The organism is Bacillus mycoides (assembly GCF_018742245.1).
Classification (GTDB): domain Bacteria; phylum Bacillota; class Bacilli; order Bacillales; family Bacillaceae_G; genus Bacillus_A; species Bacillus_A cereus_U.
In genome coordinates, this window is the sequence record NZ_CP036132.1 from 3993699 (window position 1) to 4109041 (window position 115343).

Here is a 115343-nt window from a genome sequence, read left to right on the forward strand (position 1 = left end):
GCATTAACGAGAGGAAGAAAACGACAGTATAACCGCTCCATTTTTCCATACGTGAAATTGTATATCCTGCAGCTATCGGTCCAATCATTCCAGAGAAAGATGTAAGAAGTCCGAGAAAACCGTTAAAAAAATCTCTTGTTTCTGGTTCTGTAATCTCAAATGTCAACAAGTTAAAAGCGAGCCAATAGAAACCATAACCAACTCCTAAAAGGGCTCCCATTAGTAAAATATAGTGAGATGCACTTTTTCCCGCTACTAAAACGACGATAAAAAAAACAGCTAACGTGCCTACACCGATTCGCAATAAAATCGAGCGATCAATACGTTTCGCTAATTTCCCTCCCACAAGAAATGTTAGAGGCTGCAATACAACGCTGGCCAAATTATACAAGCCCAAATTTACATAATTTTGTGTTTGCTTCCATAAATAAATGTTTACAAACGTATTCGATAAAGAAATTGCGAGCGTGTATAAACCTCCTATAACAAGCAATAATACTAAATCCCGATTCACTTCAACATCACCAATTACATGTTTCCACTTCATACACAACTCTCCTTTACTTCATGTTCTAGTCTTCCAAAGACAAGCTCAATTATGTAAAAGGAGAGCATAGAAAAAAGCTAGGAGAAAACCCCTAGCTTTTTTCTAGCTGTATTAACTTTAATTATTTTGCTTCTTGGTAAAGTTTTTCAGCAACGTTCCAATCTACAACGTTCCAGAATGCACCGATGTAGTCAGGACGACGGTTTTGGTAATTTAAGTAGTAAGCATGCTCCCAAACATCTAAACCGATAACTGGAGTTTTCCCTTCAGTTAGAGGAGAATCTTGGTTTGGAGTGCTTGTTACTTCTAACTCACCATTGTTTACTACTAACCAAGCCCAACCAGAACCGAAGCGAGTTGCGCCAGCTTTTGCGAATTCTTCTTTGAATGCATCGAAGCTACCGAATTTCGCTTCAATCGCAGTTGCAAGTTCGCCTACTGGTTGTCCCCCGCCGTTTGGAGATAGGATTGTCCAGAAGAATGTATGGTTAGCATGTCCGCCACCATTGTTACGTACTGCTGTACGGATTGCTTCAGGTACTTCGTTTAAGTTTGCAACTAATTCTTCAACGCTTTTGTCTGCTAATTCTGCATGACCTTCTAAAGCAGCGTTTAAGTTTGTAATATACGTGTTGTGATGTTTTGTATGATGGATGTTCATTGTTTCTTTATCAAAGTGAGGTTCTAAAGCATCATACGCATAAGGTAAATTTGGTAATTCGTGTTTTGCCATTGTTATATTCCTCCCGGTTTATGTATTGTCACTACATATGTGACCTACAACTTCATTCTACCCTAATTGCCATAGGGTGCAAACAAATAAATCGCTTTGTCTTGCTATCATTAAAGTAGCAAAATTCCCACTTCTTTTCAATTAAAATGCTCATATATTCCGTAAAAAAAGCTTCCTTCTACAAGGAAGCTTCCTGCTGACATAATAAACATATGAAATGGATATGGACCCTGTAGGACTCGAACCTACGACCGGACGGTTATGAGCCGTCTGCTCTAACCAACTGAGCTAAGGGTCCACAATTATGTATGTAACATTAAAAACAACTAACTTCCCATCGGATATATCGTTTAAAAAATGTAAGATAAATTTACCATATACAAAAGAAAAGTGTCAATTGTATTTTTCTCTACTAAAAGAAGTAAATTAATAAAAAGAAATTTAGTCCTTTCTACTATATGTAAATATAATATATCTTGAGCTTCTCTAGATTCGTACGTTACAATGATTTTACACATACATAAAGGAAGTGAATCTATGTCCATTTTTACACAGCTAGCAAAAAGCGTATATTCGCCTAAAGATATGGCGCTTTTCCGTTTTCAAAAAATCGGTAAAACCATTTTGTATATTATGCTTCTTTGCCTAATCACTACTATTCCAAGAACTTTCTTGTACGGTAGCGTTATTCAAGATGGTGTTAACATGGTAAATAAAGTAATCGAAAAAGATTTACCTGATTTTAAAATTGAAAATGGTGAGCTAACAGCTGATATTGATCAACCTATCGAAAAAGAAGACGGAAATGCCCTTTTCGTATTTGATCCAAATTCAACAGACTTAGAAAAATATCAAAATAAAACAGGTTTATTTGTTTTAAAAGATAAAGTAGTCTCCATGGGGAATGGTCAAACACAAACATACTCCTATAATGACTTATTAGGCGCATCTCTTGAGAAAAAAGATTTACAAGATTTCATTTCGTTATTTGACAGTATTTATCCAATCTTATTATTCGTTATTGGGTTCTTACTGTACTTGTTCCAATTATTTATTACCTTTGTAGGAGTTACATTGCTTGCCTTCATCGGTTCTGCGATGAGCGGTCAACGCAAATTATCTTATAAACAAGTTTGGACATTAACTGCTTACAGCTACACAATTCCAACAATCTTCTTTATGATTATGGATTTATTCAAAATAAACGTACCTGGCGCAACATTCATTTACATTGCAGTTGTTTTAATCGTTCTATACTTAACAATTAAAGAAGTTCCAAAACCGAAAGAAAAACAAGAACTATAAAAAAATGCCTAAATAGGCATTTTTTTTTTGGACAAGCATATATTCCTAGCAAAGGAGTGAAGGATATGAAGAGATTAGGTGTACTCTTATTCGTGCTTGTCCTCGGTTATATATTTTATTACGACATAAAAATCGGTACTTTACCGATGTTAAGTTCATACAAAAAAACCTCTGCTGCCCAAACGATAAAACAAGAAAATACAGATACAAAACAAAATAAAGAGAAAGAAACAGAAAAAGAAACGGATATAGCTTATAAAGCAATCGAAGTAAAAACTGGCGATACAGTTCTTTCTATTACAGAAGCGATTAATAAGAAAAAAATTCCTTCTATTGAAAAAGTAATTGATGATTTTAAGCAATTAAATAAAAATACATCTGCTACAAAAATCCAAGTTGGAAAGTCTTATAAATTCCCGTTATATCAATAAGCAATCACTTAATCCTTGTCAATTACATAAAGGCGCTGATACAATAGTAAAAGTGAAGCCGAGTACTTTGGTTTCCATAGCCCTTTCTCACACATACTATCATTGATGTAAGGGACTAAAATAAGAAACTTCTTTTATAAGGAGAGCGATCAATTCGTGAATGAAATGACTCAACGTACAAAAACACGTCCAGTTAAAGTCGGTAATTTAACAATTGGCGGTAACAATGAATTAATTATACAAAGTATGACGACAACAAAAACGCATGATGTTGAGGCTACAGTTGCTGAAATTAAACGTTTAGAAGAAGCTGGCTGTCAAGTTGTTCGTGTTGCTGTTCCAGACGAACGCGCAGCAAATGCTATTGCTGATATTAAAAAACAAATCAACATTCCACTTGTTGCTGATATTCATTTTGATTATCGCCTTGCTTTAAAAGCAATCGAAGGCGGCATTGATAAAGTACGTATCAATCCAGGTAACATTGGACGTCGCCATAAAGTAGAAGCTGTTGTAAATGCAGCGAAAGAGCGTGGCATTCCAATCCGTATCGGTGTAAATGCCGGTTCATTAGAACGTCATATTTTAGAAAAGTATGGATATCCAACTGCTGATGGTATGGTCGAGAGCGCACTGCACCATATTAAAATTTTAGAGGACTTAGATTTCCACGATATTATCGTATCAATGAAAGCCTCTGATGTTAACTTAGCAATTGAAGCATACGAAAAAGCTGCTCGCGCTTTTGATTACCCATTACATTTAGGTATTACAGAATCAGGAACATTGTTTGCTGGAACTGTAAAAAGCGCCGCTGGTCTTGGAGCAATTTTAAGTAAAGGTATCGGAAATACACTTCGTATTTCTTTAAGTGCTGATCCAGTTGAAGAAGTAAAGGTTGCACGTGAACTATTAAAGTCATTTGGTCTTGCATCTAATGCCGCAACACTTATTTCTTGTCCAACTTGTGGTCGTATTGAAATCGACCTAATTAGCATTGCTAATGAAGTCGAAGAATACATCTCTACACTTAAAGTTCCAATTAAGGTTGCAGTACTCGGCTGCGCCGTAAACGGTCCTGGTGAAGCTCGTGAAGCCGACATCGGTATTGCTGGTGCACGCGGAGAAGGTTTATTATTCCGTAAAGGGCAAGTCGTTCGTAAAGTACCAGAAGAAACAATGGTAGAAGAACTGAAAAAAGAAATTGATGTAATCGCTGCTGAAATGGCTGCCGAACGAGAAAAAGAAAAAGAAAAAGAAAAACAAGAACAATAAAAAAAAGGTTGCCCACAATTTTTGTGAGCAACCTTTTTTACATTTAAATTAAAAACTCGTCAGTTATATAACCGACGAGTTCTCTTATTTTGCACATTTTGGACAACGACCATATATTTCGAACTTATGTCCCGTTACCTCATAACCTTTAAAATCTTTATTCATAAAATCCATTGGGCAAGAAGTGATTTCTTTCGTACCACCACAATCTAAACAAATGAAATGATGATGATGTTCCATAATAGAGCACATAAAACGAAAATGTTTTTCACCATTTAATTCCGTTTGCTCTAAAACACCAATTTCAGCAAAAACCGTTAAGTTACGATAAATCGTATCGAAACTTAGTCCTGGATAATCATCCTTCATATGTTCTAAAACATCTTTTGCGGTTAAATACCGATTATGCGCCGCGAATAATCTTAGCATCTCTTCCCTTTTCCCCGTATGTTTATATCCTTTTTCCTTCATTAGGCGTAAAGCTTCTGTTAGATTCATACCTATCCCTACTTTATGCAGTTTTTTTCTTCTTCCATAAAATCGCACCGATTAAAATAAGAACCGCTATCATAACAATTGTACCACCTGGTGCTAGATCAAGTTGATACGAAGCAAACATTCCACCAATTACTGCAATTTCACCAAATAAAATGGAAAAGAAAATTGTTTGTTTAAATCCTTTTGCAATACGAATACTTGCTGCAACTGGTAACGTCATTAAAGATGATACGAGAAGAACACCTACAACACGCATTGATACCGCAATTACAAGAGCAACTAATATAATGAAAATAAAGTGAATCCACTTTGCACTCAAACCGGTTGATACAGCGTATTCCTCATCAAATGATAGTAAAAACAACTCTTTGTATAATAAAACAATCGTTATAATAACTACAATTGCTACTATACCAATAATAATTAAATCTGCACTTGTCACAGCACTTACACTACCAAATAAATAACTAAATAAATCCGTATTGAATCCATTAGCAAGTGAAATGAAGATAACTCCAATCCCCATCCCTGCTGAAAGTATAATCGGAATTGCTAACTCTTGATAATGTTTATATACAGTACGTAATTTTTCAATTAGCAATGCTCCACCGATTGAAAAAAACATTCCCATATATAAAGGGTTTAAAAACCCTCCAGTAAAGATTGTCTTTTCAAGTAATAAACTGGCTGCAATTCCTGATAACGTCACATGACTTAATGCATCCGCAATAAGCGACATGCGGCGAATTACAACGAACACGCCGATAAGTGGTCCGACAAGCCCAATTAAAACACCAGCGTATAAAGAATTACGTAAAAAATCATATTGTAAAAAATCCTGTATCATTATATCCTCCCGTGATGCCCATGTTCATGTTCTAAGCGATGAACATGATGCCCATATAAAATCGACATTTCTGCATCTTCTAACTCTCGGAATTTCTCTACATTCCCATGGAAATGTAGATGCTGATTTAAACATGCAACATGCGTCACCTTCTCTGTTACAGCACCCATATCGTGCGTAACAAGAATTAACGTGATCCCGAGCCTTTTGTTTAAATCCTCTAGTATCTCATAGAAGCTTTCCACATTTTTCACATCGATTCCAACAGTAGGTTCGTCCAAAATAAGCAATTCCGGATTACTTACAAGTGCACGAGCAATAAATACACGCTGCTGTTGTCCACCAGAAAGTTCTCCAATGTTGCGACCTTGAAACTCACTCATACCTACATCAGCAATCGCTTTTTCTACTTTCGCATTATCGTCTTTCGTAAAAAAGCGAAAAAGCCCCTTTTTCGAAACGAGCCCCATTGAAACAACTTCAAAAACAGTTGCTGGGAAACCTGAGTTAAAACTACTTGCCTTTTGGGATACATAACCAACTTTATTCCACTCTTTAAATTTCTTACTATCAATGCCAAACAATCTAATACTTCCTTGCTTTGGTTTTAAAACACCCAATAAACATTTAAGTAAAGTCGATTTCCCTGAACCATTTGGTCCAACTAAACCTAAAAAAGCTCCCTTCGGAACTTGCAAATTAATATCTTCTAACACGTTTCGATCTTCATATCGAAACGTTAATCCTTCTATTTCCAATATATTATTCATATCATCTCACCTATTTTAATTCAGAATGATTCCGATTTATCTCTATTTGAATTATAGTACAGCTTATTATAGTTGTAAACCAATCTGCCTAAAATATATTCTTTATTTCAAGAAACCTTATTATTATAACAAAAAGCAGAGAAGAATTCTCTGCTTTCAAAAGATATTACAATTAACTTTTTAGTGAATTGCTGATTTAAACTTACCACCATTTGTCTCTTGTGTATTCATAATCGTAACAAATGCGTTTTCATCAATTTCATGCACAATTGATTTTAACTTCGTCACTTCCAAACGTGTTACAACTGCATAAATAACTTCTTTTTCTTTATCTGTATAGCCACCTTTAGCAACAAGTTTTGTTGTTCCACGACCAAGGCGGTGTAAAATTGCATTTGATACTTCCTCATATTGATCCGATACGATTAAAACTGCTTTCGTTTCGTCTAATCCTTGAATTACCGTATCAATTGTTTTGAATGCGATATAGTACGTCATAACAGAATACATCGCTTGTTCAACACCAAAAACAAATGCTGCCCATGCAAAAATGAATAAGTTCACAAACATTACGAATTCACCAACAGAAAACGGTAATTTCTTCGTTAATAGAATTCCCATAATCTCCGTTCCGTCTAACGATCCACCATGACGAATAACAAGTCCTACACCAATACCTAAAATAAGACCGCCGAAAACTGTTGCTAAAATCGGCTCTGTTGTAAATGGCGGTATAGCATGCAACGTTGATTCAATAAATGCTAAAGCTACAATTCCAAATGCTGAAGATAACATGAATGTTTTTCCAATTTGCTTATACCCGGAGTACATAAAAGGAATGTTGAGGATAACAACTAAAGTAGAAAAACTTAACCACCAAATATTAGGAGTAAGATAATCTAATATAAGAGAAATACCAATAATTCCACCATCAATAATTTTATTTGGCATTAAAAACAGTTCAATCGCTACCGCCGCACACGCTGCCCCAAAGACAATCATAACTAAACGATATACAAGATGAATAACACTTTCTTTTCGATGTTGCTTTTTCTCCATAAGTCCTCCTTATACTCTTTATCTATAGTTTCGTTCTTATATTATAACATAAGCTTCTTTTCCCCATTGAAAAAATGCACCTTGATACGAATATGTACAAGCTATGTTTACATATATTTCGATAGAAGAACGTGTGAAGGAGGACAACACGATGAACCTCATTAAACAAATTGTGAACAAAAAATTAAATCATATTTCTACAAAAGAGTTATTGAAATATAGTAAAGAATATGAAGTTTCAATTACGACTGCGCAAGCTGATCAAATTGTTTTACTTATGAAGGGAAAAAATATTAACATTTACGACAATAACGAACGACTAGAGCTCTTAAAACAAATAGCAAAAGTAACCTCCCCTGCTACTGCCCAACAAGTAAATACTTTATTTCAACAACTACTAAAATAAGGAGGGGAAAATCCCCTCCTTATTGCGCTTTAATTTTTTCAAGAATTCCTTCATCAAAAGTACCATTTTTCAGCATTTCAATTTCTAATTTATATGGTGGCTTCTTATCTTTTTTATCTTCACCTACATACGGCGTTTCAAGAATTTTTGGTACGTGCGTAAGTTGTGGGTGATGCACAATGTGATGCAACGCCTTATAGCCAATATGACCAAAACCAATATTCTCATGACGGTCTTTTCCAGCTCCGCGTATATTTTTGCTATCGTTAATATGAAGTACTTGTAAACGATTTATCCCAACAATTTTATCAAATTCGTTTAACACACCGTCAAAATCATTTACAAGGTCATAACCTGCATCATGCGTATGACACGTATCAAAACATACAGATAGTTTTTCATTATATTTCACACCATCAATAATTTTCGCAATTTCTTCAAAGCTACGACCGCATTCTGTTCCCTTTCCTGCCATCGTTTCTAGCGCAATATTAACCGTTTGTTCTGGCGTTATTACTTCATTAAGCCCTTTAATAATTTGTTGAATACCAGCATCTGCTCCTGCACCAACGTGAGCTCCTGGGTGAAGAACAATTTGTGTTGCTACCCCTAATGCTGCCGTTCTTTCAATTTCCATACGCAGAAAATCAACACCTAATTGGAACGTCTCAGGTTTCGTCGTATTCCCAACATTAATAATATACGGAGCATGGACGATAATTTCCTCAATACCGTTTAGTTCCATATGTTTTCTTCCTGCTTCTATATTCAATTCTTCAATTGGTTTTCTTCGTGTATTTTGTGGCGCACCTGTATAAATCATGAACGTTGTTGCACCGTATGAAACAGCCTCTTCACTTGCTGCTAATAACATCTTCTTACCACTCATTGAAACATGAGATCCTATCTTTAACATACAATCACCTCTTCAATATACAATAGATATAATGATAGCATAATTTGTAGAAATATGTAGCGAATTGTTTGTTCACACACAAGGCACTACATAAATTAAACTGACTATTTAAACAGTCTGCACTCTATACTTAAATTAACCCAATAAAGTGAAACTTTAGTCAACGTTTTTTCTACCCCTCACTAATTATTAGTCTGCATTAATCGACTTTCTCTCAAGTAGTGAGATAAAAAAAGATAAGGGAAATCCCTTATCTTTTTTTATTGCTATATTTTTTCTTCACTTTGTCACGTTCTGTTGCAAGTTTTCGTTTATAGTTTGGTTTTACTTTTTTCGGCTTTTTAACAACTTTTGTTGCCATAACATCTAGTCCATCATTTGGTTTTTTACGGCTCTTACGACGACGACGGTCACCTAAATCCGCCCATTCATCTCCGCGTAAATCTACATGCTTAAACTCGATATGACGTTGTTTTTCCAAACTATCTAACGCTTCTTCATTTGCTGGATCATAAATCGTTACCGCAATACCTGAATGACCCGCACGTGCAGTTCTTCCAACGCGGTGAACGAAGAAGTCTAAATCTGATGGAAGTTCATAGTTAATAACATGGCTAATTCCTTCAATATCAATACCGCGTGCCGCCAAATCTGTTGCGACAATGTATTGGAACTCTAAATCACGAACTTGTTTCATCATTTTTCTACGATCACGTGGTGATAAATCACCGTGTATACGTCCTACTTTTAACCCACGTTCTGCTAATCCATCGGCTACTTCGTCAGCCTTCTTCTTTGTGTTTGTAAAGACAATTGCTAGATATGGTTTAAATTGAAGTAGCATATTTTTCACTAATTCAGTTTTATTACGGTGTCTTGAAGGCACAAGGTAATGATCAATATTTCCTGCTGCAACTTGCTTCGGATTAATATGAATATGTTCTGGATTCTCCATATATTTCTTCAAAAATGGTTTTAATTTTTGAGGAATTGTTGCAGAGAAAACTAACATTTGCAGATTTTTAGGCATACGTGCCGCAATTTTATCTACATCTTGAATGAATCCCATATCAAGCATTAAGTCCGCTTCATCGACAATAATAGTATCCGCTTTATAAACAAATAGCGCCTTTTCTTCTACTAAGTCTTTAATACGTCCTGGCGTTCCAACTACAATATGAGGTTGTTTTTTCAACTTTTCAATTGATCTTTGTTTATCAGTTCCACCAATTAAACAGCGTGCTGTAATCATTTGATCTTCTGCACAGAACTTTGTTAGTTTCACAATTTCTTCGTAAATTTGTTGTGCTAACTCACGAGTAGGCGCTGTAATAACAAGTTGTACTTCTTCACGACTTGCATCAATTCTGTTTAATGTAGGAAGTAAGTATGCATGTGTTTTCCCAGAACCAGTTTGGGATTGTCCAATTATACTCACACCTTTTTTCACGACCGGGAAAATTTTCTTTTGAATTCCTGTTGGCTCTGTAAAGCGTAGTTCACGAACTGCATCTATTAAAAATGGTTTAAAATCATACTGTGTAAAAGTTTGTAGTGTCATAAGTTACACCTTCTTTCTAAAATTTCTACTGCGCACAAATCAGTCAAGTCTACATTATATCGAAATCTACAAGTAAAATCCATCTTTAGTTTAGGTTTTTATCTCAAAAACTAACCTTCTTTCCTTCCATTGCATATTGTATGTGTATATACCTAACTGAAGAAAGGAGGATTTCTCATATGTATCCGAAATCCCCAATAGGGCAAATGCATCCTAATCAAGGACATCATTCTTATACACCATACCCAATTCCACAACTACCACCGATGGCACAAAAAAAGAAAAGTTTTCTTTCTAAACTCTTTAAAAAACACGATCCTACGGAGCCTTTCATGCAAATGGTCCCTCCCTATCGGCAAACAGATGGGCCACCGATGATGTACCAGCAACCGCAATACCAACAGCAATACTCACAGCAATATCAACCGTATATGCAGCAACATCCTCAACAAATGATACCACCTCAAATGTATGAATCCAATGACACGCGCGGCGTCGCAACAACTGCCGCTGCGGCAACATCTAGCAGCGGCATCGGAAGCTTTCTTTCGAATCTAATTTCGAATCCAACTAATATGATAAATAATATCGAAAAAGTATCCCAAGTTGTTCAATCTGTAGGACCTGTCGTCGAGCAATACGGTCCAATTATGCGTAGTCTACCAAATATCGTCAAAATCCTCACCTCTGGAAAAAGCACGGAGGAAAAACAAGCTGAAGACCAGCCTAGAGAAGTTGAAGTAGCCACTCCAACTCCTCCACCAAAAAAGAGAAAAAGAAAAAAAATTGTGATTGAACCCATAATAGAAAAAGAATTACCAGAAGAGCCCGTTCAACAAATAGCAACAAAACCAAAACTATATGTGTAACAATCCTTTGTTTTCTATCTCCTCCTCCTTTATAATGTAATGGACTATGCACAAAAGTATCCCTTGTTTAGAAGGAGAGGATTACTCACATGAAGATTGTTAAAATTTCCCCTCGTGGTTATTGCTACGGCGTTGTTGACGCGATGGTTATTGCACGTAACGCCGCATTAGATAAATCATTACCGAGACCCATTTATATTTTAGGTATGATTGTTCACAATAAGCATGTAACAGATGCTTTCGAAGAGGATGGCATCATTACATTAGACGGTCCAAGTCGATTAGAAATTTTAGATAAAATCGATTCTGGTACTGTTATTTTTACTGCACACGGTGTTTCTCCAGAAGTTAAACAACGTGCAAAAGCAAAAGGTTTAACGACAATTGATGCGACTTGCCCAGATGTTACAAAAACACATGACCTTATTGAAGCAAAGAAAGCTGAAGGATACCATGTCATTTATATCGGCAAAAAAAATCATCCAGAACCAGAAGGCGCAGTTGGTATTGCACCTGATATCGTTCATCTTATCGAAAGAGCTGATGATTTAAAAACATTAGAAATCCCAACAGATAAAATTTTAGTTACAAATCAAACAACAATGAGTCAATGGGATGTTCAACATTTAATGGAGGACATTCAGAAAAAATTCCCAACAGCAGAATTCCACAAGGAAATTTGTTTAGCAACTCAAGTTCGCCAAGAAGCTGTCGCTAAACAAGCTGATGTTGCAGATTTAACAATTGTTGTCGGCGATCCGAAAAGTAACAACTCAAACCGTTTAGCACAAGTATCACAAGAAATCGCTGGTACGAAAGCATACCGCGTTGCAGACGTAAGTGAAATCCAATTAGAGTGGCTACAAGGTATCGAAAACGTTGCAGTTACAGCGGGTGCTTCTACTCCAACACCAATCACAAAAGAAGTTATTGCTTTCTTAGACCAATATGACCCGATGAATCCAGCTACATGGGATAGAACTCGAAATGTACCACTTCAAAAGATATTGCCACGTGTAAAAGTAAAAAAACAACAATAACAAAAAACCGTTGCCTACATGAGCAACGGTTTTTATTTTTCTTATACAAACGTGAATGGATCTGTATGTAACTGCGAAGCATGAATTTGTACATTGAATTTCTTTGCATCTACTTTTTCTTGCAATTGTTTTTGTACACCTTGCTTCATTACTTTTTCAACGTTATGCCCTGGATCGACTATATTTAAACCAAGCATCATCGCATCATGAGCAACATGATAATACATATCACCTGTTACATATACATCTGCCCCTTTAAATTTCGCTTGGTTTATATATTTATTACCGTCACCACCAAGTACAGCTACTTTACGCACTTTATCATCTAACTTGCCAACAACTCTTGCACCCTTCACATGTAATGATTGTTTCACATGCTCAGCAAACTGACCAAGTGTCATTTCTTCTTGTAAATACCCTATTTTACCAAGACCTAAAGTTTCACCTTTATTATCAAGCGGATATACATCATATGCCACTTCTTCGTACGGATGAGCTGCTAACATCACTTTAATAACTTTTCTTTGTAGTGAAGCAGGAATAATCGTTTCGATACGCACCTCTTCCACACGCTCTAACTGTCCAGTTTCCCCGATATAAGGATTTGTCCCTTCTCGAGGGATAAACGTACCTACCCCTTCGCTACCGAACGTACAGTGGCTATAATTACCGATATGACCTGCATCTGCATCTCCAAGAGCTTTACGCACTTCTTCTGCATGGGTTACTGGAACAAATACAACAATTTTTTTCATTTCTTCTGTATATGTAGGAGCTAATACTTCTGTATTTTGTAACCCTAACGCATCAGCAAGTAAATCATTTACCCCGCCCTTAGCAATATCTACATTTGTATGCGCTGCATACACCGCAATATCATTTTTAATACACGTTTCAATAATTCTTCCGTACGCCTTATCTGTATGAATCGCTTTTAATGGATTAAAGATTAAAGGATGGTGCGCTATAATGATATTCGCTCCTAATTGGATCGCCTCGTCCACAACTTCCTCAGTTACATCTAACGCGATTAATACGTGCTGCACAGGTTTATTAAGCGCTCCAATCTGTAAGCCAACCTTATCCCCTTCCATCGCTAAATGCTTCGGATACATACCTTCAAACAAAGAAATAATTTCATGGCCATTCGGAATTTTACTCATGATAAAACCTCTCCTATCATTTTCATTTTCGCATCTATTTCTGCACGCTTCGCTTTTGTCTCTTCAGACTCTGCTGCACGCTCTAACTGTTTTAAAATATTTTGGAAGTTTTTCAATTCTCCTTCCCACTTTTCAACAAAAGCTTCACTTTTTTCTTTTATTAGAAATGGACCCATAAACAATTCAGCTTGTTTATTTTCAGAGTAAGGTACTGCTGTATCTCCTCGCTCTCCGACTAAAATCTCGTAAATCTTTCCGTCTTCTATTACAATTTTCTCACGGATAAGCTCCCATCCATTTTCAATAAACCATTCACGAATATGGTGTGCTGCAATATTCGGCTGTAAGATTAAACGTGTTACACCTTCTAATTTTCCTTTACCACTTTCTAAAATGTCACGAATTAACGCTCCACCCATACCAGCAATCGTAATAACATCTACTTCTCCTGGCGCGATAACAGCTAATCCATTCCCTTTACGAACGTCTACTTTATCTTGTAAGCCACTTTCAGCTACAGTTGCTTGTGCAGAGCGAAACGGTCCATCTACAACCTCTCCTGCAACTGCTTTTGTAGCAATATTATTTATAATTGTATAACACGGTAAATACGCATGATCCGATCCAATATCAGCTACTGTAGAGCCTACCGGAATCTCCCTCACAACTTCTTCTAATCGTTTCGAAAGCTTTACCTCATTCATGTATTTCCATTACTCCTTCTCTTGTCAGTCTGTCTCCATGATAATGAATTTATAGTAGTTGTTGCAAGCCCATAACAATACTTCAATTCTCTATTACTAATCGTATTTTAGAAAGTATAGAAAAACAAGCCTTTTGCAAAAAGCAAAAGACTTGTTTTTCTATACTTTATTTTTTCTTCGATAACCAATCAGCTACTTTTGCCGCTTGATCAGCTGGAACTATATTTGGCGGCATATTTCCTTTTCCTTTTGAAAGAACTTCTTTAATTTCATCTTTCGAAAGTTTCCCACCAATTTTTTGTAAATTAGGTCCTACCGCCCCTTGTAACTGATCACCATGACAGCTCGTACAGCTTTGCTTTACAATATCCTCTGGCTTTGATGCTGTTTGTGCTGGTTTCCCACCATTTTTTGCATCAGCTAACTCTTTAGATTTATTTAGCCCCTGAAATGAAAATACAAACATAACGATAATACCTAATGCCGCAATAAGAGCGAACGGAATCAACGGATTACGTTTCATATCTCTTCTCCCCCCTCTATACCGCTAAATAGTTAGACGATTCAGTTATTTCAATTGTACTTGAAAACACTCTAGCAGAAAAGAGTAAACTACCATTTGTTAAAAATATTCCGTAAATTCACTTTATTGATTTTCACTATTTTATCGCATATTATTTCGATAATTACTAACGTTTCTCATCATATTTTTTACTTTTCTACATATTATTTTGTATAGAATAAACAAAATTAATCGAAAAATCGAAAAATGAGCATTTGCAAATCAAAAGACAATTCTGTAAAATAAATTACAAGAAATTGTAATCGTTGCCGATAGATAAAGTTTAACAAAAATTAACAAAAGAAAAAAGTTTACTTCACAATCGTGAAGTAAACTTAAAATAACCTATTCTAAGAAATCCTTAAGACGTTTACTACGGCTCGGATGTCTTAATTTGCGAAGTGCTTTCGCTTCAATTTGACGAATACGTTCTCTCGTTACGCCGAATACTTTCCCAACTTCTTCAAGCGTACGAGTTCGTCCATCATCTAAACCAAAACGAAGACGTAGAACATTTTCTTCACGATCTGTTAGTGTATCTAACACATCTTCTAATTGTTCTTTTAGCAATTCATACGCTGCATGGTCCGCAGGCGATGTTGCTTCTTGGTCTTCAATAAAGTCACCTAAATGGGAGTCGTCTTCTTCACCAATTGGTGTTTCAAGAGAAACTGGCTCCTGTGCAATCTTTAAGATTTCGCGTACTTTTTCTGGAGCAAGATCCATTTCTTCACCAATCTCTTCAGGAGATGGTTCGCGTCCTAAATCTTGTAATAATTGACGTTGTACACGAATTAACTTATTAATGGTTTCAACCATATGAACTGGAATACGAATTGTTCGCGCTTGGTCTGCAATCGCACGTGTAATAGCTTGGCGAATCCACCAAGTTGCATACGTACTAAATTTAAAACCTTTACGATAGTCGAACTTTTCAACCGCTTTAATTAGACCCATATTTCCTTCTTGGATTAAGTCTAAGAAAAGCATACCGCGGCCCACGTAGCGCTTTGCAATACTTACTACAAGACGTAAGTTTGCTTCTGCAAGACGGCGTTTCGCTTCTTCATCGCCTTCTTCAATACGCGTTGCAAGTCGAATTTCTTCTTCAGCGGATAGTAAGTCAACTCGACCAATTTCTTTTAAGTACATACGAACAGGGTCATTGATTTTCACACCTGGTGGCACACTTAAATCATTAAGGTCAAACTCTTCTTCCGTTTTTGTAATTTGGCGATTATTAGGACCTTCGTCGTTGTCATTGTCACCAACTAAGTCAATCCCTTGTTCACCTAGATATTCATAGTATTCATCCATTTGATCGGATTCAATTTCAAATCCATTCATGCGTTCTGCAATCTCTTCATATGTAAGAACGCCACGTTTTTTTCCAAGCTCAGTGAGTTGTTCTTTCACTTGCTCAAGGGTCATTTCAGTTTCAATTTGTTTAGAACGAGCTGGTTTATCAGCCATCTGTTCCCCTCCTTACGCGAGATACAAACATTCATTATACTAAAATTTTATCGAAAAAGCTATTTTCTTGCTTTTTGACTTTGTAAATATGCCACATAATATTTAGCAGCCTCTACAGGATCTGTTTTTTCCATTTGTTTTACTTTAAAGATAATTTCCATCTTTTCAAGTTTCTCTTTATGGCGTCTTAACGCCTCCAAATGACCTTGTAACGCTTCTTCTGTGTACTCTGGATTAATAAATTCATCCGTCGAAATATCAGTGATAATATTTTTCAACTTTTCATCAGAGAGCCAACTTAAAAATGTTCCGACTGAAGGTTCATTTCCCTTTTCATAATATGCGTATAGTTCATATAAAATCCCTTTATGTTCTTCTGTATAAAAATCTTCTATATGAGGTTCCATACGTACTGTCACTTCTGCACTTTGCAACATATGGTAGATAATTTCTCTTTCTGCCCTTTCAAAACCTGTTAACTTCGGCTTCGTTTGAACAATTTGAGATGGCTTAGAAACCTGCTTTATTTGTTTTTGCTGTACCTTTTGTTCTTTGCGATATTGGTGCAATTGATTCAAAAGTGTTTCCATTGAATACGAAAATTCTTGCGATAATGATTTTAAATATGATTCCGCCTGCATCGCATCCTGTAGCAATGATAGCTCTTTTAAAACACTTTTTACATATTCTTCTTTGCCAGACTCATCTTGCAAATTTTTCCCTAAACGCAAATGATTTATTTTGAAACCAACAAAACTTATACTTGATTTCACAAGATTTTCAAAAGCGGTTGTCCCATATTGTTGCACATATTCATCAGGGTCAAGCTTATCTGGCAAGGATGTAACTTTCACTTGGCAACCAACTTGCAATAGTAATTGCCCTGCTTTCATCGTCGCTTCTCGCCCTGCTTTATCACCATCATAGCAAAGAACAACAGTTTCAACATTACGTCGCAGAAGTTTCGCTTGTTCTTCAGTTAAGGCTGTTCCCATTGTCGCAACAGCTTCTTCCACACCACTTTTCACCGCAGCTAGTACATCGGCATAACCTTCAAAAAGGACAACCTGCCCACGTTTTCTAATAAACGGCCTTGCTTGGTGGAAATTATACAACAGCTTACTTTTGTAAAAAATCGGTGTTTCAGGACTATTTAAATATTTCGGAGTGTCATCTCCTAACGCCCTTCCACTAAACGCTATCACCTTACCTTGTAAAGTATAAATCGGGAACATAACTCTTCCGCGGAAGCGGTCATAATGACTGCCATCCTTCTCACTTCTTACAAGAAGGCCAGCTTGTTCCATACTAGATAGCGACAAACCTCTTTTTTGTAAAATTTTCGTTGCTGCATCCCAAGCTTGTGATGCATAACCAATTTCAAATTTCTCAATCATCTCTTTTGTAATACCACGTTTTAATAAATATGAAAGTGCTTCATTTCCTTCTTCTGTATTTACTAATAAATGATGATAATACTTTTTCAAAAGTTCATGAGCCTGTTGCATGATGACAGTGTCATCAGATATGTCTTCTTGTTGTTGTTGTCCTTGCCCTGATGTATATTCTGCAACTGCAATTCCATTTCTTTCGCCAAGCTTTTGAACAGCCTCGGTGAAAGCAAGTCCTTCCATTTTCATAAGAAAAGAAAATACATTTCCACCTTCTCCACATCCGAAGCAATGAAAAATTTGCTTATCAGATGAAACAGAGAATGAAGGAGAATTCTCACCATGAAATGGACAAAGGCCGAAATAGTTACGTCCCTGCTTTCTAAGTTGAACATACTCACCAATCACTTCTACAATATCAGATGATGTCCGAATCTGTTCAACAACTTCTTCGGGAATTCTGTTCCCCATAAATCCATCTCCGTGTCGTATTTTGTATTCGATATAAATTAAAAGATTCCTTTATAATTCGACAATATTTTTCTAAATTTGTTAGAAAGTACTGTCGATCACATTGTGTAAACGATTTTGGACCTTTCGTATAAGTCCCCAGTCTGCGTAAATTCGCAGATACATACTACTATATAAAATTGTATCCATTTGCTCATCTGTTACAAATGTATCTCTTGGAGACAATACATATACTCCTTTTTCACAAGAAGACTAGCAAGCACCATAACCTGTATGATCATGAGATCTGTAGCTTTTGCATGTTGATAAATATAACAATCAACTTCATCTTGCTCAGAATCTACATAGACCCAATTGCCTTGCTGTTTTCTTGAACGATGAGCATAGGATGCGACAAACAAAATTTCGACATAAAATTTTGTTCCAACTTGCACAATTACATTCTTCACGGGATACGCATCTGCATCAAATAATATCTTACTGATGTTTTGCATATTTCTGTATTCTACATCCCTTCTGTGAATCCTTCCATAATGTGCGTTTTCTTGTCTAGATTTTGTCGATTTAACGTAAATACATGTCTTTTTCGAAAATCCTATCCCTAGTTTATTCTGAAAAATTAAAGTCTAAACGTAAAATATAGGTTTTTATCACAATTTTTTATTATAATATATTTTCTTCAACTACGCTACATATCCCTTTAATTTTCATCTTACATTTAAAGATAACGAAATCGTTCCTTTAGCATAATTAAAAAAACAGAAGAATATAAGTATAACCATTCCGCTATATTCTATTACTAAGCCGAAAGTTCATGCTCTACTTCGCATCTTCCTCTACCGCCTTCTCACGAGCGAAAAAAGCACATTCACCTTTGGTAAATGTGCTAAAACATTTTTTGGTTTTGCACTGCATTCACAATAATATTTGCTGTTTCTTCAATCGCCTTATTTGATACATCAATCACTTGACAATTTATTTTACTAATTACTTCCTCAAAATGATCAAGTTCTTCTTGAATACGATTAATATTTGCATATGTTGCTCCATCACTTAATCCAAGTGATTTCAATCGTTCTTTTCGAATATGATTTAACTTATCCGGTATAATTTTCAAACCGAAACATTTCTCTTTTGCCACTTGATATAATTCCTCAGGCGGATCCACTTCTGGTACAAGTGGTACATTGGCAACTTTCAAACGTTTGTTATGCGCTAAATATTGTGAAAGTGGTGTTTTTGATGTACGTGAAATTCCAATCAACACGATATCTGCTTTTAAAATACCACGTGGATCTCTACCATCATCATACTTAACTGCAAATTCAATCGCTTCAATTTTTTTAAAGTACTCTTCATCTAATCTTCGAACGACACCCGGCTCATACCTTGGTACTTGCCCTGTAATTCCTTCAATTTGATCGATAAGAGGTCCGATAATATCGTATGCCTCTACTCCTTCTTTTGCCGCTTCCGTCAATAAATATTGACGCATATCAGGCTTTACTAACGTAAAACAAATAAGCGCTTGATTGCTCTTGGCAATCGAGATTACTTCTTTTAATGTCCCTGTATCTTCTACATACGGTACACGTCTAATATCAGGAGCGAATGGGAACTGTCCCATTGCCGCTCTAACAACCAAATCAGCCGTTTCTCCTACAGAGTCAGATACGACATATACGATTTTATTATCCATTACATTACCTCACTTTAAACAAATTACACTTATTCGTTATTTACTAAATTTACAAACGCACGTGTAATATTTGTTTTTGTAATTCGCCCAATCACTTCTAAACCTTGTTTCGTATCCTTCACAACCGGCATCGCATCAATCTGTCTTTCTATTAATTCCATCGCAATATCATATAAAGAATCCTCCCTGCGACACATCGCAATGTTTGGCATCCTTGTCATGATAATATTAACCGGAAGAGAGGTTAAATCCTGCTTTCCTAAGCTAGCTCGTAATAAATCTTTACGAGATACAACGCCAACTAATAAAGTAGCTTGATCTACAACAAATAATGTACCAACATCCTCTAGGAACATAGCACAGATTGCGTCGTATACTGATACATTTTTATCAATTACAGCCGGTCTAGATTGATAATCTTGTACTTTAATTTTCTTAACAGCTTCAGATAATAGCTGTCCCCCAGTTTTACCCGTATAAAAATAACCTACGCGTGGACGCGCTTCTAAATAACCAGCCATCGTTAAAATTGCTAAGTCTGGTCTTAGCGTTGCACGTGTTAAACCCAATTGCGCAGCAATTGACTCCCCTGTAATAGGACCGTGATCTTTTACAATCTGAATGATATGTTCTTGCCGTTTATTCAGCTCTATGATAATCACCACCTTTAATGCACAACGAAAAAAGTTATACTATCTCTTAAATATTATATACTAAATATGCTATTCGAAAAAGAAAGTATGTAAAAAGGACCGTATATGGCCCTAATTATATTTGAAACTTATCAAGTTGTTCCAGGAAACGCCTTGATTTCAAATAAATCCCACAATATTCATCATAATATGTATTCAATACTGTGCGCATTTGTTTTTTTGTACTATCCTTCACCGATACATTACCGAGCCGGTGTAGATCGAAGTGAAAAAAGAGACGTAATAATTTATGAACAGCCTCTCCCACCGGAATACGATACGGATCTTGCTCCGCATGACGCGAGCACAGAAAACCGCCTTCCCTGACAGAGAAGGCGACAAAATCTGTTTCTTGATGACAAATAGCACATGTATCAAAGTACGGGTGCATCCCTAATACCGGAAGCATTTTCGTTTGATAAATTAATGATAATACTTCTGGATCAACACCCTCACACATATAATGCAACGTTTGATATAACATTTCAAATAAATACGGATTATGCTTCTTATCTTCTGTTGCTTTATCAGTTAATTCGATAATAAATGATGCATAAGCAGTTAAAAATATATCCTTGCGAATTTCTTTCATAGATGAAATAATCTCGCCTTGTTGCAAAGTTCCAAGTCCAGATCCAATTTGAATAAGAAAATGACCATGTGTCATAAGTTGCGAAATAGCCGCTAACCGACTCTTCGGTTTTTTCGCCCCTCTTGCCATTGCACTTACCTTACCAAATTCCCGTGAGTATATTGTAACAATCTTATTTGTTTCTCCGTAATCTGTTGTACGGATGACAATGCCCTCAACTTTTTGAAACATGTTCGTCACCATCCAAGGTTTGAACAAAACGGGTCAAGAAATTGGAGAGTCTAGATGCGCTAACTCCTCTTCATGTTGATCCATCTCATCGTTTACGTCTTTTTCCATTTCTTTCAAAAGCAAATACGTTTCAATGCTTCCTGTTTTGGAGAAAAACTTCCAGGTAAAATCTAGCATAAGAATCCACCTTTCTCAATAAGCGTAGCCTATAAAGCAATTTCTTTTGTTGTTATTAAATTGACCCATTTTGTTCATTTTCATGTGAGAAAAATTTTTCCTAATTTATCAAGGTTCATAAAAACCAATAATCAGTGGATGAACAAAACATCCACTGATCACAACTTTACTTCATATTAATACTCGTCTTCACGGAAACCAAGGTCACGAAGCTGTGACATCTTATTACGCCAATCTTTTTGCACTTTCACCCATACTTCTAAAAATACTTTAGAACCAAGAAGTGCTTCAATGTCAAAACGAGCTCGCTTGCCGACTTCTTTTAACATCTTCCCTTGCTTACCTATAATAATTCCTTTTTGTGATGCACGTTCAACAACAATCGTTGCGTTTATATAAACCGCTCCGCCCTCACGTTTTTGAATTGCATCAATAACAACCGCTACAGAATGCGGCACTTCTTCACGTGTTAAATGTAATACTTTTTCACGAATAAGCTCTGAAATAATAAATCGCTCTGGATGATCCGTTACTTGATTATCCGGGTAATATTGCGGTCCTTCTGGTAAATACTTTTTAATTGCTCCGATTAACGCTTCAACGTTATTACCGTCCAATGCAGAAATTGGCACAATCTCCGAGAACTCATATAATTTACGATATTGATCAATCAACTCCAGCAATTGCTCTGGATGAACTTGGTCAATTTTATTAATTACTAAAAATACCGGTTGTTTCGTTTCTTGTAATTTCTCAATAATAAATTCCTCACCACGACCATATCCTTCAGTTGCATTGACCATAAACAAAACAATATCAACTTCTTTTAATGTCGTTTGAGCCATCTTCACCATGAAATCGCCTAGTTTATGTTTAGGTTTATGTATTCCTGGTGTATCAATGAAAACTACTTGTGAATCATTTTCTGTATATACACCTTGAATTTTATTACGAGTTGTTTGTGGCTTATCGCTCATAATGGCAATTTTTTGGCCAATAATACGATTTAAAAATGTAGATTTCCCAACATTCGGTCTGCCAATAATAGAGACAAAACCTGATTTATAACCTTTTCTATTCATGTAAATCCTCCGCTAAAAATGCTCCTGGTAACAATTCTCCGACTGTTGTCTCTTGAATATCACCATGTAAGTTTGATAGGTATACTTTCGTATCCTGTTTACATAATTCTACCATAACTTGTCGACATGCTCCACAAGGAGGTACTGGACGCTTTGTATCCGCTACGACTGCAATAGCTACAAACTCGTTATCTCCTTCAGAAATCGCCTTAAATAACGCTGTTCTTTCTGCACAGTTACATAAACCATATGATGCATTTTCAACATTACATCCACGATATATTTTTCCATCCTGAGTTAGTAAAGCTGCACCTACTTGAAATTTAGAATATGGTACGTACGCTCGTTTACGAGCTTCGGTTGCTTCTTGAATTAATTGTTTGCTATTCATATTCCCGCATCCTTTCCGTTCACAGATGTGAATAGATACACTCTTTCATTAAAGGCCTTCACGGCGCTTCCAAAGCTTAATAAAAGCTTCGGAATGCAACTATACCATATACGGTAAAAAGATAATAGCACCAATTACAGCAGCTATAATTGCAAACAATAAAACTGCTCCCGCTGCAACATCCTTTGCAATTTTTGCAAACGGATGAATATCGGCGGTTGCTAAGTCTACTGTTTTTTCGATAGCCGTATTCACCATCTCTAAACTCATTACAATCCCTATCACAATAAGTAATACAATCCATTCCGTTGTTGTAATATGGAAATAAAAGCCGCAGCATATAACAATGACTGCGGCTAAATAATGAATTTTCATATTTCGTTCATGACGAAGACAAAAGTATATACCAGCTATAGCATATCCAAAACTGTCTAAAAATTTCCCTTTTTTCATCGTCCTAATCCAAAGGCCTCTAAAATTTCTTTTTGTCTTCCAAACATTTCTTTTTCATCTTCTTCTGTCATATGATCATAACCAAGCAAATGCAAAAAGCCATGTAGTGCTAAAAACCCAAGTTCACGATCAAAAGAATGCCCATATTCTTCAGCTTGTTCTTTTGCTCTTGGAATAGAAATAATAAGATCTCCTAACATACGCGGCATCTCCGCACCGACAATTTCCACTTCGCCTTCTCCCATTTCTTCCATAGCGAAAGAAATAACATCCGTAGGCTGATCCTTATCTCGGTAATCACGGTTTATTTCACGAATACGTTCATTATCTACAAATGTAACCGATAATTCTGCGCCTTCTTCTATGTTCTCCATTCGGGCTGCTTTCTCTACCAACCCTCGAATCAAGCTTATATACTCGTCTTTCACTTCTTCTGTTTCATCAATAAAATCAATTAATAAACTCATTCTTGCTCCTTTTCTTCCGGCGGTTCCGGATATGTAATACGGGAATGGAAAATACCATTTAACGTTTCACATAACGTTTTTCCAACGATTTGTAGTTCCTTAAATGTCAAATCACATTCACTAAATTGACCATCTTGCAAACGATCTCTAATGATACTTTGCACTAAATTATTGATTTGATCTGGCGTTGGATGATTCATTGAACGTACCGCCGCTTCTACACTATCAGCAATACCAACGATTGCCGACTCTTTAGAAGTTGCTTTTGATCCTGGATAGCGGAACATTTCCTCAGTATATTTCTCTTTATCTTCTTTAATCGCCTTATAGTAAAAATATTTAAGTAACGTTGTACCATGATGCTGTCCAGCGATATCGATAATTTCTTGAGGTATATGGTTTTCTTCTAGCATTCTCACCCCATCGGTTACATGAGCAATTATAATATCTTTACTCGTTACAGGGTCTAATCTATCATGCGGGTTTTCAATTCCCATCTGGTTTTCAATAAAAAACTGCGGTTGTACTGTTTTCCCTACATCATGATAATACGCCCCTACACGCGCTAATACTCCGTTCGCTCCAACTGCTTCACATGCAGCTTCTGAAAGATTAGCTACCATTACACTGTGGTGATATGTACCTGGTGCTTCTAATAAAATTTTGCGCAAGAGCGGATGATTCGGACTTGAAAGTTCCATCAACTTCATACTCGATACAATCCCAAGGCCACTTTCTAAATAAGGTAAAATCCCCATAGCTAGAACAGAAGAGATAATCCCTGAAACTGCAGCCATTAATAATTGTACCCCAATTTCAAGAGGCGAAAAGTTCCCATTTCGCAATAATAACAACGCCGCTAATACGACTACATTTAATACAGAAACGAGTATACCAGCTTGTAAAATCATTGTACGACGATTTTTTTCTCTCAAGAAAATACTAACTGATAATGAACTTAATAAAACATAAATCCCCACACTATAATTCAGTGTACTCGTTACACCTTCATTAAACATAATACTTCCGCATACAGAAAAGATCATACTCGTTAAAAATACAAATCGATCACCAATCATTAATTTTACAAGTATTGTTCCCATCGCAACCGGAACAACATACGCGATTCCTGCATATTCAAGCTTTTGAAACAAACTAATGATTTTCATTAAAACAATCGTGATAGACAAAATTGTGATATACGCTAAAACATACGGCCTATCTTCTCTTTTTCGCTGTAAAAACACTTCAAACTGCTTATGCATAAAGTACAATAACACACAAATAAGTACAGCCAGACCAACATAAGGTTGGAAGGTATTGCCCTTCTCTAACAATCCAGCTAACTTCAACTGCTCATATGCTTCTCGTGAAATCGTATCGCCTTCTTTCACAAGAACTTGCCCTTGAAGGATAAAAACTGATGCAACTGAATCTTCCGCTATTTTTTGACTATCTTTCGTCGCAGCTGAATCATAAAAATAGTTCGCTGCAATCGCATACTTCCCTAGTGCATTCACCGCAACTTTTAAATCACTGCTTATACCTACGCTACTCATTTCAGTAACAAATCGTTCTCTTGCAACTTCTTCTTGATCCATCTTAATGTGTTCACTCATAATTTTATTAACCGCTGTTACAGCCGCATCCTTCGACAATGACAATTGACTTGAATCAGCATTAATAAATTTCAACAATATTGAATCTGTTAAGCTTTTCGCTAAATCTGTTGGTAATTTCTTCTTTAACTTATCCAATTTGTCCACATCAGAAATTTTTTTATACTCGTCTGGGCCAGTCGACTTAGCCTCTGCCTCTACTTCACTTACCGCATCAAAGACGGAATTTACAATATCCACTTTATTTTGCTTATATTCGCTTTTATATGTATATTTATCCTCAACCTTTTGAGCGGCTTCTTTTTTCTTTTTCGCTGTTGCGGCTTTATCTTCAATTTTAATAGGAGAGTGAATTGTTTTTTTAGCAATATCGAGCTCTTTAACATCTAATTGCTCTGGTTTCACATTATTCATAAGTGCAAAAAACAGTACTGCTCCTAATAAAACGTAAGAAATCCAACTTAGTTTTTTCGAATGTTGTAAATTACGAAACCACTTAGAAATTTCTTGAGATTTTGACATGATTTCAATACCTTCTCCTCTCCAAAAATAAAGTGAAACTATTTATAGCTTTCATTTCTTCCAGCCAACGATGCTTTTTCGGACCATATTTTTATAGACCATCACCTATAGTTTATTTTCCTCGTCTTTAATGATAGTAAAAAATATGTAATTCGCCAACCTTATCATACAAAAAGAAATGATCCTGACAAATAGGATCATTCCATTTTATCATATGCCTCAATAATACGTTGCACTAACGGGTGTCTCACAACGTCCGTTTGTTCCAATGTAATGAACGAAAGACCTGATACACCAGATAAAATATTAGCAGCAATAGAAAGACCTGACTTTACCCCTTTTGGCAAGTCTACCTGTGAGGGATCCCCCGTAATAACCATTTTAGAACTAAAACCTAATCGTGTTAAAAACATTTTTATTTGAACACCAGTTGTATTTTGCGCCTCATCTAATATAACAAATGAATCATCAAGAGTACGCCCTCTCATATAAGCAAGAGGTGCAATTTCAATTACACCACGTTCCATCATACGTTGTGTATATTCTTGTCCAAGAATATCATGTAACGCATCATATAGCGGACGTAAATACGGATCTACTTTTTCTTTCAAATCACCTGGTAAAAACCCTAAGCTCTCTCCAGCTTCTACAGCAGGTCTTGTTAAAATAATTTTCTTTACATACCCTTGCTTTAAAGCTCTCACAGCCATTACTACGGCTAAGTATGTTTTTCCTGTCCCAGCAGGCCCTATCCCAAATACAATATCATTCTTTTTCATTGCATGAATATATCGTCTTTGCCCCATCGTTTTCACACGAATGGATTTACCTTTTGCCGTTTTAAAAATTTCCTCTTCATATAACTCTTCGAATTGAGCAATTTTCCCTTGTTGCCCAAGCTGAATCGCATACGCAACATCTCTTTCCGAAATTGATACACCTTTACGGATAACAACAAGTAACTGTTGTAAGATTTTTTCTACGAGCACCACAGTTTCATCTGCCCCAGATACACGAACAGATTCTCCTCTAGTCACAATCGATACACTAAGTTCTCGTTCAATTACTTTTAAATGAGCATCATTTACCCCAAAAAGAGCGATTGCTTCGTTAGGGTTTTCCAATTGTTGGTTCATTTCTACTAATTGTTCTGCCATTACTCAGTCTCCTTGAATATCGAATTCAGATATTGGTTGTGGCTCTGCAATATTTTCAATCACTGTATAATGTAATGTGACCTTTAGGTGATCCGCCTCAACCTCTTTACTCAAAATGTTATCACTTACAATCATAGCATGTTCATCCAATTTTTTCTTCAGTTCTTTTTCTGCCATCTCTTTCGCTACTTTCATCGCTTGTTTTTCGGTATATTCTCGGTTCGCTTCTTCCTCTTCTCGTACAATATCTTTTTCATATGCAACTGGTAATGTGAATCCAAATAATTTCACATCATGTTTTACACTTTCAGTACGAGAGCGTTTATACTTATCCTGTTGAAATCCCCATATTTTTATTTTAGCACTCCCAAATTTAAGAAAATATTCATTATACGAATTACCAGTATACACTTGAAATTGCGTCTTTAATGGAACATCCACCTCAGATTTATACCACGTTTCTCCATATACAATCCCTTTAGCCGAAACAATTGTCGGATTCTCCTCATTACCATACATCCCCGAGACGAGAAGTTGCCCCTTTTCTACATGGTCATTTTTCATGACAACAGGCTTCCCAACTTCCACAAATGTTTTTGTAATAATCCCTTCTTTTTTTGCTACTAAGTTTTGTGGCTGTTGTTCACTTTCTTTTTTCGGTTCATTTTTTTCAACAATCTTAAAATGATATGTTGTCCCTCTTATTTCTAATCCCGCCCAAGTAATCGCATTAATATTGTCTGTCAAATGACGTTGAACATCTTCTACACTCGGCATTTGGAACTGTAATTTCCCCTTTTTTATACCCATTTTATCCAATTCTTTCATCAATATATATTCCGTTTCAGGTTTTGCTCCTGTAATTTCAATTTTCCACACCATATTTGACAATGCGATCATTCCGAAAAAAAATATTAAAAACCCAATTAAAAATCCACTATTTTTAATTAAACGCTTATTCCAAAACGGAAAACCGTAACGTCCAATAAAATATAATTTACATTCATTTTTTCTATAAATTGGTTTTATCTTTTTCACATCTCGTAATAACATACAAAAAACTAACGTTTCATCAGCTATCTTCTTTACATCCCAAACTAGTAATTTCCTCCGCACACACTCGTTAACAAAGCGTTCCGCTCCTCTACCTTCAATTCGCACCTTTACATACCCAAGCCATTTTATAAACCATTTATTTTTCATCGACTATCTCCACTACCTTTCTAAAAGTAGATACACTACTTTTCAATTCGATTATCAAACTAGCTCGTACTAAATTAGCAGATTCCTTGATTCTCACTAATTATTAACCTTCACGAGCCAATTTTTTTACGTGGAACTCAATTCCCACCTATCCTCTTTGTACGAACCGAATATTGAGGCCAGAACGTTATCACCTGTTAATACAAGGTAAAGAAGAAAAACTTCACAAACGGAAGTTTCTCCTCACTCCTCTTTCTTTTCATTTTCTAAAAACGTCACTTGTTCAATAATCCCTTCAAGCAACAGTTCTTCTGGAAGGATTGTTTTAATAACAAAGGATTGACCTTTAATTAATAATTGACCATGTTTCAATAGCAATCTTACCTCTTTATCTGAAAACACTAATAATCCTCGATGATTTTCTATATAGATATGTACTTGCCCAACAAGCGTGATCCGAGGTAGATCCATTAACACATCCACTGGCAGGTCTATTTGCTTCGTTAACCAATTCTTCATTTGTTCTAATTTCTTCATCTCAAAAGACCCCCTCTCATCCCATATGTATGAAAAAAGAGCTTGTAATATCACGTCCAAACTGAAAAAAGCATAAAAAAACGTCTCATACGAAATGAGACGCTTTTTTATGCTAATAGCTGGATAACCAACTTATTTACAAGTGATCCGTCTGTTTTACCTTTTACTTTCGGCATAACAGCAGTCATCACTTTACCCATATCTGCTTTAGATGTAGCACCAACTTCAGAAATAACTTGCTTAATTATATCCGCTAGTTCTTCTTCTGTTAATTGCTCCGGCAAATATGCGCTTAAAATCTGAATTTCACTTTGCAGTTTATCAACAAGGTCTTCACGACCAGCTTTTTTAAATTCAAGGAGGGAGTCCTTATACTGTTTTACTTCACGAGCTAAAACTGTTAATTCCTCTTCTTCAGTAAGAGTATGTTGCAGTTTAATACCTTCATTTTGTAAAGCAGCCTTAACCATACGAATAACGGTTAATTTTTCTTTTTGTTTATTCTTCATCGCTTGTTTCATATCATCGTTTAAACGACCGAGAAGACTCATAACTTACACCCTCTCTTAGAACTTACGCTTTCTTGCCGCTTCAGATTTCTTCTTACGTTTTACACTTGGTTTTTCATAAAACTCGCGCTTTCTTGCTTCAGCAAGTGTACCAGTTTTAGAAACCGATCTTTTAAAACGGCGAAGTGCATCCTCCAAAGACTCGTTTTTACGAACGACTGTTTTTGACATTCTCTTTCCCTCCCTCCGAAACATCACACTTACATACTAACTTCAGCATGCAAAAAGAAACACTTCTTCAGCATGTCTTTTACGATTATAATACATTTTATCACTTCAGGTCAACTATTTGGCAGAATAAAAGAAGAATTGATGCTCTTCCTTTTCCAAAAACTATGTTGATAGCCGTTATCTCTTCCCCTAAAAATAAATATTTTTTTATCATTGGATCTTTTTTATACAAGGATACGCTCAAAAACCACTCATTTACCGAACAACCCACTGCATCTTCTTTCAATACTTAACTTCTCCATGAACGAAAAAAGCACGCAAACCCTTGTCGTTTGCATGCTTTTTATCCCGCTATTTGCGGGCAGTAAAACTCCCACCTCAAAATTCGGCTGGAGCAAAGAGGTTAGGTGGGAGTCGGGCTGCCAGTAAACGCCCGATTGGTGAGGGCTAATAATCAGTGGGGGATGAACAATCCCCACTGATTAAAGTTTCACTTTATTATGCGCTTGCTGATTCTTTTTTTACATCATCTTCAAGAACACGAACAAACTGCGCTTCGTTATATGGATAACCAGCTTTTGTAATTTTTACTTTTACTAGCTTACCAATCAATTCTTCAGATCCTTCAAACACAATTTTTAAGTAGTTATCTGTATAACCTACATATAAACCTTCACGGTCACCATCTTTAAATGTCTCTTCCGGAATGATTTCAAGTACTTCACCTTCAAATCCAGAAGCATACTCTTTCGCTAATTGATTAGATAGCTCAATTAGACGGTGAACACGATCGTTCTTCACGTCTTCAGGAACTTGATCTTCCATACGTGCTGCTGGAGTACCTGTACGTTTTGAATAAGGGAAAACGTGTAATTCAGAGAAACGATTCTCTTTAATGAAATTGTACGTTTCCATGAATTCTTCTTCTGTTTCACCTGGGAATCCAACAATTACGTCTGATGTAATCGCAAGCCCTGGTAACGCTTCTTTCAAACGATCTAAACGCTCTTGGAAAAATTCCATCGTATACTTACGGCGCATACGTTTCAATACAGTATTAGATCCTGACTGTAATGGAATATGCAAGTGACGTACAACTACTTCTGATTTATCTAACACTTCAATTACTTCATCAGAAATTTGACTCGCCTCAATAGAAGAAATACGAAGACGTTTCAATCCGCCTACTTCCGCTTCCATATCACGCAGTAATCCTGCTAAGTTATACTCTTTTATATCTTCACCGTACCCACCTGTATGAATACCTGTTAATACGATTTCTTTATAGCCCGCATCTACTAATTGCTGCGCTTGTTTAATAACTTCTTTTCCATCACGAGAACGCATTAAACCACGCGCCCAAGGAATGATGCAAAATGTACAGAAGTTATTGCAACCTTCTTGTATTTTTAAAGATGCACGTGTACGGTCCGTGAAATATGGTACATCGAGCTCTTCATATACACGTGTTTTCATAATATTGCGGACAGCATTAATTGGTTGACGCTCTTGACGGAATTCTTCGATGTATCCTAACATCTTCTCACGATCTTGCGTACCAACAACAATATCTACACCTGGAATTGCCATAATTTCTGCTGGAGATGTTTGTGCATAACATCCAGTTACACAAATTACCGCATCTGGATTTTGACGTACAGCACGTCTAATTACTTGACGGCTTTTTTTATCTCCAGTATTTGTTACTGTACATGTGTTAATAACATATACATCAGATTTTTTTTCATATTCAGTTCTTTCATAACCACCTTGTTTAAACAATTGCCAAATCGCTTCTGTTTCATAGTGGTTTACTTTACAACCTAACGTGTGGAACGCAACAGTTGCCATTGATTATCACCCCATCAATTCAAAATGATAAGAAGCGGCACTTAACGCATAAAGCGGAGCCGTTTCTGTTCTTAAAATTCTTGGTCCTAAACTACATGGTACAAATTTATGTTCACGAAGTGCGGTTATCTCTTCCTCCGCTAAACCGCCTTCCGGCCCAAATACAATCAGCAGCTTTTGGCCTGGTTTAATCGTCGATAAAGCTTTCGCAAAATTAGATTTCTCACCTTGTTTCGCTTCTTCTTCATACGCAACAAGACAAACATCATACTCGCTGCTCATCGACAGCAGTTGTTTAAATGATGAGGGAACGTGTACTTCTGGAATTTCACTTCTATGCGATTGTTCCGCAGCTTCTTTTACAATTTTTTTCAAACGCTCAACTTTTTTATCTGCTTTTTTCGCATCCCACTTTACAATAGATCGAGATGCTTGAAATGGTAAAAATGCAGCTGCCCCAAGCTCAGTTCCTTTTTGAAAAATTAACTCTAGCTTGTCTCCTTTCGGCAGTCCACTTGCAATCGTCACGAACACAGGAAGTTCGCTTGACGCCTCTACCCATTCTACAATAGTGGTATCCACAAATTCACTGGTAATTTCAGCAATTGAACACTCTGCTGTTTTACCATTTACACAGCAATAAATGTGGTCACCAGCTGACATACGCATCACTCTTGCGATGTGATGAACATCATCACCCATTATACGAATACTTGTCTCATTTACATATTTCTCTTCTACAAAATAACGTTGCATATAATCACCTTAGTAGAGTTTCGTTCCTTTCGTAAGTCAACACTTACGAAAAGAACGAAACGTTATCATTTTCATATAACAAACGGCAAGTCCCTCACCTTATACGGTGAGAGACTCCCCTGTTCTTTATAGACTAAAATCTATATTACGCATTTCGTGCAATAATTGCTACCCAATCTTCCATTCGGAGCACTTCTTCAATTGTAAATCCAGCTTTTTCTAACGCTTCAGAAATTACTTTTTCTTTCGCCCCAATAATACCAGATGTAATAAATAATCCACCTGGCTTCACAACTCTCGCTGCATCTTCAGGGAATAGAAGAATAATTTCCGCTAGTAAATTTGCTACGATTAAATCAACTGGACCTTCAATACCTTCTAATAGACTATTCTGTCCAACATTGACAATGTCATCTGTTTTATTTAAGCGCACATTCATTTCTGCACTTTCAACTGCAACTGGGTCTAAATCATACGCTTGAACAGAAGCCGCACCTAATTTTGCCGCAGCAATACTAAGTACCCCTGAACCCGTCCCCACATCAATCACAGTATCACCTGGCTGAACCGTTTTTTCTAACGCACGAATACACATCGTTGTTGTTGGATGTGTCCCTGTACCAAACGCCATACCTGGATCTAATTCAATAATTTTTTCATCTGGAGAAGACGGTGTATACTCTTCCCACGTCGGCACAATTGTGAATGTATCAGAAATTTGAACTGGATGATAATACTTCTTCCAAGCAGTAGCCCAATCTTCCTCATCGACTTCATTAATTGTAATATTTCCTGTACCAATTTCGATGTCGAAAGATGGTAGTGCATCAATAGATGATTTTACACCTGCAACCGTTTCGTGTAAAGAATCCGTTTGTGGGAAATATGCTTTTACCAAAACACCCTCACTTGGATATTCATCTGGGTTAAGTGCATAAATCTCACCGTATTGTTGCTCACGCTCTTTCGTCAACTCCGCTGGGTCCTCAATCACAATCCCGCTAGCGCCTGCTTCATGCAAAATATGAGAGACAGCTTCTACTGCTTCTTCTGTTGTATGAATACTAATTTCTGACCATTTCACAATTTACCAACTCCATTTTTTATTTCCATTATTCCCCTTTGAAAGCACGTTTAAGCTTTCTGAATAAGCTATCATCCTGCTCTTCTTGCCCTGCAAATTCACGCAATAAATCTTTTTGATGTGAAGTTAATTTCGTCGGCACAACAACACGAACGACTACATATTGATCTCCTTGACCATATCCACGTACGTTCGGAGCACCTTTTCCTTTTAAGCGGAATTCTGTTCCTGTTTGTGTTCCTGCTGGAATTTTCAGCTTCACTTTGCCATGAACGGTAGGAACTTCTACTTCCGCACCAAGTGCCATTTGCGCAAATGTTAATGGCATTTCGCAAATAATGTGATCCCCTTCGCGCGCAAAGAATTCATGATTTCTCACATGAACAACAACATATAAGTCACCTGCCGGTCCGCCATTTACGCCTGCTTCACCTTTTCCAGATACACGAATTTGTTGACCATTATCGATACCCGCTGGAATTTTAACATTGATTTTTTTGCGTTTACGAACTTTACCAGAACCATGGCATGTCGTACATTTCTCTTTAATCATTTGACCTGTTCCTGAACAATGCCCACAAGCTTGACGGTTTACAATACGCCCAAATGGTGTATTTTGTTCTACACTTACTTGCCCTGATCCTGAACAATGTTTACATGTTTCTTTTGAAGTTCCTGGTTTTGCTCCACTACCCTTACAAGTATCACATGGATCCTCCACTGGAATCTCAACATTTAATTCTTTACCAAAAATAGCTTCTTCAAACTCTAAAGTAACTTGATATTGTAAATCAGCACCTTGACGCGGAGCATTCGGATCACGACGTCTGCCGCCACCGCCACCAAAGAATGAACTGAAGATATCTTCAAATCCGAAGCCACCACCGAAGTCACCTCCACCGAAACCTTGATTCGGACCCGCGTGACCAAACTGATCATACTGCGCGCGGTTTTGATCGTCACTTAATACTTCGTATGCTTCTTGTACTTCTTTAAACTTTTCAATTGCATTTTCTTCTTTACTTACGTCTGGATGGTACTTTTTAGCCAAACGACGATACGCTTTTTTTATTTCATCTTTAGAAGCACCCTTGCTAAGTCCAAGGACCTCATAATAGTCTCGTTTATTCATAAATTTGCAACCCCCGAATCTTTCACATAAACGTAATTTTAACACCGAAAGAAAGTGCTTTGCAACAAAGTTTCCTCACTTACAGTATGCAAAATAAAAAACTTAAGATCCTCACACATTTCTTCTTATTCGTGAAAAAAGCCAAAGCCAAGGCACGCTTGACTTTGACTTTTTGTCATCTTACTTATTTTATTTCACTTTATTACTTGTCTTCTTTTACTTCTTCAAACTCAGCGTCTACTACATTATCTTTTTTCGCGCCAGCGTCTTGTGCTCCTTGTGCACCTTCTGCTTGCCCTGCAGCTGCTTGAGCTTGCTCGTATAATTTAACAGTTAATTGTTGTACGATTTCTTGAAGAGCATCTTTTTTCACACGGATTTCTTCAAGTTCGTTTTTCTCGATTGCCGCTTGTAATGCTTCTTTCGCTTCCGTTGCTTTCGCTACTTCAGCTGCATCTACTTTACCTTCTAAATCTTTTACAACTTTGTCTGTTTGGAATACAAGTTGGTCAGCTTCGTTACGAAGTTCAACTTCTTCCTTACGTTTTTGGTCAGCGTCAGCATTTGATTCCGCTTCTTGTACCATACGATCTACTTCTTCATCAGAAAGACCTGAAGAAGATTGGATTGTAATAGTTTGCTCTTTACTTGTTCCTAAGTCTTTTGCACGTACGTTAACGATACCGTTCGCATCAATATCGAATGTTACTTCGATTTGTGGAATTCCACGTGGTGCTGGCGGAAGGTCTGTTAATTGGAAACGACCTAATGTTTTGTTGTCAGCTGACATTGGACGCTCACCTTGTAGTACGTGAATGTCTACCGCTGGTTGGTTATCAGCAGCTGTTGAGAATACTTGTGACTTACTTGTTGGAATTGTAGTGTTACGCTCGATTAATTTCGTGAACACACCACCCATAGTTTCGATACCTAAAGAAAGTGGAGTTACGTCTAATAATAGAACGCCCTCTACATCACCAGTAAGTACGCCACCTTGAACTGCAGCACCTAATGCTACAACTTCATCTGGGTTTACACCTTTGTATGGCTCTTTACCAGTTTCACGTTTAATTGCTTCTTGTACAGCTGGGATACGAGTAGAACCACCAACAAGGATAACTTTATCTAATTCGCTTGGAGAAAAACCAGCGTCTTTTAATGCACGACGAGTTGGCTCTAATGTTCTTTCAACAAGACCAGCTGAAATTTCTTCGAATTTAGCTCTTGTTAACGTTAATTCTAAGTGTAATGGACCAGCAGCTCCAGCACTAATGAATGGTAATGAAATTTGTGTTTGTGTTACACCAGAAAGATCTTTCTTCGCTTTTTCAGCTGCATCTTTCAAACGTTGAAGTGCCATTTTATCTTGGCTTAAATCAATGCTATTTTCTTTTTTGAATTCAGCTACTAAATGATCGATGATAACTTGGTCAAAGTCATCTCCACCAAGACGGTTGTCACCAGCAGTTGAAATAACTTCAAATGTTCCATCTGCTAACTCAAGGATAGATACGTCAAACGTACCGCCACCTAAGTCATATACTAGAATTTTTTGTTCTTCATCTTGTTTTTCTAAACCGTAAGCAAGTGCTGCTGCTGTTGGTTCGTTAATGATACGCTCTACTTCTAAACCAGCAATACGACCAGCATCTTTTGTCGCTTGGCGTTCTGCATCGTTGAAGTATGCTGGTACTGTAATAACAGCTTTTGTCACTGTTTCACCTAAGTACGCTTCAGCAGAAGCTTTTAAGTTTTGTAAAATGATTGCAGAAATTTCTTGAGGTGTATAATCTTTACCTTCAACTTCTACTTTATAGTCTGTACCCATATGACGTTTAACAGACATGATTGTATTTGGGTTTGTAATTGCTTGACGTTTCGCAACTTCCCCAACTTGACGCTCTTCATTTTTGAAAGCTACAACAGAAGGTGTTGTACGGTTTCCTTCTGGATTTGGGATAACCTTTGGTTCTCCACCTTCCATAACAGCTACACAAGAGTTTGTTGTACCTAAGTCAATACCGATAATTTTACTCATAGCGAATCCTCCTACATTTATGTAAATTATTGATTTACCTTTACCATTGATGGGCGAATCACACGGTCTTTTAGTTTATAGCCTTTTTGGAATTCCTCCACAACCGCGTTTGATTCAAACTCACTGTCTTCTACTTGCATAACAGCTTGGTGCTCATGAGGATCGAACTGTTTACCAACAGCTTCAATCGCTTCAACACCTTCTTTAGTCAGCGCTTCTAACAATTGACGATGCACCATTTCCATACCTTGTAATAAGGACTTCATTTGATCATCAGTTGCTTCCACTTGCATTGCTCTTTCAAAATTATCAAGAGCTGGCAGAATATCTGACACAAGACTTTGTGCTCTATATTTTTCAGCAGCCTGTTTATCCATTTGAACGCGGCGCTTATGATTTTCAAAATCAGCTTGTAGACGTAGTGTGCGACCTTCCGTTTCCGTTAGTTTCGCTTGTAACTCATCCACTGTTTCTTGTAAAAGAGCAGCTTCACTTTTCTCTTCTACAGCTTCTTCGCTGTTGTCTGTCGTGACAGCTTCTTCAACTTGCGCTTCTTTCACTTCTTCTACCACTTGTTCGTTACGCTCTTCCACAATTTTCACCTCCTTAAAAGGTATTAGGTATCACGCTTAGCACGATTACCTAAGCATTATATATTACACACAGCAATGAAATTCCCATCACTTGAGCGAATGTATTACTCTCATTTATTTTTTAAGTCCATCAGTAAATTGCCTTGTAAATAACTGCAACAAACTAATTACACGAGAGTATTGCATTCTCGTTGGACCTAAAATCGCAATCGTTCCAAGTTGCTCTTCTCCAATCGAATACGTTGCAGAAATTAAACTACAATCTTCCATAGCGATCGAAGAATTTTCCCTGCCAATTTTCACTTGAATACCTACTTGTTTATGACGCAAAATATCATAAAACTCAGCTTCGTTATCAATCATCGTCAGCAAGGATCTTACTTTTTGAATGTCATGGAACTCTGGCTGCGAAAGCATATTTGCTTTTCCTCCAAAGTATATCTTTTCCGATAAAGGAACTTGAAATGTACCATCCAACATTTTTATTGCACTATCGTAATTATGAACATACCCACGCAAGACTGTAACAATCTCTTTAAAGATTTTATTATGAAGTTCTGCCATAGGTATACCAGATAGCTTTTCATTTAAAATATTAACCATTTTTTCTAAATCTGATAAATCAACAGATTCCGGAACGGTAATCGTTTTACTTTGCACATGCCCTGTATCTGTTACAATAATAGCGACTGCTGTTTGACGATCAAGCGGTACAATCTGTACATTTTTAAGTTTATTTGTGCTCAATTTCGGACCAAGAACAATGGCCGTATAATTCGTAAGCTCTGATAAAATTTGAGCTGATTGTTGTGCAATTTTTTCTGCTTCAAAAATTCTTTCAGCAAATAAATCTTTAATTTGTACAATTTCATCGGTCGGTAAGTTTTGTGGCGCTAAAAGATGGTCTACATAAAAACGATACCCTTTTTCAGAAGGAACACGCCCAGAAGAACTATGCGTTTTTTCAATAAATCCTAGTTCCTCTAAATCAGCCATTTCATTTCGAATAGTAGCTGAACTAAACGTAATTTCATCTTTCTTAGCCAACGTCCTCGAACCAACTGGTTGCGCTGATCCAATAAAGTCATCAACAATCGTTTGTAAAATTAAGAGCTGACGTTCCGTAAGCATCTCATCATCACCTCTGTTAGCACTCTTTGTCTTCGAGTGCTAAATCTATTAATAACTTACCAAAATTGACATTCAATTGTCAACGGAAACGTCACGAAATAACGAAACTTTTTCACGCTTAGGGCGCATTTAATTAATCCATCAAAAATGACTGGAATACTTCATTCCCTAATAGTTTCCCTTTCCTCGTTAAACAAACATGTCCATCTCTGTTTTCAAGTAATCCCTGTTCTTGATTACTTTGTAACTGCTTTGCAAAAACATGATCCATCTCCACATTAAATCTCTTTTGGAATTCTAACTTAGAAACACCTTTTGTTTTTCGAAGTCCTAAGAACAACTCTTCTTCCATTTTTTCTTTCTCTGTCACTGCGTGAACATCTAAATATGGAAATCCTGTCTCATCAATTTTAGTGAAATATTGCTTGAGCGGACCTACATTTTGAATTCGTTCCCCGTTCACATAACTATGCGCTCCAGCTCCAAATCCATAATACTCTTCATTATTCCAGTATGTGAGATTGTGTCTACTTTCATTATCACCTTTTGAGAAGTTACTAATCTCATACTGGTTATAACCATTTTTCTCCATTTCATCCATTACCATTTCGTACATTTTCGCTTCATGGTCTTCACCTGGAAGTCTTAATTTCCCTTTATTCATTAAGTTATAAAATACGGTTTTCGGTTCCACAATTAAGGAATATGCTGAGAAATGTTGTACACCAAGCGTAAAGGCAATATCTAATGTTTCCTTTACATCTTCTATCGTCTGTCCTGGCAGAGCATAAATTAAATCTACATTAATATTTGTGAAACCGACTTCCTGCGCTTCTCGAATTGCTACGAATGCATCTTCTCTCGTATGCCTGCGTCCAATCTTCTCAAGTAGCTCATCACGAAACGTTTGCACACCAAAACTAATTCGGTTTACTCCACCTTCTAGCAATAAGTTCAACTTCTCTTTCGGTAAATCACCTGGATTCGCTTCAAATGTTAATTCACAATTCGGCGCAAATGGACGCAAACGACGGTTAATGATGTCGAGTAGCTGTTTTGTTTGCTCCATATTTAAAGCTGTCGGAGTTCCTCCGCCAACAAAAATCGTTTTCATACTTTCAAACGGTACTTTTTGAACCGTATTTATTATTTCTTTCTCTAAATATTGTAAGTATTGATCAACCGGTTGGCGTTCAATAAATACTTTATTAAAATCACAATAGTGACAAATATGCTGACAAAATGGAATATGAATATATGCAGCTTGTACCAAATATAACTCCTACCTTTCTAAAAAGAAAACCTCCGCGTTCCGGAGGGTCCTTTACTTTTATAAAGTGTTACGAATTTGTTCCATTCGCATTTTTCCCCAATCATACATCATTTCAACGATCGGTAAAAGCGACATACCTAATTCCGTCATATAGTACTCAACTCGCGGAGGAATTTCCGGGTATACTGTTCGATCAATAATCCCGTCCTCCATTAACTCTTTCAATTGATTTGACAACACTTTATGAGAAATACTCGGGAACAGACGTTGTAATTCACTAAAACGATGCGGACCTTCCACACCTAAGTGCCACAATATCACAACTTTCCACTTCCCACTAATAATAGAAAGCGTCAGTTCCTTTTCGCAATTAAAATTACCTTTTTGTATTTTCTCTCGAATATCTTTTCGAATATTTTCGGACATTAATAGTCTCCTAACTCTATATCAATCACTAAAAAGCTCTCTCACTATTGTAAATGAGAGATGCTAAGATGTCTAAAAAGTAGCATATAAAAAAAGAAGCCGAACGAACGGCTTCCACTTTTATCACAATTGGTGCGGGCTAATAATTAGCGAAGAATAGAAAAATCCCCACTAATTATAGTTCACTCTATTAGTTATCATCCATTTTCAGTACAGCCATGAATGCTTCTTGCGGCACTTCTACAGAACCAACAGACTTCATACGTTTTTTACCTTCTTTTTGCTTATCAAGAAGTTTACGCTTACGAGAAATGTCACCACCGTAACATTTTGCAAGTACGTTTTTACGCATCGCCTTAATTGTAGAACGAGATACAACTTTATTTCCGATAGTCGCCTGAATTGGCACTTCAAACTGTTGTCTTGGAATTAATTTCTGTAATTTCTCTACAATTACTTTACCACGGTCATACGCTGAATCACGATGTACAATAAATGATAAAGCATCCACTTGTTCATTATTTAAAAGAATATCCATTTTCACAAGCTTAGATGGTTTATAACCAATTAACTCGTAGTCAAATGATGCATATCCTTTCGTATTTGATTTCAATTGATCGAAGAAATCATATACGATTTCTGATAACGGGATTTCATATGTCAATGTAACACGTGTTTCATCTAAATATTGCATATCAATAAACGTTCCACGTTTCCCTTGGCAAATTTCCATTACAGCTCCAACATAGTCATTCGGAACCATAATTGCAGCCTTCACAAACGGCTCTTCTACACGATCGATAGCCTGTGGATCTGGCATATTAGATGGATTATCAACAATAAGATCTTCACCGTTTGTTAAATACACTTTATAAATAACGCTTGGCGCTGTTGTAATTAAGTCAATCTTGAATTCACGTTCAATACGTTCTTGAATAATCTCCATGTGAAGCAGCCCTAAGAAACCACAACGGAAACCAAAACCTAAAGCTTGAGATGTTTCAGGCTCAAATTCAAGAGCAGAATCATTCAATTCTAGTTTTTCTAACGCATCACGTAAGTCGTTATAACGTGCAGAATCGATTGGATATAAACCACAGAATACCATTGGATTTAATTTACGATACCCTTTTAACGGCTCTACAGCCTGACGTTTCGCATGTGTAATCGTATCACCTACGCGTGTATCGCCTACGTTTTTAATAGATGCTGCTAAGAAACCTACATCACCTACTGTTAACTCGTCACGTTGCGTTGTTTTCGGTGTAAACACACCTACTTCTGTTACTTCAAATTCTTTTCCAGTTGCCATCATACGTACTTTATCGCCAACTTTTACCGTTCCATTTACAACACGGATATATGCAATTACACCACGGTACGGATCATATAAAGAATCGAAAATCATACATTGTAACGGCTCTTCTGAATCACCTGTTGGAGCTGGTACCTTTTCAACGATTTGTTCTAAAATATCTTCAATACCAATGCCAGCTTTCGCTGAAGCAAGTACAGCTTCCGATGCATCTAAACCAATTACATCTTCTACCTCTTGACGTACGCGTTCTGGGTCTGCACTTGGTAAGTCGATTTTATTAATAACTGGTAAAATTTCCAAATTATTATCAAGCGCTAAATATACGTTCGCTAATGTTTGCGCCTCAATTCCTTGCGCTGCATCCACAACAAGAATTGCACCTTCACAAGCCGCTAAACTACGAGATACTTCGTACGTAAAGTCGACGTGTCCTGGAGTATCGATTAAGTGAAGAATATACTCTTCACCGTCTTTCGCTTTATACGTTAGTTGTACTGCATTTAATTTAATTGTAATACCACGCTCACGCTCCAACTCCATAGAGTCAAGCAATTGCGCCTTCATTTCGCGCTGTGCCAACGCGTTTGTTTTCTCCAAAATACGGTCTGCCAACGTTGATTTCCCGTGGTCAATGTGAGCAATGATGGAGAAGTTACGAATTTTGGACTGTCTTTTTGCTCTTTCTTCTTTATTCATCTATGTTCTCAACTCCTAATAGTCTCGCCAATATACACTAGCACTGATTATATCAATAGAGCAGCAAAGATTCAATGAAAACTCGTGCTGCTTACAATACAAATCACTCTATCTATATCTTATGCGAACAAACCATAAGAGACAAACCTTTTTCAAATTAAAGGACGACTCTCTTACAAACCAATAAGACAACCGTCCTTCCTGCTATCCTTAACTAAAAATCCCTTTTATTGCCCCAACCACTATATCCGTCCCAAACTTTGTCATATCACGAGCAACACTTGCTATCGCCATACCGATACCTTCTACAACATTAAAACTTCTTAAGCTTTCTAACTGTTTTTGTTTTTCAATAGCCGAAAACGTATCTCTCGAAATTTCTGATTCAGCCCCAGCGCCTTCTGTTCCTGTCATATGAGCAATTTGTTCATATGACAGCTGACGATACCCCTTCATACTTTTCAGACCATGATTAGCGAGCGCCACTCCAGCTATCATCATAAGCAAGCATAAGACTGTACCGCATATACATAACAGCGTAAATCGACTCAAACTATTTCTGCCTCTTTCCATCAATGTGTATAGGCCCCTGTGTTATCTTGATCAATCTGATGATGCAGTGCTGCATTTAAACCACTTGCTATTACATTTGCCATATCCTCAATAAACGCATCTACTTCTTTTGGGGTTACCATTAAATTATGACCAAGAGGAGATAACACTTCATAAATCAACTTTCTCTTTTCTTCTTCTTCCAACGTACCAATAGCCCCTAAAAACATATTTCGACTCTTTTCATCTGGCATATCTTCTTCTGTTAATTTTTTCTTTTCTCCAAATGTAAAACCAGCTGGTAATAAAGAGCGTGATGGTTTGTTTCCTTCTTTCAGTTCCCGGCCAAAATGTTTCAAAATAAAATCAATTGTATCACTCGTAATCGAAACGGCATCTACCACAGTTGGCACACCAATTGCGATAACAGGAATACCTAATGTTTCTTTACTTAGTTCCTTACGCTTATTCCCAACACCAGATCCTGGATGAATTCCTGTATCAGAAATTTGTATCGTACTATTTACTCGTTCAATAGAACGCGCAGCTAATGCATCAATTGCGATGACAAAGTCTGGTTTTGTCTTTTCAATAATTCCGTAAATGACATCGCTCGTTTCGATTCCTGTAATCCCCATTACCCCTGGACGAATGGCACTAACAGGTCTAAAACCCTCTTCCACACTTTCAGGCTGCAATTTAAACAAATGTCTCGTCACCAGTACGTTCTCTACAACTATCGGTCCGAGTGCATCCGGCGTTACATTCCAATTCCCAAGCCCGACGATTAAACAACTCGCTTCTTTTGAAACACCAACCTCTTCTAAGAAATAAGAAAATTCTTTTGCAAAAATACGCTCTACTTTTTGCTGAAGTTCCGTATCTTGTTGTCGTATACCTTGCACCTCAAGAGTTAAATAATTCCCAGGTTTTTTCCCCATCGACTCAGATGCAATTTCATCAATAGTTACTTTTGTAATTGTAACGCCCTCTTCTTCCCTCTCTTTTACAATAACTCCCTGTATCCCTTTTTGTTCTTCTTGGCGCTCTTGCAGCATTTGGTGCGCCTCTACAGCAAGGTCAGTTCTAACACTATATTTACTTAAATCTAATGGTTCTTTCATCGTATCTCCTCCGTAATTCATAGTAAATATCGTTAGATTTCCCCAAGTTATATTAGGTCATTCTTTCCTTTACGTGAAATTTCATTGATATACTATTGCAATTCTCTTCACCGTTTGATAAAATATCACTTGTTCTATGTAAGAATCGAGTCATTCGATTGCACCAGGGAGGTGAAAAGTATGGCAAACATCAAATCTGCTATCAAACGCGCTAAACTTAGCGAAGAGCGTCGTTCACATAACGCTTCTATCAAGTCTGACATGCGTACTGCTGTTAAAACTGTAGAAACTTTAGTTACTAATAACGATCTTGAAAATGCTAAAGAAGCTTTCAAAACTGCTTCTAAAAAACTTGACAAAGCAGCTCGTAAAGGTCTTATCCACCAAAACGCTGCAGCTCGTCAAAAATCTCGCTTAGCGAAACAAGTAAACGCGTAAGGCGTTTAAAAAACGATCCATTCGGATCGTTTTTTATATACACAAAAAAGTTCACGTATTTAGTACGTGAACTTTTTTGTGTTACTACATATGATTTAACCGCATTAAGAAAAACTCAAGCACAAGTTTCTTATCCATCTTTCCAGTCTTCATACTATAATCAGCTTCCGCTAATTCTATAATAACTTTTTTTAATTCTTCAAAAGAGAAAAACTTTGTTTGATTCATCGCCAACTTTACCCGGTACGGGTGCACACCAATATGGGAAGCAATTTGATTTTGTCCGTAACCACGCTGTTGTAATTCTTTCACTTGATGGAGCAAGCGGAATTGACTTACTAATAACGCGAGCAGTTTAATTGGTTCTTCCTGCTGTGTAAATAATCCGTCTAAAATTTGCATCGCACCAGCGATATCTTTTTTCACCACTTTTTCTGTTAAAGCAAACACATTTTGCTCAACAGATTTCGGCACAAGTTCCGTGACAAGTTTTGGCGTAATTTCTCCGCCCATACCGACGTATAACGTTAACTTGTCCATTTCCTTCGCTAACATTGTTACATTACTTCCCACAAGCTCTAACAACAAACTAACAGCTGCATTATCAATATGCACATGCACCTCATCCGCACGAGAAACAATCCACTTCTGAACATCCTGCACTTGCATCGCATTTGCTTCTATTACATCCGCTGTTTTCTTTAATAGTTTTGTAATTTTTTTTCGTTCGTCTAATTTTTCATAAGGCGCAACAAAAACAAGAATAGAAAAAGGAGATGGCTCCCCAATATATTCTTCTAAAATTTTTATATTTTGTTCTAATTTTTCTTTTTGTGCCGTTAAAAATAATGGTGATTTTATTAATATAACTTTACGCTCTCCAAAAAAAGGAAGCGTATGCGCATCCTCAACTACATCTTCTAAATACACTTCTTCCAAATCGTATGTCACAACATTAAACTCTCGATCTTCCTCTTCAAGCGCTTCCGTTGTAATAAGCTTTATCGTTTCATTTATAAAATAGGCTTCCGTTCCATACAGTACATACAACGGAGCGAACTGTTTCTTTTTAATCTTCTTATGTATATCACTCATATTTTTTCCTACTCCCTAACTTGGCAATATATATTTATACTAATGCCCTAGCTTTTGTTTTACAAGTACAAAGGGACAGGCTTTATAACCCGCCCCTTTATTTATATAAAACGCCACGCAATAAGCCCCGGATTTCTTATTGGTGTGCGGTAATCACCTTCCCTTTATTATTTACAATAATAATCTTAGTATAAGTGCCAACTGTTAACATGATTGGAAATGAAAAATTCACGCTACTTAGCTAACTAGAAGAAGTGTACAAATACTCTATTTCGCTTCACATGGAAATTGTAGATTTTTTTCTGACAATATTTTATACTAAAATGGAATGTTGGGGAGGGATTCTAAATGAATGATTTTGAACAAAACGTTCAAAGTAAACGCAATGACGCTATTGATTCAGGGGTAGGATTTATCGTCTCATTTGGTTTTTTCGCAACACTTTTCATTATTGCAACTGTTATTAAATTCATCGGTTCTTAAAGGCTGCTGCTTAACGGCAGTCTTCTTTTTTCATCTTCTATGTGTTTCATCATATGTGATTTTACTTTGAAAGGTTCCTTTTTCTCCATTAAAAACATAGGAAATAGCCCCTTGCTTATCCGTACGCCATATATCAATACCCATCTTCTTAAAACGCTCTATAACTTCCTTATGCGGGTGCCCATACCTATTACGCTCTCCCACAGAAATAATCGCTACACTAGGCTGTACAAGGCTTAAAAAAGGATCTGTAGACGATGTTTTACTCCCATGGTGAGCAACTTTTAAAATATTAGCCCGCAAATCAGGATATGTCGATACTATAAACTTTTCCCCTTCTTCTTCTAAATCACCCGTAAATAGCCATGTTAGTCCCCCTAGTCTGGCCCATAGTACAATCGAAGAGTCATTTTCTCCCTTTTCTTTCCCCTTTGGAGCTAATATGAAAAATTCCGCTTCATTTACCCTCCAACCTTCCCCTTCTCCTACTACACTTATCTTCATGCTCTTTTCTAACGCCTTTTTCTTCACCACTTTTTCCAATACAGCATCTTGTTCCTTTCTCCCAAATACAACTTCTTTTACAATAATAGATGACAGCAAATCCAGCGCAGCACCTATATGATCCGCATCTCCATGCGTTACAATTAATTTATCAATCGTTTTTATACCTTCTTTTTGTAAAAAAGGAACAAGAATATCATGCCCAACAGAAAATTCATGCTTTTTCTGTTGCCACGCTTCCTTCTTGAAAGGAAGGGCTCCTCCTGTATCAATAAGATAAACCTCTTTATCGTACGGAAGACGAATTAATATTGCATCTCCCTGTCCAACATCAAGAAATGTAACACTCCCACTTTCGCGAAAATATGGATATACATAATGACAAGTACTAATAAAAAGAAATACACCCACAACTATGCACAAGATTTTTTTCGTTATTACTCTTTCCCAAATCACAAATATACTAACGATACTAAAACAATATATAGCCACAAGAAATAAAGGAGTTTGACCAAAAGTAAGTCGGATGAAAGGGAAACTTTCACAGTAACTTAGAAAGTCATTAGAAATGGTTAAACATAATGAAAGTACATATGCAATTCCTTTTGCGAAAAATGGAATAACCGGCATACATATAAGAATAATAATGCTACACGGCAATACAATAATGGATAGAAAAGGAACATATATAAGATTGAGGAAAATGCTATAAGGAGAAAAATAACCAAAATGATATAACAAGATGGGGGTACTAGCGAGCTGTGAAATTATAGAAATGTAAATAGAATTTCGAACTACTCCATTACTACGCCCTAATAATATCGGCGCAGATAGTAGTAAAGCAAAACTACCTACAAATGAGAATTGAAATCCAATGTTGAAAATAAGATACGGATCGTATATAAGCATACATATAGCTGTTATACTTAAGGCGTCTAGACTAGATAAGCGAATAGAGCACATGAAAGCTACCAACAATAAAACTCCTGTTATAGAAGCCCTCACAACAGATGGCGACGCCCCAGCTACGATCATATATAGAGGAATGCAAACTATAAGGCATACTGTTGCTGTCTCTTTCGTCACACCACTTCTTAGTAAAACAAAATACATTATAACCATTAATAATACGATATGCGATCCTGAAATTGCCAACAAATGTATAAGACCAAATTGTTGATATTGCTCTTCTACTTCAAACGTCATTTGTTGTCGATCTCCAAATAATAATGCGTTCATAAATGCACCTGATTGTTCCGGGAACATTTCTGTAACTTTCGAGATTGTTTGTTGCCTGAGGAGGAAAATCCATTGCACGAGTGACAATGATGTTTTTTGACATTCAGAAATGTATGTCACATCAAATATAAAATGTATTTTTTGCTGATATAAATAATTACGATAATCAAAAACATGGAAATTCCGGGCAGTTTGCGGTTCTTTCACCTCCCCTTTAAATGTACACGATATACCTGCATGTAATTGTTGCAACTGCTTCTTTTCCGAAGCAGATTGTATTTTATAATTTAACTGCACTAAGTTTTTATTCTGATCCTCAATTTGAAAAGAGAGACGATCCCCATTAATTAGAGGTGTATTTTGCACGACCCCTCGTGTAACTTCGTAGGACTCCCCTAGCGGCTTATTTAGACTCTGAACATACGTGGTGTACATAGCGCCGCTAAAACACGCTATTATACAAAAAATGAAGGTTTTACGCGAAGTACGATATAAACAAAATAAAACGTAACAAACGTAACAACAAGCAGTCAACAAATGCGATGTGGAAAAGGTAATTGCAATCCCAATTATAAACGAGATTGCAACATAGCCCCATTGTCCATTCAACTCATACTCACTCCTTATAGCATCATTTTCGCTCTAGTGAATACATGCTGTAATTCTTCCATTGATAAATTATCTTTTTCTAAGGATGCAAATAGTTCCTTTAGCTGCAAATGACGCTCTTGTTCCTCTAGCGATGTAATATCATATTCTAGCGGAACGTGCTTTACTGTTACACTCGCTTGTTCAAATAACTCTATGGCATACGGATGATTTTTATAATCCTGTGCATAATAAACTGCTGTAACACCACTTTGAATAATCGCCTTACAGCACTGCAAACAAGGAAAATGTGTGACATAAATTTCCGCTTCCTCTGTTTTCGCACCAAACTTCGCACATTGCAATAAAGCATTCATTTCCGCATGAATTGTACGAACACAATGATTATCAATGACATAACAACCATCGTCTATACAATGTACACCACCTTTAATTGAACCGTTATATCCACCAGCAATAATTCGTTTATCACGAACGATTGTCGCTCCTACTGCAAGCCTTGTACATGTACTACGTAAAGATAGTAGATGGCTTTGCGTCATAAAATATTGATCCCATGAAATTCGTTCCATATTTTTCACCTTCTTTTTTGTCTACTTGTAGTGTAGCGAAAAAAGAAAAACTTCGTCAATCTTTTACGGAATAATAATTTGATCTTTTATTTTCTCTAAAGACTTCGCACCAATCCCATCAATTTCTAATAAATCTTCTATTTTCTGAAACGGACCGTGTTCTTCTCGGTATTTCAAAATACTTTCTGCCTTCCGAGAACCAATGCCTGTAATTTTTTCAAGTTGTTCTTTAGAAGCTGCGTTTATTTGAATCTTTGTCTCGCCCTTTGAAAAAGCGGCCACCTCTTGTACTTGCTCATTTTTATTCGGTACATAAAGGATCATTTGGTCTTGTACAATTTGCGCTAAATTCACCTTCTTCACATCTGCTTCTAGTAAAAAACCACCCGCCTTTTCAACGGCATCCTTCGCTCGGTCCCCCTCTTTCATTTCATACACACCTTCTCTTACAACCGCCCCTTTCACATCAATTATAATTATTTTTTTCTGTTCTTTTGTATCCAATACTTTCGGTTTACTTTTTTTCTCCACATCTTTCGCTTGAACCTCCGTTGTAATGAGCGATTGCTCCGTTTGCTGATTCGTTTTCCAGAAAAAAAGAAAAATCAAAGTGCCAATAATAACCACTAATCCCAACCATTTTTTCGGAAAATCCCACATCATTTTACACCTCTAATCATAAATTTATAACATCATTCATATTGTTTAGGAGAAAGCTGTTACGAAGGAGGGATGAAACATTGAACATAGGAATTATAGGGACAGGGAACATGGGGAATATACTAATCGATGCATTTTTAGAAACCCGTGCTGTCAAACCTTCGTGCCTTACTATTATTAATCGGACGCCTGCCAAAGCATATCATATAAAAGAAAAATACCCTTCTGTTCATGTAGCCAAAACAATCCAAGAGGTAATCGAACAATCCCAGCTTATTTTCATTTGCGTAAAACCAATAGATATATACCCTATTCTACAAAAATACGCTGACCATTTTTCAGACGAAAATTGCTTAGTTTCTATCACAAGCCCCATATCTCCATCACAATTAGAAACACTTATACCTTGCCACGTCGCTCGTATCATTCCAAGCATCACAAACCGCGCCTTATCCGGCGCATCACTATTTACATTTGGAAATAACTGCTCTGAAGAATGGCAACAAAAACTACTTCGTCTATTCAAAAACATTTCTACTCCCCTTGTTATAGAAGAAGATATAACGCGCGTTTCATCTGATATAGCAAGCTGTGGCCCTGCTTTTTTTAGTTATTTATTACAATGTTTCATTAACGCTGCTGTAGATAAAACAAATATTACACACGAAGAAGCCACTACTTTAGTAAGTGAAATGGTCATTGGAATGGGGAAATTACTTGAAAAAGAAATTTTTACATTACCTACTTTACAAGAAAAGGTATGCGTTAAAGGCGGTGTTACAGGAGAAGGTATTCGTATTTTAGAAGAGCACGTTGGGGATATGTTTCATAAATTAATCGAACGGACACATGAGAAATTTGATGAAGATTTAAAATGCGTTGAGCAGCAATTCAATGAACACACATAATAAATACGCCATCATAATCCCAAACCCTTTTTATTAATACTTATCTTTTTCATGCTATATTTTCACTAAAACTAGCATTTTTACACTTTACACATATCATCTTTTTATTTTTCTAGAACTAAAACTACATCTTTTCTATAAAACAAAAGCAACCTTATCGGTTGCTTTTGTTTTATCCATTCTTCTTCGCCATAAAAAAGATGCGCTCTGTTTGTTCTGTCACTTCAATTCGTTCAAAGTCACCTGTGACGCGAAGTACTGTAAACCCAGCTTCTTCAAGCCATTTTGTTAACACTTCAACCGAATATGCACGCTGCACGTGACATTCGTCAAAACGATGGTACACGTCTTCTTCTGAATCTTGTACAAAGAATGTCAAATCATGTTCCACACTATCTGATTCTTCTCCAGGGAAGCAGTTCCAAATAAGTGATATTTCTTCGCCATTCACTGTATATGTTTCATTTTGAAATACGTGATGTATTTTATATAAAGAGTGTACATCGAATAAAAACAAGCCATCCTGACGTAAATGGTGGAAAACTCTTCTAAATGTTTCTTGCACTCCATCTTCTTGCAATACATAATTTAATGAGTCACAAAAGATTGTCACACAATCAAATTCACCAGGAACATCGAGCTCTCTCATGTCTTGTTGGTAAAAAGGAATAAAATAACCTTCTCCCCCCAATTTTTGCTGTGCGACAGTTAACATTTCTTCCGAAAGATCTACACCAATTAAATCATAACCTTTTCGTACAAGCGGAAGTGTTACGTTACCAGTTCCACATGCTACGTCAAGAATTTTTGCCTCTTTCATAGATGCCTGTTGCAAACTTTCCTCTGTGAATTCCACCCATTTATCATAAGGGACATCATTCATCAGTTCGTCATACAGCAAAGCAAATTGTTCGTATTTCATTGATCTAGCTCATCTGCAATATCTTCACGCGGCACATCGCCCCATAGACGCTCTAAATTATAGTGATTACGCTCATCTTTATGGAATACATGAGCAACCACATCACCAAGGTCTACTAAAACCCAACGCGCTTCATCAAAACCTTCCATACGTTGTACGTTAATTTCGAACTCATGTGCCTTCGCTTTAATTTCACGTGCAATTGCTTGTACTTGCTTGTCTGAATTCCCGTGACAAATAATAAAATAGTCTGCAATCGGTGAAATACCTTGCATATTTAGTACAACCATATCTTCTGCTCTCTTATCATCAGCTGCTTTTGCCGCTAATACTAATAACTCTTTATCTTTCATTTATTAATTTCCTCCTTGATAACTGCATTGTATGTTTGGAATGTTAATGGATAAATCGTTTGATCTTTTTCCATTAAAAATTGAATTGTTCGCTTTAAAGCAAACAGTAAAGCTTGATTTATATCTTTATATGCGAGTTTCCTCGCTTCTTCCACACCAGGAAACTTACGTCCGGGTTCAATGTAATCTGCTACATAAATAACTTTATCTAACATTGTCATTTTTTCATGACCACTTGTATGATATGTAATAGCTTGTAGAATTTCAAGATCAGTAATGCCTACTTCTTTTTCTACTAAGTATGCCCCAACAGGTGCATGCCATAACTCTTTATTATAGTGCAGTAGATCCTTTGGCAAAGCTTCTCTCTTAATAATCTCTTCCATTTCTGGAATCGCTCTACATTTTGCATAATCGTGAAATATAGCAGCCGTCTCTGCCTTTTTCTCATCTACACCATATAACCGGGCAAGTTCAATCGCTGTTTCCATTACACCAACCGTGTGTATATAACGTTTTTCATGCATTTGTTGTTTGACAATACTAAGTGCTTCCTCACGATTCATACAACCCATTCCTCTCGATATATACCTGTACTTTTTCGGGGAGTAAATATTTGCACGTTTTCTTCGTCATATATCTCTCACGTAACAGAGAAGAAGAAACTGCAAACTCCGGAATTTCCACTTTTACGATATCATAAGGCGTATGTAATGTGTAACCTGGTCTTGCAACTCCAACGAAAGTCACAAGCTTAAGTAACTTTTCAATGTTATACCACTTCGGCAAATACTCAACCATGTCTCCGCCAATAATAAAGTGAAACTGCACATCCGGATACTTCTCCGTTAATTGTACCATAGTGTCGTACGTATAAGATGGGCCTTCTCTGTCTAGCTCTTCTAAACAAATTGAAAAGTATGCTTCTTCCTCAGTCGCTATTTGCAGCATGTTTAATCGATTTTTCACACTCGTAATGTTACGTCCTTGCTTGTGCGGTGGAATCTGATTCGGCAAAAACCATACCTCTTCCAACCCTAAAGCATGATGCACTTCATTTGCAATTAACAAATGCCCATTATGAGGCGGATCAAACGTGCCACCAATAATGCCAATTTTTCTCAAAAGAAACGCTCCTTCCTTTTACATACAGCAACTCTCCCCATACATATTCGAAGAGAGCCCACTGTTAATAAAAGTTCAATTGGTTTCGCTTTCTACATATCAAGCGTCCACTACGAAATAACTCACGTATATCTTTTATCGAGGAAGCTTAATCTGCTTATTTTCTCTTGATTCTTTGTATAAAACAATTGTGCTTCCGATTACTTGAACGATTTCAGCTCGTGCACCTTGTGCAAGCTCTTCTGCAACTTCACTACGATCAAATTCACAGTTTTGTAATACGCTCACTTTAAATAGTTCACGAACTTCTAATGCTTCTCCAATTTGTTTCACCATATTTTCATTCACGCCACCTTTTCCAACTTGAAAAATCGGTGTTAAATGATGTGCCTTTGCACGTAAAAATCTTTTTTGTTTTCCTGTTAACATATAATTAGCCTCCAAGCTCTCTCATTACTAATTGTTTCATTCTATCAATATTCGGCACACACCCTGTCCACATTTCAAATGCAAGTGCACCTTGATAAACGAACATATCGATTCCATTTTGAATTATTGCACCTTGTTCTTTCGCATCGCCTAAAATTTTCGTCTCAAATGGATTATAAATAATATCAGAAACAATCGTTCCTTGTTTCAATGAACGAATTTCGAGCGGCGTATACGCAACATGTGGATGCATACCTATCGTTGTTGTTTGGATGATAATATCATATTCCCCTTGATTTTCCGCTGCACATTCTAACGATAGAGCATGTGAATTAACATTTGCCATGCACCCAGCGATAAGATTTTCCGCCTTATCTCTCGTACGATTAGCAATATCAATTTCTTTCACGCCTACATCTGCAAGCGAGAAGTAAATAGCTCGGCTAGCACCACCTGCACCGATTAATAAAATACGTTTCTCTTGAAGTGGATCTTCACTAATTGACTGCAGGGCACGAACAAAACCAATTCCATCTGTATTATACCCAATCAATTTTCCATCTCGATGAACTACTGTATTTACCGCACCGATTTGCCTTGCTAACGGGGCAACCTCATCCAAGTGCTCCATAATTGCAACTTTATGTGGAGTCGTTACATTAAATCCTGAAATACCTAATGCTTTCAAACCTTTTACTGCTTCCCCTAGCGCTTCTTCTTCTACAAGAAACGCATGATAATGGGCATCCATATTCAAGTGTTCAAATGCATCGTTATGCATAACGGGTGATAATGAATGTCCAATTGGATTTCCGATTACACCATATAATTGTTTCATAAATCCCTCTCCATATTAAATTAAAGATTTACGTAATGAAACACTTACTCCCTTTGGTACATGAGCAACAATTTTCGCTCCTGATTCATTTACAGTAACCCAGCCCAATCCAGAGAATACAACATCCGTTTTTGGCTCACGAATATTAAATTCATATTTCACAAACTCAGGCATATTTTCTAATTCTTCTGGTGTCGGTGGATTCAATAATTCTCCAGCGTGTCTTTCGTACAATTCATCAGCCTTTTCAAGCTTTGTACGATGGATTGTTAAACGGTTTGAGAAATGACAAGTAAATGCACGACGGCCTCCACTTACATAATCAAATCGTGCTAATCCACCAAAGAATAATGTTTGTTCTTCATTTAATTGGAATACCATTGGCTTAACTTCTGTAGTCGGTGTAATAAGCTTTAAGCTTTGTTTCCCAACATAATGCGCCATTTGATGATGATTAATAATACCTGGTGTATCGTATAAAGATGATGTTTCGTCTAATGGGATATCAATTAAATCAAGCGTTGTTCCTGGGAAATGTGATGTTGTAATTACATTCTCAGTCTCATCACTAAACTCTTTAATCATACGATTAATAAATGTTGATTTACCAACATTCGTACATCCAACAACATAAACATCTTTACCTTCGCGGTAATGCTCAATTGCATCAGCAAGTTCAGTGATTCCTTGTCCTTTAGCTGCACTAATCAAAAAGACATCTTCTGGTTTTAAACCAAGTTGCTTTGCACTATAGCGCATCCAATGTTTTACTTTATCATGCTTAACTGACTTTGGAATTAAGTCAGCCTTATTCCCTACAAGTAATACTTTATTGTTCCCTACAAAACGATGTAAGCCCGGTAACCAGCTACCATTGAAATCGAAAATATCTACGATTTTAACCACTAGTGCGTCTGATTGTCCAATTCCGTTCAAAATACGAAGGAAATCATCATCTGTTAAAGATACATCTTGAATTTCGTTATAATGTTTCAAACGAAAACAACGTTGGCAAATTACTTGTTCTTTTTCTAAAGATGATACAGGAGCGTATCCTACTTCATTTTTATTTTCTGTTTGAATTTCTACACCGCAACCAATACATTTAATTGTTTCAGTCAAACTTTATTCCTCCCAGTTAATTAAGCCTTTTTTCTTCATGTTTCTCATAATTCTTCGTTCAATTTTTCGATTAAAGCGTGTCACCAATCCGTCCGTTTGCGCTACCGGTACAACTAAAATTGTATGAAGTCCCACACGATTCCCACCGAGCACATCCGTTAGTAACTGATCTCCAATTACTACAACTTCATCTGGCTGCAGGTGCATCTCGTGTATCGCACGCTTAAATGCGCGAACAAACGGTTTGCGCGCACTATGAATAAACGGAATACCTAATGGATCAGCGAATTCTTTAACGCGTTGCTCGTTATTATTTGAAACGACCGTTACTTGAATATCATTTTCTTTCATTTTCAAAAACCACTCTTCAAGCTGTGGTGTTGCGTTTGGACGATCCCATTCAATTAAAGTGTTATCTAAATCAGTGATAACTCCTTTAATTCCACGTTTTTTCAAATCTTCTGCTTGAACATGATATACATTTTTCACATATTCATTTGGTAAAAATAACTTCAATTTCTTTCACCTCTTTGAGGATTTTTCATAAAATTTTTCGACAGCATTTTTCGATAGATAACCTGTGGATAAACTTGTACACACTTTCCACATTAATTTTTCAGTCAATTCGGAATTTACTAACATTCTATACACATTTTATCCACTGAGGTATGTGGATAACCTCTTGTTTGTGACTGTCATATTTTTTTGGTACATTAAATGCAACAACGAATCAATCCTTATATTATTAGGAGGTGACTCACCTTGAAAACAAAACATATGGAACAGTTATCTACTGATTTACTCACTGAGTCTTATTATAAAGCAAAAGAACTAAAATTAAATCCCGACTTCATTTTACTTATAAAACAAGAAATTATTAGACGCTCGTTAGAGGACAAGCTCGTCAAATCTTCTTGAGTACATATAGATTGCTGATTGACCTGTAAAAAGAGCCATCCTGCGATGGCTCTCGAATAAACAAGTACTCCCATCTAGGGGATTTCTTCATCAAGCATCTTTGTCCACATTTCTTAATTAGAGCTTCATAAGTATATTATAAAATCTTTTCTTTACTTATGAGATACTCGGGTTGCAATTTTTTCACCAAGACGCAGCTCTTGCCCACTTGTCAATTCCTGCACTGCTTCAATCATATCTTTTTCAAATAATAAAACAACTGTTGAGCCAAATGTAAAGTATGCCATCTCTTCACCTTTTTGAACAGTACTTCTTTCATGAAGGAGCTCGATACTATTAACAAACATAGCACCTACTTTTACAAGCGCCATATGTTCGCCTTCACTATTTACTTCTGTAACAGAGCGATAATTTTTTGACAATGGTTCTTTCCCATACTCCATACCCGCTGCATTTACCGGATATGATTTTCTGCCGAGTACAAATCTTTCAGTCACAGACCCAGAGAGCGGACTATGAATACGATGATAATGACTTGGACTCAAATAAATTACCATATATGTACCGCCTGCATATCGCTTTGCACGCTCTTCATTACCTAGCATATCCACAATTGAATAACGCTTTCCTTTTATATCGAATGTTTTTGTATCCTCAATAGGACCTTGATCAGCAAAAACACCATCAACAGGACTAACGATACTCGATGCATCAGTATCAATACTACGCTTTCCTTCTTTTAGCCTACGTGTAAATAAATCATGCAATGTTCGATATTCCTTCAAACCCTTTTCCATCTCATCTTGATTAATTTGAAAAACTTTCGCATATGATGGAATAATGATAGAGCTCAAACGAGATTGTGCAAATTTACGTAATATATAAGAAGTAAAACGACCATTTGTAAGTTCGATCATAAGTCGATATAATGTCCGTCGCAAATTACGAAACCTCCTAATCAGCCTATAACTTTAGTTTCCCCTTCTTTTCTCTCTATATCATATGTAAAATTGGTTCTTATTCCCACATATAGAATGGAGCCGTCTCGTTATACACGAAGAAAAACTAAGTATAATTTTTATTCTTAAATTGTTTAGCACCTTCTAATATTACAGATAGAACCCACCATTTTCAACAGTGAACATGTATTTCTTCTGAGAGCAGCTCGTTTTCTTTCCGTTTTCCCGAAAGAAAAGCAGCCACTTTTAAAGTGTAGCTGCCTACAATATACATTATTCTTTTGCTTTTTTCTCTTTCTCAGCCCGCACAAATTCGTGGAACATTTTCATTAAAGCACGCTTTTCAATTCGCGATACGTAGCTTCTTGAAATACCAAGTGCCTTCGCAATCTCCCTCTGTGTTTTCTCTTTATCAAGCCCAAGTCCAAAACGCTTCACAATTACTTCTTTCTCTCGTTCGTCTAAAATATCGATATACTCTTTAATTTTTTCTAACTCCATACTAAGCTGAATCATATCAATTACATCTTCAGATTCTGATTTTAATATATCAATAAGCGATATTTCATTACCCTCTTTATCTTGCCCGATTGGATCATGAAGTGAAACGTCTTTTTTCGTTTTCTTCAGCACACGTAAATGCATCAAAATTTCATTTTCGATACAGCGCGCTGCATATGTTGCAAGCTTAGTTCCTTTCCCTGCTGAATAGCTTTCAATCGCTTTAATAAGCCCAATGGTACCAATTGAAATTAAATCTTCTGCATCTTCACCAGTGTTTTCGAATTTCTTAACAATATGAGCTACAAGCCGTAAATTATGTTCAATTAAAAGATTTCTCGCTTGAGCATCACCTTGCTCCATTAACTCTAAGTACTTTCTCTCATCATCTGATGATAACGGCTGCGGGAACGCATTGTTCTTCACATAAGAAACAAATACAAACACTTCTCGAACCATATATCCAATTGCGGCGAATAGACTCAAACCTTTCACCTCCGCCAAAATAGTGGTCTTTACTATGTGTATGTGGGCAGGAGGTTGTTTGTGTCTGTACGATATCATTCCAACATGTTTTTAAGCATGATATTTGTCGCATAAAGCTTCGTTACGTATACTTAAACAAAAGATAGGAGGGTAAAATGTGAGACATTTTATTACCTTCTTGTACCAGAGTAGCTTGTAAGAGATGAACTCCTTGTACGCTCTTGCAAGCTGCTTGTACTACAAGGAGGGATTACAAATATGAAATTCGAAAGAACACGTGCTTATACAAGACACCAACGTCAGCGTACAATGCGCCGAAAGATGAATATTGCAAAACACGCATGGGGATATACTCCTGAAATTGTCGGTATTTTTGCAAAAGGAAAAGTTCACTGTTCTTGCGGCATGTGTACAACAAAGTGGAGAACAGAAGGACCACCTGCCAGTGTACAGAAGTGGTTATACAAAATTGATACATGCGAAGAATAATCGTTCTTTCTAAAAAAGGTCTTCTCTCGAAGACCTTTTTCCCTATTTAAAGACTTATTTACTCCAAATCTTTTCCCCAGTGTGGGCATCAATATAACGAATTTCTCGACCACACTCGAAAGGCTCTTTATAATTTTCACCCGTCGTTTGTTTATACAGTAATTGATATACCGTTTCCTCTGCATCATTATCTATACACCATTCTAATTTAACTCGGATGGCCTCTTTGTATATTTCTAACACTTTTTCTTTTGTTACTTTTAGTGTTGTTTCATATGTGAGCACTTCTTTTATAAAGTTGCTAGATTCTCCTGAGTAGTGCATCACAGCACCATTTTCTGTATTGATATTGACCCTAAATTGGTTATACTCTGCTGGAATACCATTCACATATACGGAAAAGGTAAATCTTTCAATCCCATCTTCTGCTTCTTCACGTTCTTCCCAAAGACGGAGATATTGTGTCACATCTGGAATAACTCGTTCTAAAAATTGAAGTGCTTCTTTGTAAACATTCCTCTCTAGACAGTATTTGTTTTACTTCTTTATCGTCTGTCAGTTTTATAAAACCAATTAATTCATTGGTTGATTTATCAATCGTAATGCCAACTAAATTATTATATTTTAACATCAGTAAATGCTTTTTAAAGAATTCATTCATTATCTGTTTGATTCATCATACCCTCTCCTTTATTACAATTTAAGGTGATTATAACAAACAAAACCAAAAGTCATTAGCAAAAAGACAAAAAACTGAAACAATTAGTTCATACGAATTTCACATGAATCTATTACTATAAGAATTGTACATAATGAAATTACTAACAATGACGTTTATTCATATATAATTTCATTTGAAAGGGGTTGAAAAGATGAAAACTAAATATCGCTTTATGATCTCATCATTTGCTGCTTGCGCCTACATGATTTGGTGTTTAGTATAGTAACAACTTCACTTGTAAATAAGAAAAGGTGTGTATATAAATGGAATATAACCAATCAACCGTTAACTACTGGAAAGCTTTTGTATTACCTTATACATTCGCTTTAGAAGAGTTAAAAACTAAATTTGAAATTATGAACCGGGAAGCTCAATTTTTAGAAGACTACAACCCGTTTGAACATATAAAAACAAGACTTAAACAACCCGAAAGTATCATTAGGAAGCTTGAGCGTAAAAATTTATCACCAACAGTTGAAAATGCTCAAACACAATTACAAGATATTATTGGCATCCGTATTACATGTTGCTTTGTAGAAGATATTTACCATTTAAAAGGGGTTATTGAAAATCGTGGAGACATGGAAATTGTAGAAGTAAAAGATTATATTTCCAATCCAAAAGGAAATGGCTATAAAAGTTTGCATATGATTATTAAATATCCATTGTTACTAAATTCTGGTACGAAAGATGTATTTGCAGAAATTCAATTACGTACACTTGCGATGGACTTTTGGGCAAGTTTAGAACATAAACTTTACTACAAATATGAAGGGAATATACCTGATTATTTGAAGGATGAACTACATGACGCTGCTATGAAAGCTGAAGATCTCGATAATAAGATGGCAACAATCCGTCAAGATATTGATGACATTGAAGCATGTTCAAATCAAATTTTATTACCACTTTAAAAAGGTTCTCTCCTATGAGAACCTTTTTTTATTCCGCTATTTGCGGGCAGTAAGACTCCCACTGATTAAAGTTTCACTTTATTTCTTCTCTATCGTACGAACCTCTTCAATCTTCCACCCTTCGTCTTCTTTTCCAAGTGCATACTGCATTTTCTTTTGAAGAGTAACCCCTCCATCTACTTCTTTTTCCTCCGTTTCAACAATAACAGGCCCACCTTTAAGAGCTTTCATATTCATATGTTCCAATTCTATTTTCTTATTTCCCTTTTGAAATGCCGCTTCCTTTTGTGTTTTTAAGTCTTCAGCACTAGGCATCTTCTTTGAAAATAACTCCATATGTTCAGCAAGATTTTTTTCATTCGTCGTCCGTACAAATGCCTCAATAACATCTTGAATGGATTTCTCTTCTTCTTTCGTTATATGTACCTTTTCCTCAGTTTTCTCAGCAGATTTTTGTTCTATATTATTCTCTTGAGATTGACATCCAACTAGCAATAATACAAATACTAGAAGGAATCTTAATTTCCCTAAAAAAACTCTCATCTTTCCATCTCCTAAAAAGAAAAGTGAGGCATTTCGCCTCACTTTCATTTATAATTAGCGTCTTCCTTTATTCGGGTCGCCGCCGCCAACGATGTCAAAGACACGTTTAGCTATATTTGTATTTTCTTGAACGCCAGAGAATAAGTATTTACCTGGTCCGAATGCATATACGTTCACATCTTCACCTGTATGTCCACCCGTTGTCCAACCTGTAACCGAACGCTTATTGAAGATATCTTCAATTGCATTATCAATCTTTGTTACATCTTTTGATGGAGCTATATCATTTACAGCTTTAATTTCTTCTGGTGTTAATTGTAGATCAATATACTTTTTCAATGTTTCTTCTACATTTGCACCTTTTACAATCTCATTTGCCATAAAGTCTGGCGTACGTTTAGCAGCTTTAATCGGATCTACTTTAAAGTTATACTCCCCATTCGCACCTAAAGATAATCCGCCAGTAGCATGGTCTGCAGTTGCAACAACTAATGTGTTCTTATCTCTTTTCGCAAACTCAATTGCTGCTTTAAACGCTTTTTCGAAGTCTTCCATTTCACTCATTGCACCGACAATATCATTATCATGTCCAGCCCAATCAATTTGACTACCTTCGACCATTAAGAAGAAACCATTTTTATTTTTGTTCAAGCGCTCAATCGCGGTATTTGTCATCTCTTCTAATGAAGGTGTTTTGTCAGTACGGTCAATCATTTTATCTAAACCACCTGGTGCAAATAAACCAAGAACTTGATCGCTTTTATCATTTAATAATTGATTACGATCTGTTACATAACTATAACCAGACTTCTTAAATTCTTCTGTAAGATTGCGGTCTTTTCTAACAAAGTTATTCACACCGCCGCCAAGCATAACATCTATTTTATGCTTACCTTTAATTTTCTCATCAAAGTAATCATTTGCAATTGCGTCCATATTTTTACGACTAATATCATGTGCACCGAATGCAGCTGGTGTTGCATGCGTAATTTCAGACGTTGCAACGAGTCCCGTTGACTTCCCTTTTTCTTTCGCTTGCTCCAATACTGTTTTCACTTCAGCTTTATCATTATCTACTGCAATAGCTGCATTATATGTTTTTATACCTGCTGACATCGCAGTAGCTGCCGATGCAGAGTCTGTAATATTTTCATGTTCATCTTCTGGATATGTTTTTTGTGTTCCTACAAGATGCTTATCAAATTCTGTAGATTCCATCTCAAATGTTTTTGGATTATCTTTCATATAACGATGAGCTGTCATATATGAAGGCCCCATACCATCCCCAATTAATACAATGACATTTTTAATTTTTGCATTGTTTCCGTTCTCATCCGCATTAACCTCACTAGAACGCGTAAAATTCCATGTTGCTACCGAAGTAACTGCTAACGACGCCACAACTGCAAATGGCCATGCTTTTTTTACAAACTTTTTCACTGTCTTGTCCCCCTAATTAGGTTATTCATTTCCCACTATCAAATTTAATAGAAGACTGTTAAGAGAAAATGAGTTATATGTAAATTTTTTGTTAACTTATGTAAATTTCAGTTATAATTTGTATAAGTTTGTCTTGTCATATCAAACATACTTCCCTTTACAAAGAAAAATATAAACATGTTGGATTTTTTTAATACGAACCTATTATTTTACATTTCGTAATATTATTCTTATTTTTTCTAATTTAAATAGAAATATGGTGAACTTTATGAAAACAGTAAAACTAGACGAATCTTCCATTCCAGATTTACTCTCTCTTTGCAAATCAGTCGGGTGGTTACAGCATGAGATTTTTATGAAAGAGCAATTCCATATGTACCTTTCCATTGGCACAATTTTTGGCTATGTACATGAGAATAAACTTATTGCAGCGGGCGGGGTCTTTTCGTTTGCCCCTGGATTTTCTTCTATCGGTATGTTAATCGTGCATCCTGATTTTCAAAGAAAAGGAATTGGCCGTATTTTGTTAAACACTAGCTTAAAAGTAACTCATCCATCGCTCCCTATTACGCTCATTGCAACAAAAGCTGGCGAATCCTTATATGAATCTTATGGATTTCAATCAATAACAACAATTCATCGTTTCGAAAAACAAGCGGCTCATATAAGTACAAATTCTTTTCCCATAAAACAAATTCAGCAAGCCGATCTTCAATCTCTCATTTTTCTTGATCAAACTGCGACTGGTGCATATCGTTCTAAGCTTTTTTCATCGCTACTATCGAGAGCAACTTACTCCTTTAAAATAGAACGGGATAATCAAATAGATGCTTTTGCTTTATGCATACAAAAAGGAGATGTACTATGTATCACTCCGCTTATTTCAAAAAAAGAAAAAGACGCTATTCAGTTATTAGAAATGATTTGTAAATCGTGGAGTGGGACGATACGCATTGATGTTCCGCACTCACAATTCATATTCCGCCAATTTCTTCAAACAGCAGATTTCCAGGAAACGCTCCTTTCACCTCTTATGATAAAGAATGGCAATCAACTTCCTGGAAATCGTAATATGCTATTTGCTATGATAGATGCAGCGTTATGTTAGAAAGGGGACACCTAATTGAAGCGATTTAGCTATTTTATGGTAGGTTGTCTTACTCTTACACTATTAGTAGGATGTAGTGCAGCAGAAAAGCCAGTAGAACAAGTAAAACAAGTTAAAAATACAATTACAGCGAAACTAGCTACCGAGGAAAAAATGGTAGAGATAGATGGTCAAACGATTTACTTTAAAAAGATTGGTGATGAAAAACCACCTTTACTTATGATCCATGGATTTGGAGGATCATCCGATGGTTTTCAAAAGATTTACTCAGATTTAGCAAAAGATCATACGATTATTTCTGTTGATGCTTTAGGATTCGGACGTTCCTCTAAGCCGATGGATTTTTATTATTCTTTTCCAACTCATGCAAATTTGTATTATAAGTTAATGAAAAAACTAGGGTATGACTCATTCGCAATACTGGGACATTCGATGGGCGGAGAAATTTCTCTTAATTTAACATATTTATACCCTGAAGCGGTTACTCACCTTATTTTAACTGATGCTACAGGCGGCCCTCATACGTTCGTTAATAAACAAGGTTCACCAAAACCAAAGGTGTCGACTGATTTAAGTGCCGTTTCTTCTATTGCAGATTATGATGAGAGCAAAGTTAAATTCAAGCGTAATGATGAAGAGCATTATAATAAAATGAAATTATGGCCTAGGCGTCTTCAAATCAATGCAAATGAAATTAAGCAACCAACTTTAATTATATGGGGAAGAAATGATAGTAGCGTTTCTTGGAAAGAAGGAGAAACTTATCATCAATTCTTAAAAAATAGCACTTTCCATATTATTGAAAAAGGTTATCATGCTCCATTTCGTCAAGAGCCACAAGAATTTGTAGGGTATGTAAAAGATTTCTTCGAGAAAAATCCTATAAGTGCTGAAAAATAAACGGGTATCTCATTTTGAGATACCCGTTTTCATATATTAAGCAGCTTGTCTTTGGCGTTTTTGAGTTTTTGATCCTAATACTTTCGGTATAACGAAGCCATCAATTCCAAGTTTTCCAGCATTCATACCAGAAACAAGAACGAACATGGATAAGATAACCATTTCAGGATTTACACCAATTGACCCACTAAACATATAGGAAAAGTTCATTACAAGACCGAAAAAGACCGCTGTTTTTGTTAAACAGCCCACAATTAAACCAATTCCGACTAAAATTTCTCCCCACGTCACAAGTGTATTAAATAAATCAACGTTTGGAATTGCAAAATCTTGTAAGAATGATGCCCACCAGGATTGAACAGCCGGTTGTGCTCCTTTAGATTTTTCAATTGCACCTTGTAAATAACCAGTTGCATCGAAGCCTTTTCCTTGTAGTTTACCGATTCCAGCCATTACCCATGTGTAACCAAGATACACTCGAATTATCGCTAATACAAAAGAAACTGTTTTGTTTTCTCTTAAAAATTGAATAATCATATCTTCCTCCTAAAGTTGTAATTAAGTCAGTTACAGATAATACAATAACATTAGTTACTTACTTTTAAAATGTTAATTGTGAATAATTCGTGACATACATACAAAAAATTAAATACTAACGTATATATAGTAACTTTTATTACCTGTAAAAACTTGAACATATCATACCACAGGTGATAATCATTTTCATTGAAAAAGTGTAAAAAAAATGTGAGTTAAATGTGAAACACGTTTATTCGAATATAGAACAAATGTGTTTCACACTATTTATATAATCGAAATGTATGTGTTTCCTCATCGATTAATCTCGCTTCTTGAACACCTTCTTCTAACATTGTGTCATGGTTAATAAGCCTGTAAAATAAGCGTATTGTAAACATAAGTGCTACATTTCCATCTACATAAGCTATCGATTTAACATGTGATTTTGTATCTTTATGTAAAATGGATTCTACTAGTTTCAACTCCCTAAATTCACAATATGTGTAATATGCAATTTTGCATATTACTTAATTTCCGCTACACCAAAGTATACTCTCTGCTCATTTAAGTCGTACACATTTCCCCCTAACTCTTCCATTACAAATCCCCCTCCTATAAGTCCATTTCATATATACCCGTTTCTTTCAAAAAATCAGCTCTAGTTAATGCGACTTTCTGTAAATATTGCCTATACGCTGTAATTGTTCCATCATGTGAAACGATACAAACTTTTTCTGCTCTTAACTGATAGCACCAGTGCAGAAATTCATCTACTATTTGCTGAAATTCCTTCTCCGAGATAATATTGACTCCCTCATTCCATAACAATTCATTTGTACTTTCTTCTAATGAAAAATGTGGAAATAAATTTTTTATTACCTTTCGATCTAACAATTGATCGCACGGCAATGTTTTGGCGGATTCCCGATAAGGGAAAATACGCGGGGATATATATGGATGAACAATTTTTTGACAAGCAGCTTCCGCACTCCATATTGCCGCAGTTTGTAAAGTTCGAAGTGTAGGACTAGCGATTAATATATCCTTTTCTTGTAATGGTACATCGCACTGAAGTAATTTAGCCTGCTTCTTTCCCACACCCGTCAATGGCGGATTCACCGCTTGTAAACTTAATGGTAAATCTTTCGTATGCTCACCTTCACCATGCCGAACAAAGACAAGTTTCATTCTCCTCTTCCTCTCACTATGAAATAGTCTCACATATTTCTTCCCTAATTTTTTCTTTACTCCTGCTATTTTAAAAAGCAGAATGTAAAAAGTGTTTGATATCAACTTTTGGAAAATATTACAATTATATATGTAAAATATTTTTTACAAGAAGAGGAGGATTACAAATATGAAATGGATTATCTTCTTTATCGGAATGATCATATGGGGATACATAAATGGCTTTTTTAATAGCGATAAAACTGCTAATCCTTGGATTACAGATGATGAACGGGAAACAAAAATTAAGCAGAAGGCAATTATCGCAAGCTGGTCTGGTGTTTTCATGTTTTGTATCTTTAACCCCTTAAACAAATGGTTAGGTTTAGGAATGAGCGATACATCACCTTACTTACCAGCTCCTGTCGCAACTATTTTAAAAGAAAATGTAGAGTTACAAGTTTTAATTATGTTATTCATTACATATGGACTATTTTACGTATACTACCAAAGAAAACTAAGCGCTTAACTTTTATCTCATGATTATCCTCCTAAATGGTTATAGTAACTAGGACGTAATGAAAAAAGGAGAGATATAAAAATGAGTAACTCAAATGATTTTTTAGATACATTACATGAAAAACAAGCAAAAGATGAACAAAACAGAAAGCGCCAAGGGAACGGAAACCCTGCGAAAAAAAAGCCAAATAAAACACATAAATAACATTGAAAAACCTGCCTAACAATTATATTTTAGGCAGGTTTTTTTACTCGTCTTTAACCGAAACGACATCTTCCCAATTCCATTTCTCATAATACCACTCTGGCACATCTATATTTTCAATCCACTTCTTTTCATATTTCCCATCGCTATGAGCAAGCCATACATCAGCTTTCTTACGATTTGAACGGATCCATAACAATTGGTTGCTCGTCTTAATAAAAATAGGATTATAATCGCCTTGGCTATTTGATGGCTTTGTAATTTGATGTTGTTCATCGCTTATACTATTTACTTCATATAAAGATGGTAGTGGTCTTTTTTCTGGCGGAGTTTCTATCCCTGCTTCTTTTGCTCGTGAAACGATAATTACATTATCGTTCTTCCATGTGAAATCCCAATCCACATAGCCTTTTGGAGTAAATGTATTTTGCTGGAGAGCCGGCAATTCTTTTATTTTTAAATGTTTATTCTCTAAGGCAACTCTCCCGCTCCCTTCAATATAGGCTAATATATTTTTGGATGGCGCCCATTTGAACCATTGTGTGTTTAATAACATTTGATCTACTGTTTCAAAACGACTGCCGTCTGATCGAATTAAGCAAAGTGTATTACTATCCGCTGAAAAAGAAGCTGTTGGTACTGCCAAAAACGAAATCCATTTTTGATCTGGCGACCACTTAAATCCACTTCCAGCTAATGCTAAAAAGTCATCATGCTCATTCGGTAGTGCATATAAATGTTTCATCTTATGAGGATTCATATTTGCATCCTTTTGTATTTCATATAACTGAGCACCTGTCCATCCTGTTGGAAGCAAGAACGCTTCTGATGATACAAGAAACTTCTTACCATCAGGATGCCATGCATAGTCACCTACACCACTAGCTACATTGTCAAAATCTACTTTCTTTTTTTCAACATCAAATATATTTAATGTACGTGCAAATACAAATGCAATTATATTCTCTGTTGGTGACCATTGATAATTCGATGCTTCTGATTGAGATGGTGTAACTTTCTTTCCATCTTTCAGCCGATACAGTTCAAAATGATTTTGCTTCTTTCCTTTTGCATATGCAAGCCATTCTCCATTATGTGACCATTTCGGCCCTGTTATGTACTCTCCTTTTGTAATTTGTTTTTCTTTTTCACCGAATTTAATCCATAGATTATGATTACGAATAAAGGCAACTTTCACTCCATTGTTTTCTGCGCTAGTAATAGAACTTGAACAGAAAAAAAGGCACAGAATCACGATTCCACTTACTATAAACCTTTTCATATAGCACCCCCATTTCCCCCTTTAGCATTCCTCATATTCCGCTTACTATATGCAAATTTTATCCATTCGACATAATTCCAAGAAATTTTCAATTCAAAGAGGATTGGTATGAATTATGTCGAATGTATAGTTTAGCCAACATCCGTTCCTATAATTAACGACAAAAATGCAATATTTATTTTCTGAAAATTGGCACTTTTTTATTAGGGGGAGTTTCAATGAAAAAAACTACATCTACACTATTAAGTATGGCGCTCGTCTTTTCGAGTTTTGGAGCTTTAAGCGCCCATGCTGAGTCACTGCAAAAAGAGAAGCAATTTAGTCCACAGTTAAAAGCGAATATTGAACAATGGGGAGAAAACAAAATCGCGCAAAATGTTGAAACAAAAACATCAAAAGAAATTTCTGTCATTGTAGAATTACAGCATGCTCCACTCGCTTCACAAAGTAACATTCAGCATGCTCCGGATCTAAAAAATAGCAATGTGCAATCATACCATGCGCAACTAAAAAAGGCACAAGAGGATACAACAAAGAAAATTAAAGAAAAAGCACCGAAGGCAACGATAAAAGAAACATACAGTACATTATTTTCTGGGTTTTCTATTTCTATCCCAGGAGATCAAATTGCTGCTTTAGCTTCTTTACCTGAAGTAAAAGCAATTTATCCGAACTTAACATATAAGTTACATGAAACATCAAAAAGCCCAGCAGATCAAGAAACACCAAATGTTGGCGGCCCTACAGTTGGTGCACCTGAAGCTTGGAATTTAAAAGATCCAACTGGCAAACCCCTTGATGGAAAAGGAATGAAAGTCGCTATTATCGATTCAGGTGTCGACTATACCCACCCTGATTTACAAGCAAATTATATCGGTGGCTATGATACAGTCGATGAAGATAATGATCCGATGGATGGAAACGTCCACGGTACCCATGTTGCTGGAATTATTGCTGGTAACGGAAAAATAAAGGGGATTGCTCCGAATGCTTCTATACTCGCTTACCGTGTCATGAATGATGGTGGTACTGGTACGACCGATGATATTATTCAAGGTATTGAGCGCGCTATTCAAGATGGTGCCGATGTTTTAAATCTATCTCTTGGTCAAGATTTGAATGTACCTGATCAACCTGTAACATTAACGTTAGAACGTGCAGCAAAGCTTGGGGTTACTGCGGTCGTCTCAAATGGAAATGACGGACCAAAACCTTGGTCTGTTGACGCTCCTGGTAACGCAAGTAGTGTCATCTCTGTTGGAGCATCTACAGTTTCTATTCCATTTCCAACATTCCAAGTAGCTGGTTCCAATAAATCTTACCAAGGATTACCTTTATCAAAAGCAGATTTCCAAGTAGGAAACGATGCTCAGCTTGTATATGTTGGCTACGGTAATCCAAGCGATTACGCTAAACAAGATGTGAAAGGGAAGTTCGCCCTTGTTTTACAAGGAACTTCGAGCACGTTAGTAAAAGCAGAACAAGCGAAACAAGCTGGCGCTCTCGGCGTGCTACTAATTTCTAACGAAAAAGAAATTAATATTATGCCCGAATATTTTGGACGTGAAGATGTAGCTCTTCCAGTTATGCAACTATCAAATACAAATGGTGAAGAGTTGAAAAATTTAATTACAAAACGAAAGAAAAATATAAAAATTGGACAACCAAGCCAAACCGAACTTATTGGTAACTTCAGTTCAAGAGGACCATCACAAGGAAGTTGGCTCATAAAGCCTGATATAGTTGCACCTGGAGTGAAAATTACTAGTACAGTACCAAGAGGTGGCTATGAATCTCACAACGGAACAAGTATGGCTGCGCCACAAGTAGCGGGAGCCGTTGCTCTGCTGCGTCAAATGCATCCTGATTGGACGACAGAACAATTGAAAGCAGCTCTTGCCAACACTGCAAAAACATTAAAGGATGTCAATGAAAATACATATCCTGTCATGGCACAAGGATCTGGTTTAATTAACATTCCAAAAGCAGCAAAAGCAGATGCATTAGTGAAACCAAACAATGTAAGTTTCGGTCTCATTAAACCTAATAGTGGCAAAGTGAAGTTAACACAAAATATTACGTTACAAAATCTTTCTAACAAAAAGAAAAACTTCTCAACTCGCATTGAATTACTAGATACAAAAACAAAAGTCCAGACTTCTTTCCCTTCTTCTATTAGCATTAAACCGAATAGTAACATCGAAAAGCCTTTTACTATTACTGTTGATAGCTCCTTACCACAAGGTGTATATACGGGAAATCTATATGTAAAAGAGCAAGGGAAGACTGAAGAAATGCGTATTCCATTTACATTTAGCATCGATCCGAAAGAATACAAGCGTATTGATGGCCTTGAAATCGTTAATTCTACTTTCAGTCCAAATAATGACAGCATACTAGATGACAACCTTATCAATTACTATTTAGTTACACCAGTTGAGGATGTAACGTTTCATGCTAATTTAATTACGAAAGACCGAGTAACATATAAAGGAATCGTTCATCAAAGTAAGAATGAAACACCAGGTTATAAATCTTTCAAATGGAATGGTACGAAAACTGATGGATCACCTCTACCTGATGGCTTATACCAAATTGAAGCTGTTGCTTCTAATTCTGGAGGAGAAACGAAACAAACAGGAGCTGTATTTGTCGACCGCACTGCACCGAAATTATCGCCTGAAGTAGATCAAGAAAACCTCGTAATTAGAGGGAAAGTAGATGATATACTTTTAGATTGGATGACAGAATCCGGATGGGTTGCTCCAGGACATCCAGTAACAATACAGTATGAAATTAATGGAAATGGCGTATGGGAAAATGCATTCTTGAACCATTGGGAGAAAAACTTTGAAATTTATTTCGATCGCAATCAATTACAACAAGGGAAAAATACAATCCACATTGCAGCAACTGATGCAGCCGGAAATACATCTAATTTAAACGTCGATTTAGAAATGAAATAGTAAAATTATTGTTGACAATCTTTTAAATATAGTTTTATAATACAAAACATAGTTTAGTTGAACGAATTATATATCGGCTTTGAAGGAATACTAGTAGCGACTTATATCCCTGTCTCAGAGAACTGATGGTTGGTGCGAATCAGTACATATACAAGCGTGAATTACAATTCTGGAGCTTCTTTCCCGTAATGCTTTTTATGCATGAAGAGAAAGACGGATCTTTCCGTTATCTTAAAGTAAGTGGTAAACGATTAATTGTTTACAAATAGGGTGGTACCGCGATTTTTATCGTCCCTATCGGATTTTCCGATAGGGGCTTTTTTGCGTCCTTCCCTTTTAAATAACTTCATATTATACGCGTTGAAAGAATCGCAGTAGTATCTTATATCCCTGTTTCAGAGAGCTAATGGTCGGTGGAAATTAGCACATATATAAGTACGAATTACAATTCTGGAGCTTCTTTTTCGTAGTGCTTTTATGCATGAAGGAAAAGACGGAGTTTTTCCGTTATCATTAGTTGAGATGTAAGTACCTTTTCACTTACAAATAGGGTGGTACCGCGATTTTTTCGCCCCTATCGGATTTTCCGATAGGGGCTTTTTCTATTTCTCACACAAACAGTTGTTAAATAATTCCGAATCTTATGATAAGATTTTATAAGCGCTTACATTATTTAAGGGAGGTGGTGCAATCTATACGAACCGGTATTCATTTTTATAGAAAACAAGGAGGATGTCTAAATGACAAAGAAAACAGAAATTCCATCACATTTAAAACCATTCGTATCCACACAGCATTATGATCAATACACACCGGTGAATCACGCTGTTTGGCGTTACATTATGAAACAAAACCATAACTTCTTAAAAGATGTTGCTCATCCCGCCTATGTTAATGGACTACAATCATCTGGTATTAATATAGATGCGATTCCAAAAGTAGAAGAAATGAATGACTGTTTAGCACCAAGCGGCTGGGGCGCCGTAACGATTGACGGACTTATTCCCGGCGTAGCATTCTTTGATTTTCAGGGGCACGGATTACTACCAATCGCAACAGATATTCGTAAAGTAGAAAATATCGAGTATACACCAGCTCCTGATATCGTTCATGAAGCAGCAGGACACGCACCGATTTTACTTGATTCTACATATGCAAAATATGTGAAGCGCTTTGGACAAATTGGAGCGAAAGCTTTCTCAACAAAAGAAGAACATGAGGCTTTTGAGGCTGTTCGTACATTAACGATCGTAAAAGAAAGCCCGACTTCTACACCTGAAGAAGTTGAAGTTGCTGAAAATGCTGTAATCGAAAAACAAAACTTAGTTTCCGGTTTATCAGAAGCAGAACAAATTTCACGTCTATTCTGGTGGACAGTGGAATACGGCTTAATCGGTAATATAGATGATCCAAAAATTTACGGTGCTGGTCTCCTTTCCTCTGTCGGTGAAAGTAAGCATTGCTTAACAGATGCTGTAAAGAAAGTTCCATTCTCAATTGAAGCTTGCACCGGGACAACTTATGACGTAACAAAAATGCAGCCACAGCTATTTGTTTGTGAATCATTTGAAGAGTTGACTGAGGCACTTGAGCAGTTCTCTACAACGATGGCATTTAAAACAGGTGGCACAGAAGGATTAGAAAAAGCAATCCGCTCCGAAAATCATGCTACAACTGAGCTAAGTAGTGGATTACAAATTACAGGTACATTTACAGAGACAATTAAAAATGATACTGGTGAAGTTATTTACACACGAACAAGCTCACCAACTGCATTAGCAATTCATAATAAACAACTAGCAAATCATTCTACATCTGTGCACAGCGATGGATTCGGGACACCAATCGGATTACTAGATAGTGATATTGCATTAGAAAATTGTACAGAAGAACAATTACAATCATTAGGCATTACAATTGGACATAGTGCAGAGTTTACTTTTGCAAGCGGCATTCATGTAAAAGGAACAGTAACAGACATTGTAAAGAATGATAAAAAAATTGCTCTTATCTCCTTTATAAATTGTACAGTTACTCATAAAGATCGCTTATTATTTGATCCTTCATGGGGAGCATTTGATATGGCTGTCGGCTCACAAATCACTTCTGTATTCCCAGGAGCGGCAGATGCGGCTGCATTTTTCCCGATGAATGAAGCAGTACAAGAAACTCCTGATCCACTTGTACTGAATGAGCTTGAACGTATGTATCAAACAGTTCGGGATATACGTAACGATAGTATTTTACACGATACTCATACTGATCAATTAATAGCTATTCAAGAAGTATTAAATAAATTTCATCCGAAAGAATGGTTGCTTCGTCTTGAAATTTTAGAATTGCTTTTAGAACATAATAAAGGCCACGAAGCATCAGCGGCATTATTGCAACAACTTTCTACTTTCACAACTGACGAATCTGTAACACGTCTTATTAACAACGGTCTTGCGTTACTACAGGTAAAGGATGTGAAAAATGATGCTACGACTAACTAATGAAGAGGTACAAGAAGAATTAGTTAAGCTGGATAAATGGACAGTGAAAGATGAAAAATGGATTGAAAGAAAATATATGTTTTCCGACTACTTAAAAGGAGTCGAATTTGTCTCTGAAGCCGCCAAACTATCAGAAGAACATAATCACCATCCATTTATCCTTATCCAGTATAAAGCAGTCATTATTACTTTGTCATCATGGAATGCAAAGGGTTTAACCAAACTAGATTTTGACCTTGCAAAGCAATTTGATGAACTGTTTTTACAAAATGAAAAAGCGATTATAAGAAAGTAAAAAAGAGAAGCCTTTAATTAGGCTTCTCCTTTTACTTTAAAATGTATACCATGTCCAAACGGATCCTTGGCCTGTAATATTCCATCTTTGTACGTAGCAACTACGCCAATATATTTTAAGCTTTCACATACTTGCTCTTTTTGTTTTTCATCCGCTAGTACAATTGTGAAATATTTCAAGCCAACGGAATTTGGCATTTGTGGTGGTATCCCTTCACCTTGCCACGTATTTAAACCGATATGATGATGATAACCACCTGCGGATACGAACAACGCTCCATTATGAGCTGGGATTGTTACTTCAAAGCCAAGACCATCAACGTAGAAACGTTTCGCTTCTTCTAAGTCAGCTACATGTAAATGAATATGCCCCATCACAGTAGCAGCCGGGAACCCATTCCATGCACTTCCTTGCTGCAATAATTCTTCACCGGCTAATGGGTTACTAACAAATGGTAGCTCTCCATTCTCATCACGCCAAACTTCTTTTTGGCGATCATGATAAATTTCAATCCCGTTTCCATCTGGATCAGCTAAATAAAGAGCTTCACTAAAGTAATGATCGGCTCCACCGTGCAGTGGATATACCATCTCTACAAGATGACGAAGAATGTTCGCTAAGTCCTGTCTGGTTGGTAATAAAATTGCGTAATGATATAACCCTGTTCTCCCTCTTTGCTTTGGTAAAGCTTCTTTCTTTTCTTCAATGATAAGGAGTGGTTCTTCATTTTCATTCCCAAATGTAACGACTGTTTTCTCTTCTTTTAGCACTTTCATACTTAATACTTCTGTATAAAACTCTAGTGATTTCTTTATATTTGATACGTATAGATGAACAACACCAAGTGTTGTTTCGGGATGAAGTTGAAAGCTCATCTTGTTATACCCCCATTTAAATTAGTTCTTCTTTGACATTTTCTCTTTTAAGAAATTATCTACAAAACCATCAGCTTTCGCAATAAATAAATAAGCACCCATTGCTAATAATGCAAGTTCTAATTCGAAGCCAGGATTTTTCCCATCTCCTAATAAACCAGCTGACCATTTCACTTTTACAATTGCTCCAACCATAACAAGTGCAAATAATAATCCAATATATCTTACACCTAAACCTAGAATTAACAATAGACCTCCAACTAATTCAACTGTTGCTACACCGTATGCAAGTCCTCCTGGTAAACCAATGCTTGTGAACCACCCTGCAATATTGTCAATTCCTGATTGGAATTTTGTTAAACCGTGCATAAAGAATGTTACCCCTAACACGATACGAATAATTAAGTTACCAATATGTTGATTCATTTCTTTCTCTCCTTTATTGTTTTGTTATACAAAACTTTTATTTACATTACAAAACATACACTATTTTTTTTTATTCGTCAATTCATTTTCAGTGGGAAAATATATATTTTTTTTGCTATGATACAAATAGTTGTTTACAAAAAGGAGCTTGATTTTATGAATATTGGTTCTGCGATTCGTGAAATTCGTCAACGTAAAGGCATAACAATTGCACAAATTTGTGAAGGGACAGGTCTTTCTAAAGGTTTTATGAGTCAGGTTGAAAATAATAAAACATCACCATCTATCTCAACTTTAGAAACAATCTCCATTTTTTTAAATGTTCCCCTTCCTTATTTACTGTTAGAACAAAAGGATCGAATGAAAATTATAAAAAAAGAAGAACGGAAATACAGCGTATACGGTAAAGATGAACAAAGAATTGAGCATGTTGCTGAGCAAGGTGGTCTCCGCCTATCTTTAGTAGAAATTTCTGCCGGATTCCCGAAAGAAAACTCACCAAATGCTCATGAAGGCGAAGAGTGTCATCTTGTATTACGCGGAAAACTGGAAGTTCAACATGGTGAAGATATTGCAATTGTAGAAGAAGGTGATTCTTTCTCCTGGAATGCGTGCGTTCCCCATATTGTTCGTAATATAGGTGAAGAATCTGCGTTATTACTTATCTCTAGTCATGCTGAAAATCGAAAACGAGTTTACTAATTGATAAAAAAGAAGCCTGTTTCATAACAGGCTTCTTTTTTATTCCCTTATAATTCCATAACTCGTCCCAACTAGTACAGTCTTTTCATGTTGATTGCGATAAACGGACTCAATTGAAACTTTTTTATATCCTTCCATTTGCTCAATATTTGTTAATGTTAATTCACAAGTAATCGTATCACCTGTAAAAACTGGCCTAATAAATTCACTTACTAATTCCCTCGCTATGTAATGTAACTCTTCTCCTACTTTCGTACCAATGCTGGCAGTCAATAGACCATGAACCATTAATTGTCCATTCTCATCATATTCCATATGATGTCTACCTTTATCGCCTGTAATATTTGCAAATTCAAAAACTTCTTCCTCGGTAAACCTTCTTTCATATTTAAATACATCCCCAACTTTTACATTCATTTTTATCCCCCGTTTAATAAACTGAATTTTCTTTTATTTTATCACAAAATAAGTCTCAGTTCAGTTTATATTATTAAAATAGCGATCCTTTTTCTTCACTACCTTATAATTTTATCGATGCCCATCCTTTTTTGCCACTTGATACCCATAATACGCACATGTTCCATTTCTTGATAACTCTCTTACTTCAAAACCACAGCTTCTATAAAAATCAAAATTGTTAGCGGATGTATGCGCAAACCAATCGCCATGCGGAAGCTTTTGTAAACAAAGAGCTACAAGTTTCTTACCTAACCCTTTTCCCCTATACTCACACTTCACAACTAAATTTACTATGTTAGCAACCATGATTTGATCAGAAATCACTCTAACCATCGCGACCATTTCTTCTTCATCCCAAATTGTGAAAGCCCATGTGGAATTTTCAAATGCTATCGAAAATTTTTCAATTTGCCAAGAAGGGATATTATCATTACTCCAACCGGCATCTTCAAATAAAGTTTTAATTGCATATGCTGGTACACCGTTCGTTCCCTCACGAATAATAAGTCCATTATGGTAAATATACATGTAATCCCCCCTTTATTTTTATATACCATTCTCCAAAAAATGCAATTCACCTTTTTTCATCCAACCCGCTTAATGGAATAAACGAGAACATCCATCTCATGAAATGAAGTTGTTTTCTCATAACTAAGCCCTGTTTTTCTAGCAACAAATATTGAAGCTGGGTGGTTCGGATTAATAAGTGAAATTAATTTATTCATTTGTAATGCTTGAAAACCATAGTCTCGAAATGCCGCCGCAGCCTCTTTCGCATACCCTTTCCCCCAATACTTAGGAAGTAACCAATAGCCAATCTCAATTTCCTCTTTTCCATCTACCTTCTGCTTGACAAGTCCTGCATGACCAATTCGTATCCCTGTTTCCTTTTCAATCATTACAAATAAACCGAGACCGTTTTTATAATTTGGAAGTACCCTCTCCTCCAAACTTTTTTTACATTGCATAAATGTTTTTAACATTCCATTTCCAATATAGCGCATTACCTTCTCATCCCCCCATAAAGAAGCATAAAACGGTAAATCATCCATTGTATATTTGCGAAATTGTAAACGATCTGTATGAAACACTCTTTTATTCACTCCCATCATTTTGAACCTCATTACATAACTATATATTTCAAACTACTTAAATGTTAAATAATTTTTATCAAGACGCCACTGAAAAGAAAGAAAATTCAGTCTTACAAAAATGTATTATATCAAAAAAAAGCAGTAGACAAAAGAGTGTCTACTGCATCCATATCATAACTAGTATTAAGAAAACTACAATTGAGGGGGTGTAGGATTTTCATATATACTAGATACTTATCCCGTTCTAACGGGCGGTAAACCTTCCAATCTTTTGAGTGGAAAGTTTACCGCACATAAGAACTTTGCGGTCATTAAGAAAGCACTGTTAAGTATTCAAATACACGCTGAGCTTTTTCTCCACCCATTCGTGCATGTTGAAGTAGCGAAATGCCATGCGGGCCAGGTGCAAATAATGCTTCTGGTTGTACTACTAAAATAGCTTGTACGACTTCAAGTTCACCAAGCATAGCCGCTGCAAAAATATCCATCCGAGCGCCCTTTGCCGGTAAATAAAGTGCAATATCTTTACGTCCTACATGGGCCGCTGCTCCTAAGGCACTTTCCCAATCTGAGCCGCCCCAATTATAAGAGGCATGAAGTAAGCTTGGCGATTCTGCCAATAGTTCCTGTACTTTTTCTAAATCTCCGTGAGCTGCCATAACAAATTCTCTTACTAATTCAATGGTAATACGTTCTTCTGTTTGCATCGCTCTGCTCCTTTTTTAGAAATTCGTTTCGGTGTAAAAAATGGCTTGTCGCTTCCTTGAAAAATATCTACTTCTATGCCAAATACATGTTGAAACATTTGTTGACATAATACTTCTTCTGGTACACCGTCATACTGAATCTCTCCTCGCTTTAATACGAGTAAACGATCACTATATTGAGCCGCTTGGTTAATGTCATGTAAGACCATTATAATTGTCATACCAAACTCCTCGTTTAATCGTTTCACAAGTTCCATTACTTCCAACTGGTGAACGATATCCAAAAAGGTTGTTGGTTCATCTAATAATAAGACATTTGTACGTTGTGCTAGCGTCATCGCAATCCAAGCACGTTGTCTTTCTCCTCCTGATAAGGATTGTAAAAGACGATATTCATACCCTTCAAGATTTGTAACAGACAATGCCCAATCAACAATTTCTTCATCTTCTTTGTTTAAGCGACTACTCCATGATTTATGAGGACCTCTTCCGAACTCTATTAGTTCTTTCACTGTTAAATCTAATTGATGATCATGCATTTGTGGTAACATCGCTAATTGCTTCGCTACATCCGCACTCTTCATCGTATGAATATTTGTCCCATCTAAAATGATATCTCCTTCGCTTTGTTTAAGTAGCCGTGCTATTAAACGCAGCAAAGTAGATTTCCCGGATCCATTCGGACCGATTAAACTAACGATTTCTCCAGCTTTAATATGTACATTCATATTTTGCATTTGAAATCTTTCAGAATGTGCGTAAAACACTTTGTTAACGGAAATCACGTTGTTTTCCTCCTCTATGAATTAAATATAAGAAGAACGGACCACCTAAGAAGGACAATAAAATACCAACAGGCAATTCGATTGGATCGAACCAACTTCGAGCTATCGCATCCGCGAAAACAAGTAATATCCCTCCGCCAAGGCATGATAATGGCAGTAAATATTTATAGTCATTTCCAACTAATAAACGTAACATATGCGGTACAACAAGACCTACAAATCCAATTAGACCAGAAACACTAACCGCAATTCCAGCTAACATTGTACTTACTACTATTAAATAAAACCGACTTCTTTCCACGTTATGCCCTAATAATTTCGCCATTTCATCCCCAAGCATTAATACTCGAATGTGTTTAATACCGAAGAAAGCTAATACAATAGCGAATATTGCATAGTAAATAATCATATTTAAATGTGCCCAGCTCACACCACCAATACCGCCAGCTAACCACGGTAACACGGATTGTACTTTGTCACTATGTAATAACATTAATGCTGACGTTGCTGCACCAATTAATGCATTGATTGACACACCTACTAAGACGATTCTTGAAGGCGGTGCCCCTTTTTGCCATGATAAAGCATAAATGACCATCGCTGTTATGAAAGCTCCTAAAAACGCTCCTAGCGGTAAAAAAGCCATGTGCTGAGGAAATAGAATCATAATTACAATTGCTACAAGACCCGCTCCAGATGAAACCCCGATAATTCCAGGGTCTGCAAGAGGGTTTCTCATAACCCCTTGCAGTAATGCTCCAGATGTAGCTAAACACGTTCCTACTATAAACCCAACGAGCACTCTCGGTATGCGAAGATCCCATACAATCCGATGAACTGTCGAACTTTCATCTTGTATCCCTGTTAGAATGTCTCGTAAAGAAAAAGATAAACTTCCTGCGAAAAGACCGTAAAAAAGACTTAGGAATGTTAATACGACTAAAGTAACTGCTATTATCCATCTTTTCTTTGCAAAAGGATGTTCCTTTTCTCTTACTATTTCACTACTCTCCATACTTATCATTTCCTTACATCTTGTATACTTTTATACATGAATTCCATCGCTTCTGTAACTTTTGTCCCAGGGTTTGATCCAAATAAATCTGATGGCAAAATAACTACACGATTTCGTTTTACTGCATCCAAATTTTTCCATGCTTCATTTTTCATCATTTCGCCTTCAAATGCTTTTTTCACACTATTGGGATCTCCATGTGTAATTAAATAAATCACATCTGGATTTGCTTCAATAATACGTTCTACACTTAGCTGTGCATATTGCGGATATTCTTTCATTTCTGGAAAACCAGCTGCGATATTTTTCCCGCCCGTTTTTTCTAAAATATCCCCTGATAGAGATGTTGGTAATGCTGCTAAATAAGTGCCTGGTGCCCCATACACTAGCAATGCTTTAACGTCACTCTTTTTCTCATATTTCTTCATTTGATCATTAATTTTTTGGTTAAGCTCTTTTGCTTTATCTTCTTTCTTCATTACTGTTCCATACATTTCAATACTCTTTTGAATATCTTTTACAGAGTTGGCTGAAGAAATGATTACTTTTGTTCCTTGCCCTTCAACCGTTGGAATATTTTTTTGGAATCCATTATTAGCAACAAGTACGTCTGGCTTTAAACTAGCAATTTGTTCAAAGTTTGGCTGATGTGCATTTCCAATTACTTGTGTTTTTTGCAAATCTTCTGGAAGGGGAATTTTTGCATCTGGACGCCCAACGATTTTCCCTCCTAAAGCATGGATAATATTCATATCCCCCATACTTAACGTCGCAAAACTTTCAGGAACTTTATTGAATGTTATCTTTCTGTCTGAGAGATCGGTAATTTCGATTTTTTCTGTTCCTTTGTCTGTTTTTGTTGCGGATGCTTTTTCGTTTTCTTTTGCACTGCAACCTATTAATAAGAAAAAAATAGATAAGATCGCTGTGAACAGCGTAATGGATTTTTTCATTCTTTCACCTCTAATTGATAACGATAATCATTAACTACTATTCTACTTTAATTGATATAGATTATCATTGTCAATATAAACCGCATACATTTTCTTCAAAAACGAAAAAAACGCTACAAAAAGACTTTTTCTTTTCGTAGCGCTCTATTTAACAATTTTCTTCATATTCGCTCTCCTCTAATTGGTCACGCATCGTTCTAACACACTTAAAGAAGAAAAAAGCAAGAACTAAAAATACAACAATACTCCCCATCATAACAAAAGACTGCACCATATCTTTGACTCCGCTTGGAATTAATAAGCCGATCATTAAAAATGTACTTATAGACAAAAGTACTTGTCCGAAACGGGTATAATCTGCTATTTTTCCTTGTAATTCTTTCATCTCTTTATCACTCCCATCCTCACTTTATCACATTCTATTAAGCTTAAAGACAAGTAAATAGAACCAAACTGGGAGATGTTTTCCAAAGTAAAAAAGAGCCACTTAAATGCGGCTCTTTTTTATCTATTATACGCCTTTATATGCTTCCATATAAATTTCTTTCAGCTCTGAAATGAGCGGTAATTTCGGATTAGCTGTTGTACATTGATCTTCAAAAGCTCTTTCTGCTAACATTTCCACAACAGCTTCAAATTGTTCTTTAGCAACTCCTTGTCCTGCAATACTCATATTTATATTTAAGCTTTTTCCAAGCTCAATAATTGCTTGGACGAGTGATTCCACACCTTCTGCCGCTGAACTTGCTGGAAGCCCGAGCATCCTCGCAATATGTGCATAGCGTTCATCTGCCACAAAGTGCTCATATTTTGGGAACAATGCGTGTTTCCTTGGCTTAATAGCATTATAGCGAACTACATGCGGCATAAGAATTGCATTTGCGCGTCCGTGTGGAATATGGAATTCTGGTCCAAGTTTATGTGCTAAACTGTGATTAATACCAAGGAAAGCATTAGCAAATGCCATCCCTGCAATCGCAGAAGCGTTATGCATTTTTTCTCGCGCCTCTTCATCATTTCCATCTTTATATGCTCTCGGTAAATATTTAAATACGAGATCAATTGCTTTTAACGCTAAACCGTCCGTATAGTCATTTGCCATAACAGAAACATAGGCCTCAATTGCATGTGTTAATACGTCCATTCCAGTATCTGCTGTTACATGAGGTGGTACTGTCATTACAAATTGCGGATCAACAATTGCTACATCTGGTGTTAATTCGTAATCAGCAAGCGGATATTTTATATTATTTTTCTTATCTGTAATAACCGCAAATGGCGTCACTTCTGAACCCGTCCCTGATGTTGTTGGAATGGCAACAAATTGCGCTTTATTTCCTAATTTTGGATACTTACATGTACGTTTTCTTATATCTAAAAACTTCTGTTTAATGCCATAGAATGTTGTTTCTGGGTGCTCATAGAAAAGCCACATCCCTTTTGCTGCATCCATAGCTGAACCACCGCCAAGTGCGATAATTACATCTGGCTTAAAGCTTTTCATCATGTCCGCACCTTTAAAAACAGTTTCATCTGATGGATCTGGCTCAACCTCAAAGAAAACTTCAACTTTCACATCATTTGCATGCTTACGTAAATAGTGCGCGACTGTATCTACATATCCATGCTCAACCATTCCTGGATCCGTTACAATAAATGCACGTGAAATGTTAGGCATGTTTGCTAAATATGCTGTAGCATGTTTTTCAAAATAAATTTTTGGTGGCAATTTGAACCACTGCATATTCTTTTTTCTATTTGCCAGCCTTTTTATATTTAATAAATGAGTCGCTGTTACGTTTTGGGAAACTGAGTTTTTCCCGTAGGAACCACAACCAAGCGTAAGTGATGGAATAAATCCATTATATATATCCCCTATTCCACCTTGTGATGAAGGTGCATTTACAATGAGACGGCAAGCTTTCATGTGTAATCCAAATTGCTTTTGCACTTCTTTGTTTGTAGAATGGATGACTGCTGAATGTCCTAAACCACCAAGGTTCAACATTTCTTCGCAATATGTAAATCCTTCTTCTAATGAGTTTGCTTTTACACAAGCTAATACTGGACTCAGTTTCTCACGAGATAAAGGATATGCTGCTCCGATACCTTGAATTTCAGCTACAAGCATTTTTGTATTTTCCGGAACAGTAATCCCAACTAATCCAGCAATATACTGTGCGGGTTTCCCTACGATATCACTATTTACTGCACATGTATTTTCATTAATAACAAGCTTTTCTAATTTTCTTCTCTCTTCTTCTGTTACAAAGTAACAATTATTCGCAATCATTTCTGTTTTAACATCATCATAGATTTCCTTATCGACAATGATTGCTTGTTCCGATGCACAAATCATACCGTTATCAAATGTTTTCGATAAAATCAAATCATTAACAGCTCGTTTTATATGCGCTGATTTCTCTATATAACACGGTACATTACCGGGACCTACACCTAGCGCTGGTTTTCCAGTAGAATAAGCTGATTTCACCATACCAGCCCCTCCAGTTGCTAGAACGAGTGCTACACCATCATGGTTCATTAATTGTTTCGTCGCTTCGACAGAAGGTCTTTCAATCCATTGAATACAGTGCTTTGGTGCACCAGCCTTCACTGCTGCATCATATACTGTTTTCGCTGCTGCAATAGAACATTTTTGTGCAGAAGGATGGAATGCGAAAATAATTGGATTTCTCGTTTTTATCGCGATTAATGCTTTAAACATCGTTGTCGACGTTGGGTTGGTTACTGGCGTTACTCCAGCTACTACACCAACCGGTTCCGCAATTTCTATTACTTCTTCATGAGGATCTTCATGAATAATTCCTACCGTCTTGTCTTTCTTTATACTATGCCAAATGTATTCAGTGGCAAAAATATTTTTAATGCATTTATCTTCATATACACCACGACCCGTTTCTTCAACAGCCAATTTCGCAAGCGGCATATGTTGATCAACACCTGCTAGTGCCATTTTATGAACAATGTTGTCAATTTGCTCTTGTGTAAAACCTTCTAATGCTTGTAAAGCTTTTTGACCGTTATCTACTAACGAATCAATCATCTCTTTTACTTCCTGCATTTCATTTACAACTTTCTCTTTGACTACCATGTAAATTTCCTCCTATTCTACTATTCCGGTCCTTATATGTCCCTATAGGTCAAAATAAGTCCCAATTATCGCAAAAAAAATAGAGTTGCCTGCCTACATGAATTTCATTGTTTGTGAAACATTTCACAAGTTTGTTCGTGATTAACATTTCATGAATTCAATATACATGAAATTATTTCATTTGTGTATGTCTATTTTGTGAAACATTTCACAAAATGATGTAATAAAAATGCACTGCTCTATATTAGCAGTGCATTTTTATTATGCTAGCGCTTGTGCCAAATCTTCAATTAAATCTTCACCATCTTCAATACCGACTGAAATACGAATTAATGTATCTGTAATTCCTAACTCTTTGCGGCGATCTGCTGGGATTGATGCATGTGTCATTTGAGATGGGATAGAAATTAAACTTTCTACTGCTCCTAAGCTTTCAGCAAGTGTAAAGTATTGTAATTTCTCAAGTACTTTATTTAATGTTTCTTCACTATCTACATCAAATGAAATAATAGCCCCAAATCCATTTGCTTGTTCTGTTGCTAATTCATGATTTTGATGTGATGCAAGACCTGGGTAATATACTTTATTTACTTTTGGATGGTTATTTAAAAACTCAGCAATGGCGCGTGAATTCGTTTCATGTTCTTCCATACGAATTCCTAATGTTTTTAAACCGCGAAGTAGTAAGAAGCTATCTTGTGGGCCAAGAATACCTCCTGTTGAGTTTTGTACAAAGTGAAGGTCTTCTGCTAATTGCGGGCTATTTACAACTACTAGACCTGCAACTACGTCACTATGTCCTCCTAAATATTTCGTTGCACTATGAAGTACAATGTCTGCTCCTAAAGAGATTGGCGACTGCCAATATGGCGTCATGAATGTGTTATCAATAATTGTTAATACATCTTTCTCTTTAGCAAGAGTAGATATTTTCTTAATATCAGTAATTTTTAGTAATGGGTTCGTTGGTGTTTCCACATAAATCGCTTTCGTATTTGGACGAATCGCTTCTACAACTTCCTCTAGGTTTGTTGTATCTACAAATGTATGCTCAATACCGAAGCGGTTTAATACTTTCGTAATAACACGGTACGTTCCGCCATAAACATCATCTGTTAAAATGACATGATCACCTTTTGAGAACAACATAATTGTCGCTGTAATAGCAGCCATTCCTGAACCAAATGCAAATCCAGCATGACCATTTTCTAATACGGCAATCATTTCTTCTAGAGCTGCACGTGTTGGGTTACCTGTACGTGAATATTCATATCCTTGATGCTTACCAACTGCTTCTTGTTTGTACGTACTCGTTTGATAGATCGGTACGTTTACAGATCCAGTTGAAGGTTCTCCTATGCGAATACCATGAATTAACTTTGTCTTTGCTCTCATTTTTTATTCCCATCCTTTGTATATGTCTTTACTTAAATAGCGCTCACTACTATCAGGAAAAATCGTTACAATATTTGTACCTGGTGCTGCTTTCTCTGCCTCAAGTAAGCTTGCATGAAATGCTGCTCCTGAAGAGCTCCCAACGAGAAGGCCTTCCTTTTTCGCTAATTCTTTCACTCGTAAAAATGCATTTCGATCAGAAATTGTATGAATTTCATCAAAATAAGATGTTTTTAAAAATGGTGGAATGAATTCAAGACCAATACCTTCTGTTTCATGTGAACCAGCTTTGCCGCCATTTAAAATAGATCCTTCTGGTTCTACAATAACCGTTTTAATATCAATATTTTTTTCTTTTAAATAAGACGCAGTTCCCATAAACGTACCGCCAGTTCCTGCACCCGCAACAAATATGTTAATCTCTCCATTCAGTGCGTCCCAAAGTTCAGGACCTAGTGTTTTGAAATAAGCACGAGGGTTTGCTTCATTAGCAAACTGACTTGGAGAGTATGAATTTGGTATTTCCTTTACTAATTCTTTTGCCTTTGCAATTGCGCCGGTCATTCCTTGCTCAGTCGGTGTATGCACGACCTTTGCACCTAGCGCTTTCATTAATTCTTGTTTTTCAATACTAAATTTCTCTGGTACACAAACAATGACGCGTAAATCATGTTCTAACGCTGCAAGTGCCAGTCCAATGCCGGTATTTCCAGCCGTCGGTTCAATGATTGTTCCGCCCTCTGCAACAAGCCCTTTTTCTAACGCATCTTCGATTAATTCTCTTCCTAAACGATCCTTAACGCTTCCGCCTGGGTTGTAAAATTCAAGCTTTGCAAATAAACGGACTCCTTTCGGAAGTGAAAAACGAGTAATTTCTACGATTGGTGTATGGCCAATCAACTCATGAACTCCACGATATACATTCATCGTGTTCTCCCCCTTATTTGCCAATAAAGAAAAGGCAACTGTATGTATTTTCTTTATATGAGACAGTTGCCTTTTTGTTACATTACTTTAACTCTTCTAGCACTTTTACGATAAAGTTTGTAGAATGAAGAGCTGCTTGATCTAAAAATTGATCAAATGAAACATTTGATTCTTTACCAGCAATATCAGAAAGTGCACGAATAATAACAAACGGAACTTCATATTGGTGGCATACTTGTGCAACAGCTGCTGCTTCCATTTCTACTGCATAAAGATCTTCAAATTTATCACGAATGGCTGCAACGCGGTTCGGATCACTCATAAATGAATCGCCTGTTGCAATCATACCTTTTACAACTTGAATACTTTCTTCTGATTGCATACATTTTTCAGCTAATGCAACTAATGCCTCATCAGCTTTAAATCCAGGTGGCATTCCAGGTACTTGACCATATTCGTAATTAAATGCAGTTACATCTACGTCATGGTGACGAACTTCTGTTGAAATAACTACATCTCCAACATTTAGAGAATGATGGAATCCACCAGCTGAACCAGTGTTGATTACTTTTTCAGGCTTATATTTTTCTAATAAAATTGTCGTTGACATCGCTGCATTTACTTTACCAATACCAGACTTTAACAAGATTACTTCATGTCCTGCCAATAGCCCTTTCGTAAATTCACAACCTGCAACAGTTTCTGTTTCTGCTTGTTCTAATTTGTCACGTAAAATACGTACTTCTTCTTCCATTGCTCCAATTACAGCAATTCTCAATCTAATCCCTCTTTCTATTGCTTAGTTGCCTCCATTACCCAAACGAAATGATTTAATCTCGTAAACGTTACATGGAAGCCATTGTTTTCAAAAATAGATTGCATGATCGGAATACGTGTATAGTATTCTGTTTGCAAATCGTTTGCTAACTGATGGAAACCTCTTTGTTTTGCTGTTTCAACAGTTTTATCATATGCATCTTGATCTGCAAATATCGTATCAGCAAACACTATTTTACCACCTTTGTTTAGCAATTGACTATACTTCGCAATCGCTACGTCTTTTTCATCATCTGTTAAATGATGAAATGCGTAAGTGCTCACGATAGTATCGATTGAATTCGGGACTTCAAATGATAGAAAATCACCTTCTGTAATTGAAAATTCTTTTGGTAATTTCTCTTTTGCAATTGTACGCATTTCGCGTGACGGTTCTATACCGTAAACTGTGCGACCAGCAAGTAATAATTTATTTGTTAAGTTGCCAGTACCAACACCAAATTCTAATACGTTGCCAAATGACTTGTTAACTACATCCTCTAAAATGTCCTCATAATGGGCGAAAACTTCTTTATATTGTATATCTTCGCCTTGTACAAATGAGTCGTACGTATGAGCCCATTCATCAAATAAACCATTAAATTCTGTTCCCATAAAAATTCCCCTTTTTCTTATCGGTTTTATCAGTATAATATGCCCTCTTTCTAAAAATGTCAATTGAAATGTACGTAGTATTTCCTTCTTTTCTTTGTTACACTATAGGTGATTACATAGGAGAGGAGTGGTCTTCGTGTCATTTACCTTTGAAATGTTAGAAGATAAAGTGGAGTTTTTTGAGGCTGCAAATTTAGTTTCTTTAGAGAAGAAAATTAGCGAACAAATTGATAATAATAAAGCACTTATGCTCGAAGTTCATCATATTTCTCACCAAATGGTTATGGACCCTGAAAGTAAAAGACCTTATTATAGCGCGGTTGTGCATTTTAAGTTAAAGAAATTACGTTAACTAAAAAAGAGAAGCTCCTAAGAGCTCCTCTTTTTTAGTTTAGAGTTTGAACGAGTACCGGTTTCCAGCCCTCATTTTCTACCCAATCAATATTTACATAATATTTTTTACCTGATTGCTTATCTTGGACATTACCGTATGCTTTATTCTTACCGTTATTTCCGATTCTATGAATAACTAATTGCTCTACTGGAACGTCAATTGCAGTGGAAATCGCTTGATTCATTTCATTCCAATCTGCTGTACCTTTTTTAAACGTCATCGCAGGTGTTCCACCTTGCTGCGTACCTACTGGCTTCCAAGAGGATTTCGTATACGCATCTGTTGCCTTTGGCTGTGTTTTTTCAGCTGGTTCTTTCTCGTTAGCTTTCGCTTCTTCTTCAGCTTTTTTCTTTTCTTCTTCAGCCTTTAGCTTCTCTTCTTCCTTCTTCTTAGCCTCTGCTTTCTCTTGCTCGTTCTTCTTCGTCTCTTCTTTACCTTTAGCTTTCTCAACTTTATTCTCTTTTGTTGTTTGCTGAGTTACTTTTTTATCACTAGAAGACGCTTGCTCTTTTGTACCAGGAACAAACAATTGATATGCTACAATAGCTACTGCTACTAATACAATAGCAATCGCAATATTTAAAACACCGTTTTGACGACGTTTTTGTTGTTTCTGTTGAAATCTAGATCCTCCTGCCATTCTTCAAACCTCCATGCAGTTTTTCATACTTGCTATTGTAACATTAAATCTAGAAAGGTTGAACATTTACAATAATATTTTCACGAAATGAAAACATTTCATAAATAATTGCAAGATTACTTTTCAATTTCTAATTGATGAATTGCTTCTACCATTTCTGCAAAAGCTGGTGTAACTACATTTACGTTATCTGTTTCTATATCAACTACAACTAAAGCATATCTTGGGTTTTCATATGGAAAATAACCTGCAAACCAGCGATTCACCTTCTCTCCTTTTCCTGTTTGTGCCGTCCCAGATTTTCCAGCGACAGTTAGTTGCAACGAACGGAATGCGGTTCCCGTTCCTTTCTCCATCGTTACAACGCCTCTTAACAACTGTTGTAATTTTTTCATCGTTTCATAAGAAAGCTGTTTCCCATTTAATTTATGATTTTCAAATATAAAAAAGTCGGTTCCATTTTTATACACTATTTTTTTCACAGCTTTCACTTCCATCTTCTCTCCACCTCTAGCAATTGTCGCCATCATATTCGCTATAGCTAGAGGTGACACACGTACATCTTTTTGTCCGACCATCGTTTGAGCAATCGCTTTTCTACTATCTTTATTTTCTTCGCTCCCCCAAATAACAGCACTCTTTTCTTCTGGCAATTGCTCAAATTCTGGTGTATGAAATACCGAACCTTTCCACCCTACCTTCTTACTTGCTCCTAAGGCCTCTAAATACGTTTCTAACACATCCCTATCCTTTTGCATTAGTTCATCACCTAATACGGCAAACGTTCGATTACAGCTTCTAGCAAAGCTTTCCTTAAAGTTTAATGACCCCATCATAACTTGTGGAAGATTTTCACCGTATAAATCCGTATTGCAGTTAAATGTACGATTAAACCGCACCAAATTCTCATCAATTACTGCTGCTGCAACTACTGTTTTAAAAACAGACCCCGGAAAATGAGGAGTTAACATTTGATTTTCAAGTGTAGCTTTATATATCCTCCTATCATTCATCTGTAAAGAAGGCCTACTTACCATTGCTAAAACTTCACTATTCTTTATGTCTAGTAATACTAACCCACCTTTTTTTATTCCATTTTCATCTATAATCCTCTCTGCTCGTCGTTGCAACGTTTTATGTATTGTTGTTTGAATAGTAACTGGATAAAACGGATTTCCTGGTGAAGTGTATTTCGCCTGTTTCCCGAAAATCGGTTCTCCCTGTCGATCCACTTGATATAGTACTTTCGCTTCTCCATCAGTCAGTAAAAATTCATCAAATGATTGTTGCAATCCAGAAATACCAATTGGCGTTTGTTTCGAAGTTTTTTTCATTTCTCCATAACGCTTTTGAAATTCCTGCTCATTCTCTCCCACATCACCAATTAAATGACTTGCCTCTCCCGTTTGCTTCAGTCGAACTTCTGCTGCTACAATACCTAAAATATCTAATTGATTTACCTTCTCCATCTGCTCGAGCGTTAATTGAAATGGGATATTCCCCCTTCGTAATATAAATGCTTGATTCTTATTTTTCATTTGCAGTCTTATTTCTTGTCTCGACACACCAATGATATGCGCAATTTTCTCTAACATGTCATTTTTTATTTGTAAAAATGGAAAAACAATTAAGACTGGATATTTCTCTTCACCAATTCCCTTACCATTTCGATCTGTAAAATGCCCTCTTCCATTATCTACTGTAAGTGATTGTGTTCGTTGCGTAACACTTTTTTCAATCAAATTGATATTTCGATCAGTAAAGGATTCCGTATCAATAATCTGTATTTGGATTAAACGACAAAGTAATAAAAAAATCACACCCATAAAACAAATTAAAACAATTATAATTCTCCGTTTCATTTTCATAAAAAACACCTCGTCTATTGTAGTTTAGACGAGGTGTTTCACCTTTTATACAAATAAAAAATCACTCGTTTTCACACGAGTGATTTTTACGTTATTTTACAGAGATAATCTCTACTTGCATTTCTCCGCCCGGTGTTTGGATTGCTACCTTCTCACCAATTTGCTTACCTAATAAGCTTTTTGCGATTGGAGAATCGTTAGAAATTCTTCCTTCAAATGGATCAGCTTCTGCGCTACCTACGATTGTGTACGCTTCTTCGTCTCCACCTGGTAACTCTTTAAATGTTACTGTTTTACCTAATGTTACAACTGTAGACTCTTCACCATTGTCTTCAATGATAACCGCATTACGGATCATATTTTCAAGTTGTGTAATGCGTCCTTCTACGAATGCTTGCTCATCTTTCGCTGCATCGTACTCAGAGTTCTCAGAAAGATCTCCGAAGCTACGTGCGATCTTAATACGCTCTACAACTTCTTTACGTCTTACTGTTTTTAATTGTTCAACTTCGTTCTCTAGTTTTTGCTTACCCTCTTGCGTCATAGGGTATGTTTTTTCTGTTGCCATGTTTTCCACTCCTTTTATATACCAATCCCCTGAAAAAAAGAGGAGTTCCATATGAAAACTCCTCCGCTTATATATAGCGGAGGTTTCTAGCACACGTGCACTAGTGGAGTTGTCACATACAACCCCTTATTCTCCAATTCTTCCTTATATAAAGAAGGTATGTATGGAAAGTTGATATAAATATGCCCTCACCTATTGGTAGGTGAGGTTTCATGTTTCATTGTATTCGATAAGAAGGGAAAAAATCCCTTCCTAACGTATATCTTTTACTATGCTATTACAAATTTACTTTTTGTTCAAGAATTGTTGCAATTTTTGTAACCATAATATCAATTGCAACATGGTTTTGTCCACCTTCAGGGATAATAATATCCGCAAATTTCTTAGAAGGCTCAATAAATTGATTATGCATTGGTCGTACAACGTTTACGTATTGGTCAATAACTGAATCCATTGTACGACCGCGCTCTTCAATATCGCGCTGCATGCGGCGTAAAATACGAAGGTCCGCATCTGTATCAACGAACACCTTAATATCCATTAACTCACAAAGACGTGGGTCTTCTAAAATAAGAATTCCTTCTAAAATAATTACATCTTTCGGCTCAACTGGAATAATTTTTTCTGAACGCGTATGCAATGTATAGTCATATATAGGCTTTTCCACTTGCTCATATGCAAGCAACTGCTGCAAATGGTCAATTAACAAATCATTATCAAACGCTAACGGATGATCGTAATTTGTTTTTAAACGTTCTTCCATTGGTAAATGGCTTTGATCTTTGTAATAATAATCTTGCTCCAAGATTAAAATGGAATGACCTTTAAAATGGTCAAAAATCGCTTTCGTTACACTTGTTTTTCCTGATCCTGAACCACCAGCGATTCCAATTACAACAGGCTTATTCGTCCCCATTCGACTACCACTCTTTCTTATTGAAGTATGTTTTTGCGCATCATATTATTCACATACACTGGTTGATCCACTTTGAATTTCACGATTTGCAACGGATGTCTCGCTGCATCTAATTCGTTTCCATCCTCATCCCAAATTTTCTCCACCGTCTGCGTAAAGTTTTCTATTTCTGGCCCAAAGAACTCCACTTCATGTCCTGGTTTGAAGTGATTACGTTGCTCAAGCGTTACGATGCCCGTTTCTTCATTATAATCTAACACTAAACCAGCAAAATCATACGTTGTTTTCTTACTATGATTTCCAAACATTTGCTCTTGATGTCCTGGAACCCCTTCAAAGAATGCAGGAGCTGTATCACGATTTGCACATTTATCAAGTTCATCTAACCATTCTTGTTTAAACTCAAAGTTATCCGGATCCGCACAATACGCATCAATTACTTTACGATATACAGTTGCTACAGTCGCTACGTAATGGATAGATTTCATACGTCCTTCAACTTTTAAGCTATCAATTCCAATTTCAATCATTTTCGGAATGGATAAGATTAAATTTAAATCTTTTGGGCTCATCGCAAAGTGAGCATCTTCTTCTTGGAATAGAGGAAGCTCTTTTGCATCTTTATGTTGTGATACCGTTTGAACTAAATCATAATCCCAGCGGCAAGATTGACAACAACCACCACGGTTAGAGTCACGCGCTGTCATATGGTTACTTAATGTACATCTCCCTGAATACGCGATACACATTGCACCATGGACGAATGCTTCAATTTCAATATCAACTTTTTCTTTAATTTCTTTCATTTCTTCATAGCTTGCTTCACGAGCTAATACAAGACGATGTAAACCTTCTTCTTTCCAATACTGTGCTGCTTTCCAGTTGGATAGTGATTGTTGTGTACTTAAATGCACCTCAACAGAAGGCGCTACACGTTTACATGTCTCAATAATAAGCGGATCGGCAACGATAATTCCCGTTACGCCAGCTTTTTCAATCCCTTTTAAATATTCCTCTAGCCCATCCATATTTTCATTATGTGCAAAAATATTTGTTGTTACGTATATTTTTGCTCCATATTTCTTTGCAAATTCAACGCCTTCTGCCATGTCTTCCAGCGTAAAGTTACCTGCATTAGAACGAAGACCAAATTCTTGTCCACCTAAATATACAGCATCTGCCCCATAATGGATAGCTACTTTTAATTTTTCTAAGTTACCCGCAGGGATTAACAGTTCAGGTTTTTTCACAATAACGCGTTTGCCATCGATCACCCGTGAAATTTCTTGTACAGTCATTTCCTACACCCTCCTCGTTTAGTAAACCGTTTCTTTAAAGAAGAATCCTGTATCTAACGGACGATTTACCGGTTGTATTTCTTCTATCTCTTTCAATAAATCATCTTTCACGTCATAATACGCATCACGATCTTCTACACATAAATCAATCGCCTTACGATATTTCTTCGTTACTTCAATAATGTATTCAGAACTTTTTAGGACACCATCAATTTTTAAGCTATCGACTTCAGCATCGATTAGTTCCTCTAACTCATCGATGAAACAAATATCATTTGGACTCATAATGTGAGTACCGTTTTCATCTTCATAAATTGGATATTTGTTATTACGTTCTGGGTCGTATAAGAACATATTCTCTTCATACTTTTTCTTTTCGATGTCGAGATTACGCCCTTGATACTCAAAGTAGTTTCCTACTAGTGAACGCTTCGATTGGAACATGCAAGTCATACCGTGAATTTGTACTTCAAGTTCCACTTCAGCATTTTCTTTTAATTCAGCAATTTCATCTAAGCTAAGCTCACGAGCTAATACAGCGCGTTTCGCGCCTCTTTGCCCCCAATAGTTACAAGTAAACCAGTTTGTCGCTGTCGTTTCTGTATTCCAGTGAAGTTGCATGTTTGGTGCAACTTCACGAACAGCCATTAATACCGCTGGATCTCCGAAAACAATCGCATCTACATTTACCTCATTTAAAAAGGCAACGTAGTCCGTTAATTCTTCCACTTTATCATTATGAAACATCGCATTCATTGCAACGTATACTTTCACACCATTTTCATGTGCAATGTTTACAGCTTGTTTCACATCTTCACGTGAAAACTCTCCTGCCAAACGTAAACCAAACTTTTGTTCACCAACCATTACTGCATCTGCCCCTGCTTTCACAAGAGGTTCAATATCCGCCACCGCTCTAGGCGTTACTAACAATTCAGGTTTCTTCATACTTTTGTCACCCTCTCTTTTTACTTACAGCCACTCCATCGCCAATTGGGAAAATCGTTGTATCATATCCTTCATGGTTCATAAGCCATTCATTGTACGTCTTAATACGACGAATCAAACCACGCGTACGTCTATTTTCAATTTTCTCTTTTGTCGTCACAAGACCATGGTACATAACGTTATCTGAAATAATAACGCCACCAGGATTTAATAACGGTTCGTATAAGTCAAAAAAGCGACGATACTGCCCTTTCGCTGCATCAATAAAAATAACATCAAATGTTCCATGTTCTTTCACTTGTTCGCCCGTTTCTAAAGCATCACCGTAAATAACAGAAATACGTTCTGTTACCGAGGAACATTCTATATATTCAAGTGCCTTTTCATATCGTTCACGATTGCGCTCTACTGTCACAATGCGAGAGTTCGGAATAGCTTGCATCATACGAATACTAGAATAACCGATTGCTGTTCCAAGTTCTAAAATACTTTCCGGTCCAATTAAACGTAAAAATTGCAGCATAAACTCCATTCCAAGTCGATCCATAATCGGCACATGGTTTTCAGTTGCATACTCTTCCATTTCAAGAATTAATTTATCTTTTGGATCAATAAATGATAATAGGTACTCGTTAACTGCATCCTCCATAATTGGTCCTCCTTATTTACATGGAGAAGTGCCTCTATGACGCGTCAACCTTTGTCTTTTCACACATAGAATGCAATAAAAATACAAGCCAGTTTCACCCTTAGCTTGTACGTCCCGTTTTGATATTAAAAACGATTCTTCTGCCAGTTTTTAACCCGATATATTTTACCACAAAAAAGAGGGATGTGCGACCTTTTTCGCTACCCCTCCCGATTTCATTGTTTTTTCGTAATGTATTTTTGCTTTAATGCATTATGTTCTTCTAATGTTTTCGCATAATACACTTCACCACTTGGTGCAGCTAAGAAATAATAATAATCTGTTTGCGCAGGATCTAACGCTGCTTCCACTGAATGTTTACCAGAGTTTGCAATCGGTCCAACTGGCAACCCTTTCACAACATACGTATTGTACGGTGAGTTTACTTTCAAGTCTTCGTATAATACACGTTGTTTATGCTTTCCAAGCGCGTATAGTACCGTCGGATCCGTTTGAAGCGGCATACCTTTCGCTAAACGATTATAGAAAACACTAGAGATTTTCTGGCGATCTGTAAAGCCAGTGGCCTCTTCTTCAATAAGTGAAGACAACGTGAGAAGTTGATGAACATCCCAGTTCTTCGCTTTCATTTTCGCCTCATTTTGAACAATAATTGCATTTGTTTTCTCAAGCATCGGGATTACAATTTCTTCTAATTTCGTATCCTTTTTATAGAAAGAATACGTTGCTGGATATAAGTATCCTTCTAGTGGATATTTAATGTTACTATCAAAAATTTTATCCGTTAATAGCTTCGGATACTTTTGCTGCATTTTTTGAATAAATGCTTTATCGTTTAATTGACGCACAACATCATCTTTATTCCACTTTAATTCTGTCGCAATCACTTCAGCAATTTCAGTTACTTGCGCTCCTTCTTTAATCGTCACTTTATAAAGAGCCGGACGATGTACGTTGCCAGATGACATTTGTTCAATGACATCGTTAGCATTCATCGAAGGATTTAATAAATATGTACCTGCTTGTAAGCTTTTCGACTTAACTTTCGTATAAAAACTAAAAACTGTACCGCTGTTCACAGCACCTTTTTCTTCTAAAATCTCACCGATTTTACTTGTAGATGACCCCTTTGGAATCTCTACTTCAATCTCTTTTTTATTTCCACTATCAACTGGTCCTAATGCAGATGAAATATACGCATAGACTGATCCACAAACTAAAAGCAGTGCGATAATCGAAATTAAAAAAATGCGCCTACGCTTCTTCTTCACTTGATTCTCTACCAAAATTCTTCCTCCTTATTTAATTGTAGACCATATACACTTCCTCTATACAATGCCCTACAAACATAAAGCAAAACCAATCATTTCTAAATAATTGGTGACAGCTACTCATTTAAAGCCTCATTTCATACAACCCGTCTTATTATACTATAAACAATTAAGTAGTTTCGACAAAAAATCTGTCATTTTGCATATGAATACAAAAAAGGCGAACTGTATACACAGTCCGCCTTTTTATACATTACTACTCTTCGTCTTGCTCATCAGCAAGAGTGTTAAACATTTCTTGTACCATTTCCCACTCTTCTTCAGATTCAATTGAAAGTAATGTTCCGCCCTCTTCTTCACTTTGCTCGTATGCCATTGCATCGAAGATTTGGTCTCCATCTTCGTCTACTTCACCGATTGGAGAGAAGACTACATAAGATTTTTTGCCGAATTTTTCAGCATCAAAAGTGAAAATAATTTCACATAAATGTTCGTTTCCTTTTTCGTCTACAATTGTAATTTGATTTTCTTCCATTTTGGTCACCTCTTATTTACTATCTAGAAATCCTTGTAAGATTACGACTGCAGCCATCTTATCGATTACTTGCTTTCGCTTCTTACGGCTCACATCAGCTGAAATGAGTAGACGTTCCGCTGCCATCGTCGACAAACGCTCGTCCCACATTACAACTTCTAATTGTAACAGATTTCGCAGGTTTTCTGCAAATTGTTGGCACGCTTCACCACGCGGGCCAATTGTACCATTCATATTTTTAGGTAAACCTACTACTATTTTGTCCACATTGTACTGTTTTACCAACTCAGAAATACGGTCAAAACCAAAGTGGCCTCGTTCTTCGTTAATCCTGATTGTTTCCAGTCCTTGTGCTGTCCAGCCCATTTCATCGCTCATTGCAACACCGACTGTTTTAGTACCAACATCTAAACCTAATATTCGCATAAACTACTCCTCACGATGATGTTTCAAGTAAGACTTCACAAGCTCTTCAATTAACTCATCACGTTCAAGCTTGCGAATGATACTTCGTGCATCTTTATGGCGAGGTATGTATGCTGGATCTCCACTTAATAAATAACCGACGATTTGGTTAATCGGATTATAACCTTTTTCTTGAAGTGCATTATACACAGTTAAAAGTACATCATTTACATGGACACTCTGCTTTTCATCTTGAATGCTAAACTTCATTGTTTTATCAAAACCGTCCATTTCAAGCACCTCACTTGTAAGTAGTAAGTATAGGGAGAAGAACTTCTCCTCTCCCTATCATTGTACACTACTATCTCTTTATTTTGAAACAGATTTAACGTACTCTTGTACAAATGCTAAAGCTTCCTCAACTTGCGCTGGGTTTTTACCACCTGCTTGAGCCATGTCAGGACGGCCACCACCACCGCCTCCACAACGAGAAGCTACTTCTTTCACAAGTTTACCTGCATGGTAACCTTGACTAATTAAATCTTTCGTTACGCCAGCTAAAATATTTACTTTATCGTCATTTACAGACACTAATACAACAACTGCAGACTCTAATTTATTTTTAAGGTCATCCATCATTGTACGTAAATTGTTCATATCTGCAACATTTACTTTCGCCGCTAATACGTTCACACCATCAACTGTCATTACTGAATCAGTTAAGTTTCCAGCTTCGATATTGCTTAATTTCGCAGCAAGAGATTCGTTTTCTTTTTGAAGTTGTTTTACTTCAGCAAATAAACCATCAACTCTTGTTAAAATATCTTTCGGATTTGTTTTCATTTTTCCTGCTGCTTCTTTTAATAAACCTACTTGATCGTTCATTAATTCGTATGCAGATTTACCAGTTACCGCCTCAATACGACGCGTTCCTGCACCGATACCAGATTCAGCAACGATTTTGAAAATACCGATAGAAGCTGTGTTATCAACGTGACAACCACCGCAAAGCTCTAAGCTGTAATCGCCTACTTGTACAACGCGTACAACATCACCGTATTTTTCACCGAATAATGCCATTGCGCCCATTTCTTTCGCTTCTTCGATTGCTTTTTGAGAAATCGCAACATCAATACTTTGCCAAATTTTTTCGTTTACGATACGCTCAATTTTTTCTAATTCATCAGCTTGTACTTGACCGAAGTGAGAGAAGTCAAAACGTAAACGTTCAGATGTTACAAGAGAACCCGCTTGGTTAACATGCGTTCCAAGTACATCCTTTAATGCTTGGTGCAGTAAGTGAGTTGCTGTATGGTTTTTCACAACGCTACTACGGTTTTTCGTATCGATAAGAGCTTTTACAGCCGCTTCTTTCGTTAATGTACCTTCTTCAACAACAACTTTGTGTAAGTTTTGACCATTTGGTGCTTTTTGTACGTCTTTTACAAGAACTTTCACGCCGTCAGCAAGAAGATAACCACGGTCTGCAATTTGCCCACCGCTCTCAGCGTAGAATGGCGTTACATCAAGCATTAATTGTCCTTCTTCACCTGCTTGTAGGCTATCTGTGTACTCACCATTTTTTACAAGTGCAACAACGTTACTTTCTGTTGCAACTGTACCGTAACCAACGAATTCGCTCGCTACTTTAACTTCACCAAGTACACCGCCTTGAACTTGCATAGAATCAACGTCTTGACGAGCAGCACGTGCACGCTCACGTTGTTTCTCCATTTCATTCTCAAAGCCTGCTTGATCAACTGTCATACCAGCTTCTTCTGCATATTCTTCTGTTAATTCAATCGGGAAACCGTACGTGTCGTATAGACGGAACGCATCTACGCCAGAAATAACAGTTGTTTTTTCTTCTTTCGCTTTTGCAATTACTTCAGCTAAAATTGATTCACCATCATGAAGTGTTTCATGGAAACGCTCTTCTTCATTCTTCACAACTTTTGCGATGAAATCTTTCTTTTCAAGTACTTCTGGATAGAAGTCTTTCATTACTTCTCCAACAACCGGTACTAATTCAAACATGAATGGACGGTTGATATTTAATTTTTTCGAGTAACGAACAGCGCGGCGTAATAAACGACGTAACACATAACCACGGCCTTCGTTAGAAGGAAGTGCTCCATCACCAACCGCAAATGTTACTGTACGAATATGGTCAGCAATTACTTTAAATGCCATATCTTTTTCTAAGTCACCATTACGATACTTCTCGCCAGAAATTGATTCTGTCGCCCCAATCATCGGCATGAATAGGTCTGTATCAAAATTCGTAGGTACATCTTGAACGATAGATGTCATACGCTCTAGACCCATCCCTGTATCGATGTTTTTCTTAGGAAGCGGCGTATATGAACCGTCTGGGTTATGGTTAAATTGAGAGAATACAAGGTTCCATACTTCTAAGTAACGCTCGTTTTCTCCGCCCGGATATAATTCTGGGTCACTAAAGTCATTACCGTAAGCTTCACCGCGGTCATAGAAAATCTCTGTATTCGGTCCACTTGGTCCTTCACCGATATCCCAGAAGTTTTCTTCTAAACGGATGATGCGTTCTTTTGGAACACCCATTTTCTCATTCCAAATTGTAAATGCTTCTTCATCTTCCGGATGAATTGTAACAGATAGTAATTCTTTATCGAATCCGATCCACTTATCGCTCGTTAGAAATTCCCAAGCCCAAGTAATTGCTTCTTCTTTGAAGTAATCACCGATTGAGAAGTTCCCTAACATTTCAAAGAATGTATGGTGACGAGCCGTTTTCCCAACGTTTTCAATATCGTTTGTACGAATTGATTTTTGTGCATTTGTAATACGTGGGTTTTGCGGGATTACACGGCCATCAAAATATTTCTTTAATGTCGCTACACCACTATTAATCCATAGAAGAGATGGATCCTCGTGTGGAACTAGTGATGCACTTGGTTCTACTGCATGTCCTTTTTCTTGGAAAAAGTCTAAAAACATTTGACGAATTTGTGCGCCTGTTAGTTGTTTCATTGTATTTTCCTCCTTAAATATAAAAAACTCCCGCCCCTAATAAAAGGGACGAGAGTTAACTCGCGATACCACCCTAATTATGAATTGATTATTATAACAATCAATTCATCACCTCATGGTGCCGTAACGTGGCAAGACGGCAGTGATTAGCTGCTCTCAGGATTAGCTTTCTGTTACCCTTCATTTAAAGCTTCTTTCAGCCATTGGAAGCTTCTCTCTATAAATGGACTGTAACATACTTGTTCCGTCATTGATTTAATGTATTATATGACTAAATATAATAGAATTCTCTTAAGTTTGTCAATGTAGATAATAATAATTATATTGTACTACACACATTTTCGTTAGCTACATACGCATCTACTTTTCATTTTAAATATCTTCTCTTTTCCAAAGAGGCCTCACATGAACGACCACTGTCCGAATGACCGCTAAAATAGGAACCGATATTAGTAATCCTACAATCCCCGCAACTTCTCCCCCTACTAGTAACGCAAACATAATGATCACAGGATGCATACGAAGCGACTTACCAACGATGTAAGGCGATAAAATGTTACTTTCCAAAAATTGCAAAATAGCAATCGTAATCCCCGCCTTAATGAGTAAACTCGTTGATACCGTTGCCGCAATCATCAACGTCGGAATCGCCCCTAAAATAGGACCAAAGTACGGGATTATATCCGTTACCCCAATAATAATACCGAGTAATAACGGATATTTCATACCGATAAACCAAAAAGAAAGAACAGATACTCCCCCTAATACTAAGCAAACAAATAACTGTCCTCGAATATAACTTCCGAGTGACTTATCAATTTCTTTCGCAAGCATTTGACCCGTACTACGCCACTTACTCGGAACTAGTTTCCAAAAAACATGATAAAACTCACCGTAATCTTTTAATATGTAAAATACAATGAACGGAATTAAGAAAATAATGAGCAATGAATCCAGTACACCACGTGCTGTGCTCATAACTTTATTTAAAAGCGTTTGTATCTTCATTTCTACACCAACGAAAATTTGCTTTACCTTTTCATGAATAAATGATGGGAAATTCGCTGTTTGTTCTGTAACTCCATCCATCCAAGAATCGTACATTTTTGTAAACTGCGGAAATTGTTCATTAATTTCTTGTAACTGTTTAATAACAACTGGCGTTCCTTTATAAATCCCATAGCCAATTCCTCCAAAGAAAAGAATATAAATGAGCAAAATAGCAAGTGTGCGTGGCATTCCTTCCTTATGGATTTTTTCAATTAAAGGGTGTAATAAATAAGCAATAAAACAAGCAATAAAAAACGGTGTGATCGCCACTTTAAATACAAAAATAATCGGTGCCCATAGTGGCTTAATTTTTAAAAAGACGAGCAAACAAAGAAAAACGAGTAACAATAATCCTAAACGATATATCCAAATGATTTTAAGATTCTTCACACGAAAAACCTCCTCCACCTTTATTTTGAAAATAAATAGGTTAGGTTATGTGCAAAAGTTTTAAAATCTTTTTATACAGACCATACTGTTTTTTAAAGACGTACATATATTTAACATAATAAGGACAACCACCCCTGAAAATACAAAATGTCAAAATATAATCAGGAGGACTCATAATGGTCTTATTTATGCTTGCATTATCCGCACTTTTTATGCTTCTTGAATGGATTTGTATCGGGTTTGGTATTTGGAAAGGCTTCTTTATTCGTTCCTCGCGAAAAGAAAGAGCGAAACACTTATGGCATTATGGAATGCTTGGCGTTGGATGTTACGGTTTATCTTATCTCTTCTCTGAAATCGGACTTTTATATTTGCATACAAGCGCATAAAAAAACTCCCTTATCATGAAGGGAGTTTTTTACGCCTTATAAATAAGACTTAATCATCTTACGTGCTTTTTTCACATTGCGTTTTGAGAATACATCTTGTTTACGAGCATATTGATATGCTGCAGCTCCAACACCTAATGCGATTAATGAATTGCGTAGATTCAAAGTAAATCCCCCTTTTCGTTATCCGATCGTTCTTTCATTATCATCAAATAAATCATCAAGAGAGCTTAATGAACCATCTTCCTCTACTTGATGTGTATGGATTTTCCCCTTTGAAACCGATAATTCGATATAACAATTCCAGCAATAAAATTGGTTGACACCTATTTTTCCGATGTCTTTCCCTTTGCAATTTGGACAACTGAACATATGGCTTTCATCTCCTTACAGTCTCCCAGATTCTATTCGCCATTATGTCCAAACTGCATTCATTTATACATTACTGGAGCCTTTCAACGTTATACGTTTGAAAGTTTCACTATATAATTTCACCTTGTTACATGAAATCATACGGTGAAATGTTTTCCACATCCATTTCTTCACCATTAACCGTCACCATTTGCACTTCGCCTTGTGATTCTTGCAATCGGCCAGCTAAAGTCGTTTGACGCATTGCATCATCAAGGCGATTCACACCGGATTGAAAAGCTGCTTCCTCCCCGCAAATAATAAGGAATTTCTTACTTCTTGTAATACCCGTGTAAATTAAATTACGACGTAACATACGGTTGTAGCTTTTTACAATCGGCATAATAACAATCGGAAATTCACTACCTTGTGATTTATGAATCGAGCAGCAATATGCATGTGTAATTTGATTTAAATCTGGCTTTGTATACGTTACTTCAATCCCATCAAATGAAACGATAATCATATCTTGTTGCTCAACGTTTTCTTTCGCATAAAACACCGAAACGATTTCTCCGATATCACCATTAAACACCTGGCTCTCTGGCTGATTAACGAGTTGCAGTACTTTATCTCCTCTGCGGTATACAACATCACCGTATGCAATTTCTTTACTTTTTTCCCTTTTCGGATTAAACACTTCTTGGAGAGCTTCATTTAACACATTAATACCTGCCGGTCCGCGGTACATAGGTGCCAATACTTGTACATCTCTTGCGCTAAATCCTTTTGTCTTAGCATTTTCACATACTTTTTTTACAACTTCAACGATTTGAGCGCCTGTACAAGAAATAAAGGAACGATCCTTTTTATTTTGTGCTAAATCTGGCGGAAGCGCACCACCTTTTATCGCATGGGCAAGCTGAATAACAGATGACCCTTCCGCTTGACGATAAATTTCTGTAAGCTTGACCGTTGGAACTGCACCTGCATTCAATAAGTCTTTTAGCACTTGTCCAGGCCCTACAGATGGCAACTGATCTTCATCACCTACAACGATAACTTGAATATTTGTCGGAAGCGACTTAAACAGCTGATTTGCAAGCCAAATGTCAACCATTGAAAACTCATCAATAATGAGTAACTTTCCTTGTACCGGATCGGTTTCATTACGCTGGAAAGACCCTTCTGGCGTCCAACCGAGCAGACGATGAATTGTGCACGCCGGAAGCCCCGTCGATTCACTCATTCGCTTCGCTGCTCTTCCAGTTGGAGCCGTTAATAAAATCGGAAATGGATTATCATCACTATATTCATTCGGATTTAATGATACTCCGTGAAGTGATGCATACATTTCAACAATTCCTTTAATAACTGTTGTTTTCCCCGTTCCTGGTCCACCTGTTAATAACATCATCGGCTTATGAAGTGCAGTTTGAACTGCTTCTTGCTGAAGCGGCGCATACTGCACCTTTAGCTGTTCTTCAATTTCTCCTAATGTTTTTAACACTTCTGCTTCAGGGAATGCAGGGGTTTCTTCTTGATTCATAAGACGACGAATTGACTTTACAACGCCTTTCTCAGAATAGAATAAAGAAGCTAAATACACTCGCTCTTCTTCTATAATGACTTTCCCTTCGCTTTGCATCATTTCAACGCAACCTACAATATCTTCCTCAGTCACTCTGCCTTCTTGATTATTTAAAAGTGACATTGTTTCTCTTACAAGCTGACCTTTTTCCATATACACGTGACCGAGTTGTAATGAAATATTCTCTAACGTATAAAAACACCCTGCACGTACACGGTCGTCGTGATTGCCCGTTATTCCGATTGCACGCCCTATATCATCTGCTCTTCCAAATCCAATTCCATCCACTTCTTCAATAAGTTTATACGGATTATTACGAATCACTTCTAATGTCATCTCTTTATATTGCTGATAAATTTTAATAGAAAGTTTTGTTCCAAAACCGTAACCATTTAAAAAACTCATCACTTTCTCGAGCCCTTGATGCTCAATAATCGTCTCATATATTTCCTGCGCCTTTTGCTTGTTTACAACACCATTTAGCGCATCAGGATCATCCATAATTTTAGAAATCGCATGCTCACCGAGATGGTCCACGATTTTTTCGGCTGTACGCTTTCCAATCCCTTTAAATAAATCGCTCGCTAAATATTGCACCATACCTGCTTTTGTTTGTGGCAGTTCTTTTTTAAACGTTTCAACTAAATATTGTTTTCCATACTTTGGATGGTCCTTAAAATGACCTGTTAATGTAAACACTTCATCTTCATGCATACGGGGAAAATGACCGTTTATCATTACTTTTTTTTCGTCGTATGTTTCATTCGTTTCAATGACTTTCATACTGACAACGGAATAGAGGTTTTCTTCGTTGTGGAAAATGGTATGAAGAACTTGCGCTTTTATAAATTTTTTCTCTTCCTCAAACAAATCCATTGCATGTTGATTTCCCATATTTCCTCTCCTTTCCGAGTTCTTTTCACTTTAATGAGCAGTACATCCCCCACCTCTTTCACAGTCTTTAGATGAGGGGTAACTGCGCATTAAACTATAATTTCACTTTATTCAGCTTCTTGCTCTAATAAACGAATACCATTACCAGCTAAAAAGTGATCTGATTGAATTTCAGTCGCTTTCTTAAATAAAGTAAGAGCTTTCTCGTTATTTTCTTCGAATACGTACGCAACACCTAAATTATAATACGCATCTGCATGCTCTTCATCCATTTCTAATACCTTTTCAAAATAAGGTTTTGCCTCTTGAATATGTTCTAGTCGCGCGAAGCAAAGTCCGCATTGGAAAACAGCTTCTACATCATTTTCATCTAATTCAGTTGCTCTTTGTAAAAATGGCAGCGCAAGACGGTCATTGCCAAGTTGCACATGCGTGATACCTAACATAAATGTTACATCAGCTGATTGTAATCCCGCTTGCATCGCTTGTTCAAATACAGCCTTTGCCTCTGCAAATTGCTCTTGACCGTAATATACATTTCCTAAGCCATAATAAGCAGCCGCAGATTTACCATCTAATTCTAATGCACGTTTATAAAATAAAATTGCTCGTTCACTATCACCTAATGCATCTAATAAATTCGCAAAGTTAATGTATCCAAGCGCATCTTTCGGATTTTCTTCGATTGCTTCTGTGAAATTTTTAGCTGCTTCTTCCCAGTTTCCTTCTTGCATATATTTAATACCTGTTTCAAGTTTGTTTGACATATCCTTCACCTCTACAACAAATTATAACAAAGAATGTATTTTCCAAGCGAACGAAAATTCGCTTTATGTAAAAGAAACCTCTAACCGCTAATCGGCAGAGGCTTCTCGTGTTATCCTAAATAATCTAATTTCTTACCACTATGATATACTTCATCAATTGTAGCGCCGCCTAAGCACTCATCTCCATCATAGAAAACAACTGCTTGGCCTGGCGTAATCGCACGAATTGGCTCATCACAAAGAATACGAACTGTATTTTCATCAACGATTTGAACCGTTACTTTATTGTCTGCTTGACGATAACGGAATTTCGCTGTACACGTAAATTCTGTTTCCTTCGCTTTATTACTTACCCAGCCTACATTCGTAGCAATAACTTCATCACCATATAGAAGTTCGTTATGGAATCCTTGCTCAACATATAAAATGTTTTCTTTCAAGTTTTTTCCAACAGCAAACCATGGATCACCATTACCACCAATACCAAGGCCATGACGTTGTCCAATTGTATAGTACATTAAACCATCATGTTTCCCTTTCACTTCACCAGATAATGTTTGCATCACACCTGGTTGCGCCGGTAAATAGTTACTTAAGAAATCTTTAAAGTTACGCTCACCGATGAAGCAAATACCAGTACTATCTTTCTTCGCCGCTGTCGCTAGACCAGCTTCTGTCGCCATTTCGCGAATTTGTGGTTTCTTTAATTCACCTAATGGGAACATTGTTTTTGATAATTGCTCTTGGCTTAATTGATTTAAGAAATATGTTTGATCTTTATTGTCATCAACGCCGCGAAGCATTTTATATTCGCCGTCCATATAAGCAACGCGTGCATAATGACCTGTTGCTACATAATCAGCACCAAGTGCAATTGCATGCTCTAAAAATGCTTTAAATTTAATTTCTTTGTTACACATTACATCTGGGTTCGGTGTACGACCAGCTCGGTACTCATCTAAAAAGTACGTAAATACTTTATCCCAGTATTGTTTTTCAAAGTTTACTGCATAATATGGAATGCCGATTTGGTTACACACTTCAATTACATCATTGTAATCTTCTGTTGCTGTGCAGACACCATTTGCATCTGTATCATCCCAGTTTTTCATAAAAATTCCGATTACATCATAACCTTGCTCTTTTAATAAAAGAGCTGCTACAGATGAATCGACGCCACCGGACATCCCGATGACAACGCGTGTTTCGTGAGGTAGTTTGTTCATCATGTCACCTCCCATGCTAATTTTGTGTTAATCGCTTCACGATTTTCACTGTTTCGTACGCCGCTTTTTCAATTTGCTCTTTCGTATTTCCAAGACCGAAACTAAAGCGTACGGATGAACGTATTTGATCGGAGTCTTTTCCGAACATCGCCACTAATACATGTGATGGATCAATCGAACCAGCTGTACAAGCAGAACCACTTGATACTGCAATGCCAGCTAAGTCTAAGTTTACAAGAAATGGTTCAATATTCATTCCTGTAAAACTTACATTCAACACATGTGGTAAGCGATATTCCAAGTTTCCGTTTACCTCGAAAGTAATGTCTTCATTTTTGAAGACAGATACCATTATATCTTTAAACTCTTCATATTGGGCATTTTTTTGCTCACGAGTTTGTTCAGCTAGCAAAATTGCTTGCTGAAGTCCGGCAATACTAGGTACATTTTCAGTACCAGCACGACGTTTCCTTTCTTGCTCTCCGCCTATTAATAACGGTTCAAACTTCACATTTGCACCAGCATATAGGAACCCGACACCTTTTGGTCCGTTAATTTTGTGTGCTGAAATTGATAATAAATCAATTCCAAATTCTTTTACATCAATCGATAATAAACCGTAGGCTTGTACAGCATCTGTGTGGAAATAAGCTTGATGTTCTTTTAACAGCTTACCTATTTCCGCAATTGGTTGCATTGTCCCTACTTCATTATTCCCGAACATAATAGATACAAGAATCGTCTCTTCCGTTAGTGCCTTTTGTATGTCAGAAACTTGAACACGCCCTGTTTCATCAACAGGTAAATACGTCACTTCAAATCCTTCACGCTCTAACAATTCACACGTATGCAAAATCGCATGATGTTCAATTTGCGTTGTAATAATGTGGCTACCTTTGTGACGATTCGCGCGCGCTACACCTATAAGTGCTAAATTATCAGCTTCTGTACCACCGCTCGTGAATATAATTTCATTTGGACTCGCGTGAATGCTACGTGCACATACACGTCTCGCCTCATCTACCGCATGGCGCGTTTGACGCCCATAAAAGTGAATACTAGACGGGTTTCCAAATGTTTCTGTCATATATGGAATCATCTTTTCGACCACTTCTGGGTGAGTCGGAGATGTCGCAGCATGATCTAAGTAAATGCGTTCCATTAAATCTCCTTCTTTCCAAATCGTTTCACAAGGAATTAAATGTAAAACATATAGCCCCCGTGATTTTCTTCCTCATAACGTACTAAATCTTCTAAAGTTGTACTATCTAATACTTCTTGCACCGCATCACGAACACGCATCCATAATTGGCGTTGTGCTGGTTCTTCTTCTTCTATCATTTCTACAACACTAATTGGACCCTCTAGTACACGGATTACATCTCCAGCTGTAATGTTGACTGGCTGATCAGATAATACATATCCGCCATATGCACCTCGCGTACTCTTTACAAGACGAGCGTTACGAAGTGGTGAAATTAATTGCTCTAAATAATGCTCAGATAGGTCATGTGCCTGCGCAATTGATTTTAATGAAATTGGGCCTTCACCAAATTTTTTTGCAAGGTCGATCATAATTGTTAAGCCGTAGCGGCCTTTCGTTGAAATCTTCATCTATTTGCACCTCATTTCAAATTTTCACTTCTATTGGTTATATCTTATTTATAAAAGAACACAATTTAAAATCCTATGAAATTATAGCATAATATAGTATTATAAGGAATTTCAACTTGTGTATCAAAATGATAACATAAAATCACATTGAAAAACTCGGAAATTATTACAATTGAAAGAAAAATGAAAATATTCATATTCATTTTTCCCACAAAACAGCATCCTATTTCAAATTTCATCAAAAAAAAATGATACGATAGAATGAGATTATACATTAAGGGAGAGGGTCAAATGAAACAACCACTCGCACATCGAATGCGCCCTACAAATATTCAAGAAATTATCGGACAACAGCATTTAGTTGGTGAAGGAAAGATTTTATGGCGAATGGTCCAAGCAAATCATTTTCAATCAATGATTTTATATGGTCCTCCAGGCACAGGAAAAACATCAATCGCTAGCGCAATTGCAGGAAGCACCGGAACCCCGTTTCGCCTCTTAAACGCTGTTACTCATAATAAAAAAGATATGGAAGTTGTCGTACAAGAAGCGAAGATGCATCGGCACCTCGTTTTAATTTTGGATGAAGTTCATAGGCTAGATAAAGCGAAGCAAGACTTTCTATTACCCCATTTAGAAAGCGGACTTCTTACTTTAATTGGTGCAACGACAAGCAATCCGTTCCATGCTATTAATTCTGCTATTCGAAGTCGTTGTCAAATCTTCGAATTACACGCATTAACAGAAGATGATATTTTAATTGGCTTAAAACGAGCGCTTGAAGATAAAGAAAAAGGGCTTGGGGAATATGATGTAACTGTTACGGGTGAAGCATTACATCACTTTGCAAATGCGTCGGGCGGAGATATGCGCTCAGCTTATAATGCACTTGAACTAGCTGTTTTATCTAGCTTTACAACTGACGACAAAGCCGCGGAAATTACACTTGAAATCGCAGAAGAATGCTTACAGAAAAAGAGTTTCGTTCACGACAAAGGTGGCGATGCTCACTATGACGTTTTATCTGCTTTTCAAAAATCAGTACGCGGAAGTGATGTGAACGCCGCACTTCATTATTTAGCACGCCTTATTGAAGCTGGTGACTTACAAAGCATCGGTAGACGTCTGCTTATTATGGCATATGAAGATATCGGACTTGCTAGCCCACAAGCTGGACAGCGTACACTAGCAGCGATTGAATCAGCGGAACGGGTCGGCTTTCCAGAGGCGCGCATACCACTTGCAAATGCCGTTATCGAGCTTTGCCTATCACCAAAATCCAATTCAGCTTATAAAGCACTTGATGCTGCATTACACGATTTACGTAACGGTCAAACAGGTGACATTCCAAGTCATTTAAAAGATAGTCATTATAAAGGAGCCGAATCGTTAGGAAGAGGCATCGGATACTTATATCCACACGACCATCCAAACGGGTGGGTACAACAACAATACTTACCTGATAAAATTAAAAACAAGCAATATTATAAACCGAAAACGACAGGGAAATTTGAGCAAGCACTTTCTACTGTTTATGAAAGATTACAAAGTTCGCATAAAATGAAGAATAAAGGGTAATATAAGCGAAAACGTCACCATTACGGAGGCTTCGCTTATGAAAACACGTCAAGATGCATGGACAAAAGAAGACGATCTCCTTTTAGCAGAAACTGTTTTACGACATATTCGCAGCGGAAGTACACAAATAAAAGCATTCGATGAAGTTGGTGATACATTAAACCGAACTTCAGCAGCTTGTGGCTTTAGATGGAATGCTGAAGTAAGACCGTATTATGAAGATGCGGTGCAAATTGCAAAAAAACAACGTAAAGAATTAAAGCGTTCGGAAGCTAAAATAGAAAAAGAGCAGTTCACACAAACTCGGCAGCTCGTAATCGATGCCGAGTTTTCAGAAGATATTGTCCCAAATAAACAAGATCTTACAATGCAAAATGTCATCTCATTTTTGCAAAACTTGGAGCACAATAACCCTTCACTCGCAAAGTTACAAACTGAAAATGACGTATTACAAGATCAGCTCACTTCCCTGCAAAAAATGAATAATGAACTTGAAGCCAAATTAGCTGTTCTCACAAAAAAACAACAAGCAATCGAAGAAGATTATGCAATGCTTGTTAGAATTATGGATCGTGCTCGAAAACTTGTTTCGGTCGAAGAACAAGAAGAGCAAATTGCTCCGATTTTCAAAACCGATCAAAATGGAAATTTAGATATTATATATTCTGCAGAGAACTAAAAACAGGGATGCCACTTTTTTGACTAAGTGACATCCCTGTTTATTTTCTCCTTGGTGAAACAGCACCACAGTAAATGAAATTATATTAACAATTCGACACCGATATTTCTTTAAAACATACAAAAAGCATATACCCTAGGCGGATATATGCTTTCTTTTTTATTCTTGCCCTACACGCTTCACTTCTACGTTTTTAATACGTTCACGTACAACGTGACTTGCCATAATCAAGCCTGCCACAGATGGTACGAATGCATTTGAAGAAGGTGGTAATTTCGCTTTACGAATTTTTGCATTTTCGTCCGGTACGATTTCTTTACGTACTTCTTCACGAATTACGATTGGGTTTTCGTCAGAGAAGACAACTTTCACACCTTTTTTAATACCATCTTTACGAAGCTTCGTACGAATTACTTTCGCAATTGGATCTGTATGTGTTTTTGAAATGTCCGCAATACGGAAACGTGTTGGGTCCATTTTATTTGCCGCACCCATACATGAGATAATTTTAATTTTACGACGTAAACATTGTTTAATTAAATGAATTTTGAACGTAATCGTATCAGATGCATCCACTACGAAATCTAAACCGTGTTTAAAGAACTCTTCATATGTTTCATCTGTATAAAACATCTCTAGTCCAATTACTTCACACTCTGGATTAATGTCTGCAATACGCTCTTTCATTAATTCTACTTTTGAACGTCCTACAGTAGATACTAACGCGTGAATTTGACGGTTTACGTTTGTAATATCTACAACGTCTTTATCAACTAATACAAGACGTCCTACGCCAGAACGTGCTAGCGCTTCTGCCGAAAATGACCCTACGCCGCCAATTCCTAAAATACCGACTGTACTATTTTTTAATATTTCAAGGCCTTCTTTTCCAAAGGCTAATTCATTACGTGAAAATTGATGTAACATTCAGCTCTACACTCCTATTACAAAAATGGTCTACCATGTATTCTAGCGTTTTTCCGACTATTTGTATAGAAAAAGTTATAGAATTCCTAAAAATACATATTCAAACAAGGAAAACATAATGTAAACCGGACTTTTTTCTTACGTATACGTTTAAAAAGGAGGATTTAGAGAACCGAGCAGATCGAGGCACTTATGCTAGGAGGAGCACAGTGTAGGGATACTACTCGAGCACCGGACTAACATACGTAACGATAAGATGCGACGGTTATCTAAACCGGACTTTTTTCTTACGTATACGTTTAAAAAGGAGGATTTAGAGAACCGAGCAGATCGAGGCACTTATGCTAGGAGGAGCACAGTGTAGGGATACTACTCGAGCACCGGACTAGCATACGTAACGATGAGATGCGACGGTTATCTAAACCGGACTTTTTAAACAACCTCTATAAAAAAAGCCTAGACGGCTATAGTATAACCATCTAGACTCTATTCTTACTTCTCTTCTTTCACTTTCACGTTCAACTTCAAGTTCAGTTCTTCAAGCTGTGCTTCTGCAACTGGGCTTGGAGCTTCTGTTAATAAGCAGCTTGCGCTTGCTGTTTTCGGGAATGCAATTGTATCACGAAGGTTCGTACGACCTGCAAGTAACATAACAAGACGGTCTAAACCTAATGCGATTCCGCCGTGTGGTGGTGTACCGTATTCGAATGCTTCTAATAAGAATCCGAATTGTTCTTGTGCTTCTTCTTGTGAGAAGCCAAGTGCTTTGAACATTTTTTCTTGTACGTCACGCTCGTAAATACGAAGTGATCCACCACCAAGCTCATAACCGTTTAATACAAGGTCATATGCTTGTGCACGTGCTTTTTCTGGTGCTGTTTCTAATAGTTCAACATCTTCACGGAATGGCATTGTGAATGGATGGTGAGCTGCGAAGTAACGATCTGCATCTTCATCGTACTCAAGAAGTGGCCAATCAGTTACCCATAGGAAGTTAAATTTACTTTCGTCAATTAGCTCAAGTTCTTTACCTAGACGTAAACGAAGTGCACCTAAGCTATCTGCAACAACGCTCCTCTTATCTGCTACGAATAGTAATAAGTCGCCAGCATTAGCTTCTAATGTACTCATTAGCACATTTGCATCTTCTTCACCGAAGAATTTTGCAATCGGTCCTTTTAGGCCATCTTCTTCAACTTTAAGCCAAGCTAGACCTTTTGCACCGTATACTTTTGCGAATTCAGTTAATGCATCGATGTCTTTACGAGAGTATTTGCTCGCTGCACCTTTTGCGTTAATCGCTTTTACTTGTCCGCCGTTTTCTACAGCACTTGTAAATACTTTAAATCCACAACCTACTGCAAATTCAGATAGGTCTTTTAGTTCCATTTCAAAGCGTGTATCCGGCTTATCAGAACCAAAGCGAGCCATTGCATCAGCATATTTCATACGAGGGAATGGTGCACTAACTTCTACACCTTTTGCATCCTTCATGACTTTCGTCATCATACGCTCCATCATTTCTAAAATTTCATCTTGTGTTAAGAATGATGCCTCGATATCAATTTGCGTGAATTCCGGTTGACGGTCCGCACGTAAATCTTCGTCACGGAAACAACGTGCTACTTGATAGTAACGCTCAAATCCACCGACCATAAGAAGCTGTTTAAATAGCTGCGGAGATTGAGGTAATGCATAAAATTCACCATCATGCACACGGCTTGGTACTAAATAGTCGCGAGCTCCTTCTGGCGTGCTCTTCGTTAAAATTGGTGTTTCAACTTCTAAGAACTCTTCTGTATCTAAGAAGTTACGAATTGTTTTCGTTACGTCATGACGCATTTTGAATGTGTTGAACATTGCAGGACGACGTAAGTCTAAGTAACGATATTTTAAACGCACATCTTCTGATGCATCTGTATCATCAGCAATAATGATTGGCGTTGTTTTCGCTGCGTTTAATACATTCACTTTCGATGCTTGTACTTCAATACGACCAGTTGCCATATTATCATTAATTGCGCCTTCACCACGTTCAACAACTGTACCTTCTACGTGTAATACGTATTCGCTACGAATCGTTTCTGCTACTTCTAACGCTTCTTTTGATGTTTCTGGATTAAATACAACTTGTACGATACCTGTACGGTCACGTAAGTCGATAAAGATTAATCCACCTAAATCACGGCGTTTTTGTACCCAACCTTTTAATTGAACTGTTTGTCCAACCGCTTCTACTGTTACTTTTCCGCATGCATGTGTTCTTTCAGCCACTTTAAGTTCCCCCTATATTAATTTCTCTGCTACATATGAAGCAAATACATCTAACGCTACTTCTTCTTGTCCGCCTGTTGCCATATCTTTTAAGTTAATGATGCCTTTATCTAGCTCATCTTCCCCTAATACAGCTACGTATTTCGCATTTAAACGATCTGCAGATTTAAATTGTGCTTTCATTTTGCGATCTAAATAATCTTTTTCAACTGCTAGTCCAGCTTTACGAAGATCAAACGCAATTTTCGCAGCTTGGTCTTTCGCTTTTTCACCAAGTGCTACAACGTAACAATCAATACTATGTTCAATTGGTAACTCAATATTTTCAGCCTTCAGCGCCATAATTAAACGCTCAATACTCATCGCAAAACCGATACCTGGCATTTCCGGTCCACCGATTTCTTGTACAAGTCCGTTATAACGGCCACCGCCACTTAATGTTGTGATAGCACCGAAACCTTCTGCCTCACTCATAATTTCAAAAACAGTGTGTTGGTAGTAGTCTAAACCACGTACTAAATTCGGATCTTTCTCAAATGGAACATCCATCATCGTTAGTAGTTCTTGTACTTTGTCGTAGTATACTGCCGAACCTTCGTTTAAGTATTCTGTAATAGATGGTGCCGTGCTCATTAATTCATGATTACGGTCCTTCTTACAGTCTAAAATACGAAGAGGGTTTTTTTCTAAGCGAGATTGGCAATCAGAACAGAATTCTCCGATGCGCGGCTCAAAGTGAGCAATTAACGCATCACGGTGTGCTTGACGACTCGCTGCATCACCTAAGCTATTTAATACAACTTTAATATTTTTTAAGCCCATACCGCGGTAAAACTCTACAGCAAGTGCAATTACTTCTGCATCAATTGCTGGATCGTTACTACCAATTGCTTCAATACCGAACTGTACGAATTGACGATAGCGACCTGCTTGTGGTCTTTCATAACGGAACATTTGGCCGATATAGTATAATTTTGTTGGTTGTGTTGCATCACCGAACATTTTGTTTTCAACGTAAGAACGTACAACAGGTGCAGTACCTTCTGGACGTAATGTTAAACTACGCTCTCCACGGTCTTGGAATGAATACATTTCTTTTTGTACGATATCTGTCGTATCACCAACACCACGTAAAAATAGCTCTGTGTGCTCAAAAATTGGTGTACGAATTTCTTTATAATTGTAACGACGGCAAATGTCGCGCGCTTGCCCTTCGATATACTGCCATAACTCTACACTACCTGGAAGAATATCTTGCGTTCCGCGTGGGATTTGAATAGACATATTCAGTTCCTCCTCAAATTGTTTTAATCTTAATAAAAATAAAAAAACTCCCGCCTCTACTGTTTGAACAGTAGGGACGAGAGTATTATACCCGTGGTGCCACCCTAATTGAAGCACGTATGCTTCCACTTTTTTAATAACGCTTAAATTTGCGTTCATCTCTACTAAGCGTATAAGCCTTTCAAGTTGAAACCTACAGAGTGTCATTCAATCAGTCATCATGTAGAAATGTTTTCAGCCTAGGACATTTCTTCTCTTTCCATGTGTATCTCATTTACTCTCCTCTATCAACGGCTATATTCATATGTAAATATAAAATTACTATACGTTTGTTGAGTAGGATTGTCAAGTGCTCTAAGAGCGCTCAATTTGCTTCTTTAGGCGCTTTACATCTTGTAGTGAAATTCCAAACTCAGAAGCAAGCTCCATTGAAGTATTGTTTTGTTCTTTTGAAATAAAATCATGTAAATTTACGTTAAACAGTTGATTTGCACCATTTGTAACAGAATGCCCTTTTTCATTCATACGCATACGTATATCCCTCACATTCAATATGGATGTTTTACTTTTTATTGTTCCATATTGATGAGATAGTTATACATAGCCGAAACAGCTATTGATTCCAAATAACTAAACAAAACATACCAAAATGTATGAAAA

123 protein-coding genes, 1 tRNA gene, 2 pseudogenes and 4 other annotated features (1 of these 130 only partly in view) are annotated in these 115343 nt (G+C 36.8%); of the genes and pseudogenes, 24 read left to right on the top strand and 102 right to left on the bottom strand.

Going from position 1 to position 115343, the window contains the following annotated elements; genetic code table 11:
• From EXW56_RS20455 to EXW56_RS20465, 3 genes are all read right to left on the bottom strand, one after another.
• Nucleotides 1-547, bottom strand: the beginning of a protein-coding gene (locus tag EXW56_RS20455; RefSeq protein WP_002111864.1) for an MFS transporter. Its footprint begins 731 nt before the window's first position; the window shows 547 of its 1278 coding nt (coding positions 1-547); its start codon is at nt 545-547; its stop codon lies off the left edge, out of view.
• Between the two features lie 121 nt (nt 548-668).
• Complete coding sequence (sodA, locus tag EXW56_RS20460) at nt 669-1280, bottom strand: superoxide dismutase [Mn] (protein WP_001052033.1); 612 nt, start codon at nt 1278-1280, stop codon at nt 669-671.
• Between the two features lie 224 nt (nt 1281-1504).
• A tRNA-Ile gene (locus EXW56_RS20465) sits at nt 1505-1578 on the bottom strand.
• Between the two features lie 239 nt (nt 1579-1817).
• On the opposite strand from EXW56_RS20465, the gene yqgB reads away from it, so the two are divergent.
• The 3 genes from yqgB to ispG all read left to right on the top strand — a co-directional run bounded on the left by yqgB (nt 1818) and on the right by ispG (nt 4291).
• Nucleotides 1818-2585, top strand: coding sequence for a protein YqgB (gene yqgB, locus EXW56_RS20470; protein WP_002034056.1), 768 nt, complete (start codon nt 1818-1820; stop codon nt 2583-2585).
• A 65-nt stretch (nt 2586-2650) separates the two neighbouring features.
• Nucleotides 2651-3016, top strand: a complete 366-nt coding sequence (locus EXW56_RS20475) for a hypothetical protein (protein WP_002111869.1) — start codon at nt 2651-2653, stop codon at nt 3014-3016.
• A gap of 165 nt (nt 3017-3181) precedes the next feature.
• Nucleotides 3182-4291: a flavodoxin-dependent (E)-4-hydroxy-3-methylbut-2-enyl-diphosphate synthase gene (gene ispG / locus EXW56_RS20480; RefSeq protein ID WP_162208025.1), complete on the top strand. Its 1110-nt coding sequence runs from the start codon at nt 3182-3184 to the stop codon at nt 4289-4291.
• A gap of 84 nt (nt 4292-4375) precedes the next feature.
• On the opposite strand, the gene EXW56_RS20485 is transcribed toward ispG, so the two are convergent.
• The 4 genes from EXW56_RS20485 to EXW56_RS20500 form a co-directional block, all read right to left on the bottom strand.
• A complete protein-coding gene (locus EXW56_RS20485; RefSeq protein ID WP_002067192.1) occupies nt 4376-4789 on the bottom strand; it encodes a Fur family transcriptional regulator in 414 nt (137 codons plus the stop codon).
• Between the two features lie 13 nt (nt 4790-4802).
• Nucleotides 4803-5636 (bottom strand): metal ABC transporter permease, encoded by an 834-nt coding sequence (locus EXW56_RS20490; protein ID WP_002160460.1) that lies wholly within the window; start codon nt 5634-5636, stop codon nt 4803-4805.
• Entirely contained in the window at nt 5636-6406 is a 771-nt protein-coding gene (locus tag EXW56_RS20495) for a metal ABC transporter ATP-binding protein (protein ID WP_002111871.1), read from the bottom strand. The genes EXW56_RS20490 and EXW56_RS20495 overlap by 1 nt, the downstream gene beginning before the upstream one ends.
• A gap of 180 nt (nt 6407-6586) precedes the next feature.
• A complete protein-coding gene (locus EXW56_RS20500; RefSeq protein ID WP_002015168.1) occupies nt 6587-7465 on the bottom strand; it encodes a YitT family protein in 879 nt (292 codons plus the stop codon).
• Between the two features lie 151 nt (nt 7466-7616).
• On the opposite strand from EXW56_RS20500, the gene EXW56_RS20505 reads away from it, so the two are divergent.
• Nucleotides 7617-7871 carry a DUF2624 domain-containing protein gene (locus EXW56_RS20505; RefSeq protein ID WP_001048958.1) on the top strand — a complete coding sequence of 85 codons (255 nt, stop codon included), beginning with the start codon at nt 7617-7619 and terminating at the stop codon, nt 7869-7871.
• Between the two features lie 19 nt (nt 7872-7890).
• Here the strand turns inward: EXW56_RS20505 and EXW56_RS20510 are convergent, their stop codons facing one another.
• Together EXW56_RS20510 and EXW56_RS20515 are read right to left on the bottom strand one after the other, a co-directional pair.
• Complete coding sequence (locus tag EXW56_RS20510) at nt 7891-8787, bottom strand: deoxyribonuclease IV (protein WP_215596897.1); 897 nt, start codon at nt 8785-8787, stop codon at nt 7891-7893.
• A 250-nt stretch (nt 8788-9037) separates the two neighbouring features.
• Nucleotides 9038-10348 (bottom strand): DEAD/DEAH box helicase, encoded by a 1311-nt coding sequence (locus tag EXW56_RS20515; RefSeq protein WP_002111874.1) that lies wholly within the window; start codon nt 10346-10348, stop codon nt 9038-9040.
• A gap of 179 nt (nt 10349-10527) precedes the next feature.
• Between EXW56_RS20515 and vrrA the strand changes: the two genes are divergently transcribed.
• On the top strand, nt 10528-11217 hold the full coding sequence (gene vrrA / locus EXW56_RS20520) for a VrrA/YqfQ family protein (protein WP_215557475.1): 690 nt from the start codon (nt 10528-10530) through the stop codon (nt 11215-11217).
• Between the two features lie 89 nt (nt 11218-11306).
• The gene (locus tag EXW56_RS20525) at nt 11307-12257 is read left to right on the top strand and encodes a 4-hydroxy-3-methylbut-2-enyl diphosphate reductase (RefSeq protein ID WP_002111876.1); all 951 of its coding nucleotides are present in this window, start codon (nt 11307-11309) and stop codon (nt 12255-12257) included.
• A gap of 41 nt (nt 12258-12298) precedes the next feature.
• On the opposite strand, the gene EXW56_RS20530 is transcribed toward EXW56_RS20525, so the two are convergent.
• The 33 genes from EXW56_RS20530 to gpr all read right to left on the bottom strand — a co-directional run bounded on the left by EXW56_RS20530 (nt 12299) and on the right by gpr (nt 43557).
• A complete protein-coding gene (locus tag EXW56_RS20530; RefSeq protein WP_215596898.1) occupies nt 12299-13420 on the bottom strand; it encodes a Nif3-like dinuclear metal center hexameric protein in 1122 nt (373 codons plus the stop codon).
• Entirely contained in the window at nt 13417-14124 is a 708-nt protein-coding gene (locus EXW56_RS20535) for a tRNA (adenine(22)-N(1))-methyltransferase (RefSeq protein ID WP_002111878.1), read from the bottom strand. The genes EXW56_RS20530 and EXW56_RS20535 overlap by 4 nt, the downstream gene beginning before the upstream one ends.
• A 166-nt stretch (nt 14125-14290) precedes the next feature.
• A complete protein-coding gene (cccA, locus tag EXW56_RS20540; RefSeq protein ID WP_002111879.1) occupies nt 14291-14647 on the bottom strand; it encodes a cytochrome c550 in 357 nt (118 codons plus the stop codon).
• Between the two features lie 384 nt (nt 14648-15031).
• Complete coding sequence (rpoD, locus tag EXW56_RS20545) at nt 15032-16159, bottom strand: RNA polymerase sigma factor RpoD (protein ID WP_000764062.1); 1128 nt, start codon at nt 16157-16159, stop codon at nt 15032-15034.
• A gap of 59 nt (nt 16160-16218) precedes the next feature.
• Entirely contained in the window at nt 16219-18021 is a 1803-nt protein-coding gene (gene dnaG / locus EXW56_RS20550; protein WP_002067179.1) for a DNA primase, read from the bottom strand.
• A gap of 200 nt (nt 18022-18221) precedes the next feature.
• Entirely contained in the window at nt 18222-18515 is a 294-nt protein-coding gene (locus EXW56_RS27750) for a DUF188 domain-containing protein (protein WP_002111881.1), read from the bottom strand.
• A gap of 392 nt (nt 18516-18907) precedes the next feature.
• Entirely contained in the window at nt 18908-19720 is an 813-nt protein-coding gene (locus EXW56_RS20560; protein WP_002111882.1) for a pyruvate, water dikinase regulatory protein, read from the bottom strand.
• Nucleotides 19721-19749: 29 nt separating this feature from the next.
• Nucleotides 19750-20382, bottom strand: coding sequence for a transcriptional regulator CcpN (locus EXW56_RS20565; RefSeq protein WP_087945800.1), 633 nt, complete (start codon nt 20380-20382; stop codon nt 19750-19752).
• Between the two features lie 106 nt (nt 20383-20488).
• Nucleotides 20489-21235 (bottom strand): DNA repair protein RecO, encoded by a 747-nt coding sequence (recO, locus tag EXW56_RS20570; protein WP_002199331.1) that lies wholly within the window; start codon nt 21233-21235, stop codon nt 20489-20491.
• Between the two features lie 33 nt (nt 21236-21268).
• Nucleotides 21269-21412, bottom strand: a complete 144-nt coding sequence (locus EXW56_RS20575) for a YqzL family protein (protein ID WP_000883924.1) — start codon at nt 21410-21412, stop codon at nt 21269-21271.
• A gap of 176 nt (nt 21413-21588) precedes the next feature.
• The gene (gene era / locus EXW56_RS20580) at nt 21589-22494 is read right to left on the bottom strand and encodes a GTPase Era (RefSeq protein ID WP_215596899.1); all 906 of its coding nucleotides are present in this window, start codon (nt 22492-22494) and stop codon (nt 21589-21591) included.
• Entirely contained in the window at nt 22487-22885 is a 399-nt protein-coding gene (locus EXW56_RS20585; RefSeq protein ID WP_215557477.1) for a cytidine deaminase, read from the bottom strand. Before EXW56_RS20585 ends, era begins: the two co-directional genes overlap by 8 nt.
• A gap of 99 nt (nt 22886-22984) precedes the next feature.
• Nucleotides 22985-23338 (bottom strand): diacylglycerol kinase family protein, encoded by a 354-nt coding sequence (locus tag EXW56_RS20590; protein WP_002199329.1) that lies wholly within the window; start codon nt 23336-23338, stop codon nt 22985-22987.
• Nucleotides 23335-23805 carry an rRNA maturation RNase YbeY gene (gene ybeY / locus EXW56_RS20595; protein WP_215557479.1) on the bottom strand — a complete coding sequence of 157 codons (471 nt, stop codon included), beginning with the start codon at nt 23803-23805 and terminating at the stop codon, nt 23335-23337. Before ybeY ends, EXW56_RS20590 begins: the two co-directional genes overlap by 4 nt.
• On the bottom strand, nt 23802-25946 hold the full coding sequence (locus EXW56_RS20600; RefSeq protein WP_002199327.1) for an HD family phosphohydrolase: 2145 nt from the start codon (nt 25944-25946) through the stop codon (nt 23802-23804). The genes ybeY and EXW56_RS20600 overlap by 4 nt, the downstream gene beginning before the upstream one ends.
• 197 nt (nt 25947-26143) lie before the next feature.
• Nucleotides 26144-27103 (bottom strand): PhoH family protein, encoded by a 960-nt coding sequence (locus EXW56_RS20605; RefSeq protein WP_002015189.1) that lies wholly within the window; start codon nt 27101-27103, stop codon nt 26144-26146.
• 3 nt (nt 27104-27106) lie between these two features.
• Complete coding sequence (gene yqfD, locus EXW56_RS20610; RefSeq protein ID WP_002111891.1) at nt 27107-28306, bottom strand: sporulation protein YqfD; 1200 nt, start codon at nt 28304-28306, stop codon at nt 27107-27109.
• Nucleotides 28307-28549: 243 nt separating this feature from the next.
• Nucleotides 28550-28843, bottom strand: a complete 294-nt coding sequence (gene yqfC / locus EXW56_RS20615; protein WP_002088680.1) for a sporulation protein YqfC — start codon at nt 28841-28843, stop codon at nt 28550-28552.
• A gap of 107 nt (nt 28844-28950) precedes the next feature.
• Nucleotides 28951-29394 carry a GatB/YqeY domain-containing protein gene (locus EXW56_RS20620; protein ID WP_000054578.1) on the bottom strand — a complete coding sequence of 148 codons (444 nt, stop codon included), beginning with the start codon at nt 29392-29394 and terminating at the stop codon, nt 28951-28953.
• Nucleotides 29395-29409: 15 nt separating this feature from the next.
• Nucleotides 29410-29583 (bottom strand): 30S ribosomal protein S21, encoded by a 174-nt coding sequence (gene rpsU / locus EXW56_RS20625; protein ID WP_000048061.1) that lies wholly within the window; start codon nt 29581-29583, stop codon nt 29410-29412.
• A 100-nt stretch (nt 29584-29683) separates the two neighbouring features.
• Nucleotides 29684-29869: a hypothetical protein gene (locus EXW56_RS20630; protein WP_033714028.1), complete on the bottom strand. Its 186-nt coding sequence runs from the start codon at nt 29867-29869 to the stop codon at nt 29684-29686.
• Nucleotides 29870-30081: 212 nt separating this feature from the next.
• Complete coding sequence (gene mtaB, locus EXW56_RS20635) at nt 30082-31434, bottom strand: tRNA (N(6)-L-threonylcarbamoyladenosine(37)-C(2))-methylthiotransferase MtaB (protein ID WP_002199326.1); 1353 nt, start codon at nt 31432-31434, stop codon at nt 30082-30084.
• Nucleotides 31435-31440: 6 nt separating this feature from the next.
• Nucleotides 31441-32190, bottom strand: a complete 750-nt coding sequence (locus tag EXW56_RS20640; protein ID WP_002111902.1) for a 16S rRNA (uracil(1498)-N(3))-methyltransferase — start codon at nt 32188-32190, stop codon at nt 31441-31443.
• A 145-nt stretch (nt 32191-32335) separates the two neighbouring features.
• Nucleotides 32336-33274: a 50S ribosomal protein L11 methyltransferase gene (gene prmA / locus EXW56_RS20645; protein WP_002111903.1), complete on the bottom strand. Its 939-nt coding sequence runs from the start codon at nt 33272-33274 to the stop codon at nt 32336-32338.
• Nucleotides 33275-33302: 28 nt separating this feature from the next.
• Nucleotides 33303-34406, bottom strand: a complete 1104-nt coding sequence (dnaJ, locus tag EXW56_RS20650) for a molecular chaperone DnaJ (RefSeq protein WP_002111904.1) — start codon at nt 34404-34406, stop codon at nt 33303-33305.
• A 202-nt stretch (nt 34407-34608) separates the two neighbouring features.
• The gene (gene dnaK / locus EXW56_RS20655) at nt 34609-36444 is read right to left on the bottom strand and encodes a chaperone protein DnaK (RefSeq protein ID WP_002111905.1); all 1836 of its coding nucleotides are present in this window, start codon (nt 36442-36444) and stop codon (nt 34609-34611) included.
• 26 nt (nt 36445-36470) lie between these two features.
• Nucleotides 36471-37037 carry a nucleotide exchange factor GrpE gene (grpE, locus tag EXW56_RS20660; RefSeq protein ID WP_002111906.1) on the bottom strand — a complete coding sequence of 189 codons (567 nt, stop codon included), beginning with the start codon at nt 37035-37037 and terminating at the stop codon, nt 36471-36473.
• Between the two features lie 114 nt (nt 37038-37151).
• Nucleotides 37152-38168, bottom strand: a complete 1017-nt coding sequence (gene hrcA / locus EXW56_RS20665; RefSeq protein ID WP_002067157.1) for a heat-inducible transcriptional repressor HrcA — start codon at nt 38166-38168, stop codon at nt 37152-37154.
• A gap of 133 nt (nt 38169-38301) precedes the next feature.
• Nucleotides 38302-39441 (bottom strand): radical SAM family heme chaperone HemW, encoded by a 1140-nt coding sequence (gene hemW / locus EXW56_RS20670; RefSeq protein WP_002199324.1) that lies wholly within the window; start codon nt 39439-39441, stop codon nt 38302-38304.
• 57 nt (nt 39442-39498) lie between these two features.
• Nucleotides 39499-39867 carry a winged helix-turn-helix transcriptional regulator gene (locus EXW56_RS20675; protein ID WP_002160441.1) on the bottom strand — a complete coding sequence of 123 codons (369 nt, stop codon included), beginning with the start codon at nt 39865-39867 and terminating at the stop codon, nt 39499-39501.
• Between the two features lie 190 nt (nt 39868-40057).
• Complete coding sequence (gene lepA, locus EXW56_RS20680) at nt 40058-41881, bottom strand: elongation factor 4 (protein ID WP_002199323.1); 1824 nt, start codon at nt 41879-41881, stop codon at nt 40058-40060.
• A gap of 210 nt (nt 41882-42091) precedes the next feature.
• On the bottom strand, nt 42092-42454 hold the full coding sequence (locus EXW56_RS20685; protein WP_002199322.1) for a YqxA family protein: 363 nt from the start codon (nt 42452-42454) through the stop codon (nt 42092-42094).
• The gene (gene gpr / locus EXW56_RS20690) at nt 42454-43557 is read right to left on the bottom strand and encodes a GPR endopeptidase (protein WP_002111912.1); all 1104 of its coding nucleotides are present in this window, start codon (nt 43555-43557) and stop codon (nt 42454-42456) included. The genes EXW56_RS20685 and gpr overlap by 1 nt, the downstream gene beginning before the upstream one ends.
• Before the next feature lie 180 nt (nt 43558-43737).
• On the opposite strand from gpr, the gene rpsT reads away from it, so the two are divergent.
• Nucleotides 43738-43995 (top strand): 30S ribosomal protein S20, encoded by a 258-nt coding sequence (rpsT, locus tag EXW56_RS20695; RefSeq protein WP_002088694.1) that lies wholly within the window; start codon nt 43738-43740, stop codon nt 43993-43995.
• Nucleotides 43996-44079: 84 nt separating this feature from the next.
• On the opposite strand, the gene holA is transcribed toward rpsT, so the two are convergent.
• The gene (holA, locus tag EXW56_RS20700; protein WP_215554223.1) at nt 44080-45090 is read right to left on the bottom strand and encodes a DNA polymerase III subunit delta; all 1011 of its coding nucleotides are present in this window, start codon (nt 45088-45090) and stop codon (nt 44080-44082) included.
• A 348-nt stretch (nt 45091-45438) separates the two neighbouring features.
• Between holA and EXW56_RS20705 the strand changes: the two genes are divergently transcribed.
• Nucleotides 45439-45573, top strand: coding sequence for a YqzM family protein (locus tag EXW56_RS20705; protein WP_000997609.1), 135 nt, complete (start codon nt 45439-45441; stop codon nt 45571-45573).
• 30 nt (nt 45574-45603) lie between these two features.
• Here the strand turns inward: EXW56_RS20705 and EXW56_RS20710 are convergent, their stop codons facing one another.
• The 3 genes from EXW56_RS20710 to EXW56_RS20720 form a co-directional block, all read right to left on the bottom strand.
• The gene (locus EXW56_RS20710; protein WP_215596900.1) at nt 45604-47925 is read right to left on the bottom strand and encodes a DNA internalization-related competence protein ComEC/Rec2; all 2322 of its coding nucleotides are present in this window, start codon (nt 47923-47925) and stop codon (nt 45604-45606) included.
• A gap of 14 nt (nt 47926-47939) precedes the next feature.
• The gene (locus tag EXW56_RS20715) at nt 47940-48497 is read right to left on the bottom strand and encodes a ComE operon protein 2 (protein ID WP_002199319.1); all 558 of its coding nucleotides are present in this window, start codon (nt 48495-48497) and stop codon (nt 47940-47942) included.
• A gap of 63 nt (nt 48498-48560) precedes the next feature.
• Nucleotides 48561-49160: a helix-hairpin-helix domain-containing protein gene (locus EXW56_RS20720; protein WP_002199318.1), complete on the bottom strand. Its 600-nt coding sequence runs from the start codon at nt 49158-49160 to the stop codon at nt 48561-48563.
• A gap of 77 nt (nt 49161-49237) precedes the next feature.
• Here EXW56_RS20720 and comER point away from each other — a divergent pair, with 77 nt between their 5' ends.
• Nucleotides 49238-50065 carry a late competence protein ComER gene (gene comER, locus EXW56_RS20725; RefSeq protein WP_002199317.1) on the top strand — a complete coding sequence of 276 codons (828 nt, stop codon included), beginning with the start codon at nt 49238-49240 and terminating at the stop codon, nt 50063-50065.
• 172 nt (nt 50066-50237) lie between these two features.
• Here comER and EXW56_RS20730 read toward each other — a convergent pair whose 3' ends face one another.
• From EXW56_RS20730 to EXW56_RS20765, 8 genes are all read right to left on the bottom strand, one after another.
• Nucleotides 50238-50987, bottom strand: coding sequence for a class I SAM-dependent DNA methyltransferase (locus EXW56_RS20730; protein ID WP_002111917.1), 750 nt, complete (start codon nt 50985-50987; stop codon nt 50238-50240).
• A complete protein-coding gene (gene rsfS, locus EXW56_RS20735; protein WP_000653209.1) occupies nt 50984-51340 on the bottom strand; it encodes a ribosome silencing factor in 357 nt (118 codons plus the stop codon). Before rsfS ends, EXW56_RS20730 begins: the two co-directional genes overlap by 4 nt.
• Nucleotides 51337-51906, bottom strand: a complete 570-nt coding sequence (gene yqeK / locus EXW56_RS20740) for a bis(5'-nucleosyl)-tetraphosphatase (symmetrical) YqeK (RefSeq protein WP_002111918.1) — start codon at nt 51904-51906, stop codon at nt 51337-51339. Before yqeK ends, rsfS begins: the two co-directional genes overlap by 4 nt.
• Entirely contained in the window at nt 51896-52465 is a 570-nt protein-coding gene (locus EXW56_RS20745; RefSeq protein WP_002199316.1) for a nicotinate-nucleotide adenylyltransferase, read from the bottom strand. The genes yqeK and EXW56_RS20745 overlap by 11 nt, the downstream gene beginning before the upstream one ends.
• 135 nt (nt 52466-52600) lie before the next feature.
• Nucleotides 52601-52894 carry a ribosome assembly RNA-binding protein YhbY gene (gene yhbY, locus EXW56_RS20750; protein WP_002015220.1) on the bottom strand — a complete coding sequence of 98 codons (294 nt, stop codon included), beginning with the start codon at nt 52892-52894 and terminating at the stop codon, nt 52601-52603.
• Nucleotides 52895-52898: 4 nt separating this feature from the next.
• Nucleotides 52899-53732, bottom strand: a complete 834-nt coding sequence (gene aroE, locus EXW56_RS20755) for a shikimate dehydrogenase (protein ID WP_215596901.1) — start codon at nt 53730-53732, stop codon at nt 52899-52901.
• Nucleotides 53733-53747: 15 nt separating this feature from the next.
• Nucleotides 53748-54854, bottom strand: a complete 1107-nt coding sequence (gene yqeH / locus EXW56_RS20760; RefSeq protein WP_002111922.1) for a ribosome biogenesis GTPase YqeH — start codon at nt 54852-54854, stop codon at nt 53748-53750.
• Between the two features lie 3 nt (nt 54855-54857).
• Complete coding sequence (locus tag EXW56_RS20765; RefSeq protein ID WP_002111923.1) at nt 54858-55370, bottom strand: YqeG family HAD IIIA-type phosphatase; 513 nt, start codon at nt 55368-55370, stop codon at nt 54858-54860.
• Nucleotides 55371-55616: 246 nt separating this feature from the next.
• On the opposite strand from EXW56_RS20765, the gene EXW56_RS20770 reads away from it, so the two are divergent.
• A complete protein-coding gene (locus EXW56_RS20770; protein WP_002015226.1) occupies nt 55617-55772 on the top strand; it encodes a sporulation histidine kinase inhibitor Sda in 156 nt (51 codons plus the stop codon).
• Nucleotides 55773-55924: 152 nt separating this feature from the next.
• On the opposite strand, the gene EXW56_RS20775 is transcribed toward EXW56_RS20770, so the two are convergent.
• Nucleotides 55925-56713 (bottom strand): phosphatidylserine decarboxylase, encoded by a 789-nt coding sequence (locus EXW56_RS20775; protein WP_002145683.1) that lies wholly within the window; start codon nt 56711-56713, stop codon nt 55925-55927.
• A gap of 291 nt (nt 56714-57004) precedes the next feature.
• The gene (sigK, locus tag EXW56_RS20780) at nt 57005-57718 is read right to left on the bottom strand and encodes an RNA polymerase sporulation sigma factor SigK (RefSeq protein WP_000051382.1); all 714 of its coding nucleotides are present in this window, start codon (nt 57716-57718) and stop codon (nt 57005-57007) included.
• Between the two features lie 258 nt (nt 57719-57976).
• On the opposite strand from sigK, the gene EXW56_RS20785 reads away from it, so the two are divergent.
• On the top strand, nt 57977-58207 hold the full coding sequence (locus EXW56_RS20785) for a hypothetical protein (RefSeq protein ID WP_002111926.1): 231 nt from the start codon (nt 57977-57979) through the stop codon (nt 58205-58207).
• 54 nt (nt 58208-58261) lie between these two features.
• Here the strand turns inward: EXW56_RS20785 and EXW56_RS20790 are convergent.
• Nucleotides 58262-58871, bottom strand: a pseudogene (locus EXW56_RS20790) (YcdB/YcdC domain-containing protein); the annotation flags it as partial.
• A 320-nt stretch (nt 58872-59191) separates the two neighbouring features.
• On the opposite strand from EXW56_RS20790, the gene EXW56_RS20795 reads away from it, so the two are divergent.
• Complete coding sequence (locus EXW56_RS20795; protein WP_215596902.1) at nt 59192-59842, top strand: GTP pyrophosphokinase; 651 nt, start codon at nt 59192-59194, stop codon at nt 59840-59842.
• A gap of 78 nt (nt 59843-59920) precedes the next feature.
• Here EXW56_RS20795 and EXW56_RS20800 read toward each other — a convergent pair whose 3' ends face one another.
• On the bottom strand, nt 59921-60385 hold the full coding sequence (locus EXW56_RS20800; RefSeq protein ID WP_215596903.1) for a hypothetical protein: 465 nt from the start codon (nt 60383-60385) through the stop codon (nt 59921-59923).
• 54 nt (nt 60386-60439) lie between these two features.
• The gene (locus EXW56_RS20805; RefSeq protein WP_002111932.1) at nt 60440-61825 is read right to left on the bottom strand and encodes an alkaline phosphatase; all 1386 of its coding nucleotides are present in this window, start codon (nt 61823-61825) and stop codon (nt 60440-60442) included.
• Between the two features lie 268 nt (nt 61826-62093).
• Between EXW56_RS20805 and EXW56_RS20810 the strand changes: the two genes are divergently transcribed.
• Together EXW56_RS20810 and EXW56_RS20815 are read left to right on the top strand one after the other, a co-directional pair.
• Nucleotides 62094-62933, top strand: a complete 840-nt coding sequence (locus EXW56_RS20810) for a GNAT family N-acetyltransferase (RefSeq protein ID WP_002160423.1) — start codon at nt 62094-62096, stop codon at nt 62931-62933.
• A 15-nt stretch (nt 62934-62948) separates the two neighbouring features.
• A complete protein-coding gene (locus EXW56_RS20815) occupies nt 62949-63833 on the top strand; it encodes an alpha/beta fold hydrolase (RefSeq protein WP_098988388.1) in 885 nt (294 codons plus the stop codon).
• Nucleotides 63834-63869: 36 nt separating this feature from the next.
• On the opposite strand, the gene EXW56_RS20820 is transcribed toward EXW56_RS20815, so the two are convergent.
• From EXW56_RS20820 to EXW56_RS20830, 3 genes and pseudogenes are all read right to left on the bottom strand, one after another.
• On the bottom strand, nt 63870-64370 hold the full coding sequence (locus tag EXW56_RS20820) for a DoxX family protein (RefSeq protein WP_002199313.1): 501 nt from the start codon (nt 64368-64370) through the stop codon (nt 63870-63872).
• A 263-nt stretch (nt 64371-64633) separates the two neighbouring features.
• A pseudogene (locus tag EXW56_RS20825) lies at nt 64634-64962 on the bottom strand (delta-aminolevulinic acid dehydratase); the annotation flags it as partial.
• 2 nt (nt 64963-64964) lie between these two features.
• The gene (locus EXW56_RS20830) at nt 64965-65540 is read right to left on the bottom strand and encodes a histidine phosphatase family protein (RefSeq protein ID WP_002199312.1); all 576 of its coding nucleotides are present in this window, start codon (nt 65538-65540) and stop codon (nt 64965-64967) included.
• A gap of 169 nt (nt 65541-65709) precedes the next feature.
• Between EXW56_RS20830 and EXW56_RS20835 the strand changes: the two genes are divergently transcribed.
• Nucleotides 65710-66048 carry a phosphoglycerate mutase gene (locus tag EXW56_RS20835; RefSeq protein ID WP_215596904.1) on the top strand — a complete coding sequence of 113 codons (339 nt, stop codon included), beginning with the start codon at nt 65710-65712 and terminating at the stop codon, nt 66046-66048.
• Nucleotides 66049-66120: 72 nt separating this feature from the next.
• Nucleotides 66121-66243, top strand: coding sequence for a DUF4023 domain-containing protein (locus EXW56_RS20840; RefSeq protein ID WP_000071861.1), 123 nt, complete (start codon nt 66121-66123; stop codon nt 66241-66243).
• Nucleotides 66244-66286: 43 nt separating this feature from the next.
• Here EXW56_RS20840 and EXW56_RS20845 read toward each other — a convergent pair whose 3' ends face one another.
• Nucleotides 66287-67525, bottom strand: coding sequence for a TolB family protein (locus EXW56_RS20845; protein WP_215596905.1), 1239 nt, complete (start codon nt 67523-67525; stop codon nt 66287-66289).
• 218 nt (nt 67526-67743) lie between these two features.
• Here EXW56_RS20845 and EXW56_RS20850 point away from each other — a divergent pair, with 218 nt between their 5' ends.
• The 3 genes from EXW56_RS20850 (at nt 67744) to EXW56_RS20860 (ending at nt 73281) form a co-directional block, all read left to right on the top strand.
• Complete coding sequence (locus EXW56_RS20850; RefSeq protein ID WP_215596906.1) at nt 67744-70491, top strand: S8 family peptidase; 2748 nt, start codon at nt 67744-67746, stop codon at nt 70489-70491.
• 70 nt (nt 70492-70561) lie between these two features.
• Nucleotides 70562-70790: a binding site (T-box leader), on the top strand.
• Nucleotides 70791-70842: 52 nt separating this feature from the next.
• Nucleotides 70843-71070, top strand: a binding site (T-box leader).
• Nucleotides 71071-71231: 161 nt separating this feature from the next.
• Nucleotides 71232-72986: an aromatic amino acid hydroxylase gene (locus EXW56_RS20855; protein ID WP_215596907.1), complete on the top strand. Its 1755-nt coding sequence runs from the start codon at nt 71232-71234 to the stop codon at nt 72984-72986.
• Complete coding sequence (locus EXW56_RS20860; RefSeq protein WP_002199307.1) at nt 72967-73281, top strand: 4a-hydroxytetrahydrobiopterin dehydratase; 315 nt, start codon at nt 72967-72969, stop codon at nt 73279-73281. The genes EXW56_RS20855 and EXW56_RS20860 overlap by 20 nt, the downstream gene beginning before the upstream one ends.
• A gap of 17 nt (nt 73282-73298) precedes the next feature.
• Here EXW56_RS20860 and EXW56_RS20865 read toward each other — a convergent pair whose 3' ends face one another.
• Together EXW56_RS20865 and EXW56_RS20870 are read right to left on the bottom strand one after the other, a co-directional pair.
• Entirely contained in the window at nt 73299-74156 is an 858-nt protein-coding gene (locus tag EXW56_RS20865) for a VOC family protein (RefSeq protein ID WP_002199306.1), read from the bottom strand.
• Between the two features lie 21 nt (nt 74157-74177).
• Nucleotides 74178-74582, bottom strand: a complete 405-nt coding sequence (locus EXW56_RS20870; RefSeq protein ID WP_002199305.1) for a DoxX family protein — start codon at nt 74580-74582, stop codon at nt 74178-74180.
• A 156-nt stretch (nt 74583-74738) separates the two neighbouring features.
• Between EXW56_RS20870 and EXW56_RS20875 the strand changes: the two genes are divergently transcribed.
• Nucleotides 74739-75284 carry a helix-turn-helix domain-containing protein gene (locus tag EXW56_RS20875; RefSeq protein WP_002160413.1) on the top strand — a complete coding sequence of 182 codons (546 nt, stop codon included), beginning with the start codon at nt 74739-74741 and terminating at the stop codon, nt 75282-75284.
• Between the two features lie 39 nt (nt 75285-75323).
• Here EXW56_RS20875 and EXW56_RS20880 read toward each other — a convergent pair whose 3' ends face one another.
• The 13 genes from EXW56_RS20880 to EXW56_RS20940 all read right to left on the bottom strand — a co-directional run bounded on the left by EXW56_RS20880 (nt 75324) and on the right by EXW56_RS20940 (nt 87165).
• Nucleotides 75324-75701, bottom strand: a complete 378-nt coding sequence (locus EXW56_RS20880; RefSeq protein ID WP_002111947.1) for a MaoC/PaaZ C-terminal domain-containing protein — start codon at nt 75699-75701, stop codon at nt 75324-75326.
• 111 nt (nt 75702-75812) lie between these two features.
• Complete coding sequence (locus EXW56_RS20885; protein ID WP_002199304.1) at nt 75813-76271, bottom strand: GNAT family N-acetyltransferase; 459 nt, start codon at nt 76269-76271, stop codon at nt 75813-75815.
• A 56-nt stretch (nt 76272-76327) separates the two neighbouring features.
• Entirely contained in the window at nt 76328-76855 is a 528-nt protein-coding gene (locus EXW56_RS20890; protein WP_002111949.1) for a GNAT family N-acetyltransferase, read from the bottom strand.
• Between the two features lie 293 nt (nt 76856-77148).
• A complete protein-coding gene (locus EXW56_RS20895) occupies nt 77149-77544 on the bottom strand; it encodes an ankyrin repeat domain-containing protein (protein ID WP_215596908.1) in 396 nt (131 codons plus the stop codon).
• On the bottom strand, nt 77511-78329 hold the full coding sequence (locus EXW56_RS20900; protein ID WP_002199302.1) for an ABC transporter ATP-binding protein: 819 nt from the start codon (nt 78327-78329) through the stop codon (nt 77511-77513). The genes EXW56_RS20895 and EXW56_RS20900 overlap by 34 nt, the downstream gene beginning before the upstream one ends.
• Nucleotides 78316-79344, bottom strand: a complete 1029-nt coding sequence (locus EXW56_RS20905) for a FecCD family ABC transporter permease (RefSeq protein WP_002199301.1) — start codon at nt 79342-79344, stop codon at nt 78316-78318. Before EXW56_RS20905 ends, EXW56_RS20900 begins: the two co-directional genes overlap by 14 nt.
• A 5-nt stretch (nt 79345-79349) precedes the next feature.
• Complete coding sequence (locus EXW56_RS20910) at nt 79350-80297, bottom strand: ABC transporter substrate-binding protein (RefSeq protein ID WP_215596909.1); 948 nt, start codon at nt 80295-80297, stop codon at nt 79350-79352.
• Between the two features lie 148 nt (nt 80298-80445).
• The gene (locus EXW56_RS20915) at nt 80446-80682 is read right to left on the bottom strand and encodes a YrhC family protein (protein WP_002111956.1); all 237 of its coding nucleotides are present in this window, start codon (nt 80680-80682) and stop codon (nt 80446-80448) included.
• Between the two features lie 126 nt (nt 80683-80808).
• Complete coding sequence (gene adhE, locus EXW56_RS20920; RefSeq protein WP_215596910.1) at nt 80809-83412, bottom strand: bifunctional acetaldehyde-CoA/alcohol dehydrogenase; 2604 nt, start codon at nt 83410-83412, stop codon at nt 80809-80811.
• A gap of 261 nt (nt 83413-83673) precedes the next feature.
• Nucleotides 83674-84807 (bottom strand): bifunctional cystathionine gamma-lyase/homocysteine desulfhydrase, encoded by a 1134-nt coding sequence (locus EXW56_RS20925; protein WP_002111958.1) that lies wholly within the window; start codon nt 84805-84807, stop codon nt 83674-83676.
• A gap of 3 nt (nt 84808-84810) precedes the next feature.
• The gene (locus tag EXW56_RS20930; RefSeq protein WP_002111959.1) at nt 84811-85734 is read right to left on the bottom strand and encodes an O-acetylserine dependent cystathionine beta-synthase; all 924 of its coding nucleotides are present in this window, start codon (nt 85732-85734) and stop codon (nt 84811-84813) included.
• An 82-nt stretch (nt 85735-85816) separates the two neighbouring features.
• Complete coding sequence (gene mtnN / locus EXW56_RS20935) at nt 85817-86512, bottom strand: 5'-methylthioadenosine/S-adenosylhomocysteine nucleosidase (protein ID WP_002199294.1); 696 nt, start codon at nt 86510-86512, stop codon at nt 85817-85819.
• Between the two features lie 14 nt (nt 86513-86526).
• Nucleotides 86527-87165, bottom strand: a complete 639-nt coding sequence (locus EXW56_RS20940; RefSeq protein ID WP_002111961.1) for a class I SAM-dependent DNA methyltransferase — start codon at nt 87163-87165, stop codon at nt 86527-86529.
• Nucleotides 87166-87301: 136 nt separating this feature from the next.
• Between EXW56_RS20940 and EXW56_RS20945 the strand changes: the two genes are divergently transcribed.
• Complete coding sequence (locus tag EXW56_RS20945; RefSeq protein ID WP_002160402.1) at nt 87302-87517, top strand: YrzA family protein; 216 nt, start codon at nt 87302-87304, stop codon at nt 87515-87517.
• Nucleotides 87518-87551: 34 nt separating this feature from the next.
• On the opposite strand, the gene EXW56_RS20950 is transcribed toward EXW56_RS20945, so the two are convergent.
• The 13 genes from EXW56_RS20950 to EXW56_RS21010 form a co-directional block, all read right to left on the bottom strand.
• Entirely contained in the window at nt 87552-88199 is a 648-nt protein-coding gene (locus EXW56_RS20950) for a YrrS family protein (protein ID WP_002199293.1), read from the bottom strand.
• Nucleotides 88200-88315: 116 nt separating this feature from the next.
• Nucleotides 88316-90067: a peptidoglycan D,D-transpeptidase FtsI family protein gene (locus EXW56_RS20955; RefSeq protein WP_215596911.1), complete on the bottom strand. Its 1752-nt coding sequence runs from the start codon at nt 90065-90067 to the stop codon at nt 88316-88318.
• Nucleotides 90068-90158: 91 nt separating this feature from the next.
• Nucleotides 90159-90635, bottom strand: coding sequence for a transcription elongation factor GreA (greA, locus tag EXW56_RS20960; protein WP_002173560.1), 477 nt, complete (start codon nt 90633-90635; stop codon nt 90159-90161).
• Between the two features lie 277 nt (nt 90636-90912).
• Nucleotides 90913-91551: a uridine kinase gene (gene udk / locus EXW56_RS20965; RefSeq protein WP_002015274.1), complete on the bottom strand. Its 639-nt coding sequence runs from the start codon at nt 91549-91551 to the stop codon at nt 90913-90915.
• A 17-nt stretch (nt 91552-91568) separates the two neighbouring features.
• Nucleotides 91569-92849 carry a peptidase U32 family protein gene (locus EXW56_RS20970; RefSeq protein WP_002111968.1) on the bottom strand — a complete coding sequence of 427 codons (1281 nt, stop codon included), beginning with the start codon at nt 92847-92849 and terminating at the stop codon, nt 91569-91571.
• An 18-nt stretch (nt 92850-92867) separates the two neighbouring features.
• On the bottom strand, nt 92868-93797 hold the full coding sequence (locus EXW56_RS20975) for a peptidase U32 family protein (RefSeq protein ID WP_016106210.1): 930 nt from the start codon (nt 93795-93797) through the stop codon (nt 92868-92870).
• Nucleotides 93798-93804: 7 nt separating this feature from the next.
• Nucleotides 93805-94446 carry an O-methyltransferase gene (locus EXW56_RS20980; RefSeq protein ID WP_002111971.1) on the bottom strand — a complete coding sequence of 214 codons (642 nt, stop codon included), beginning with the start codon at nt 94444-94446 and terminating at the stop codon, nt 93805-93807.
• 215 nt (nt 94447-94661) lie between these two features.
• A complete protein-coding gene (gene mltG, locus EXW56_RS20985) occupies nt 94662-95732 on the bottom strand; it encodes an endolytic transglycosylase MltG (RefSeq protein ID WP_002111972.1) in 1071 nt (356 codons plus the stop codon).
• Between the two features lie 241 nt (nt 95733-95973).
• Nucleotides 95974-96252: a DUF1292 domain-containing protein gene (locus tag EXW56_RS20990; protein ID WP_002111975.1), complete on the bottom strand. Its 279-nt coding sequence runs from the start codon at nt 96250-96252 to the stop codon at nt 95974-95976.
• 12 nt (nt 96253-96264) lie between these two features.
• Nucleotides 96265-96678, bottom strand: a complete 414-nt coding sequence (gene ruvX, locus EXW56_RS20995) for a Holliday junction resolvase RuvX (protein WP_001221204.1) — start codon at nt 96676-96678, stop codon at nt 96265-96267.
• 3 nt (nt 96679-96681) lie between these two features.
• The gene (locus tag EXW56_RS21000) at nt 96682-96948 is read right to left on the bottom strand and encodes an IreB family regulatory phosphoprotein (protein ID WP_002111976.1); all 267 of its coding nucleotides are present in this window, start codon (nt 96946-96948) and stop codon (nt 96682-96684) included.
• Between the two features lie 78 nt (nt 96949-97026).
• The gene (gene alaS, locus EXW56_RS21005; RefSeq protein ID WP_002199289.1) at nt 97027-99669 is read right to left on the bottom strand and encodes an alanine--tRNA ligase; all 2643 of its coding nucleotides are present in this window, start codon (nt 99667-99669) and stop codon (nt 97027-97029) included.
• 41 nt (nt 99670-99710) lie between these two features.
• Nucleotides 99711-99929 (bottom strand) — a binding site (T-box leader).
• A gap of 112 nt (nt 99930-100041) precedes the next feature.
• The gene (locus EXW56_RS21010; protein ID WP_215596912.1) at nt 100042-101109 is read right to left on the bottom strand and encodes an AI-2E family transporter; all 1068 of its coding nucleotides are present in this window, start codon (nt 101107-101109) and stop codon (nt 100042-100044) included.
• A 176-nt stretch (nt 101110-101285) separates the two neighbouring features.
• Here EXW56_RS21010 and EXW56_RS21015 point away from each other — a divergent pair, with 176 nt between their 5' ends.
• Nucleotides 101286-101498, top strand: coding sequence for a hypothetical protein (locus EXW56_RS21015; RefSeq protein ID WP_002199288.1), 213 nt, complete (start codon nt 101286-101288; stop codon nt 101496-101498).
• Between the two features lie 36 nt (nt 101499-101534).
• Here the strand turns inward: EXW56_RS21015 and EXW56_RS21020 are convergent, their stop codons facing one another.
• The 7 genes from EXW56_RS21020 to cymR form a co-directional block, all read right to left on the bottom strand.
• Nucleotides 101535-101663, bottom strand: a complete 129-nt coding sequence (locus tag EXW56_RS21020; RefSeq protein WP_002015286.1) for a YrzQ family protein — start codon at nt 101661-101663, stop codon at nt 101535-101537.
• 18 nt (nt 101664-101681) lie between these two features.
• Nucleotides 101682-101870, bottom strand: coding sequence for a hypothetical protein (locus EXW56_RS21025; protein WP_002015288.1), 189 nt, complete (start codon nt 101868-101870; stop codon nt 101682-101684).
• Nucleotides 101871-101997: 127 nt separating this feature from the next.
• Complete coding sequence (recD2, locus tag EXW56_RS21030; protein ID WP_002111980.1) at nt 101998-104334, bottom strand: SF1B family DNA helicase RecD2; 2337 nt, start codon at nt 104332-104334, stop codon at nt 101998-102000.
• Between the two features lie 107 nt (nt 104335-104441).
• Complete coding sequence (locus EXW56_RS21035; protein ID WP_002111982.1) at nt 104442-105101, bottom strand: tetratricopeptide repeat protein; 660 nt, start codon at nt 105099-105101, stop codon at nt 104442-104444.
• 110 nt (nt 105102-105211) lie between these two features.
• Nucleotides 105212-106327: a tRNA 2-thiouridine(34) synthase MnmA gene (gene mnmA, locus EXW56_RS21040; protein WP_002199287.1), complete on the bottom strand. Its 1116-nt coding sequence runs from the start codon at nt 106325-106327 to the stop codon at nt 105212-105214.
• Nucleotides 106328-106343: 16 nt separating this feature from the next.
• Nucleotides 106344-107489 (bottom strand): cysteine desulfurase family protein, encoded by a 1146-nt coding sequence (locus EXW56_RS21045; RefSeq protein WP_215596913.1) that lies wholly within the window; start codon nt 107487-107489, stop codon nt 106344-106346.
• A 35-nt stretch (nt 107490-107524) separates the two neighbouring features.
• Nucleotides 107525-107941 carry a cysteine metabolism transcriptional regulator CymR gene (gene cymR, locus EXW56_RS21050; protein WP_000704117.1) on the bottom strand — a complete coding sequence of 139 codons (417 nt, stop codon included), beginning with the start codon at nt 107939-107941 and terminating at the stop codon, nt 107525-107527.
• A 291-nt stretch (nt 107942-108232) separates the two neighbouring features.
• On the opposite strand from cymR, the gene EXW56_RS21055 reads away from it, so the two are divergent.
• Both EXW56_RS21055 and EXW56_RS21060 read left to right on the top strand, forming a co-directional pair.
• Entirely contained in the window at nt 108233-109519 is a 1287-nt protein-coding gene (locus EXW56_RS21055) for a replication-associated recombination protein A (RefSeq protein ID WP_215596914.1), read from the top strand.
• Between the two features lie 37 nt (nt 109520-109556).
• A complete protein-coding gene (locus EXW56_RS21060; RefSeq protein WP_002034101.1) occupies nt 109557-110198 on the top strand; it encodes an RsfA family transcriptional regulator in 642 nt (213 codons plus the stop codon).
• 159 nt (nt 110199-110357) lie between these two features.
• Here EXW56_RS21060 and EXW56_RS21065 read toward each other — a convergent pair whose 3' ends face one another.
• The 4 genes from EXW56_RS21065 to EXW56_RS21080 all read right to left on the bottom strand — a co-directional run bounded on the left by EXW56_RS21065 (nt 110358) and on the right by EXW56_RS21080 (nt 115214).
• Nucleotides 110358-111125, bottom strand: coding sequence for a tRNA threonylcarbamoyladenosine dehydratase (locus EXW56_RS21065; RefSeq protein WP_000903181.1), 768 nt, complete (start codon nt 111123-111125; stop codon nt 110358-110360).
• A gap of 492 nt (nt 111126-111617) precedes the next feature.
• Nucleotides 111618-113399 (bottom strand): aspartate--tRNA ligase, encoded by a 1782-nt coding sequence (gene aspS / locus EXW56_RS21070; RefSeq protein WP_215596915.1) that lies wholly within the window; start codon nt 113397-113399, stop codon nt 111618-111620.
• A 12-nt stretch (nt 113400-113411) separates the two neighbouring features.
• Nucleotides 113412-114683: a histidine--tRNA ligase gene (gene hisS / locus EXW56_RS21075; RefSeq protein ID WP_215596916.1), complete on the bottom strand. Its 1272-nt coding sequence runs from the start codon at nt 114681-114683 to the stop codon at nt 113412-113414.
• A gap of 69 nt (nt 114684-114752) precedes the next feature.
• Nucleotides 114753-114983, bottom strand: a binding site (T-box leader).
• Between the two features lie 54 nt (nt 114984-115037).
• A complete protein-coding gene (locus EXW56_RS21080; RefSeq protein ID WP_002015300.1) occupies nt 115038-115214 on the bottom strand; it encodes a hypothetical protein in 177 nt (58 codons plus the stop codon).
• Nucleotides 115215-115343: the final 129 nt, after the last annotated feature.

Bases quoted from the DNA above. Each gene is read 5' to 3' on its own strand.
- EXW56_RS20600 (WP_002199327.1), bottom strand. From the start codon at position 25,946: ATGTCAAAATCTCAAGAAATTTCTAAGTGGTTTCGTAATTTACAACAT.
- EXW56_RS20980 (WP_002111971.1), bottom strand. From the start codon at position 94,446: ATGGAGGATGCAGTTAACGAGTACCTATTATCATTTATTGATCCAAAA.
- vrrA (WP_215557475.1), top strand. From the start codon at position 10,528: ATGTATCCGAAATCCCCAATAGGGCAAATGCATCCTAATCAAGGACAT.
- EXW56_RS20490 (WP_002160460.1), bottom strand. From the start codon at position 5,636: ATGATACAGGATTTTTTACAATATGATTTTTTACGTAATTCTTTATAC.
- ybeY (WP_215557479.1), bottom strand. From the start codon at position 23,805: ATGAGTTTATTAATTGATTTTATTGATGAAACAGAAGAAGTGAAAGAC.
- EXW56_RS20785 (WP_002111926.1), top strand. From the start codon at position 57,977: ATGAAATTCGAAAGAACACGTGCTTATACAAGACACCAACGTCAGCGT.
- EXW56_RS20905 (WP_002199301.1), bottom strand. From the start codon at position 79,344: ATGGAGAGTAGTGAAATAGTAAGAGAAAAGGAACATCCTTTTGCAAAG.
- EXW56_RS20535 (WP_002111878.1), bottom strand. From the start codon at position 14,124: ATGAATGAGGTAAAGCTTTCGAAACGATTAGAAGAAGTTGTGAGGGAG.
- EXW56_RS21025 (WP_002015288.1), bottom strand. From the start codon at position 101,870: ATGTTCAGTTGTCCAAATTGCAAAGGGAAAGACATCGGAAAAATAGGT.
- EXW56_RS20895 (WP_215596908.1), bottom strand. From the start codon at position 77,544: ATGCAAACAGAAGAACGTATTACCATTGAATTAGTAAGAGAATTTGTT.
- mnmA (WP_002199287.1), bottom strand. From the start codon at position 106,327: ATGAACAAACTACCTCACGAAACACGCGTTGTCATCGGGATGTCCGGT.
- mtaB (WP_002199326.1), bottom strand. From the start codon at position 31,434: ATGGCAACTGTTGCGTTCCACACGTTAGGTTGTAAAGTAAACCACTAT.
- dnaG (WP_002067179.1), bottom strand. From the start codon at position 18,021: ATGGGGAACAGAATTCCCGAAGAAGTTGTTGAACAGATTCGGACATCA.
- udk (WP_002015274.1), bottom strand. From the start codon at position 91,551: ATGGGGACGAATAAGCCTGTTGTAATTGGAATCGCTGGTGGTTCAGGA.
- EXW56_RS20865 (WP_002199306.1), bottom strand. From the start codon at position 74,156: ATGAGCTTTCAACTTCATCCCGAAACAACACTTGGTGTTGTTCATCTA.
- EXW56_RS20975 (WP_016106210.1), bottom strand. From the start codon at position 93,797: ATGAAGAAACCTGAATTGTTAGTAACGCCTAGAGCGGTGGCGGATATT.
- EXW56_RS20930 (WP_002111959.1), bottom strand. From the start codon at position 85,734: ATGAATGTATATCGTGGAGTTCATGAGTTGATTGGCCATACACCAATC.
- cymR (WP_000704117.1), bottom strand. From the start codon at position 107,941: ATGAAGATTTCAACGAAAGGCCGCTACGGCTTAACAATTATGATCGAC.
- holA (WP_215554223.1), bottom strand. From the start codon at position 45,090: ATGAGTGATATACATAAGAAGATTAAAAAGAAACAGTTCGCTCCGTTG.
- yqfD (WP_002111891.1), bottom strand. From the start codon at position 28,306: ATGAAAAATAAATGGTTTATAAAATGGCTTGGGTATGTAAAGGTGCGA.
- EXW56_RS20675 (WP_002160441.1), bottom strand. From the start codon at position 39,867: ATGTCCGAAAATATTCGAAAAGATATTCGAGAGAAAATACAAAAAGGT.
- yhbY (WP_002015220.1), bottom strand. From the start codon at position 52,894: ATGTTAACAGGAAAACAAAAAAGATTTTTACGTGCAAAGGCACATCAT.
- EXW56_RS20990 (WP_002111975.1), bottom strand. From the start codon at position 96,252: ATGGAAGAAAATCAAATTACAATTGTAGACGAAAAAGGAAACGAACAT.
- EXW56_RS20515 (WP_002111874.1), bottom strand. From the start codon at position 10,348: ATGACACTACAAACTTTTACACAGTATGATTTTAAACCATTTTTAATA.
- EXW56_RS21035 (WP_002111982.1), bottom strand. From the start codon at position 105,101: ATGTCAAACAAACTTGAAACAGGTATTAAATATATGCAAGAAGGAAAC.
- era (WP_215596899.1), bottom strand. From the start codon at position 22,494: ATGAATAGAAAAGGTTATAAATCAGGTTTTGTCTCTATTATTGGCAGA.
- hrcA (WP_002067157.1), bottom strand. From the start codon at position 38,168: ATGCTTACGGAACGTCAGCTCTTAATTTTACAAACGATTGTTGATGAC.
- rpsU (WP_000048061.1), bottom strand. From the start codon at position 29,583: ATGTCAAAAACAGTCGTTCGTAAAAACGAGTCTTTGGAGGATGCACTT.
- EXW56_RS20845 (WP_215596905.1), bottom strand. From the start codon at position 67,525: ATGAAAAGGTTTATAGTAAGTGGAATCGTGATTCTGTGCCTTTTTTTC.
- EXW56_RS20560 (WP_002111882.1), bottom strand. From the start codon at position 19,720: ATGGATAATAAAATCGTATATGTCGTATCTGACTCTGTAGGAGAAACG.
- EXW56_RS20820 (WP_002199313.1), bottom strand. From the start codon at position 64,370: ATGATTATTCAATTTTTAAGAGAAAACAAAACAGTTTCTTTTGTATTA.
- EXW56_RS20870 (WP_002199305.1), bottom strand. From the start codon at position 74,582: ATGAATCAACATATTGGTAACTTAATTATTCGTATCGTGTTAGGGGTA.
- EXW56_RS20875 (WP_002160413.1), top strand. From the start codon at position 74,739: ATGAATATTGGTTCTGCGATTCGTGAAATTCGTCAACGTAAAGGCATA.
- EXW56_RS20800 (WP_215596903.1), bottom strand. From the start codon at position 60,385: ATGAGAGTTTTTTTAGGGAAATTAAGATTCCTTCTAGTATTTGTATTA.
- EXW56_RS21080 (WP_002015300.1), bottom strand. From the start codon at position 115,214: ATGCGTATGAATGAAAAAGGGCATTCTGTTACAAATGGTGCAAATCAA.
- sodA (WP_001052033.1), bottom strand. From the start codon at position 1,280: ATGGCAAAACACGAATTACCAAATTTACCTTATGCGTATGATGCTTTA.
- EXW56_RS20525 (WP_002111876.1), top strand. From the start codon at position 11,307: ATGAAGATTGTTAAAATTTCCCCTCGTGGTTATTGCTACGGCGTTGTT.
- adhE (WP_215596910.1), bottom strand. From the start codon at position 83,412: ATGGTAGTCAAAGAGAAAGTTGTAAATGAAATGCAGGAAGTAAAAGAG.
- EXW56_RS20590 (WP_002199329.1), bottom strand. From the start codon at position 23,338: ATGAAAAAAGGGAAATTTTTAGACAGTTTTGGATATGCTATAGCTGGT.
- rsfS (WP_000653209.1), bottom strand. From the start codon at position 51,340: ATGAAAGATAAAGAGTTATTAGTATTAGCGGCAAAAGCAGCTGATGAT.
- EXW56_RS20585 (WP_215557477.1), bottom strand. From the start codon at position 22,885: ATGAATAGCAAACAATTAATTCAAGAAGCAACCGAAGCTCGTAAACGA.
- EXW56_RS21055 (WP_215596914.1), top strand. From the start codon at position 108,233: ATGAAACAACCACTCGCACATCGAATGCGCCCTACAAATATTCAAGAA.
- ruvX (WP_001221204.1), bottom strand. From the start codon at position 96,678: ATGCGAATATTAGGTTTAGATGTTGGTACTAAAACAGTCGGTGTTGCA.
- EXW56_RS20840 (WP_000071861.1), top strand. From the start codon at position 66,121: ATGAGTAACTCAAATGATTTTTTAGATACATTACATGAAAAACAAGCA.
- yqfC (WP_002088680.1), bottom strand. From the start codon at position 28,843: ATGAAGAAATTAGAACAAATGAAGAATTGGTTAACGAAGCAAATAGAC.
- EXW56_RS20890 (WP_002111949.1), bottom strand. From the start codon at position 76,855: ATGATGGGAGTGAATAAAAGAGTGTTTCATACAGATCGTTTACAATTT.
- EXW56_RS21060 (WP_002034101.1), top strand. From the start codon at position 109,557: ATGAAAACACGTCAAGATGCATGGACAAAAGAAGACGATCTCCTTTTA.
- recD2 (WP_002111980.1), bottom strand. From the start codon at position 104,334: ATGGGAAATCAACATGCAATGGATTTGTTTGAGGAAGAGAAAAAATTT.
- aroE (WP_215596901.1), bottom strand. From the start codon at position 53,732: ATGAAACAATTATATGGTGTAATCGGAAATCCAATTGGACATTCATTA.
- EXW56_RS20510 (WP_215596897.1), bottom strand. From the start codon at position 8,787: ATGTTAAAGATAGGATCTCATGTTTCAATGAGTGGTAAGAAGATGTTA.
- EXW56_RS20910 (WP_215596909.1), bottom strand. From the start codon at position 80,297: ATGAAAAAATCCATTACGCTGTTCACAGCGATCTTATCTATTTTTTTC.
- EXW56_RS20915 (WP_002111956.1), bottom strand. From the start codon at position 80,682: ATGAAAGAATTACAAGGAAAAATAGCAGATTATACCCGTTTCGGACAA.
- EXW56_RS20880 (WP_002111947.1), bottom strand. From the start codon at position 75,701: ATGAATGTAAAAGTTGGGGATGTATTTAAATATGAAAGAAGGTTTACC.
- yqgB (WP_002034056.1), top strand. From the start codon at position 1,818: ATGTCCATTTTTACACAGCTAGCAAAAAGCGTATATTCGCCTAAAGAT.
- EXW56_RS21000 (WP_002111976.1), bottom strand. From the start codon at position 96,948: ATGGACGGTTTTGATAAAACAATGAAGTTTAGCATTCAAGATGAAAAG.
- EXW56_RS20715 (WP_002199319.1), bottom strand. From the start codon at position 48,497: ATGGAACGAATTTCATGGGATCAATATTTTATGACGCAAAGCCATCTA.
- hisS (WP_215596916.1), bottom strand. From the start codon at position 114,683: ATGTCTATTCAAATCCCACGCGGAACGCAAGATATTCTTCCAGGTAGT.
- EXW56_RS20955 (WP_215596911.1), bottom strand. From the start codon at position 90,067: ATGAAAATGAAACGGAGAATTATAATTGTTTTAATTTGTTTTATGGGT.
- EXW56_RS20575 (WP_000883924.1), bottom strand. From the start codon at position 21,412: ATGCTAGATTTTACCTGGAAGTTTTTCTCCAAAACAGGAAGCATTGAA.
- yqeK (WP_002111918.1), bottom strand. From the start codon at position 51,906: ATGAATCGTGAGGAAGCACTTAGTATTGTCAAACAACAAATGCATGAA.
- greA (WP_002173560.1), bottom strand. From the start codon at position 90,635: ATGGCAACAGAAAAAACATACCCTATGACGCAAGAGGGTAAGCAAAAA.
- EXW56_RS20885 (WP_002199304.1), bottom strand. From the start codon at position 76,271: ATGTATATTTACCATAATGGACTTATTATTCGTGAGGGAACGAACGGT.
- EXW56_RS20500 (WP_002015168.1), bottom strand. From the start codon at position 7,465: ATGGAGAAAAAGCAACATCGAAAAGAAAGTGTTATTCATCTTGTATAT.
- EXW56_RS20720 (WP_002199318.1), bottom strand. From the start codon at position 49,160: ATGATGTGGGATTTTCCGAAAAAATGGTTGGGATTAGTGGTTATTATT.
- EXW56_RS20810 (WP_002160423.1), top strand. From the start codon at position 62,094: ATGAAAACAGTAAAACTAGACGAATCTTCCATTCCAGATTTACTCTCT.
- dnaJ (WP_002111904.1), bottom strand. From the start codon at position 34,406: ATGAATAAACGAGACTATTATGAGGTCCTTGGACTTAGCAAGGGTGCT.
- EXW56_RS20850 (WP_215596906.1), top strand. From the start codon at position 67,744: ATGAAAAAAACTACATCTACACTATTAAGTATGGCGCTCGTCTTTTCG.
- rpoD (WP_000764062.1), bottom strand. From the start codon at position 16,159: ATGGCTGATAAACCAGCTCGTTCTAAACAAATTGAAACTGAAATGACC.
- ispG (WP_162208025.1), top strand. From the start codon at position 3,182: ATGACTCAACGTACAAAAACACGTCCAGTTAAAGTCGGTAATTTAACA.
- EXW56_RS20950 (WP_002199293.1), bottom strand. From the start codon at position 88,199: ATGGCAGGAGGATCTAGATTTCAACAGAAACAACAAAAACGTCGTCAA.
- lepA (WP_002199323.1), bottom strand. From the start codon at position 41,881: ATGAATAAAGAAGAAAGAGCAAAAAGACAGTCCAAAATTCGTAACTTC.
- EXW56_RS20705 (WP_000997609.1), top strand. From the start codon at position 45,439: ATGAATGATTTTGAACAAAACGTTCAAAGTAAACGCAATGACGCTATT.
- EXW56_RS20605 (WP_002015189.1), bottom strand. From the start codon at position 27,103: ATGGCAGAACAATTAGTAGAAATGAACCAACAATTGGAAAACCCTAAC.
- cccA (WP_002111879.1), bottom strand. From the start codon at position 14,647: ATGAAACGTAATCCGTTGATTCCGTTCGCTCTTATTGCGGCATTAGGT.
- EXW56_RS21065 (WP_000903181.1), bottom strand. From the start codon at position 111,125: ATGTTACATCAATTTTCACGTAATGAATTAGCCTTTGGAAAAGAAGGC.
- EXW56_RS20795 (WP_215596902.1), top strand. From the start codon at position 59,192: ATGGAATATAACCAATCAACCGTTAACTACTGGAAAGCTTTTGTATTA.
- EXW56_RS20485 (WP_002067192.1), bottom strand. From the start codon at position 4,789: ATGAATCTAACAGAAGCTTTACGCCTAATGAAGGAAAAAGGATATAAA.
- EXW56_RS20505 (WP_001048958.1), top strand. From the start codon at position 7,617: ATGAACCTCATTAAACAAATTGTGAACAAAAAATTAAATCATATTTCT.
- EXW56_RS20475 (WP_002111869.1), top strand. From the start codon at position 2,651: ATGAAGAGATTAGGTGTACTCTTATTCGTGCTTGTCCTCGGTTATATA.
- EXW56_RS20970 (WP_002111968.1), bottom strand. From the start codon at position 92,849: ATGACTGTACAAGAAATTTCACGGGTGATCGATGGCAAACGCGTTATT.
- alaS (WP_002199289.1), bottom strand. From the start codon at position 99,669: ATGAAACAACTAACAGGCGCACAAATTCGTCAAATGTTTTTAGACTTT.
- rpsT (WP_002088694.1), top strand. From the start codon at position 43,738: ATGGCAAACATCAAATCTGCTATCAAACGCGCTAAACTTAGCGAAGAG.
- EXW56_RS20940 (WP_002111961.1), bottom strand. From the start codon at position 87,165: ATGGGAACAGAATTTAATGGTTTATTTGATGAATGGGCTCATACGTAC.
- gpr (WP_002111912.1), bottom strand. From the start codon at position 43,557: ATGAAAGAACCATTAGATTTAAGTAAATATAGTGTTAGAACTGACCTT.
- EXW56_RS20835 (WP_215596904.1), top strand. From the start codon at position 65,710: ATGAAATGGATTATCTTCTTTATCGGAATGATCATATGGGGATACATA.
- EXW56_RS20925 (WP_002111958.1), bottom strand. From the start codon at position 84,807: ATGAGAGCAAAGACAAAGTTAATTCATGGTATTCGCATAGGAGAACCT.
- EXW56_RS20495 (WP_002111871.1), bottom strand. From the start codon at position 6,406: ATGAATAATATATTGGAAATAGAAGGATTAACGTTTCGATATGAAGAT.
- EXW56_RS21045 (WP_215596913.1), bottom strand. From the start codon at position 107,489: ATGGAACGCATTTACTTAGATCATGCTGCGACATCTCCGACTCACCCA.
- dnaK (WP_002111905.1), bottom strand. From the start codon at position 36,444: ATGAGTAAAATTATCGGTATTGACTTAGGTACAACAAACTCTTGTGTA.
- EXW56_RS20830 (WP_002199312.1), bottom strand. From the start codon at position 65,540: ATGAAACTTGTCTTTGTTCGGCATGGTGAAGGTGAGCATACGAAAGAT.
- EXW56_RS27750 (WP_002111881.1), bottom strand. From the start codon at position 18,515: ATGCAAAACATCAGTAAGATATTATTTGATGCAGATGCGTATCCCGTG.
- EXW56_RS20640 (WP_002111902.1), bottom strand. From the start codon at position 32,190: ATGCAACGTTATTTTGTAGAAGAGAAATATGTAAATGAGACAAGTATT.
- EXW56_RS20855 (WP_215596907.1), top strand. From the start codon at position 71,232: ATGACAAAGAAAACAGAAATTCCATCACATTTAAAACCATTCGTATCC.
- EXW56_RS20730 (WP_002111917.1), bottom strand. From the start codon at position 50,987: ATGAAATACGAACAATTTGCTTTGCTGTATGACGAACTGATGAATGAT.
- recO (WP_002199331.1), bottom strand. From the start codon at position 21,235: ATGTTTCAAAAAGTTGAGGGCATTGTCATCCGTACAACAGATTACGGA.
- EXW56_RS21015 (WP_002199288.1), top strand. From the start codon at position 101,286: ATGGTCTTATTTATGCTTGCATTATCCGCACTTTTTATGCTTCTTGAA.
- EXW56_RS20530 (WP_215596898.1), bottom strand. From the start codon at position 13,420: ATGAGTAAAATTCCGAATGGCCATGAAATTATTTCTTTGTTTGAAGGT.
- EXW56_RS20860 (WP_002199307.1), top strand. From the start codon at position 72,967: ATGATGCTACGACTAACTAATGAAGAGGTACAAGAAGAATTAGTTAAG.
- EXW56_RS20620 (WP_000054578.1), bottom strand. From the start codon at position 29,394: ATGAGTCTTCTCGGTCGTTTAAACGATGATATGAAACAAGCGATGAAG.
- EXW56_RS20685 (WP_002199322.1), bottom strand. From the start codon at position 42,454: ATGGAAAGAGGCAGAAATAGTTTGAGTCGATTTACGCTGTTATGTATA.